Genomic DNA, 114,489 nt, shown 5'->3' on the forward strand with positions numbered 1-114,489 from the left:
TCCCCGACGTAATTCTCCAGCTCGACCCGCAGCCCAGTCTCTTCCATTCCCACGCAACGAAATTAACAGGTCAGGCCCGCGATTAAAAGCCCCTCGCCGAAAACCTAACAAAGTACTACTAGGCGGTCTGGTCCGGGGTCTGCGCCCGTTGTGCGTGATAGGCGAGGATCTGCAGTTCGGTGGCCATATCCACCTTGCGGAGGTTGACCCCCTCGGGGACCTGCAGCATAACGGGGGCGAAGCTCAGGATGCTGTGGACGCCGGCCGCCACCACGCGGTCGCACACGGCCTGCGCCGCATGGGCCGGAAGCGCCAGGACCACCATGTTGGCGCCCGTCCGCTGCAACACGGCCTCCATGTCCGCAGAGTCGCTGACGCGCAGCCAGCCCACTTCATTGCCCACCACCATCTGGTCGGCGTCGAAAATTGCCACGACGTCAAACCCGCGGGACTCGAAGCCGCCGTAACGGGCCAGGGCCTTGCCGAGGTTACCCGCGCCAACAATGGCGACCTTCCAGTCGTGGGTCAGCCCCAGGGCCGCGGAGATGTGACGGCTAAGGTACTGCACTTCGTAGCCCACTCCGCGCGTGCCGTAGGAACCCACATAGGAAAGGTCCTTGCGAAGGGTTGACGAGCTCACTCCTGACGCTTCCGCCAGCGATTCCGAAGATACCCGTTCGACGCCGTCGGACAGCAGCGTGTTAAGGGCGCGCAGGTAGATGGTCAGCCGGGCCACTGCTGCGGGCGGTATTTGCTTGGTGGATTCGGCGCCGTGGACGGGCTGTGCACTGTGGCCAGCCTCTGTACCTTGGACAGCATGGGGAGATGGATCCAGTGAAGTCACTATCCCCTCCATCCCATCGCGTCGTGACTCCACTCTAGAGCCCCGCAGCTGGTGCCAACAAAGCCGATGTCATTCTCCGGGCCGCTTTCCTATTGGGCCATGGCGCGTTTGAGGACGCGCTCCAGCCGGGCCTCGTCGATCTTCCAGAAATCGCGTTGGATTCCATCCACCAGGACGACGGGAATTTCCTCCGCGTACCGCTCACGCAGTTCCGGCAGCTCGTCCACCTGCTGTTCCGTCCACCCGAGTCCCAGCGAGGCAGTAACGCGTCCGACGGCGTCGCGCGCTCCTGCACACAGGTGACAGTCTGCCTTGGTGATGAGGACTACCTCGGGTTTTGCCATGCATTAACCGTATCGCCCTTCAGGGCAGAGAGCTGGGCAGAGGACAGCGGCCGACGGCGGGTCGTACGGCGGAGGGGGTATCCGGGGCGAGCGCCGGCACTCGGGCTGGCACTGAAATCCTGGCCACCGAGTATTGACTAGACTCGTGGACATGCCCGAGGAGAAGTACGTCGCTGTGGTGACCCAGCCGGATGCGTTGATGCAGACCGGCGAAGCCGCCTTTTTCGACGTCGATAACACCCTCATGAAGGGCGCCAGCCTCTTCCATGTTGCCCGCAAGATGCACCAGCGCGGCGCCTTCACCCTGACACAGGCTGCGGGGTTCGCGTGGAAGCAGTTCAAATTTGTGGCGCGCGGCGAGAACATGGACGATGTCCACGCTGTCCGCGACTCCGCCCTCACGCTCGCCGAGGGCATCACCGTGGAAGACGTCAAGGCCCTGGGCGAAGAGGTCTACGACGAAATGATCGCGTCCAGGATCTGGCCCGGCGCCAAGGCATTGGCGCAGCAGCACCTGCGCGTGGGCCGGCGGGTCTGGCTGGTTACCGCAACCCCCATCGAGGTTGCGGCGGTCATTTCCACCAGGCTCGGCCTGACCGGAGCGTTGGGCACCGTGGGCGAGGTCGCCGATGGCATGTACACCGGCCGGCTGGTGGGCGACATCCTGCACGGTTCCGCCAAGGCAGTGGCAGTGCAGGCCCTGGCCCACGCCGAAGGCCTGGACCTCAAGCGGTGCTGGGCCTACAGCGACTCATACAATGACATCCCTTTGCTCACCCTCGTGGGGCACCCTGTAGCCATCAACCCTGATGCCAGGCTCCGCCGCCACGCGCGGGACAATAACTGGCCGGTCTACGACTTCCGTTCCGGCCGCCGCGCCGCCACCTTGGGGCTCAAGGCAGCAACGGCCGGCGGCGTAATTTACGGACTGTGGAAAGGCTTCGCGCGCATCCGCGGCCCCCGGATTTAGGAACCCGGCCCGGCCAGCTGCTGTGTCTCGCGTAGGAGCGCATCGCGGCCGAACGCGGGACGAAGGTTGCCCAGCGACCGTAGGAGCGCCTTTCGGCTGCAGTGAAAGCCCGCGGGCCCCGGCCCGAGCTTGCGAGGGTTGGGCAGGGCTGAACGCTAAGCGACGGCGAGGCACAGCAGGTGGCGACCCCACCCGACGCAAAAAAATGCCCGCTGCCGGATAGGCAACGGGCATTTCACGCTTGTCGAAGTATCTCTACTTCTTATTGCGGCGCTGGTGACGGGTCTTACGAAGCAACTTGCGGTGCTTCTTCTTGGCCATACGCTTGCGACGCTTCTTAATAACTGAACCCACGAAAGTTCCTCACAAACTAGATGCAGTACCTGTCTGATGGAAATGGTCCGTGGACAGAGCTACAGACTGAAACAACTGACAGATTCTTACAATGACGTAAAACGTTCCTTAACAGGGTACCGCTTCTTGGCGATGCCCACTGACCGCAGGTAATGCTCAGGCGGTTTCGGAGTGCCCGTCCACCACAGCACCCTTGAGGTACTGCTCGACGGCGCTCTCCGGCACCCGGTACGACCGGCCGAAACGCACGGCGGGCATTTCGCCGGAGTGGACAAGCCGATAGACGGTCATTTTGGAGACGCGCATGACCTCGGCCACTTCGGCCACGGTCAGGAACTTCGCGTTCGAGAAGTTCTGTTCTGCGGACATTTCCCTATTCCTTTGCTGATGGATGACGACAGTACCCCAGCTTTGATTCATATTCGGTGTGCCGATGCTGAGCCATCCACCAACCATGTGTTAGATACTCTAGAGGTTCATGGGGCTGTAGTGAAAGTCATCCGGGCAATCATTAAGCGGTCCGGCGCTTCCGGGCGGACGCCGCGAGCTGATCAAGGACCGAAACGGAGACGTCCCAGTCCATGCACGCGTCCGTGACGCTCTGCCCGTGGACCAGTTCCGCCCGGCCCGCCGCATGCTCGGTGACATCGAGGTTCTGGGCTCCGCCTACCAGGAAGCTCTCCAGCATGACACCCGCGATGGCCTGTGCCGCCTCGCCGCCGTCCTCAAGCTGTGCGCCGATTTCCAGCGCCACTTCCGCCTGCCGGTGGTGGCTCTTGCCGCTGTTGGCGTGGCTGGCGTCCACGATCAGCCGCGGGTTGAGCCCCTTGCCGGCGAGCTTGGCGGAGGCGCTTTCGACGTCGGCCGCTGAGTAATTGGGGCCCTTCCGTCCACCTCGGAGGATGACGTGGGTGTCCGGGTTCCCGGCGGTGGCCACCAGCGCGGCCCGGCCGTCGCCGTCGATCCCCAGGAACGCCTGGGCGGCAGCGGCGGCGCCGCACGCGTCGAGCGCAACCTGAAGGTCGCCGTCGGTCCCGTTCTTGAAGCCGATGGGCATGGACAGGCCGGAGGCAAGCTGGCGGTGGATCTGGCTCTCGGTGGTGCGCGCCCCGATGGCTCCCCACGAGATGAGGTCCGCCATGTACTGGGGGCTGATGGGTTCCAGGAATTCGGTGGCCGTGGGCAGTCCCAGCGCGGTGACCTGCTGCAGGAACTCCCTGGCGGTCCTGAGCCCCGTGACCATGTCGTGGCTGCCATCGAGGCGCGGATCGTTGATCAGGCCCTTCCAGCCCACCGTCGTGCGGGGCTTTTCGAAGTACGTGCGCATCACGATCAGGAGGTCGTCACGGTGCTTCTCGGCCTGGCTGACCAGGCGGCGGGCGTATTCCAGTCCAGCCTTGGGATCGTGGATGGAGCAGGGGCCCACGATGACCAGCAGCCTGTCGTCCACGCCGTCCATGATGGCCCGGACCTCGTCGCGGCCACGCTCGACGACGTCCGTCACCCGGGCGTCCAGGGGCAGCTCGGCAATGAGCTCCTGGGGCGAGGGCAGCGGCGTGAATTCGCTGACGCGTAGATTGGACGTGGATTTCGAGGGAGTGGCTGTCGCGGTGCTCATGTTCGGGTCCTGTTCCAGATAGGAAAGCGGGCCCAGATCAGAACCCGCCGGAGAAATGGCGAAGGGCAGAGAATGATCTCTGCCCTGTTGGCTCTGAAGGAAGATGGATGCGTGTCAGTTAGACGCGGGCTCCTCCAGAGCCAACGAAAAATACGCATACCAACGGTTTGTCATAGGCAAACCATAACCGCGGGCCGCGACAGCCGCAAAATCACGGCCGTAACGTTGCGCGAACTGGCAGATAACGCCCTCAAATCCGTCTGGAGGCGTCGTTATCTGCCAGTTCGCGCGGTGCCAGCCAGGCGATGTCAGCCCAGGAGCTCGCGGAGGTACTGCAGCTGCCTGATCCAGTGGTGCTCCTGGCCGCCCTCGTGGTTGTTGAACCGGTAGACCTCGATGTCCTTTTGTGCCGCGGAGCCGCTGCCGTAGGCGTTGAAGCTGGCGAACACGGTGGAGGGCGGGCAGACATCGTCCATCTGCGCCACCGAGTACAGGGCCCGTGCGGTGGCCGCCCGGGCGAGGTTGACGCCGTCGAAATAGTTCAGGACCGCGAGCATCGGCTCGTACCGGTCCCGGTGCCTGCCCAGGAACGCCGCGATTTCCGGATAGGGGCCGCGGGCCGCGATGTCTATGGACCTGGGGAAGTCCTGCAGGAACGGGACGTCGGGCAGCGCGGCGATGACGCCGTCGAGCCTTCCCGCCACCAGGCCGGCAACCGCCACCACAATGCCGCCGCCCTGGCTGATTCCGGCCAGGACCACCCGCGACGGATCCACCCCCGGGTGGGACTGCGCCGCTTCCACCGCCCGGAACGCGTCCACGTACACGCGGCGGTAGTAGTAGTCCTCACGGCTGCCGGAGCCCCTGGTCATCAGCCCCGCGTAGGCCACCTCGCCGGCAGACGGGTGCGGATCCGCCGTCTCGCCGAGGATCCCGCCGTAACCCTGGCCGCGGGTGTCCATGATGAAATGCGCATAGCCGGCCTGCGCCCACTTCGTGTCCTGGTTGACCAGGCCGCGGCCGCCCGAATAACCGATGTACTGCACGACGACGGGCAGCGGGGTTCCGGCGCTCCGGTTCACCGGAAGGTGCAGCCAGCCCTTGATCGGTGAGCCGCCGTAGCCTGCGAACGTGACGTCGAACGTGTCGACGACTGCCAAATGGTTCTCCACCGGCTCGAACGTTGCGTTGAGCGGGAACGTCCGGGCCTCGTTGAGGGTGGCGTCCCAGAAAGTCTGCAGGTCGGCGGGCGGCGTGACCCTCGAGGTGTAGCCGCGGAGCTGGTCAAGGGGAAGGTCGAAGAGGGGCATGCTGCTGTCCGGTCCTGTCTCGTCGGGTTGCTATCGGAGATCCTACGTCACGCAAACCACCCGGCGGCGCCTTCTTTGCGCGCGAAGGGACACGCGGGGCCCTCCGGCCGGGGCCCCACGTACCCTTCGCGCTGGGTGGTTCGCGCAAGGTGGTTGCTGCTGGGTGGCGGGCGGTTACAGGCGGGAGAGCTGCGGCGAGAACGTCTGCAGCTCGTGCGAAGACACCACCAGGCGGCGCAGTTCCGTGAGTCCTCCGCTGATGTGCCCGGCAGCACGGGCCTGGACCAGGACGTTCCCGACGGCGGTCGCTTCCACCGGCCCGGCCACCACCTTCTTGCCCGTGGTGTCGGCCGTGAGCTGGCAGAGGAGCCTGTTCTGGGAGCCGCCCCCCACGATGTGGACCACATCCACGGTGCGGTCCGCCAGGCGTTCGGCGTCCGCGATGGTGCGTGCGTAGCCCGTGGCCAGGCTGTCCATGATGCAGCGCGTGATGGCCGCCGGGTTATCAGGCAGGATGTCCCCGGTGTGGCGGACCGTGGCGCGGATGCGTTCGGGCATGTTGTCCGGGGCGATGAACGCGGAATCGTCCGGGTTGATCTGCGGGCCGCCCGGGGGCAGCGCCGCTGCGGCGGCCAGCAGGTCAGTGAGTTCCGGGGTGTGGCCTTCGGCGGCCCAGGTCCGCTGGCATTCGCTGAGCAGCCAGAGCCCGCCCATGTTGCGCAGGTAGCGGATGGTGCCGTCCACGCCGCGCTCGTTGGTGAAGTTCGCTGCCCTGCTGGCCTCGGTCAGGACCGGATGATCCAGTTCCAGACCTACCAGCGACCAGGTGCCGGAGGAGATGTAGGCGAAGGTCTCCGCATCGGCCGCGGATGGCCCGGCGGGGACGGCGGCGACGGCGGAGGCGGTGTCGTGCGAGCCGACAGCCACCACCGTGGTGCTGGCCGGCAGTCCGACCCTGGCCGCGATCTCCGGCAGCAGGGTGCCGACGGTTTCGCCGGGCTCGATCAGCGGCGGGAACAGGTCTTTGGGCAGGCCCAGGGCGGTGAGGAACCCGGTGGCCCACTCCCCCGCGACGGCGTCAAACAGGCCCGTGGTGGAGGCGTTGGTGGATTCCGTGCGGCGCTGTCCCGTCAGGAAGAACGCGATGAGGTCCGGGATCAGCAGCGCCTGCAGGCCGTCCAGGTCCCGCTCCGTGGCCAGCTGGTACAGGGTGTTGAACTGCAGGAACTGCAGCCCCGTAGTGCCGTAAAGCCGGGCAGGGTCCAGTTTCCGGTGCACGGGCGCGACGGCGGCGCGGCTGCGGTCATCGCGGTAGCTGAAGGGCTGCGCCGTCAGCTCCCCGGCGGCGTTGACCAGGCCGTAGTCCACCGCCCAGGTATCGATGCCGATGCTGGCGATCGACTCGCCGTGTTCCCCGGCGACGCGCGCCGCGGCAGCGAGCCCCGCCAGCACCTCGCCGAACAGGGCGTCGAAATCCCAGCGGAGGCCGCCGTCGAGCTCCACCACACCGTTGGGGAAACGGTGCACCGTCTCCAGCGTCACTTCGGATCCGGTGACGCGTCCCAGGATGACCCGGCCGGAGGAGGCGCCGATGTCGACGGCGGCGAACACCGCCCCGGCGGTGGCCGGGGCGGTGTCCTGTGCTGTTGGAACGCTGCTCATCGCAGGAAGGCTGCGGCGACGCCGGCGTCCACGGGGATGTGGAGTCCGGTGGTGTGGGACAGTTCGTTGCTGGTCAGGACCGCGGCGGCGTTGGCCACGTGTTCGGGCAGGACTTCGCGCTTGAGCAGGGTCCGCTGGGCATAGTACTTGCCCAGTTCCTGCTCGTCCACGCCGTAGACCGCGGCGCGCTTGGCACCCCAGCCGCCGGCGAAGATCCCGGAGCCGCGGACCACGCCGTCGGGGTTGATGCCGTTGACGCGGATGCCGTATTCGCCGAGCTCTGCCGCGAGCAGCCTCACCTGGTGGGCCTGGTCTGCCTTCGTGGCGGAGTACGCGATGTTGTTCGGGCCGGCGAACACTGAGTTCTTGGAGGAGATGTAGATGATGTCCCCGCCCATGTCCTGGTCGATCATGACCTTCGCCGCGGCCTTGGAGACCAGGAAGGAGCCCTTGGCCATGACGTTGTGCTGGAGGTCCCAGTCCTTTTCGGTGGTTTCGAGCAGCGGCTTGGAGATGGACAGGCCGGCGTTGTTGATCACCAGGTCCAGGCCGCCGAAGGCCAGCACCGCTTCCTGGATCGCGGCGGCGATCTGCGCTTCGTCGGTTACGTCCGCCTGGACGCCGATGGCGACGTCCGGTCCGCCGAGCTCCGCGGCGACCTTTTCCGCGTTTTCGAGATTCAGGTCGGCAATGACCACGCACGCGCCGTCGGACGCCAACCGGGTGGCGATCGCCTTGCCGATGCCCGACGCCGCGCCCGTCACCAGCGCGATGCGGGAGGCATGGGACTTCGGCTTGGGCAGGCGGGCGAGCTTTGCCTCCTCGAGTGACCAGTATTCGATCCGAAACTTCTCGGATTCCTCGATCGGTGCGTAGGCGGAGATCGCCTCGGCGCCGCGCATCACGTTGATGGCGTTGAGGTAGAACTCCCCGGCCACCCGTGCGGTCTGCTTGTTGGCACCGTAGGAGAACATGCCCACGCCCGGGACCAGCACGATGGCCGGGTCCGCGCCGCGCAGGGCCGGACTGTCCGGGGTCGCGTGGCGGTCGTAGTAGGCCTGGTAGTCCGCGCGGTAGGCGGTGTGGAGGTCCTTCAGCCGGTTGATGGAGTCCTGGATAGAGGCATCGGCAGGCAGGTCCAGGATCAGCGGCTTGACCTTGGTCCGCAGGAAATGGTCCGGGCAGGACGTGCCCAGCGCGCCAAGACGCGGGTGCTCGGCCCCTGCCAGGAAGTCAAGGACGACGGCGTCATCACTGAAGTGCCCCAGGACCGGTTTGTCCGTGGACGCCAGCCCGCGGATCACCGGCGCCAATGCTGCGGCCTTGGCACGGCGCTCGGTTTCCGGCAGGGCACCGTAGCCTGTGAGCTTTGGACCGAAGGGTTCGGTTCGGCCGTTCTCCTCGATGTACTTCTCGGCCTGTTCGATGATCCACAGAGAATTGGCCTCGGCCTCTTCGGACGTGGCGCCCCAGGCGGTGATGCCGTGCCCGCCCAGGATGGTGCCGATGGCCTGCGGGTTGGCGTCCTTGATCGCGGCAATGTCCAGGCCCAGCTGGAAACCGGGCCGGCGCCACGGAACCCAAAGAACCTTGGCCCCGAAGACCTTGGAGGTCAGCGCCTCGCCGTCCACCGCGGTGGCAATGGCGATCCCGGAGTCGGGGTGCAGGTGGTCCACGTGCGCGGCGTCCACCAGCCCATGCATGGCGGTATCGATCGACGGCGCGGCGCCGCCCTTGCCGTGCAGGCAGTAATCAAAAGCGGCCACCATTTCGTCTTCCCGTTCAACGCCCGGGTAGACGTTCTTCAGGGCGTTCAGCCGGTCCAGGCGCAGCACGGCAAGGTTCCCGGCTTTGAGTGTGCCCAGGTCGCCGCCCGAGCCCTTGACCCACAGCAGCTGGACGTCCTCACCCGTCACCGGGTCCTTCTCCGTGCCCTTGGCCGAGGTGTTGCCGCCGGCAAAGTTGGTGTTCCGCTTGTCCGCGCCGAGGCGGTTGGAACGCGCAATCAGGTCTTCAACAGTCGTGTTGTCTGTGTTCTGCGTAGCTGTGTTCTGCGTAGTCATTGTTAGGCGCCCCATCCGGCTTGCTGGCCGCCGACGCGGTCCTCGTTGATCTGTTTCTGGTAACCACTGGCCCTGAACGCGGCCATCGGGTCCGCGGGCAGGCCGCGGGATTCACGCCATTCGGCCAGGATGGGCCGGACGTCGGTGTAGAAAGCGTCGTTGAACACGCCGTTGGCGGCCAGGACGTCCCCGGACCGCTGGGCCTCTCCCAGGGCGGCGGTGTCCACGAGCAGGGCCCGGGCCGTCATTTCCTGGACGTTCAGGACCGAGCGGATCTGGCCCGGGATCTTCTCCTCGAGGTTGTGGCACTGATCCAGCATCAGGGCCACACCGGAATCCTTCCCGAAGCCGCCGCCGCGGATGACCTCGTACATGATCCGGAACAGCTGGAACGGATCGGCCGCCCCCACGATCAGGTCATCGTCGGCGTAGAAGCGGGAGTTGAAGTCAAAGGAGCCCAGCTTGCCCAGGCGCAGCAGCTGCATCACGATGAACTCGATGTTGGTGCCCGGCGCGTGGTGGCCGGTGTCCAGGCAGACCATCGCCTTCTCACCCAAAGCCAGGGTCTGCGCGTAGGAAGTGCCCCAGTCCGGAACATCGGTGTGATAAAAAGCCGGCTCGAAGAACTTGTACTCCAGCACCAGGCGCTGGTTCTCGCCCAGGCCCGCATAGATCTCCCGCAGCGACTCCGCCAACCGGTCCTGACGCCCGCGCATATCGTCCTGGCCCGGGTAATTGGTGCCGTCCGCCAGCCAGACCTTCAAATCCTGCGAGCCCGTGGCATGCATGATCTCGATGCACTCCAGGTGATGGGCGATCGCCCGGCGGCGCACCGACCCGTTCGAGGACGTCAGGGAACCGAACTTGTACTCGTCATCCTGGAACGTGTTCGAGTTGATGGTGCCCAGGCCCACTCCGAGACCGGCCGCGTACTCCTTGAGGGCGGCGTAGTCATCCACCTTGTCCCACGGGATATGCAGGGCCACCGTCGGGGCAAGGCCGGTGAGCTCGTGCACCTTGGCCGCGTCTGCGATCTTCTCCTGCACCGTCCGAGGGGTACCCGGCGTGCCGAACACCTTAAAGCGCGTGCCCGAATTTCCATAGGCCCACGAGGGGACCTCGATGGCCAGCTCCCCGAGCCTGCCCAGCGCCGTTGCTACGTCATTCATGGTGGTTTCTTCCCGGTCTGTAGTGATGTGGTCTGTTGTGCTGTGGCCTGTTGTGCCGTGGTTCTTGGTGCTGTGATTCCTGCGGCCCGCCAACCGGGGCCCTTGCCTCAGCTGCTAGTGGACTCCGCCGCCGCGAGCTGATCATCAAGATTGAAGACTTCCTCAAGGACCTGGAACCCTTCGTCGGGCGCCTGGTCCGGGTTGTTGAACAACGTGGCCATCTCGGCCTGCCAGCGGGCATTGACCTCAGTCAGCGCCATCCGCGCCCGGACGGCGTCGAAATCGTCGCACTCGACGTAGCCCACCAGGAGCCCGTCCTTGCCCAGGAACAGCGAGTAGTTGTTCCAGCCGGCGTCATTCAACGCACGGAGCATCTCCGGCCACACGGCAGCATGCCGGCGCCGGTATTCGTCGATCAGCCCTGGCTGGACCGAGGAGCGGAAACACGCCCTCATCTGCGACTCCCCTGAACTTTCCAAACTTTGAATCGTTTCATTGTTACGATTCAAAGTACTCTTGAAGTCAACTGGGTGTCAAGCAATTTCCAGACCACATCCGGAACTACGGGAAAAGTGCCGCACAGGGCATATAAGCACGGAGAATCATGAATCGCTCAGCCAGCATCAAGGACGTCGCCAACCACGCCAGCGTTGCAGTGGGCACTGTCTCCAATGTCCTGAACTACCCGGACAGGGTTTCGCAGCGGACCAAGGAGCGGGTGCAGCGGGCCATAGATGAGCTGGGCTTCGTCCGCAACGATGCCGCCCGCCAGTTGCGCGCCGGCCATAGCCGGACCATCGGGCTGATCGTCCTCGACGTCGGCAACCCGTTCTTCACGTCGGTGGTGCGGGCCGCCGAAGATGCCGCGGCCCTCCTGGGCAGCGCCGTGCTGCTGGGCGACAGCGGCCACAACGCCGGCCGGGAATCAAACTACATCGACCTGTTCCAGGAGCAGCGCGTGCAGGGCCTCCTCATCTCCCCGGTCGGCGACATCACCGACCGGCTGGATCTGCTCCGTGAGCGCGGTGTCCCCACCGTCCTGGTGGACCGGCTCGCCGATCAGACCAAGTACAGCTCCGTCTCAGTGGACGACGACGCCGGCGGTTACCTCGCTGCCCGGCACCTGCTGGACACCGGCCGCCGTCGGCTCGCCTTTGTGGGCGGCCCCACCTCCATCCGCCAGGTGGCGGACCGGCTCCAGGGCGCGGAACGTGCCGTGGAGGAGGAACCCGATGCCACGCTGGAGGTCCTGGATTCCGACGGCCAGACCGTGCTGGCCGGCCGGAGCGTGGGCAACATGCTGGTGAAGCGCGGGGACCTGCCGGACGGCATCTTCTGCGCCAACGACCTGCTGGCACTAGGCGTGATGCAGTCGCTGACCATGACCCACACCCTGAGGATTCCTGAGGACATCGCCCTGATCGGCTACGACGACATCGACTTCGCGATCTCCGCGGTGGTACCCCTTTCCTCCATCCGGCAGCCCACCGAAGCATTGGGGCGCACGGCCATCGAGCTACTGGCCGAGGAACTCGAGTCCGACACTCCAAAGCACCGGGCGGTCATCTTCACTCCCGAACTGGTGGTGCGCCAGAGCACCGCCCCGGCGAAGGGATCCTCCGCCGGCTAAGGGCCTCCGCTTCCTGCAGCTCCGGATTCGAGCAGTTCTGGAGAAGCCTCCTTGACGCCCGGACACTAGCGTGGACCCCAAGAGACCGCCAAGGAAGGAAACTGCAATGACGGACACGAACAAGGCCGGCACGAGCACCAAGCCGTACGACGGCTTCGATGCGGACGAGCGCGCCGCAATGAAGGAACGGGCCCAGGAGCTCAAGGCTGCATCGGGAAAAGGGGCCCGCGCCGCCAAGCCCGATGGCAAAAGCGATGTGCTCGGGAAGATCGCCGAGATGTCGGACCCGGACCGCGCCATCGCCGAACGGCTGCATTCCATCATCACGGACAACGCGCCGGAGCTCGCGCCGAAGACCTGGTACGGAATGCCTGCGTACGCCAAGGACGGCAAGGTGGTCTGTTTCTTCCAGCCCGCGGACAAATTTAAAGCAAGGTACGCGACGCTCGGATTCAGCGACCCCGCAAACCTCGACGACGGCAACATGTGGCCCACCTCCTATGCCCTGACCAAGCTCACGGCCGCAGACGAGGCAAGAATCGTCGAGCTCGTGAAGAAGGCGGTCAGCTAGCGGCTCAGCCTGCCTCGGACGGGGGCGCCCACGCCACCGCAATTTCCCCTTGCGAGTTCGTGCCAACGGTGGGACTCTGCTGGAAGAAGCGAGAGGTCCGTGATTCCAATGACGCAAAGCACGGAGATCGACGGCGCTGCTGTCGATGAATTACAGGCATCCTTTCGGGGCGCAGTCGTCCGCCCTGTTGATGCCGGCTACGACGAGCACCGCAAGGTGTGGAACGGGTCGATTGACCGCCGTCCCGCACTGATAGCCCGCTGTACCGGCGTCGCAGACGTGCGAGCTGCCATCCGGTTCGCCCGCACGCAGGACCTGCGGGTCGCCGTGCGGGGAGGCGGCCACAGCTTCCCCGGGCTGTCAGTGTGCGATGACGGAATGCTCATCGATCTCGGGCCTATGAAGGGCATCCGGGTGGACCCCGAGGCGCGGACGGCGCGCGTCCAGGCCGGCGTACTGCTCGGCGAGCTCGACCGGGAGACGCAGGAGTTCGGTCTCGCTGTCCCGTCTGGAGTCGTGACCCACACCGGGGTGGCGGGCCTGACCCTCGGCGGTGGCATCGGCTGGGTCATGCGCAAGCACGGGCTCACCATTGACCAGCTGCTGTCTGTGGACGTGGTCACCGCCGACGGCGAGCTGGTCAAGGCAAGCGAGAACGAAAACGCCGACCTCTTCTGGGGCGTGCGGGGTGGCGGCGGGAACTTCGGCATTGTCACCGACTTCGAGTTCCGGCTTGTTTCCTTGGGTCCGTACGTTATGGCCGGGCCGGTCTTTTGGCCGATGGAGGATGCGCCGGAGGTGCTGCGGTTTTACCGTGACTGGATCGCGGACTGCCCCGACGAGCTGATGACCATCGCCGTGCAGCGCAGGGCACCGGCGCTGCCGATCGTGCCGCCCGAGCTGGTGGGCAAGCTCGTCCTTGGGGTCACCGCCTGCTACGCGGGCCCGGTTGAGGAGGGCGAACAGGTCCTGCGGCCGCTCAAGGAGTTCGGTTCGCCCGTGCTCGACTTTTGCCGGCCAAAGCCGTTCCTGGAGCATCAAAGCACCTTCGATCCGTCCTTCCCGCACGGCTGGCATTACTACGTCAGGTCCTGTGACGTTGCAGCCCTCAGCGACGAGGTCATCGACATCGTGGCCGAGCACGGCAGCCACATTACCTCGCCGGTCACCAGCATCGCCCTGTGGCAGATGGGCGGCGCGGTGGGGCGGATCGATGATGAGGCCACAGCCTTCAATGGCCGCCAGGCCGGGTTCACGTTCAACATCAACGGCAACAGCAAGACCGCCGACGGCTTCGCCGCCGAGCGCCAGTGGGCCCGCGACTACTGGTCTGCCCTGGCGCCCCACCACACCAGCGTCTATGTGAACTTCCTGATGGAAGAGGGCGAGGAACGTGTCAGGCACGCTTATGGTGCTGCCAAGTACGACCGGCTCAAGTCACTCAAGCGCATGTACGATCCCACGAATTTCTTCAGCCTCAACCAGAACATCAGGCCCGACTGATGACAGCGCTAGTGGATCGGAGAACGTCATGCTAAAAACCCTGCTCTGCAAGATGAATCTGCGCCACGATTGGCACATCAAAACCACGGACGACGGCGGCCGCTACCGGCGCTGCGCACGCTGCGGTAAGTACCAGGAAGGCAGCAGCGGCGGCCGGAATGGCAACTGGGCAGCGCCGCTGGGCATGTAATCGCAGCCTGCAACACGCACTGGACTATCACCATGGTTATGCCGCACACTGGACTCGGGAAAGCGCTTGCCCAATCTTAGTGTCCTCCGGGGCAGGAACGGAGCCCCATGGCAACATCACCTTCCGCCGCGTCACAGTCCGGCCATCACGGACACGCCGGACACTCGGCACCAGCGGCAAGGGTGGCGCTGGTAGGCGTCCACGGCTTCGGCACCCACCACCTGGGCAACCTTGAACGGCTGCAGGCCGCCGGCGTCGTCGAACTCGTAGCGGTAGCCGATCCCCAGCCGCCGGCGCCTGGATCCGTGCCCGATACAGCCGCCGTTTTCCCGGGACTCACCGAACTACTGGCGGGCACCCCCGACCTGGACGTGATCATCGTGGCCACCCCCATCCAGACCCACGCCCCGCTGGGCCTCGCCGCCCTGGCCACAACAGCGGACCTCTATCTCGAGAAGCCCCCGGTCGCTTCCTTGGCCGACTTCAACACCCTGTGTAACGCCGCGCAGGCGTCCGGGCGCAGCGTGCAGATCGGTTTCCAGAGCCTGGGCTCGCACGCACTGGCGGCCCTCGAGGAACTCGTCGCCAGCGGCGCCATCGGCACCCTCGAAGGCATCTCGGCAACCGGCCGTTGGGTCCGCGACCGGGCCTACTACAAGCGCTCCCGCTGGGCCGGGAAGCGGAGCATTGACGGCATCGACGTGGTTGACGGGGTCGCCACCAATCCCCTGGCCCACGCCGTGGCCACCGCGCTGCGCATCGCCGGCGCCCGGACCACAGCCGACGTTGCGTCGGTGGAAACAGACCTGTACCGCGCCAACGACATCGAATCTGACGACACATCCGTGATCCGGGTCCGCACCGCAACGGGGCTGCCCATCACCTGCGCCCTGACCCTCTGCGCCAGCGAATCCGTGGAGCCCTATGTCACGCTGCACGGCTCGGCGGGCACAGCCGTGTTCCACTACACCGAAGACCGCCTCACCGTGACCACCGCTGCCGGTGAGACCGAGCAGGTCTTCGGCCGGGACGACCTCACAGAGAACCTGCTTGCGCACCGCCGCGAAGGCAGGGAACTCATCAGCCCCATCACGGACAGCGGCGCTTTTATGCTGGTCCTCGAAGCCATCCGGACGGCACCGGCGCCCACACCAATCGGGCGGCAGTACCTGCGCTGGGAGGGCGACGGCGACGCGGCCCACGCCGTGGTCATCGGCATCGAAGGCGCCCTGGAGCGTGCCACGCGGGAGCACGCAACCTTCAGCGAGATCGGACTGCCCTGGGCCGTTTCAGCAGTGCCCGCGTCCGCGCTGCGGGCACCGGCCGGACAGGGAACCGCATCCTGATGGGTACGTTCCCTCGGCAGGAAACACCTCCCACCATGACCCGCCAAGGGGAACTGCAGGCGGCCGGCCTGCTGACCGACGGCCTGGCGTCCTGCCTCACGGCATCGCCGTGCCCCGTGTTTGGCTGGAGACTAAGCCAGCCGGAGGATGCCGACCCCGCCGCGGCCCGGCAGACAGGCTACGAAATCGCCGTCGAGGATTCGTCCGGAGCGGAGGTCTGGCACTCAGGACCCATCCCCTCATCCCGCCAATCCGGGATCCCCTACGGCGGTCCTGAACTGGCCGAGGACGCGGACTACAGCTGGCGCGTTCGGGTGAGCGACGCCGCCGGAAACCCTGGCACCTGGTCCGAAGCCGTGTCATTCGGCACCGGACTCTCCGACACCGGGTGGGGCGCCCATTGGATCCACCGTGCGCCGGGCGGCCGGGCTCCCCTGGAGATCCTGGACGGTGCCCTCCGGGTTGCCGGTTCACCCTTCCTCCCCGTCCCCAGCCCACCCCTCCGCCAGTTCACTTTGGCGGCCCGCCTCCGGCCGGTGATGGGGTGGGCCGGGCTCCTCCTCCGCAGCACCGGAGCCGGAACGGGACTGCTGCTGGAACTGAACACGGCAGGCAACGTGGTGCTCCGGCGCGCCCCGGAATGGGAAATCCCCTCCCCTGCCACGCCGGCCACCGATGTGCTTGCCAGCGCCCAGGTGGAGCGCCACGCCGTGGCCGGCCAGGAACGACTCCCCGGCAAGGACCTGGTCCCCGGCACGTGGCAGGACCTGACCGTCTCCGACGACGGCGCCACCATCACCGTCAGCCTCGACGGCGTTGAGCTGCTCACCGTCAACGAGCCGCTCCCCGCCGGCTTCGAGGGTCGGCTCGCACTGCATCAGGGTCCCCGCAGCCAGGCCGAGTACGCCTCGCTGCGGATTACTGACCGCGCCCCCGCTGACACGAATCAAGCCGTCGGCAACGTACTGCTCGACCACAGATTCAGCGCCGGCCCGGAAGAGGCCCGGGCGTTCCTGGGCCACTGGGCACGCACCACGGCGCACCGGCAGCCCGATGAATGGACGCTCTTCCGCAGCACCGTCCCGATCACGGGAACTGTTGCCCGGGCACGGCTCTTTGTGGCTGCGAGCCATCATGCGCAGGTGGCGTTGGACGGCACTGCCTGCCTCAGCACCACCTCCTTCGGCTACCCCGGCGAGGGATATTACGACGCCGCCGATGTCACCGCGCTGCTCGCGGCGCACTCCCCGGGTGCGCAGAAACGGCCGGGCCAGCCCAGCATGCCCGGCCGGCTGGCCCAACAGCGGCCCGTCGCGATTCCCCTCACCGCCCTGCTGCACTGGTACGGCCCCGGCCAGGGCAGGGCCGCCGGCGTTCCCGGGCTGTTGGTCCGCCTCAGCGTGGACTACACGGACGGGCGCCGCGAGGTATTCGGCTCCGGCCCGGACTGGACCGCCGCCGAGGCCCCGTACCGGCAAGCGGGCTACCGGAACGATGAGGGCGATCCCGTGGAGCACCTCGACGGCCAGGCGGCGGCCGCCCTGGATGCCGGTCAGGACATGCCGCCGGCACTCAGCTACGGCCCGCACCCTGTCCCGGAATTCCCCGCGCTGCACGCCCGGCGCACCTCCCTGTCCGAGGAGTTTGTTGCCCCGAAGGCCTTCCTGACCGCCGCGGATGGAACCCTCGTGGCGGACTTCGGCCGGGTCATCCCGGCACGCCCGGAGGTGGACTTCCGCTCCGGCGTGGCCGGGCGAACCCTGATGATCCGTGCCGGTTACCTCCTGGATTCAGACGGCCGGGTGGACCGGGGCAAGACCGCCAGCCAGAACACCGACATGTCCTTCCCCTACACCCAGGCAGAAGGCCCGCAGCAGTTCCGCACCACCGTGCATCTGGGCTTCCGGTATCTGGAACTTCCCGGCGTGGACGCGACCGAGCTGTCCCGGGTGGGCGCCGTCGTGATCCACGGCCGGCACCCGCACGAGGGCTCCTTCAGCAGCTCCGACCCCACACTGGACGCAGTCTTCGGGCTGCTCCGCGATTCTGCGCTGTACGGGGTCCAGGAGCAGTTCGTGGACACGCCCACCAGGGAAAAAGGCCAGTTCCTGGCCGACGCCGTCAACATCTCCTACGCCACCATGGCCCTGTTCGGCGAGCACGCCTACACAGCCCAGGCACTCCGGGAATTCGGCTGGTCAGCCGGACGCTATTGGACCGCCGGCGAAGACCTGGGACGCTACAACGCGGTTTACCCCAACGGCGACGGGAAAAGGGACATCCCCGACTTTTCGCTCATGATGCCGGAGTGGGCCGAGGAATACCACCTCCGCACCGGAGACCTCGGCCTGGTCAGGGAACTGCTCCCGCACCTCCGCGCCACCGCCGACTATGCCCTGCGCTACGTCGCCACGGAAGGCCCGACGGCGGGACTGGTCACCGAACTCGGCGGAGGCTCCGGCCCCTACGTCCACGGCATTGTGGACTGGCCGGCGCCCGGCCGCTTCGGCTACGACATGGACTGCACTGCCAAGACCACGGTCAACGCGCAGGCGTACTCCGCCCTGATGTCCACGGCCCGGCTGTGCAGCCTGGCCGGCCAGGAGGACGCGGCCGTCCGGTACGCCGGGCACGCCGGGGCGCTCGCGGAAACCATCCGCACGCGCCTGCGGGTGGGCGGCGTGATGGTGGACGGCCTGCACGCCGACGGCACACCCAGCTCCCACGCGTCCCAGCACGCCACTTCCTTCCCGCTGTCCCTGGGGATCACCGATCCTGCGTTTTCAGCGGCAGATGCGCAGCGGATCGCAGGCCAGGGCATGCGGCAGGGGCCCATGACCGTGCACCGGCTGGTGGGGGCACTGCTGTCGGAGGGGCTGACGGACGCTGTCCTTGATCTGCTGACAAACCCAAACCAGCCCGGCTGGGCACGGCTCCTGGAGTCCGGTGCCAGCTTCACCTGGGAGGCCTGGGAACTGGTGGACTGCACGGATTACAGCCAGTCGCACGCCTGGTCCGCCTCAGTGGTGAAGGAAATCCTGGAGTTCCTGCTCGGGGTCCGCGTGAGTGTTCCGGGAGGCAGCGAAGTGGTCATCGAACCGCCGGTGTGCCGCCTCGAACAAGCCAAAGGAAGCGTCCCGCTGCCCAACGGCGCAGTTGAAGTCGCCTGGCGGCGGACCGCCACAGGAATGCAGCTGGAGTGCACGGTTCCCGCGGGCGTCACCGCCACCGTCAGACTCCCTGCCGGACGTTACCGGATCCAGGGGCCGACGGAGGAGCCCGCCGTCGTGGGTTCGCGTGACTTCAGGATCCACGCAGGAACCTGGACCTTCACGTCCTCCGACGAAAACTGACGGAAACGACGAACGACGCCGGATGCGGTTCGCATCCGGCGTCGTCCGTTTCTGGAGGGTCCGTTTCTGGAGGGTCCTGCCTCGCCTAGTTAAGCGAGCTCTTGATCTCCTCGATCGACTTCTTCGCCGCGTCCTGCGGGGAAATCCTGCTGAAGTGCACCTCGGTGGCGTACCGGGTCAGGACTTCGGAGACCGAACTGGATCCGGCGGGAGGCACGGCAGGGGCCTCCCCTACTTCATCGGCAATATCATTGATGAACTTTGCCGTCAGCGCATCCGTGGGCGTTAGCTTCGGGCCCACGGCCGCGCGAACGTCCGAATTTCCCGGGATGCCGCGGTCTGCCAGCCCGATCTCGCCGGCTTCGACGCTGTTGGCCAGGAAGTCGATGAACTTCTGGGTCTCCGCGGGATGCTTGGTCCGGGAACTGGCGGACCAGAACTGCGAAGCCTTGTAGAACTGCTCGGCTTTCATGGCGTCGCCCTCCACACTCGGCGGACGGTGGATTTCCAGCGCTTGCCCTGACGCCTTGGTCAGCGCGCCCAGCTGGTTGGACCACACCCAGCCCATGGCGAAGCGGTTCGTTGCCAGGCCCTGCTGGTCCAGCGGTGCGCTGGCCTCTTCGGTCAAGACGGACGCACGCGGAACTGCCTTGGCGTCCCGCAGACCGGCCTGCATCTCGAAGTACTTCGTGGCATCGGCCTCGTCAAAGCCCAGGCCGCCGTCGTTGGTGAACAGGGACTTCCCGTGCTGGCGCATCCAGAGGTTGAAGGAGGCATCACCCACCACGCCCCCTGACCCGTAGATGCCGTCCTTGCTCTTGCTGGTGATGTCCGCTGCGGTTTTCCTGTAGTCATCCCAGGTCCAGCTTGAGTCATCAGGCAGCGATACTCCGCTGGCGGACAGCAGCGCGGGATTGGCCAGGACCACCAGTGCATTCATGCCCGCCGTGACGGCGAACTGCCCTTTGTCCGTCTTGCCGGCATCCGCGGCGGCCTGGTCGAACTTGGACAGATCCACGTCCTTGAGTTCCAGCAGGGCCCCGCGTTCTGCGTATTCCCCAAGATACTGGGCATCCATCTGGATGATGTCCGGGGCGTCCTGCGAGGCAACCTGGGTGGCCAGCTTGTCCCAGTAGCCGGACCAGTCGCCGTACTCGCCCTTGATCTTAATGTTGGGGTTTTCCGCTTCAAAGGCCGCAATCAGCTTTTCCGTCATTTTGTGCCTCGTATCGGAGCCCCACCAGCTGAAACGCAGGGTGACCGGTCCGTCGGAGGCAGCCGGCGAGCTTCCGGCGCAGCCCGAAAGGGCCAGCGCCAGGACGGCCATGGCAGCCGCAACTTTGGGAATTCTGGATTTTCGGGCGCGTGAAAGCATTCGTTGGTCCTTTGATCTGGCAGTCGGGAGCGTCTCAGAAACCGCTTTCTCACAGACTAGATGTGAGCCGCACCACGCGTCAAGAACTCACACAAAGTTACTTTTCCTCACAGGACTGCCAGTTCCGCACCCGCCTCGAATTCAGCCACAACAGAAGCCCGACGACGGCGGCGGACAGCATCGCCAGCGCACCGGTGACCACCAGGCCTGTCCGCACACCAAATTCCTCTGTCAGCCAGCCCGCCAGCAAGCCGCCCAAAGCATGCCCTCCCAGCAGCAGCGGCAGGTAAAGCGCCATCACCCTCCCCCGGACTTCGGGGCCGGCCTCCACCTGCACGGCCGTGGCTGCGCTCGTGAGGAAGACCAAGGTCATCAAGCCCACCACAGCAAGCATCACAGTGAAAGCCAGCAGGTTGGGCATCAGCGCGGCAACCAGCTGCGAAAGCCCAAAGAGTGCGGCTGCGGCCACGATTCCCTTGCGGCCCATGGTCCTCAGCCGCGCGGCGAGCAGCGCACCGGCCAGGGCGCCGACGGCACCCACGGTGTTGAACATGCCGAACCCCGCCGCACCGTTGCGCCACACCCGCTCGGCGAAGGCCGTCAGCACCACCGGACCGTTCATGCCAAAGGCCCCCAGCAGGCCGGCAAGGACGATGATCAGCAGCAGCGAGGGCCGTTCCCGGACGTACCCGAAGCCGGCCAGCAGCTGGCCGCGTCCCCGGGACGCAGGCGTTGTGAGATGCAGGAGTGCCGGCCGGACGGCGGCGATCAAGACCAGCACAAGCACGGAAAGCAGGGCGTTCGCGGCGAAGGCGGCGGCGGATCCGGCCTGGGCGATCACCACTCCGCCGACGGCCGGTCCCACCATGGCGCCAAACTGGCCGATCGCGTTGTTGACGCCGATGGCCGGCCTCAGCCCGGCGTCGCCCACCACCTCGTTGATGAAAACCTGGCGCGCCGGACCGTCGACGGCCGACGTCACTCCCAGCGCAATGCAGCTTCCGTACACCGCCCACACGGTGATGTTTCCGCCGGCGTCCCAGACCGCCAGCCCCAGGGCCAGCAGCGCGATCACGGACTGGCACACCATCATGACGCTGCGCTTGGGAAACATGTCCACCAGCAGGCCGCTCAGCGGACCGATGACCAGCATCGGCAGGAACTGCAGCGCCACGGCGATCCCGACGGCGGCCGGACTCCCGGTGAGCTGCAGCACCAGCCAGTCCTGGGCCAGCCTCTGCATCCACACGCCCATGCTGCCGGCGAAGGTCATGCCCATGAACAGGCGGTAGTTGTGCTGCGTCAGCGGCTGGTACCAGCGGACCGGAGTTTGGGAGGTATGAAGGGATTCTGCGGACTTCGGGCTGTCGGAAGACACGTCTGGCTCAACTCGGTAGTAAAGGGAAAATGCAGAGAAAGGCTAGGCGCGGCTGGACCGCATCTTGACGGCGGCGGCAGCCAGGATCAGCATGCCGGGCACCACCACAAACAGGGCCACGAGCATCCAGACAAAAACCACGGACGCGAACAGCGCCGCCGCAAGGAGGAACGAGCCTGTCCAGTCACGCAGCGAGAGTGCCTTGGCGGTGCCGAGGGCCGCGGACCAGGTTGCCGGGGCGGAGGATTCCCCGCCGTCTGATTCCTCGCCGGCCACACCGGACCAGGCAGCTGCCGTTCGCAGGAGCAGGACCGCTCCGGCCGCCGCCAGGATCAGCGTAGCCGGAAGGACAACCGAGCTGCCCGGCAGCTGACCCACCGTTGCGAGCAACAGGTTAAGGACAATCACGACGGCGGCTCCCGCCGTCGTGATTCCCAGCTTCCAGCTGCCCGGGAGGGCGGCCCGGAACGTGCCCCGGAGGCCGCGCAGGGAATCGTCGCGGCCGGCGAGGTGCCGCTCCAGGTGGACGATTCCGGCCGCGTACGCGGCGGGGATGGTGACCAGCGGGATGGACAGCACCAGCACCAGCAGCCCGGCCAGCAGGGTCTCGGAAAACAGGGCAAAGCGGTTTACCGGGATGGGTTCGTTATGGCCGGATGCGGGTGTGGTGCTGTCCATGATGCTCATTTTCTGTATCCGTCAGCCCTTGAGGCCCTGGGTGGAGACGCCTTCAACAATGTAGCGCTGGAACACGAGGAAGAAGATCAGCACCGGGAGCAGGGCCAGGACGGACATGGCGATCATGGCGCCGTAGTCCGAGCTCTGGGTCTGGTCCACGAACAGGCGCAGGGCCAACGGCAGCGGGTACTTTTCGGGGGTGTTCAGGTACAGCAGCGGGCCCAGGAAGTCGTTCCAGCTCCAGATGAAGGAGAAGATCGAGGTCGAGATGAGCGCCGGTTTCATCAGCGGCAGCATGATGGAACAGAAGATCCGTACGTGGCCGGCGCCGTCGATGCGCGCCGCCTCGTCCAGTTCGGCCGGGAGGTTGCGCATGAACTGGACCATCAGGAAGACGAAGAAGGCATCCGCCGCCAGGAACTTGCCGATCAGCAGCGGGATGTAGGTGTCTACCAGGCCGAGCTGGTTGAAGATGATGTACTGCGGGATGATCACCACGTGGAAGGGCAGGAGCAAGGTGGCGATCATCATGCCGAAGAAGATGCTGCGGCCGGGGAACTTGATCCGGGCGAAGGCATAGGCCGAGACGGACGCGGAGAGGACGGTTCCCACCACAGCGCCGATGGCCAGGATCAGGGAGTTGGTGAAGAACTGCAGGGTGGTCACCCCGCCGATCCCGTCCATCGCCGTGACGAAGTTATCGAAGCTGAAGTTGTTCGACCACAGCGAGGTGTTGGTGCCACCGATTTCGGCGTTCGGCTTGAAGGACGAGGCGATCATCCACAGCGCCGGGTAGAGCACCACGCCGGTCAGGGCCAGGGCTACGGCATGGAAGGCCACGCTCTTGGCGCGCTTGGTGCCCGTGGATTCCGACGTCGGGTTGTAGTCCTGCATCTGGAGCATCGGGGCCGAATGCTTGGGGGTTGCCATAGTTGTCATTTCGAATCACCGCTGTAGTGGACCCAGGACTTGGACGTGCGGAAGATGACCAGGGTAATCAGGCCGACGACGATCAGGAGCAGCCAGGCCATCGCCGAGGCATAACCCATCCGGAAGTCGCTGAAGCCGCGCAGGTACAGGTAGAGGGTGTAGAAGAGGGTGGAGCCGGCCGGGCCGCCTTCACCGTTGGAAATGATGTACGCCGAGCTGAAGATCTGGAACGCGTGGATGGTTTCCATCAGCAGGTTGAAGAAGACCACCGGGGAGAGCATGGGCCAGGTGATGTTGAAGAACTTCCGAACCGGGCCGGCACCGTCCATCGATGCCGCTTCATACAGGTCCGCGGGGATCTGTTTCAGGCCGGCGAGGAAGATCACCATCGGGGCACCGAACTGCCACACGGTCAGCAGGATGAACATCGGCATGGTCATGGCCGGGTTGCCTACCCAGCCGCCGAGGTTGATCCCGAAGAAGGACAGACCCTGGTCCACCGGACCGGAATCGCCGAACATCGCCTTCCAGACGATCGCGATGGACACGGACGCGCCGATCAGGGACGGGGCGTAGAACGCGGAGCGGTAGAAGCCCTGGCCCTTGCGCTTGCTGTTCAGCAGCATCGCCACCGCGAGGGCCGCCGCGAGCTTCAGCGGGGTTCCGAAGACCACATAGCCCACCGTCACGCCCACCGACTGCAGGAACCGCTCGTCCTGGAACATGGTGGCGTAGTTGTCCAGCCCGATCCATTTGGGCGGATCGAAAAGGTTGTAGTTGGTGAAGGACAGGTACAGCGAGGAAACCATCGGGCCCAGGGTCAGGACGATGAATCCCAGCAGCCAGGGCAGCAGGAAGGAGTAGCCGGCGCGGGCGTCCGCCCCGCTCCGCTTTGACTTGCGCGGAGCGGGAGCGGACGGCGACGCCGAACGCCTGCTCAGGGTTGGGCTTTGAGTCACGAGTTCAATCCGTCAGTTGTGAACGTCGGGCAGACAATACGCTGCTCAGGCGTTCTGCTTGATGAGGTCTTCGGCTTCCTTGAACCACGCGTCAGCCGCGCCGTCAATGGTGAGCTTGCCGTAGTTCAGGTCAGAGCTGACCCGCTTGAAGGAGGCTTCCAGCGTGCCGAAACCGACGATGGGCGGTTCCGGAGCGTCCTTGAGGTATTTCTCAATGGACTTCTCGTAGTCAACAACCAGCTTGTCAGTGCCTTCAAACGTGGTGCCGTCGCGCTGGGTCTTGGACGCCGGAACGCCGCGGGAGGTCTTGAAGATCTGGCCTACTTCGGGGTCGTTGACCATAAAGTCGATGAACCGGGCGGCGGCGTCCTTGTTTTTGGTCTTGGCGCTGGCCACCATCAGCATGGACGGCTTGAGGAACAGGCCCAGGTTGTCCTTGTCATCGGAGGGAACCGGAACGAGCCTGAGCTCCTTGGCGCCGCTGTCACCGAGGTAACCGGCCATGAAGTTATCCCAGGTGACTTCCGTGGCGGTCACATTCGAGCCGAAGGGTGACTTGGGGGCGAGCTGGGTGACGCGCTCTTCGGAAACGATGGCAGGGGTGCCGCGGAGGGCTGCTGCCTGGTTCCACCACTTCTTGAGGTCGTCCTTGCTGAAGCCGAGCTTGCCGTCCTCGGTGAAGGCCTGGATGTTGTTCTGGCGAAGCCAGATGTTGAACATCCACCAGACGCCGGTGTAGTCGGTGCCGCCGAAGAGAGCGCCGTTGCCCTTGGCTCCGACTTCGGCCAGGAAGTCGTTGTATTCCTTGTAGGTCCAGGTGCCGTCCGGCTCTGCGATTCCAAGTGAGGCGAGCTTCGCGGGGTCGTAGTAGACGGCGAAGGCGTTGGTGCTGGTGGGGATGCCGTAGGTCTTGCCCCGGATCTGGCCGGAGGGCAGGAGTGACTTGTCGAAGGCGTCCGTGTTGATCTTGACGGTGCCCAGGTCCAGGAGCTGGTTACGCTGGCCGTAATCCCGGAGGTAGGACAGGTCCCACTGCATCACGTCGGGGAGGCCGCCGCCGGCAGCTTCCGTGGCCCGCTTCTGCCAGTAGCCGGCGAAGTCGGTGAAGTTGCCGTTGACCTTGATGTCCTTGTTTTTTGCTTCGAACAGCGCGATCGCCTTGCGGGTGCGCTCGGCGCGGTCATCGTTGCCCCACCAGGTGTAGTTGATGGTGACCGGGTTCTCCGCCGAACCTGTCTGGCTGGGTGCGGGTGAGCCGCATGCTGCCAGGGCTGCCGCAGATGCGGTGCCGATGGCCACGGTGGTGAGGAAATGCCTTCGGTTGATCATGAGAGCCTCCTTGCTCGATTGGTACAGCCGCTCGCTTCTACGACGTAAGTAGTGAGCTGGCTTACACGCTCTGAAACGATACAATATCGGTATTCGCGGAATTGGGCAAGCGTTTTCCCAAGTTCGGTTTTCAGGTACGTTTAGTCCATCCCGAACGACAAAGGAGTCCCATGAGCGAGCAGCGTAATTCCGGCCCGGCCAGCGTCTGGAGCAACGTGGAAGGGATCGCCTACGGCGGCGATTACAACCCGGAACAGTGGCCGTCCGACGTCCGGCTGGAAGACCTGGAACTCATGAAGGAAGCCGGCGTCAGTTTCCTGAGCGTGGGCATTTTCTCCTGGGCCCTGTTTGAGCCGGCCGAGGGCGAATACAACTTCGGCTGGCTGGATGAGGTCTTGGATAACCTCGCCGCCAACGGGATCAAGGTCGCCTTGGCGACTGCCACGGCAGCTCCCCCGGCCTGGCTCGTCCGCAAACATCCGGAAATCCTGCCGGTCACCGCTGACGGAACCGTGCTGGGACCGGGCTCCCGGCGGCACTACACACCGTCGTCGGCCGTGTACCGCCGGTACGCCACGGGCATCACCCGGGTGATTGCCCAGCGGTACAAGGACCATCCTGCGCTGGCGCTATGGCACGTGGATAATGAGCTCGGCTGCCACGTCTCGGAGTTCCATGGCGCGGAGGACGCCGCGGCGTTCCGCGCATGGCTGGAGGGCCGGTACGGCAGCATCGAGGCCCTGAACGCGGCCTGGGGCACGGCGTTCTGGTCCCAGCACTACGGTTCCTTCGAGGAGATCCTGCCGCCCGGCGTCGCGCCTTCCACGCTGAATCCGGGCCAGCAGCTGGACTTCCAGCGGTTCAACTCGTGGGCGCTGATGGACTACTACCGCGAGCTGGTGGCTGTCCTGCGGGAGGTCACCCCTCGCATACCCTGCACCACCAACCTGATGGCGTCCAGCGCCACGAAGGCCCTGGACTACTTCGAGTGGGCCAAGGACCTGGATGTCATCGCCAACGACCACTACCTGGTGGCCGCGGATCCCGAGCGTCAGATCGAACTTGCGTTCAGCGCGGACCTGACCCGTGGAATTGCGGGCGGTCACCCGTGGATCCTGATGGAACATTCGACGTCGGCCGTCAACTGGCAGCCGCGCAACCAGCCCAAGATGCCGGGCGAGATGCTGCGCAATTCACTGTCGCACGTGGCCCGCGGGGCGGACGCGGTGATGTTTTTCCAGTGGCGGCAGAGCTTCGCCGGGTCCGAGAAATTCCACTCCGCCATGGTCCCTCACGGCGGCCGGGACACGCGGGTGTGGCGCGAGGTGGTGGAGCTCGGGGCTGCGCTGAAGCAGCTCGCACCGGTGCGCGGCTCGCGGGTGGAATCCCGCGTGGCGATCGTGTTCGACTACGAGGCCTGGTGGGCCAGCGAGATCGACTCCAAGCCGAGCGAGGATGTGAAGTACTTGGACTTGCTGCGGGCGTTCCACCGATCGCTGTTCCTGCGCGGGATCGCGGTGGATCTGGTCCATCCTTCTTCGGCTTTGGAGGGCTACGACCTGGTCCTGGTGTGCACGCTCTATTCGGTGACGGACTCGGCCGCTGCCAACATCGCTGCTGCCGCGCGGGCCGGAGCCACGGTGCTGGTCAGCTACTTCAGCGGGATTGTGGACGAGCAGGACCACGTCCGGCTGGGCGGCTATCCCGGCGCCTTCCGGGAGCTGCTGGGGATCCGCGTGGAGGAGTTCCACCCGCTGCTGGCCGGCTCGCAGCTGAAGTTGAGCGACGGCGGCATCTCCACCGTCTGGAGCGAGCACCTTCACCTGGCCGGGGCGGAAGCGGTGCAGACCTTCACCGATTATCCGCTGGAGGGCGTGCCGTCCCTGACGCGGCATGCGGTTGGGTCAGGTGCGGCCTGGTATCTGGCGACGCTCCCGGACCGCGACGGCATCGAAGCGGTCGTGGACCGGCTGCTGGCCGAATCCGGAGTGGCTCCGGTTGCCGTAGCCGACAGCGGCGTGGAACTTGTTCGTAGACGCGCCGACGACGGCGGCAGCTTCCTGTTCGCGATCAACCACTCACGCTCAACCGCAGCAGTGGAGGCCGCCGGCGTTGACCTGCTAACCGGCGCCTCTTTTGCCGGGAGGGTTGAGGCAGGTTCTGTTGCGGTGATCGCGGAGGGCTGACGGGGTTCGGTGGCGGCTCGATAGATGCAGCATGGCACTGAAGGAGTCAGCTGGCCGCACACACGGACCTGCCTGCCGCGCTGGACCTGCGCAGCAGGCCGACTACAGGTTAGCCCTTCACCCCCGTGCCGGCGATTCCTTCGATGAACTGCTTCTGCGCAAGGAGGAAAACAATCAGGATCGGGATCACCGTGAGGGACGCGGCTCCGAGCTGGGTGGTCCACAGCGGCTCGCCATACCCGTCCTGATACCGCGTGATTCCCAGCGCCACGGTAAATTTCTCCGGGGTTGTCAGGAAGATCAGCGGTTCAAAGTACATGTTGAACGACCGTAGGAACGTAAGGATCGTGACCGCCGCGATCGCCGGCCGCGCAAGCGGGAAGGCGATTCGCGTGAAGATGCCCACTCGCCCCAGCCCGTCCAGTCGCGCGGCCTCCTCAAGTTCCCCGGGCAGCGACAGGAAGTACTGCCGGAAGATGAACACCGACACCACCGAGGAGGGACCAAGCAGGGGCAACAGGATGAGCGGCCAATGGGTGTCGGTGAGCCCTATCGCGTTCACCGCCGTGAAGATCGGGATGATCGTTACTTCACTGGGCACCATCATGGAGGCAAGAAGGATCACAAACATGGTGTTACGGAACGGAAACCGCATCCGCGCAAACGCGTAGCCTGCCAGCCCCGATACGGCGAGTGATCCCGCCGTTACGATGAACGCGATGTACAGCGAGTTCCCGTACTGCTGCAGGAACGGCTGAGCCGTGAAGATCTTCGCAAACCCATCCAGCGTCCACTCCACCGGCCAGAGCCTGGGCGGCTGTGAGAAGATCTCCGACGTCGGCTTGAACGAGCTGAAGATCATCCACACCGTCGGATAGATAAACGGGATCGAGAGGAGGACGAGGATCGCATAGAGCACCACGGTGTTGATGCGGCTGCGGGCGCGCGATCCGCGCGAATCGCGGTTAGCCTTGGTTTTTCGTGGAGGCGCTACCCGGAACGAGACAACGGCTTCAGCGGCCTCCGGAGTCTGGACCTCGGAAATTTCAGTTTTCATCATTTACCCACTTCTTGCGCGACATCCACTGCACCATGGTCAACACGAGAATCACGGTGAAGAGCACAACGCCGATGGCACTGGCATACCCGAACTGCTGCTGCTGAAACGCGGTCTGGTATAGGAAATATGGCAAGATCAGCGTCGAGTCGGCTGGTCCGCCCTGGGTCAGCAACTGGATCGGTGCGAACACCTCCAGCGAACCGATGGTGGTGAGAATGCCGGCGAGAAGGACCGTCGGCGAGATCATCGGCAGCGTGATGGAAAAGAACGACCGACGCGGTCCTGCCCCATCCAATCGTGCGGCCTCCTTGATCTCCCCCGGAACCCCCTGCAGCGCCGCGAGGAACAGCACCATGTTCATGCCAACCCCCTTGAACACCTGGATAACAACAACCGACGGAAGCGCCGTCGCCGGACTGGTCAGCCATCCGGCGCCGTCAATGCCAAACATCGCAAGCATGCCGTTGAGACCACCCTCGGGAGCGAGGAGGAAGTTCCAGACGATCGACCAGGAGATGATCGACACCACAACCGGCGAGAAGAAAAACGCACGGAAGGTGGCAATGCCGCGCATCCGATTGTTGAGGAGCAGCGCGAGGCTGAGCGCAAGAACAAGATTAAGCGTGACGATCCCGGCACCAAAGAGGAAACTCGACCGGAGGGAGTTATAGAACCGCTGGTCGCCAAACAGTTGGGTGTAGTTGTCGATCCCGATGAAGTTAAAGGTGCCGGTGAGCGGAGTCCATTCGTTGAGGCTGTACCAGATGACCGCGATGAAAGGGATGATGCCGAGCACCAGAACACCGATGAACTGTGGGGCGACGAACGCCAGTCCGATCCAGCGGTCGCCTCCATCGAGGCGCCGCCGGACCGGGCGGGTCATCGCCCGCGTGCGGGTTGCGGACGACACGGTGCGTCAGCGTCCGAGGACAGGCTGGGCGGCATCGCAGACGGCGGAGGTCGCAGCGGCGACGTCTCCACCAGTCCACACCGGGTCAAGAGCCGAGCTCACAAGACCGGTCACCCGCGAGTAGACGGGACTCGAGGCCTTGACGATTGCGTCGGGAACCACGTCGATGATTGCCGACTGGATCTGTCCCTCGCTGAGCTTCGGGGCAGCGGCCGAGAGCGTCTCAATGTTCATGAGTGACTTGCGAGACGGCGGGAAGTAGGTGGCGAGCTTCTCCGAGTTCACGGCGTTTGTGAAGTACGCCAGAAAGTCCGTCGAGGCATCCACGTGCTTGCTCTTCGCCACCACACCGATGCCGGCCTGGCCGATCACACCCTGCTTACCATCCGGGCCTGCGGGCAGCGGAAGGAAATCCCATTCGAAGCTGTCGCCGAGGGCACCCGATGCGCTGAGCTGCGCCACGCTGAACGCGACGTTGCCCGTGGCAAAGACCGGGTTCTGCGCCACCGTGGTGACGGCGGGAATGGCACCGCGACCGGTCTGGGTCTGGAACCAGGAGAGGAAATCAACCATCGCGGGTTTGGTGAACGTGCAGCTGGTGGAGTCATCCGTCCAGGGTGCGGCGCCCCATGATGCCCACAGCGGGGTGAGGTTGTCCCAAGTAGTCGGCGAGAACGAGGGAACAACTAATCCAGAGTTCCCCGTGGTCGCCTTGACTGACGCTGCGATGTCGGCGATCGTGTCCCAGGTGTACTCACTCGTGCCCACGAGCGCTGACACGTCCGGCTGTCCGGCTGCCCTGAGGATGTCACGGTTCACGTACATGGCGAACGGGCTGTTCGAGAACGGGTAAGCGTAGAGGGAGCCCTCCTTCTCCCAGAGCGCGGTCGCACTTGGCAGGAGGTCGTCGAGGTTGTAGCCATCGGCGCTCTTAAAGGTGTCGGTGAGGTCTGCGAGAACTCCACTCTGAATGAATTCCGGGGCGTTCGCCTCGGGAATCCAGGCAAGATCTGGAACGTTGCCGCCCGCGATGCGGGTGGTGAGGCCGGCAATATAGTCCTGGTTGGTGATCGTCTCGAAAGTGATTGAGTTCACGTCGCTGTTATCGGCAAGGTAGCTGTCGGCGATCTTGTCGAACAGTGCGAGGTGGTCTTTGTTTGCCGACCAGACGGCCATCGTCAGGTCAACTGAGCCGCCGTTCGCGGCACCCGGCGCGCTACAGGCTACGAGTGATGTTGCTGTAATAGCGAGGACGCTAAGGAGGGCAACCCTCCGGGACGGCAGATTCATGAGCAGGTACTCCTTCGTACAGGGGGCCGAGGATGACCTCGGCGCCAACTGCTCACCGGTGTCGAGAATCATGCTATCAACGATTCCCGACAATACAAGAGAAATTTCTCGATACTTATCGAACGCGAGGTTCGCCGACCGAATCGCGCACCACAAGCGTTGTCGCCAACTCGGTGTGACGCGCCATGGGCTCTTCCCCCAGGAGTAGCTGCCGCGCGACGCGCACCGCATGTTTGCCCATCTCCTCCGACGGCTGCCGAACACTGGTCAGCTGGGGCGCCGTCATCCGCGCAACAATCTGGTCGTCAAAACCGATCACACTGAGGTCCTCAGGCACGCGCACGCCTTGGCGCCGCGCAGCCTCGATTACCCCGGCGGCCTGAAAATCGCTCGCGGCGAAGATCGCGGTGGGCGGGTTGGGGAGACGCAGGAGTGCGGTGCCGTCGGCCAGGCCGGAGTCGTAGGAGAACTCGCCGTGTCGGATCAGCTCCGGATCCGCCGGGATACCGCGCGCACCCAGAGCGGCGAGATACCCGTGCTGCCTGGCGAGGGACGACTGGGTATCGGCAACACCGGTGAGCATCCCGATCCTGCGGTGGCCCGCTGCGATGAGGTGCTCGGTAGCTTCGAGTCCGCCCGCCCAGTTGGTGGCGCCAACACTGTAAGACACGTCATCCGGGCGAGTGTACGGATCCACCACGATGAGCGGAATTCCCAGCAGGCGGAAGCGGGCGCGCTGGTCTGCGTCCAGCGTCGGTCGCACGGCCACCACGGCCGTGCGGCCGCCGCCGAGGTCATCGATCCACTTCAGATCCGTGTCATCCGGATGCACCGAGATCACAAGATCAAGATCATGCGCTTGCGCCTCGGCCGCCGCCCCCCGAAGCACGTCGAGCGTGAGGGGAGAGTTCATGGTGCGCGTGAGAAAAGTGATGCGCTCCTGAGGCGCACTCTGGCGCCGCTTCGGCGGCACATAGCTACTCTCGGCCAGCAGCCTTTCGACGCGCTTTCGCGTGGCTGCAGCGACATCGGGCTGCCCGTTTGCAACCTTCGAAACGGTGGAGATAGAGACCCCCGCTTGCTCAGCAATATCCGAGAGCGACGCTGTTGCACGCTTCTTCGCGCTCATGGCGCTCCTTCCTTCACGGGTGACTGCATCGAGTCTAATGCCGCGTCGAAAGACTTGACGCTCAACGATACTCGTGCAATTATTCTCGGGAATTAGAGCATAAATTCGCGATAAATATTGAAAGGCCGATGATGACCGAGCAAGACACCGAAATCCTGATCGTGGGCGGAGGCGTTGGCGGGGTCTCCGCAGCCCTCGCGGCACTGGAGCGCGGACGGCGCGTTGTCCTCACGGAGGAAACGGACTGGCTCGGAGGGCAGCTCACCACACAACTGGTGCCGAGCGACGAGCACATCCGGGTCGAAACGACCGGACGCAACGCAAGCTATGCACGATTCCGCGATCTGCTGCGCTCCCACTACCGAGCCTTCTACCCGCTCACCGACGAGGCGGCCGCCGACCCGCATCTCAATCCCGGCGCCGGCTGGGTCAGCCCGGTCTGCGTCGAGCCCCGCGTGATCCTCTCGGTGATCGACGGCCTGCTGCGACCCTTTGTCTCGGCGGGGCAGCTAACCATCCTGCTCGAGACACGACCCGTCGCCGTCGCCACGTCCTGGGACCGCATCGACGCGGTCACGTTTGAGACCGCAGACGGTGCCGAGATCGTGGTCTCGGCGTCCGTTGTGCTCGACGCGACGGAACTTGGCGATCTGCTGGAGCTCGGTGGCGTGGAGCACGTGACCGGTCGCGAGTCCCGCGAACAGACCGGTGAGCCGAGCGCCGCCGATACGGCCGACCTGCTCGACATGCAGGGGGTGACTTGGTGCTTTGCCATAGATCATCGAGACGGCGAGGATCACACGATCGATCGCCCCGCCCGCTATGAGCACTTCCGCGACTGGAGGCCCTCACAGCTGCACGGCGAGCGGATACTGGGCTTCGAGCGGGCACCGGAGCACGCCGGTGATCCCGCTCGGGCGTATCTGCTCACGCCGAACCCCGACGATGACCCGTTCGGGATCGACGTGGACCACCGCAACATGGGCGGTGCGCCCGAGCTGTGGACGTACCGTCGCATTCTCGCTCGTCGGCAGTTCCAGCCCGGCTTCTTCGCCAGCGACGTCACGATCGTCAACTGGCCCATGAACGACTACATCGGCGGCCCACTCTTTGGCACCCCGGATGCGGCAGAGCACCGAGCCGCGGCGAAGGAACTGAGCGAATCCCTGCTTTACTGGCTGCAGACCGAGGCGCCTCGCCCCGATGGTGGCGCCGGATGGCCGGGATTGCGTCTTCGTCCCGATATCGCCGGCACGGCTGATGGCTTCGCCAAGGTGCCCTACTACCGGGAGTCGCGGCGTATCCTGGCCGAGCGGACGATCGTGGAGCAGGACTTCTCCGTTGAGATCCTCGGCGACAACGCGGCGGTCTCGTATCCGGACTCGGTGGGCGTCGGCCACTATTTCTGGATTGATCGGCATCCCTCCACCGGCGGACATCCCGGCGGTGGTGGACGACCGCAGCCGTTTGAGATCCCGCTCGGCGCGCTCATCCCCCGCCGCGTCGACAACCTCCTCGCCGCCGCGAAGAACATCGGCACCACGCAGATCACAAATGGCAGCTACCGCCTGCAGCCGGTCGAGTGGTCGGTTGGTGAGGCCGCAGGCGCGATTGCGTCGTTTGCGGTGGCTGGCGCCACGACCCCGCGGGCGGTTCGCAACGATGAGCGTCTCCTCGCCGCGTTCCAGGAAGACCTGGTTGCCCATGGGGCACAGCTGCGCTGGGACTCGGCGCTGCGCTGGTAGTTTTCGCCGCGCCATCCGGCGCTGCGTTCAAAAAAAAGAGAGGACCGTCGATGACGACGTCTGACCAGGTGCCCGGTGCAATCCAGCCCATTCTGACACGGAGGGGGTTGATCATCGGCGGATTTGCCGCCGCATCGGTCCTCACTCTTTCGCCTCCCGGGCGACTGTCGCCCGCGGCGGCCACCACGTCCGGTGGCGCATTGCCCTTAGTGCAGGAACTCGCCACCCCTTCGGATCGAACCGCCTTTGATCCCGTGGAACAGGTGCTGGCCGACTACCTCGTGATCGTGGCGGCCATGGCCAACGACATCGTCACCGATGGCGGTCCGATGCACGGATGGATGTCGGGCGGATGGTGGCGCACACCTTCGTAGCCCTTCAACGCGCGTGTTCAGGAGCACGTTGCCACGCTCTCCTGGTTCTATGCGAATGCGCGCAGTTGGAACCCCTACGCCGGTGACCCCGCACTGCTTGCCCGACTCGATGCGGCGATCGGGTTTTATCTCGATCTCCAGCACAGCGACGGGTCCTGGCCCGAGTATTCGGCCGTCGAACACAGCAGGGCAGCGACAGGCTTTGGTCTGGTGTCGCTCACGGAGGCGTATCGGCAGCTGGAGGCCGCATCCGTGCTCCCGGCTCGACGAACACAGATGGAGGATGCTCTGCGCCTGGCCGCGTCCTGGTTCCTCGATCTGAGCAATTCGACCACGTGGGGCACACCAACCACCATCATCCGGTTTGCCAATCAGACCATCGCGGGGCTCGTAGGCTGCGCTCATGCCGCCGAGGCTCTTGGCGACAGTGCGCTGATGGCGGCGGTGGATACGGGCATCGGTGTTTTCTCCGCCCGCGCACAAGCGTCCGGGGGGTGGTTTTATGAACCAACCGGGCTTGACCTGGCGTACAGCCATGAGGTCCAGGTACCCGATATGGCCGACCTTTATCGGGTCACCGGCGACCAACGGCTGCTCGATATGGCTGAACGGTGGCTCGGGATACTCAGTCTGGTCACCGTCCGTGAGCCCGATGGATCCGGATATATCGGCATGGGTTCGGCATCCGCGCGCACGGGTGGCAGCGTTCCGATCACGGACGCTTTCAGCGACGCGCGGGACCGCACGGCTTTCACCGGGGAGCTTCTCCCGGCTGTGCCAGGGTTTGCTGCGTATCGTCCCAGCGTCAGCACCGTCAATACGGCGCGTGCCCAGTGGGCTGCGTCGACCGATCCGATTGTGGGGCGGGCGAAGCAGAACACATCTCCTCGGCTGTGGATGCACGTTACCGCGAACGCGCCGCTGGCGAGTGCAGCCGACCGTTCAGCGGCGCTTGCCGCCCTGCCCACGATTGCGTCGTCACGGTTCACGGAGGCGCGGACAGGGGTGCTGGGGATGCAGTTTGTGTTTGTCCGGCGCCCGCGCTACTACCTCGCCTCGCTGTTTGGGCAACGCGCGTCGACGAGGGTGCGTAATGGTTCGCAGCTGCTGTGGCACCCGACAATGGGTACGACCATCGTGGGGTTTAACAATGCCGCTGTTGACGATGATTTCTGGGGCACGATTCTCGGTGACGGGGTCGATGAGGCACGTGCGACGCTGACCGCGGCGTTTGCCTCCGGCGGATCGCCGGTCGCCATCACTGGGCTCGCCGCGGTGACGGGCGATTTTAGCATCACCGCGTCCTCCGCGACGGGGATTAAGACAGTCACCGACGTGGGCGACACCGGCTTCACCCGCACGGTCACGGCCCCGTCGGCCGGCACCGAGCAGATCCCGCTGCTGCTTCAACACGGCGATGCACTGGAATGGTTGGGCAGTGGCAGTGGGTCCCCGACGTGGGGGCAGAACTCAGCGTCCGCGGCGACGGGGCTGTGTCTCACGCGCAGCGGCGTCAAAATGAAGCTGAAGTGGGGCGCCAGAGAAAACGTGACCCTGACGGACACCGCCCGTACCATCTTCGAAGATGGCGACCGCCGGCAGCACCTCCTGCGAATCCCCCACCCCGGTGCACTCACCCTGGAGGTGGCTTTCTCGTCCTAACAAACGCACAAAACCCTCCCAGATCCGCGATATGTTTCGGACCTGGGAGGGTTTTGACGTGCCTTCTACCCGCCCGCAGGCAAGGTGGTGCCCGCCCGTTCCCCCAGGGCACCGTCGGCTGTGAGGCCCAGGACCTCAACCAGGACATCTTCCTCGCGGTGCACCTCTGTAACGTTGACGGAGCGGGTCGATCCGTCAACGACGCCTGCCGGGAAGCCGTCGAGGGTCACTCCCCATCTGTCGACTGCGGGGTCGTTGGACTCCCAGCTGACTTTGACTTCACTGATCCCGCCGACGGTGGAGAGAACCTCCACCTGTACGTTCAAGGGCGCGGCCAGCCGCTGATACCGGGGTGTAGTGCTGATGCGAACAGGAGTCTCCAACGTGTCGGTGCCTCCGGCGATCCCTGTCACCCGCAGAATTATGACTCCTTCGAACGCTGCGTTGTACCTGTGTTTGAGGACAGGATCAGTGGTGGTCCGGTCGTAGCTTCCGTCGCCGTCCACGTCCCATTCGTACTTAACAACAACACCCACGGACCCTGATGCGTCGTAGGTAATTTCCGAACCCGGAGGTCCGGAGTAGCCGTTGATCGGCAGCCTTGCCTCGACACCAGTCTGCCTTTGCTTGCCCAGCGGGATGGTGATCGCTTGAACCGGCGCCCCTGAGGCCTGGGCGGATGAAGTCGGAGCGAGAGTGGGGACGGCACTGGGCGGACTAACTTCCATTGTGTTCGGGGTCGGATGCCCGCTGGGCACATCATCTGCGCAACCGGTCAATATCAGTAGTGCTGCCGCCGCGGCGGTCCAAGCGGATGCCTTCATGTTCTCCCCCATGAATTGAAGTGCTCCCAGTGGACCATGAGGACCGGCACCCGTCTAGGACTCATGGCTGCCGGGGAAGCCGGACCCAGGACACAGACCTTAAACACCACAGTCCCGGCCGGAACCAAAGGTTCCAGCCGGGACTGTGGTGACCACTCGCCGTCGTACGCTTCCTGCTGAAGCTTCCTTCAGAAGCTGCACCCGCAAGGGCCGACGGCGGCGCGGGACTTAGCTGATGGCGGACTTCATCTCGTCCACGGCCTTCTTGCCGGCCTCGTCGGTAGACAGGCGGTTGAAGAGGACCTCGGAGGTGTACCGCTTGACGATTTCCTGGATGGCGCCGGCGCCCTTCGGCGGCGGGGCCGGAGCCTCGCCGAGCTCGCCCTTGATCTGGTCGATGAACTTGACCACCTTGATATCGGCGGGGGTCAGCTTTGGCTCGATGGCGGCGCGGACGTCGGAGTTCGGGTAGACGCCGCGGTCGGCAAGCAGGGCCTCGCCTGCCTTGGTGTTGTTGGCCAGGAAGTTGATGAACTTGGCCGTTTCCACGGGGTGCTTGGTGCGCGATGAAGCCGACCAGAACTGGGATGCCTTGTACCAGAGCTTGGCGTCGGCAGCCTTGCCGGTAGTGGACGGGAACCGCAGGATCTGCAGGTCGGTTCCGGCAGCCTTCTCCAGCGCCGGCAGCTGGTTGGACCACCAGAAGGCGAGCCCGTTCTTGCCCGTGGCCAGGCCACTCTGGTCCAGCGCTGCGGCCTCAGCTTCCACAACTTCCGATGCAGACGGCACAGCCTTCTTCTCGCTGAGCTCCTTCAGGAAAGCCCACCAGTCGGCGACGTCGGAGGGCTCGAATCCCAGTTTGCCGTCCGACGTGTACAGGGATTTGCCGTTCTGCCGGAGCCAGACTCCCAGCGAGGCCTCGTCCGTCCCGTAGGCGGCAGAGCCGTATGTACCCTTCGGGGACTTCTCGGTGAGTTCGGCGGAGATGCGGCCGAAGTCTTCCCAGGTCCAGGTCTTGTCGTCGGGAAGTTCAACGCCTGCAGCCTTGAAGACAGCGGGGTTGGCCATGATGGTGGCCGCGTTGATGCCGGCGGCGATGCCGGTCAGGCCGTCTTCGCTTTTGCCAGCGTTGAGGGCTGCTTTGTCCAGCTTTGACGTGTCGACCTCATACTTGGAGAGGTCCAGCAGCGCACCGCGGGTTGAGTACTCAGTGATGTATTTTTCGTCCATCTGGATGATGTCCGGGGCGTCGTTGGCGGCAACCTGGGTGGCCAGCTTGTCCCAGTAACCGCTCCAGTCGCCGTACTCCGGCTTGATCTTGATATTGGGGTTCTCGGCCTCGAACGCCGCGATGGCCGCCTGCGTCAGCTGGGCGCGCTTGTCGCTGCCCCACCAGGAGAAGCGCAGCTCAACGGGCCCGCCGTCGCTCTGCGGGGTGGCTCCTCCGCCGCAGGCACTCAGGGCAAGCACGACGGCGGCTGCCGCGGCAACCACGCCCGTCTTGCGGAAACGGCGGGGTGCGCCGGTGGATGGCAACTCTGCCGTACGGTTTTTGGCATCTGACTCAGTGCGGTGAAAAAGCGCCACTGGGTACTCCGATCTTCATTGATCCGGCTAGGGGGAAAGTAAACGAGAAAGCGTTTTCTTAACTCTCATACTACAAGTACATGACTTGTATTACAAGATGTTTTTCTTGCCTTGGCCTCGGCGGATCATCCACGCGACCCAGCACGGCGGGATACGCCAAATGACCCGTCCTCAAGGGACGGGCCATTGGCCGGAGCAAGGTGTTCGCTGGATCTACTTGATGCCGGTGGTGGCGATGCCCTTGATCAGGAACCGCTGGCCGAAGAGGAACACCAGGAACACCGGCAGGAGGGACACGATGGACATCGCGAACAGCGATCCCCAGCTGGTGGCGGACTGCGAATCCACGAAGGCGCGCAGCGCGACCGGAACGGTGAACATGTCCGGATCCGTCAGGTAGATGAGTGCCCCGAAGAAGTCGTTCCACGTCCAGATGAAGGTGAAGATGGTAGTGGTGGCCAGGGCCGGCACCATCAGGGGCAGGATGACCCGCAGGAAGATGCGCGGGTGGCCGGCGCCGTCGATCCGTGCGGCCTCATCCAGGTCCTTCGGGATGCCGCGGATGAACTGGACCATCAGGAACACGAAGAACGCGTCGGTGGCCAGCAGTTTGGGCACAATCAGCGGCCAGAACGTGTTGACCCAGCCGATCTGCGAGAACAGGATGTACTGCGGCACGATCACCACGTGGAACGGGAGCATGATGGTCAGCAGCATGATGCCGAAGAACAGCTTCTTGCCCGTGAACTGCAGCCGCGCGAACGCGTACGCCGCCATGGAACAGGAGATCAGGTTTCCCAGGATGGAGCCGATCACCACGATGGCCGAGTTGAGCATGTAGTGCCCGAACGGGTGCGTCAGCGCGGACCAGCCGTCCGTGTAGTTGCTCATCTCCAGGCTGTTGAGCCACAGGCCAGGCTCGCGGAAGATCAGCTCGTTGGCCCGGAGCGAGGACACAACCATCCACAGCAGCGGGTAGATCATGAGGCCGCCGGCGAGGATCAGGATGCCATGCTTGATCAAGGCCCTGGTGCGGGCAGCCCTGCTGAAGGCGAGCGTGCCGCGGGATTCGCGGCGTTTCGCGGGCTTGCGGTGATTCGTTGGCTTACCGGCGCCGGCGGTCTTTTTGTCCGGGGCGGGCAGCGTCTCAAGCTTAGTCGTCATAGAAAACCCAATACTTTGCAGCGATGAAGTTGATGGCGGTGAACACACCGATGATGACCAGCAGGAACCACGCCATTGCGGAGGCGTAACCCATATCGAACTGGCCAAAGCCCTTCTGGTACAGGTACAGCGTGAAGAACATCGTGGAGTCCGACGGGCCGCCATTGCCGCCGGAAACGATGAACGCCTGCGTGAAGGACTGGAAGGATCCAATGATCTGGAGCACCAGGTTGAAGAAGATGATGGGGCTGAGCATGGGCAGCGTGATCCGCCAGAACTGCTGGAGTGTACTGGCGCCGTCCACCTTTGCCGCCTCGTAGTACATCACCGGAATCTGGCGGAGGCCGGCCAGGAAGATGATCATGGGGGCGCCGAACGTCCACACGTGCAGCAGGACGATGGAGCCCAGCGCGGTGCTCGGATCGGAAATCCAGCCCGGGCCCTGGATGCCAAACATCGCCAGGGCCTGGTTGACCAGGCCGGTGGTGCCGAAGATCTGCTTCCACAGGATGGCAACAGCCACGGAACCGCCCAGCAGGGACGGTAGGTAGAAGACCGAACGGTAGAACGGCAGCCCGCGCAGGCCCTTGTCCAGCACCAGCGCGATCAGCAGCGCAACACCGAGCTGCAGCGGGACGCCCACAAAGACGTAGGTGAACGTCACGCCCAGCGAGTTGTGCAGCCGGGCGTCGGCGAACATGCGGATGAAGTTGTCCAGCCCCACCCATTCCGGCGGCTGGAGCAGGTTGTAATCGGTGAAGGACAGGTACAGGGACATCAGCATCGGGCCGACGGTGATGGCAACCAGGCCCACCAGCCACGGCAACAGGAAGATGTAGGCGGCCTTGTTATCCCGGCCGTTGGCTTTTTTCTCCGCTGCCGTCATGGGGCCTTTGCGGCGCTTGAGGGTGCTCAGTTCGCTGATGGCACTCATTGCGGCAACTCCGTTTCACGCAGCAGACCCGCTGCAGCCGGCATTCCTGCCGGGCACGGCGTCCTGGGTATGTGTCTAGCGGCCATGTGGCCTCCTTTGGTCATCGTGGCCCTCCACGTCTGGGTTGATCGCACTGGGCGATCCATGTTTGCACCGTCTCCGGCGGCGGACTCACTTGGCGTTCAGCTGTCCGGATCCGGCCTCCGTCACGCGGGACGTTGAAAGCGGCTCCGTACCAAAGTAAACGGTTTCTTGACTCCTGTATAGCCCTTTGTTAGTTTTTGAGAAAGCGTTTTCTGCCACCGGATCACTTTACCCACAGTTCAACATCCGTCCCGATCCGCCGCGCCTTCAACCCTCCCGTCCACCCGAACAACAGGCAGGTCAGTGAGCAAGGATTCCCGGCCGGTCCGGCCCAGCGCCATTGCAGGCTACGAGAACTGGCCTGCCTACGTCCGTGACCGGCCGCGCTACCAGGCCGCCACACCGGCCGCGCAGGACCTTTCGGACGCCCTGGGCGTTCCGGCAGTTGTTGTCCCGGCGGACGTCACCGTCCACGGGGAGGGAACGTACGACGGCGTCACCACCTCCCAGCTCAGCTGGCAGTTGGGCTTCGGCCCCCGCACCACGGGGTGGCTGATGCGGCCGGCCGGGAGTTCCGGGCCGCTGCCCGGCGTGCTGGCCCTGCACTGCCACGGCGGAAACAAGTTCGGCGGAGCGGACCGGCTGGTCATGCTTGCCGAGCCCCACCCCTCCGCGGCGGAAGCCCGCGCCGGGCACTATGAAGGGCGCGCACTGGCCACAGATGTCGCCCGCCAGGGCTTCGCCGTCCTGGCCCACGACGCCTTCGCGTGGGGCAGCCGGCGCTTCGACCTGTCCACCCCGCCGTGGCGGACGGAATCCGCGCTGGTGGCGAGGAAGTCGCAATGGCGGGAGGCCGGCGTCGTACCTTCCGACGCCGAACTGTACAACGCCGCCGCGGGACTCCATGAAGACACCGTGGCGAAGGCCGCGGGCCTGCTGGGCACCAGCCTGGCGGGGATGGTGGCCCACGATGACCTGGCCGCCCTGGAAATCCTTGCCGGCCTTCCGGGAGTGGACGCGGAGAGGCTGGGCTGCATCGGTTTCTCCGGCGGCGGCGGCCGGGCCCTGGCCCTGGCGGTCCTCAGCCCGCGGATCCGGAACTACGTGGTGACGTGCATGATGACCACTTTCCGGTCGCTGCTGCCCGCCTACCTGGATGCCCATTCCTGGCTGCTCCAGACCCCGGGGCTCTGGAAGCTGGGCGACTGGCCGGAACTGACCGGACGGTCCGGCGCCGACGGCCTACTGGTGCAGTACGCGCTGGCCGATGAACTGTTCCCGGAAGAAGGGATGCGGGACGCCCACCGGATCCTTGAGTCCCTGCACGGGCCGGAAAGCTACACCGGGAGTTTCTGGCCAGGCGGGCACGCCTTCACGGTCGAGATGCAGAATGAAGCCATCAGCTACCTGTTCAGGACCCTGGGCGCACCGGGACCCGCCCGCCCACAGCCTTTCGCCCCTAGCAACCCCCTAGCCACCGAGGACCCCAGATGATTCAACAATCCGCCCCCGCGGCATCCGCTACCCCTGCAACGGCAGGTGAAGCCCCGGCAGTTGTCCCGCGCGTCGCCCTGGTGGGTGTGCACGGCTTCGGCGAATCGCACCTGGCCAACCTCGCCAGACTCGAGGAAGCCGGGGCCCTGCGCCTGGTGGCAGTGGCGGACCCCAATCCCCCGGAAACGGGCACGCTGGCCGCGTCCGTGGCAGTCTTCAACACCCTGGACGAGCTGCTGGCGACCGGGCCGGTCCCGGATGTGGTCATCCTGGCCACCCCCATCCAGACGCACGCTCCCCTGGCCCTGGCGGCGTTGGCCGCCGGTGCCGACGTATACGTGGAGAAGCCGCCGGTGGCATCCATGGCCCAGTTCCAGGACGTGCTGGCCGCCGCCGAGTCCAGCGGCAGGCTCGTGCAGGTGGGGTTCCAGAGCCTGGGATCGCTGGCCCTGCCGGAAATCCGGAACACTATGGAATCCGGCGGCATCGGGGACGTGCTGGGTCTCAGCGCCACCGGCATGTGGCTCCGGACCAGGAGCTACTTCAAGCGTTCCCGTTGGGCCGGAAAGCGCAGCCTGGACGGCATCGACGTGGTGGACGGCGTGGCCACCAACGCCTTGGCGCACGCCGTGGCGACCGCACTGAACATGGCCGGCGCCCGCACGGTGGCCGACGTCGCCTCCGTGGAAACGGATCTCTATCGCGCCAACGACACCCAGAGCGATGACACCTCGGTGATCCGCGTCCGCACGGTGGCCGGACAGACCCTGTTGTGCGCGCTCACGCTGTGCGCCCCCGAACAGCAGCGGCCCTCCGTCACGGTCCATGGGACGCGGGGGGAGATGACGTTCTTCTATACCGACGACGAACTCGTCACCACCACGGCGGACGGCGAGCGCCGGGAGACGTTCGGCCGGACCGATCTGCTGGAGAACCTGATCGCTGCCCGTGCAGGGGGCACCCCCCTGCACGGCACCCCCCTTCTCAGCGCGCTGCCGGATGCCGGCGCATTCATGTGTGTCCTGGAAGCCATCCGTACCGCACCCGCGCCCCGGGAAATCGACGCCGGCCATGTCAGCTGGGAGGGCGACGGCGATGATGCCCACCCCGTGGTCCACGGCATTGCCGCGCTGATCGAACGCGCCACCAAGGCGCAGGCCACCTTCGCCGAGCTCGGCGTCCCCTGGGCCCGCAGCCTGCCGCCGGTCCGGACCTTCGACCTCGCCGGGCATCCCGTGGCGGACTATCAGGACGGCAGCCGCATCCGCGCCGTGTCCTCTCCCCGCCCGTACCTGCACCCCGTCCGCACCCTGGCCGGGACCGTTGTGACGGACCACCAGCCGCTGGACCACGTGTGGCATCTGGGCGTGGGGGTGGCCCTCCAGGATGTGGACGGCGTCAACTTCTGGGGCGGGCGCACCTACACCCGGGCCGCCGGCGCGTACGTCTGGCGCCCGGACCACGGCAGCATCGTCCGGGCTGGCGGACCGTCTCCCGGCGAACCGTCCGCCGCCGAGGGCGAGCTGACCGAGAACTTCGCCTGGAACGGCCCCGACGGCGCTCCCATCCTGACCGAACAGCGCACCTGGACGTGGGCCGCCGTCGGGCCTTCCGCCTGGCGCCTCACCCTGGACTTTGCACTGTCCCCCGCCGCCAACCAGCCCGTGAGCCTGGGCAGCCCGGGTTCCAACGGCCGCGTTGGCGGCGGCTACGGCGGGTTCTTCTGGCGGCTTCCGGAATGTTCCGGGGCGCGCGTCTGGACGCCTTCAGGCGCGGGTGAGTCCGCCGTGCACGGGAGTGTTACGCCGTGGCTCGCGTGGTCGGGCGGGTTCACGGGAACGTTCGACGGCGGCACTCACCCGAGCGGCGCGGCCACCCTCGTGTTCGTTGCCGCCGCAGATTCAACGGACCCGTGGTTCGTCCGCGTGGACGGGTATCCGGGAGTTGGCCAGTCGCTGGCCTGGGATGCACCGGTCTTCGCCGAACCCGGCAGCACGGTTCGCCGCAGCGTGACCGTATTCATCGCCGACGGGATTTTGGGTACGGAAGACATCGAGACATTGATCAACACACAGGGGGACAACTCATGAGCCAGACCACCACCGCCGCTACGCCGCCGCCGCAGCTGACTGACGCCGCGACCTTTGCAGGCCAGGTCCGCCGCACGCCGCCCGCCTCTACCGCGGACCGTGCCATCAAGCGGCGCCGGGTCCTGGACATTCTGGATGCCAAGGGGCAGGACTCGTTGCTGCTGACCACGCACACGGCGCTGGCCTGGTACCTGGACGGCAGCCGCGTCCACATCAGCCTGGCCGGCGACCCCATCGCCGCGCTGCTGGTGGACCGGGACGGCGACCACCTGGTGACGTTCAACAACGAGGCCGGCCGGATTGCGGCCGAGGAGCTCCCCGCCGGGGTCGCCCTCCACACCGTGCCCTGGTACGGGAACCTGCACGAGGCCGCCGCCGCCGTCGGACGTTCTTCCGCAGAGGGTGCCGGCGCCCCGCTGGCAGAGGCCTCGGTGGCCACCGAGCTGAGGGCTGCCCGGCAGCAACTGCTGCCCGGCGAGTCCGCCCGCTACGCCCATCTCAGCGCGGAACTGGCCGGCATCATGACCGATGTGCTGTCCACCGCCCGGCCTGACAGCACGGAATTCGAACTGGTATCTGCCCTGGCCGCCCGCGTGGTTGGAGCGGGCGCGGAGCCGCTGGTACTCCTGTGCAACGGCAGCTCCCGGAGCGACTTCCGCCACCCGCTGGCCACCCATGCACCCCTGGGCCGCCGCGCGATGGCTGTGGTGTGCGCCCGCCGGGACGGCCTGGTCGCGAACATCACCCGATGGATAAGGTTCGACGCCGGGACCCCCGCAGAGCTCGACGCCGAGGCACGGATCGCGGCCGTGGAGGCGGACATCTTCGACGCCACGGTTCCCGGCGCCCGGCTGGACCGCGTCTTCGGCGAGATCAAGGCAGCCTACACCCGTCACGGTTTCGGTGCGGAGCAGTGGGAGCAGCACCACCAGGGCGGACCGGCAGGCTATGCCGGACGGGATCCGCGCGTCACCGCAGCAGCCACCGACACCGTGGTCCTGAACCAGCCCTTCACCTGGAACCCGTCGGGACCCGGAGTGAAGATCGAGGACACGGTCCAGCTCACCGGGTCCGGTATGAAGGTCCTGACCGTGGATGACCGCTGGCCCGCTGCTAGCGTGAACGGCCTCAAGCGGCCGCTGACGCTGCAGTTGTAGGCCCCCGCCGTTGGACGGCATGGGGAAACCCCGGGGCGGTCGTCCCAGGGCTTCTCCAGAGTCGGTGATAGAACGGGGGTCTTGTGGCACAGGCTGTCTTGCGCGAGACTCATTGAACACGCGATGAACTCATCATTTGGATTGCAGGACAAGACCAGCGGGAAGGGGACGCAACGGCGCGTCCGTTTCTGCTCCGTGGCAACGACGCCGCGGGGCAGAGCCCGCAGACCGGGAGGATTTGCCATGGCCGGAATGTTCGAACTGTTCATTGACGCGGAGTCGTATTTCAGGTTCCGTCTGACCGCGCCGGATGGCACCGTGATGGCAGTGTCCAAGGCCTTTGACAACAAGACTGCGGCTGTTGCCGGGATCGCCGCCGTGCGCGAGTACGCCGGCATGGGACTGATTGCCGATGTTTCCCCGACGGAGAGGCGGGCCACGCCGCCGGAGGCCCGTGACGTCAGTGTCCAGGCTCGTGAAGTCCGGCGCATTCCGGCTGCTGACCTGCACGCACGTTCCAGGGAAATCCATCGGGCTCCCAGCGGAAGCCGGTGGGCCGGAGTGGTTTGATGCCGCGCGACGCCCCACAACGCGGCCCGGGCCCGACGTTGACGTCGCCGTAGTTAGTGCGCGCTCCAGCCATCGGGCTGCAAACCATCTATGTCGGTGAATCCATACTCTCTGGCAAGTTGAGCGGAGCTGACCGACTGCTGATTCCATTTCGCGCGGTCAGGGTCCGCTGCCAGCGCAGCTACGGCCCGACCGACATAGCGGGGTGACTCCGAGAAAGCGAAGCCTGCGGGGGCGTCTGGGTATCCGCCCACCGGGCCGGGGTCCAAAGCGTCCCGCCAGTTGGATTCGGTGACTCCGAAGCGATCGAGCATCATCTCCGACCGCAGCCATCCAGGCGTGATGGCGATCGCCGTGACTCCGTACGGTTCCAGTTCGTGGCCTTGCGAAAAGGCCAACCGATTGACCGCGACCTTGGCCAGGTCGTAGAACACCGAAATCCGGTACTCAGTGGCGTTGAATTTAGTAGTCCCATCGGTGACCTCAATGAGAAGACCCCCACGCTTGGTGATTAGCAGCGGAAGCAAGTGGTGCGACGTGATCAGATGAGTGTCAATGCCTAGTCGCAGGATGCGCAGCCCTTTGTCCAGGTCGTGCTCCCAGATAGGGGTGTTCCACTCGGCTGGGCCACCTTTCAGGACCTCAGCACCCCAGATGTCGTTGACCAGCACATCGAGACCGCCATATTCAGTTCGGATCCGCTGGGCCAAGCTTCGGACCTCTCCGGAGTCGAGATGATCGACCTGGATGGCGACCCCGGCGCCGCCAAGCTGTGTGACCAGATCGGCTGTCTCCTCAATGGTCTCGGGCCGGTCATAGTCCGACCTGCTTCTGCCGGCCGCACTGCTGCGTCCAGTGCAGATTACCGTCGCCCCGGCTTCACCCAGAGCAGCGGCTATGCCGCGTCCAGCGCCTCGGGTCGCTCCTGCGACAACTGCAACTCGGCCTCGCAGGGCATCAGGATCCGGAGACCATTGCATGGTTTCAGTGTGGCGACAGGATGCAGGGCAAGCAAGACCGCCTCGCTCATTGACGTTTCGGCGGCTGAGCGTCTTCATCGTTCCGTAAGCCCACCGGCTCGGGGCATTCGTCCGGGACCTTGTTCAGTCGAGTCCCGGCTCGCCACTGGAGCTATTCGGTCCGCCTTGGTAGCTTCAACGCATGGCCATCAAACTTGAGAACGTCGGTATCGCCGTTCGCGACCTCGAAGCAACCATCGCCTTTTTCACCGACCTCGGGCTCGCTGTCGTCGGCCGTGACACCGTCAGCGGCGAGTGGGCCGACACTGCCGTCGGGCTTGATGGCAACCACGCGAAAATCGCGATGCTACAAACCCCGGATGGTCAGGGTCAACTGGAACTCTTCGAATACATCCACCCCGAAGCGATCGAGACGAACCCAACCCGGCCCAACGACATCGGCATGCACCGCGTGGCCTTCTCGGTTGACGACATCGACGTAGCCCTTGAGATCGCTGCGAAGCACGGATGTACACCGCTACGCGGCGTCGCGACCTACGGTGACGTCTACAAACTCACGTACCTCCGCGGACCCAGCGGAATCCTCGTAATGCTCGCCCAGGAACTGAAGAAAATCTGACAACGGATATCCGAAGGGCCGAGCCGTAGCATTGGGCAGATGAAGGTTAGCAAGGTCCACGGACTCTCAGAGCGGAAACTGCAATGACCGGCGACAGGGATCGCGATGCTTCAAGGCGCCCGCGGCAGGCCCGGCCACGTGACGCTCTTGGACGGCCGCTGCCGTACGGAAGCGCTGGCGTGGAACCGGTCTCCGAGGAGCCGCTGCCGCCGGTGGAAACGTTGGTCTCGGCCCGGAGCTTGGTGGACGCGGGCCGGCCCTTCGCCGCGCATGAGGTACTTGAGGCCCGATGGAAAGCTGGGCCGGCCCAAGAACGCAACCTTTGGCAGGGTCTCGCCCAGATCTGCGTCGGGCTCACCCACGCCGCCCGGGGGAACAGCGTTGGCGCGCTCCGGCTCTTCGAGCGCGGTGCGGCCCGACTCGAGGAGTACGGTTCAGGCGACGGGCCGACCTACGGGCTCGATTTGTCCGCCGTTGTGAGTTGCGCGCGTGATCGGATAGACACCGCCGGCTGAGCTCGCGACCAGCATCCTCGCGGCAGCTCGATTGCACGAAAGGGATCCTCAACAGGCCATTCCTCGCGCGGTTCGCGTCGTCGGCATGGATTAGGGTGTCGGTATGAAGTGCCGGATCAACGAAGTCCTGGTCCATTACGTCGAGCATGGCGTCGGTGTGCCGCTCGTTGCGTTGCACGGCGCCGGTGTTGATCATCGCGAGATCGAGGCGGCGATCGAGGCCATCGTTCCCGACACGCGATGCAGGCGGATCTATCCGGATCTGCCGGGGATGGGCCTCTCGACGGCTGACGGCCTGACCTGCAACGACGATGTGGTGACGCAAAGCAACATCTTCCAGCCCAGAGGCCCCGTTCATCCTTTCCACCAGGAAGGACGGGGCCTTGCGCCGTCCGTCCCCGGCCCGTCTGTAAACTGGCGGAGGTTACGCGAAACGTTCGCGTAAACGATTCCCCAAGGGCGGCGCCGATGACGACGATGGTAAAAGTGGCCAAGCTTGCCGGAGTGTCCATCTCCACCGTGTCCCACGTCCTCAACGGGACCCGGCACGTGAACGATGACACCCGGCAGCGCGTCCTGAAAGCCATCGAAGAAACGTCCTATCGGCAGGACGCCCTGGCCCGTGCCATGCGTCGCTCCAGGACGGACAGCATCGGCCTCATTGTGTCCGACGGCGGTGAGCCGGCTTTCGCCGAGATGATCCGGGGCGTGGAGCAAACGGCCGCCAGCCAGGGCATCACCTTGCTCCTCGCCAATTCCGCCGAAGACCCGCAGCGCGAGGCCCGGGCCGTCCAGGCCCTCCTCGAGCGCCGGGTGGACGGCCTGATCCTCGCCCGCGCCGCCGGCTCCGGCCCGAATGCCCTGGCCGAGTTCGCCAACCAGGACACCCCGCTGGTGCTGATGGACCGGCTGTCCGAAGACCCTTTTGACCAAGTGGGAGTCGAGAACCGCGGGCCCATCATGGAACTCGTGGAACACCTGGTAGCGCAGGGCCACCAGCGGATTCTGCTGATTGCCGGCGACACCAGGGTTGCCACCCTGCGCGAACGGCATGAAGCCTTCCAGGAAGCCATGACGACGGCGGGTGTACCGGAAGCGGACCGGCTGACAGTCCTCGCCGCGGAACCTGAAGAAACCGACGCCGGGATCGCAGCAGCGCTGTCAGGCACCAAACTGCCAACTGCCGTTATCGCCTGCAGCACCGTCCTGGCTGCCGCGGCCCTCCGCCACATCCAGAAGCGCGGCCTGCGGATGCCAGAAGACATCGCCTTCGCAGCCTTTGACGGCTTCGCCTACGCAGACTTGTTCGAGCCGCAGCTCACCACTGTCCGGCAGCCAGCCTTCCAGGTGGGCGCCACTGCGGCAGAGCTGCTGACCAAGAGGATCGCCGACAAGTCCGTGGAACCCTCCGTTGTCCGGCTGGCACCCACCATCGAGTACCGCGCCTCTACCGGCGCAGGACCGGGCTCCGGCTCCTAAACCGCCCATCCCCAGCGCGAACGGACAGTTCAGGCCCCACATTCGGGCGTCAAGCTGTGCGTTCGCGCTTCTGCTTCAGCGGCCAGTTTAAGAATCTTCCCTGTGACCCATTGCACATCGAAACGTTTGTCTCTACTATCGAAACGTTCGCGCAATCGTTTCGCTAGAAGGAGTCGCAGTGGCAACCATCGTCGATGTCGCATCACTTGCAGGCGTTTCGACGTCCACTGTGTCGCACGTCCTCAACGACACCAGGCACGTTGAACCGGAGACCAAAGAGCGCGTCATGAGCGCTGTGAAAGCCACCGGTTACCGGCGCGACGTTTTGGCCCGCTCCATGCGCCGCGCCAGGACCGACTCCATCGGCCTGGTGGTCTCGGATGCCGGCGAACCGGCCTTCGCGGACATGGTGCACGGGGTGGAGGAAGCCGCGGCGCAGCACGGCCTGTCCCTGCTGCTGGCCAACTCGGCGGAAGATCCCGCCCGGGAACGCGCAGCCGTGGAGGCCCTGCTGGACCGCCGCGTGGATGGCCTGATCATCGCGCGGGCAGCCGGTTCAAGCGCAGGGCTGCTGCAGCGGATCCGCGAGGAGAAGAAGCCCCTCGTTCTCCTGGACCGCCTCACGGACCTGGACGTGGACCAGGTGGGCGTCAACAACCAGTCCGCCATGGCGGCCCTGGTTGAACACCTCACCAGGCGCGGACACGAACGGATCATGCTGGTTTCCGGCGACCTGCGGGTCTCGTCGCTCCGCGAGCGCTATGACGGCTTCCGCGCCGCCATGCAGGAGCGCGGCCTCGACGTGCCGGCAGCCCTGCTGTGCGAGGGCACGGTGACTGCCGCGGACACCTTTGACGGTGTCCAGGCGGTGCTCCGCGCTTCGTTGGAGAACGGGGAACGTCCGACGGCGATCCTCGCCTGCAGCACGCTGCTGGCGGCAGGCGCGCTGCGGGCTGTGCAGCATGAAGGGTTGCGCGTGCCGGGAACCATGGCGTTCGCCACGTTCGACGGTTTCACGTACTCGGACCTGTTCCAACCCCAGATCACCACCGTCCGCCAACCGGCTTTCCAACTGGGCGAGAGCGCCGTGAGCCTGCTCCTGCGGCGCCTCGAAACCCCTGACGCTCCCGCCAGGATCCTTCGGCTCGAGTCCCAGATCGAATTCCGCCGCTCCACCGAATGACTGCACAACAGCCCAACAGGCACCACCAGCCCCACAAACAGACAAACCCACATCCGACATCGCATCCCAACAGCGCACCTATCCCGGGCGCAGCATGCAAAGGAGCATCACATGAGAAATACAGTACGTACCACCATCGCAGCGGCGGCAACCGCTGCCCTGCTGGCCATGACGGCATGCGGAAGCGCCACGGAGACGTCAACACCGGCAGCAGACGGCCCCTACGCTGCCCCGGCTAAGGACATCACGGCCACCATCTCCGTCTCGAACTGGGGTGACCCGGGAGATAAGGCGGTGTACGACAGCGTCGCCGAGCGTTTCAAGGAGAAGTACCCGAACGTGACGGTGAAGAACAACTTCACCCCCATCACAACGTGGACGGAATACGTCAATAAGCTCGTGACGCAGGCCGCCGCCGGGCAGGCTCCGGACGTCATCAATATCGCCACCGAGGGCGTGGAGTTGGGCCTGACAAACGAACTGTTCGCGCCCTTGGACGGCTTCCTCGAAAACGACCCCGAGGCCAAGACCCTGCGTGCGGACATCGATCCGAAGCTGCTCAAGGGATTCAGCAAGGACGGCTCCACGTACCTGATGCCCAACACGTTCAACACCATGGTCATCTACTACAACACCAAGATGTTTGAGGCGGCCGGCATCGAACGGCCAAGCGATGACTGGACCTGGGACGAATTCCTGGAGATCTCCAAGAAGCTGACCACCGGTTCGGGGGCGGACAAAGTCTATGGGTTCGCCATGCCGCACTACTCTTTCGGCATCACACCCTGGCTGTACTCCAACGGCACGTCCATGATGAGCGAGGACCTGAAAACTGCCCAGCTGACCGATCCGAAACTTCAGGAGACAGTTGGCTGGGTGCGGGACCTTGTCACCAAGCACGGGGTTGCGCCGCAGCCCAAGGGTTCGGACCCCTACCAGCTGTTCCCCGCCGGCAAGGCAGCCATGACCGGGGCCGGACACTTCGTCACCGGTGGTTTCGAGAAGGCCGGCTTCGCCGACTATGACATCCTCCCCTGGCCGACGGGAACCACGAAGTCCACCGTTTTCGGCGCCGGCGCGTTCGCTGTCTCCAAGGGCTCCAAGAACCAGGAGCTGTCCTGGGAGTTCATCAAGATGCTCACCGACCAGAAGACGCAGAAGCAATGGGCCGACGCCGGCTCCGCCGTTCCTTCCACGAAGACTGCCGCTTCCTCACCGGAGTTCCTGTCCTCCCCCAAGCACGCCGAGGAGTTCTACAACTCCCTGTCCTACGCCAAGCCGGTAGCGGCCCCTGGCGCGTACAACGTGCTGGATCCGGCGTTCATGCGGGCCATGGACGAGATCATGTCCGGCCAGGACATCAACTCGTCCCTGGAGAAGGCCCAAAAGGATGTTGAGGAGGCGTTGCAGCAGTGACCTTAACTGCCCCTAAGACCGCTTTGCCGCCCGCGCCCCTTTCGGGGCGCGGGGGGCGGCCCGGGCGCCAGACCGCCGCCCGTCGGGAAGCCCTCACCGGTTACCTGTTCACCGCCCCCACCGTGATCGGCTTCCTTGTTTTCGTCCTCGGCCCTCTGGTGGCCGCCCTGTATCTGAGCCTGACCAAGTACAACATCCTCACCGCACCAAAGTTCGTCGGGTTCGACAACTACGTCCGGATGTTCCGGGACGAACGTCTGGCCACCACCTATGGCAACACGGTCCTCTACGTGGGCGCCGCCGTCGTACTGATCAACGCGTTCGCTCTCCTGTTCGCCGTACTCATCAACCAGCGGCTCCCGCGGGCTCTGACGTACGTTTTCCGCTCCGCGTACTTCTTTCCCTACCTGGTGGCACTGGTGTACGTGTCCATCATCTGGCAGGCGCTCTTCCAGAAGGACACGGGCATCCTGAACTACTACCTCACCGCGCTGGGCGGGGAGCGGATCGACTGGCTCAACAGCTCCGAGTTCTCCAAGGTGTCGGTGATCATCGTGGACACCTGGCGGAACGTGGGGTTCGCCATGCTGATCTACGTGGCAGCCCTGCAGGAAGTCCCCAAGGACATGGTGGAGGCGGCCCGGATGGACGGCGCTAACGAGTGGCAGATCTTCCGCCGCATCACCCTGCCGATGATCAGCCAGGCAACGTTCTTCAACATCACCATCACCATCATCGGCGCGTTCCAGATTTACGAATCGATCATCGTGCTCACCAGGGGCGGCCCGGGCGATGCCAGCCGCAGCGTGGTGATGTACATCGCCGAAGTTGCCTTCAACAAGTTCGACATGGGCTACGCCTCCGCCATCGCAGTAACGCTGTTCCTCATCATCATGCTGGTGACCATGGTTCAGTTCCGTCTCAGGAAGTCGTGGGTGAACAATGAGTAACGCCGCAGTCCTTTCGTCCCGCTCACGTTCCGGAAAACGGGGTTCCGGAAAAAACGTACGACGGCAGCCCCGCCCCGGCGTCGGGAAGAGCATTTCCGTGGCGCTGCTGGTCCTCGGCGCCATCGGGATGGTGGCCCCGTTCCTGTGGATGTTCACCACCTCGCTCCGGGACGCCAGCCAGGCCTATGACCTGCCGCCGCAGTGGCTGCCCACCGAATGGGACTGGTCCAACTACGCGGACGCGGTCAGCGGACCGGTCCCTATCCTGCGGAACATGTTCAACAGTGCCGTCATCGCCATCGCGGTGAGCATCGGCATGATCATCACCGCTCCCATGGCCGGCTACGCGTTCGCGAAGATCGAGTTTCCGGGGCGCAACTCCATCTTCGTGGGCCTGCTGTCCTCGCTGATGGTGCCGGCCCAGGTGACCATCATTCCGCTGTTCCTGCTGATGCGGACCTTCGGCCTGCTGGACAACCCGCTCAGCCTGATCCTGCCCGGCATCACCGGAGCACTGGGCGTCTTCCTGCTGCGGCAGTTCTTCCTGGGCCTGCCGCAGGAGATCATCGACGCCGCCCGGATGGACGGTGCCACCGCCTGGCAGACCTACCGCCTGATCGCGCTGCCGCTGGCCAAGAACGCCGTGAGCACCCTGGGTGTCATCACGTTCCTGGGCAGCTGGAACGCCTACTTCGCACCGTCGATCTTCCTCAACAGCACGGACACTGCCACCCTCCCGCTGGGCCTGGTCCTTATGCTCGGCCCGTACGGCGCCGGCAACGTCGCCCAGGTGATGGCAGCCACCACCATCGCCATCGCACCGGCACTCATCGTTTTCCTGGTGGCCCAGCGGTGGATCATCGCCAGCCTCACCCAGTCAGCCGTCAAGGGCTAACCAACAACTCTTTTCGAAAGGTACAACCACCATGGCTACATCGCCCCGCTCAGGCCTGCTCTCAAGCCTGACCAAGCTCTCCACCGCCCGCACGGCCCGCTCCTCCAGCTGGGACCAGACCGGCAAGAACCGGGACAACTGGATCGTTATGCCCGGCGAGGAACGCGTCCTGGCGGACATCGAGGGCCCGGGCTCCATCACGCACATCTGGATGACCCAGTCCTGCCGGATCCAGCCGGGCCCCGGCCAGATCTCCCCGGAACTGGTGGGCGTGCCGATGCTCGAAATCCACAACGCCCTGGGCGTCAGCTGGGAAGTGGTGGACCCGGACTACTACCGCAAGATCGTCATCAGGATGTACTGGGATGACCAGGAAACCCCCAGCGTGATCGCACCCCTGGGCGACTTCTTCGGCCTGCTGAACTCGCTGTCCGGCTCCTACGATTCGCTGCCGCTCTCCGTCTCCGCCAAGGAAGGGGAACTGAACACCTTCGGCGGCAGCGCGGCGTTCAACAGCTACTTCGAGATGCCCTTCAACTCCCGGGCTCGCATCACCGTCGAAAACCAGAACGACATCCCCTACCTGCAGTACTTCTACATCGACTACGAGCTCTACACCGAGCCGCTCGCGGAGGACACCGCGTACTTCCACGCCCACTGGCGCCGGCAGAAGCCCAACGCCGGCTGGGGCCCGGACCTGCAGACCAACAGCATCGAGGTGGCCATCCCCAACCTCTCCGGCGAGGACAACTACGTGGTCCTGGAGACAGAGGGCCAAGGCCACTACGTGGGCTGCAACCTGGCCGTGCGCCACTTCCAGGGCTCCTGGTGGGGCGAGGGCGATGACATGATCTTCATCGACGACGACACCTGGCCGCCCAGCCTGCACGGCACCGGTATGGAGGACTACTTCGGCCACGCCTGGGGCATGCAGCACAACGCCTTCCTGATGAACGGCACCATGGTCCACGAAGAAAACGTGCCCGGCTTCCACCACAGCTACCGCTTCCACATGACCGATCCCATCAGGTTCCAGAAACGCATCAAAGTCACCTTCGAACACGGCCACGCCAACCACCTCTCCGATGACTGGTCCTCCACCGCCTACTGGTACCAGACCCTCCCCTCCCCCGTGCTGGACATCGACGCTGTGGAGGATCGCCTGCCGCTTCGGCCCCGCGACCAGGTGGAAGAGCGCCCACTGCCGGAATTGACTCCGGCCCAGCAGGCCGCCCGCGACGCCTCCGCCGAACGGATGAAGCAGTTCACCGAAACGCGGGATGCAGTCCGGAACGAACGCCGGGCCGAAATCGACCAGTGGGAAAAGGCCAACGCCGAGCAGGCCCGGGAGGTCCGCCAGCGGTTCCTGGCTGCCAACAGCGTCCTGGCCAACTAGTCCCCTACAGCACCGAAGGATCATCATGAACGCGCAGGAACCACGCCCGGCCTTCCACTTCACCGCCGCCGAAGGATGGATCAACGATCCCCTGGGCGTCACCTGGAAAGATGGCCAGTACCACCTCTTCTACCAGTACGTCCCGGGCCGCACCACGTGGGCCTCCAACTGCCACTGGGGCCACGCCACCTCCCCGGACATGATTGCCTGGACGGAGCAGGGAGTGGCCGTCGCACCCGGGGACGGGGACGACGGCGTCTGGTCGGGTTCCATCGTCACCGGCACTGATGGTGCCGCCACCATGTTCTACACCTCGGTCACCGAACCGGACCTCGGCATCGGCACCGTCCGGTCCGCCACCCCGGATAGCGATTCCTGGGATTCGTGGACCAAGGGCGGGAAGCTGATGACCGCGCCGGACCTGGGCGTTGTGGCCTACCGGGACCCGTTTGTTTTCCGCGACGGCGGGCAGTGGCGGATGTTCGTTGGCGCCGGGCTGGAGGGCGGAACCGCAGCCGCGGTTTCCTACAGCTCCCCGGACCTTGCCCAGTGGAGCCTGGACGGCATCGCCGCGCAGCGGACCGGCACGGAAACGGATCCCGTCTGGACCGGCACGATGTGGGAATGCCCGCAGCTGTTTGAGATCGACGGCTCCCATGTCCTGGTCACGTCCATCTGGGAAGACGACGTCCTGCACTACGTGGCCTACGGCGTGGGCAGCTACGCGGAGGGCAAATTCACTGCGCGCTCCTGGGGACAGCTCAGCTTCGGCAAGAGCTACTACGCCCCTTCGTTCTTCAGGGACAAGGATGGCTCGCCGTCGCTTATCTTCTGGGTCCGGGGCATCATCAGCCCGGAGGGACAGTGGGCCAGCGCGCTGAGCGTCCCGCACACGCTAACCCTCGACGGCGACACCCTGGTTGCCGCGCCGCACGCCGACCTCGCGAAGTACACACAGCCGGGGCAGCTGGAACAGGTCAGCGGCAGCGTCTTTGAAACAGTGCTGGACGGCGGCGCGGACCTGCACGTCACCGTCACTGCCGGGACCGCCATCAGCCTGGCCACCCTGGAGGGGCCCCTGGCAATCCTCCGTCACGATGGGGACGGCGTCGAAGTCACGGCCGACGGGAATCCCGACTTCACCGACGCCTTCTTCCCTGCCGATGAGGGATCCGAGCTGCGGTTCATCATTGACGCTGGCGTGCTTGAAATCTCCGGCCGCCAGGGGATCATGGCGGTCCCTCTCCCCATCGTGAACTCGCCCGTAACTCTGACAGTGGCGCACGCTGCCGCCTCGCCGCAGCTCCTAACCATCCCGACGCCGGCAGCCGGCGTCGCGGGCACCGCACGGCAGACTGCCCTGTCAGGACAGTCATGACCACACGTGCACGTCCCCGCCCCGCAGGTGGCCACTGCCGACATTGTGGGTGCCGGCGACACCGTGGTGCTCAACCAGCCGTTCACCTGGAACCCGGCGGGACCCGGCGTTAAGATCGAGGACACCGTCCAGCTCACCGAGTCCGGCATAAAGGTCCTGACCGTGGATGACCGCTGGCCCGCTGCTACCGTCAACGGCCTCAAACGCCCCGGTCACGCTGCAGCTATAAGCGAAACGCTCTCTCACGTCCTGCAGCAAAACGCAGAACGTTCTCTCAGTTGTAGCCGTAGTCCCGGCAACAACTGAGAGAGCGTTTCGGCTAAACCCACAGGAAGTGTGAGAGCGTTTCTAGGGGAGGCGGAGCTCACCGTCCACGCGGCGCGGGATGCCCAGCGGGTTGCTTTCGCGCAGTGCCGGGTGCAGCACCGTTTCGGGAGCATCCTGGTAGGCGACAGGACGCTGGAAGCGGCGGACCGCCGTCGCGCCTACCGAGGTGAACAGGGACGTGGTGGCCGGGTACGGGCCGCCGTGCTGCTGCGCCCAGTTCACGGCGACGCCGGTGGGCCAGCCGTCGAACAGGACCCGCCCGGCAAGGCCGGACAGCTGCTCCACGAGGTCCCCGATGTCCTCGCCCGGCTGGGCGTGGACGGTGGCGGTCAGGCTGCCGGGAACTTTGGCCAGGACCGCGGAGAGCTCTTCCTGGCCAGAGAATTCGATCAGCATCGTGGTGGGGCCGAAGCACTCCTCCAGCAGCTCGTCAGGGCGCTCCAGGACATTGGCGGCAGAAGTGGAGAACACCACAGGGGCTGCGCCGTCGAGGGTGGCGTCCTGGTCCGCCGAACCGCTGACGATGGTCACGTCGGGCAGCGCAGCCACGTTGCGCAGGCCCTCCGGGTACGCGTCGGAGATCCGGGTGGTGAGCATGGCCGCCGTCGGCTTGTCCTTGCTGGCCTCAGCCAGTTCCGCGGCGAATCCTGTGCCCGCCGGGATGAAGACCAGGCCGGGCTTGGTGCAGAACTGGCCGGCGCCCATGGTGAATGATGCCGCAAGTCCCGCCGCGAGCTGGCCGGAACGTTCGGCCAGCGCGGCCGCGGTGATGACCACCGGGTTCAGGCTGCCCAGCTCGCCGTAGAACGGGATGGGATCGGGCCGCGAAACCGCGAGGTCAAACAGCGCCCGGCCGCCGGGAATGGACCCGGTGAAGCCCACGGCCTTGATGGCGGGATCCTGCACCAACGCGGTACCCACCTCGCGGCCTGCCACGAGTGCGAACAGCCCCTCCGGCGCTCCGACCGAACGCAGAGCCTCGGTGACCACTTCGGCCGTCCGCTCGGACAGCTTCAGGTGGCCCGAGTGGGCCTTGACGATCACCGAGGAGCCCACGGCCAGGGCCGAAGCGGTGTCGCCGCCGGCCACCGAGAACGCGAACGGGAAGTTGGAGGCCGAAAAGACTGCCACCGGGCCGATGGGACGCAGGATGCGGCGCAGGTCCGGTTTCGGCGGCGTGGCGGACGGGTCCGCGTGGTCAATCACGGCTTCAAGGTAGGAGCCTTCGGTGATCACGCGTGCGAACAGCCGCAGCTGGCCGGAGGTGCGGGCCACCTCGCCGGTCAGCCGGACGGTGCCGAGGCTGGTCTCCGAATCGGCGATCTCCACCAGTTCTGCCACGTTGGCGTCCAACGCGTCGGCGACGGCGGTCAGCCAGCCCGCGCGCTCGGCGTCGGACGCGGCAGCCGCGATGGCGGCGGCCCCTGTGGCGGCGGCCGTGAGCTCGGAGAGGGAAAGGGTTGCAGTTGTCACTGGGGTACCTGAATTTCGTCGGGAGGTGTTGTGTCTGCGGTCAGTCGTGATTGCAAGCTGTCAGCCCTGCGGGCTCTCGGTGAACCGGAAGCCCAGCCCCGGCTGGTCCGTGAGCGTCAGGCGGCTGTTCCTGAAGCGGACCGGCGACGGCCCGGCCAGGATGCCCAGCTGTTCGAAGGATGCGTCCTCCACGTCCTCCACGAGCGTGGGCTCCGCCAGGGTAAGGGCGAGCTGTCCGGACAGCTCCGGCAGCAGGTGCGGCATCACGCGGATGCTGTTGGTCCGGGCCAGCTCCACGATCCGCCGGAACGGCGTGATGCCGCCAACCCGGATGATGTTCGGCTGGATGATGTCCACCGCCTCCGCCTCAATGAAATCGCGGAAACGGTAGATCGTGTGCAGGTTTTCGCCCAGGGCGATGGGCACGGGTGAATGCTTGCGCAGCCTGCGGTAGGCCCAGAGGTCGTCCGCGCGGATGGGCTCCTCAAGCCATTCCAGCCCGTGCTCCGCGAGCACGTCCAGGGCCTTGAACGTGGTGGGCAGGTCCCAGCGCTGGTTGGCATCGATCATCAGCTTCCGGTCCGGGCCGAGGACGGAGCGGACTGCCGCCACGCGGTCGGCGTCCTCACGGATATCGGGCTTGCCCACCTTGATCTTGACGGCCCGGTGTCCTGCAGCGACCCAGCGCTCGGTCTGGGCCACCAGCTCCTCCAGCGTGTAGTGCAGGTTCACGCCGGATCCGTACACCTCCGCGGACTCCTGCCGCTGGCCCAGCAGGCCCGTGACTGACGTACCGGTACGCCGCGCCTGGAGGTCCCAGAGGGCAAGGTCGACGCCGGCCATGGCGATGGTGGTCAGTCCCCCGCCGCCGGCCTCATGCAGCCGCTTCCACAACGCGTCCCACACCGTCTCAGGATTGGCGGACAGCCCCGCGATGAAAGGCGCGATGTCGTAGTCGAGGAGCGCCTTGACGGCACGCGGGCCGATGGTGGGCGTCCACGAGAAACCGTGCCCCGCGCCGCCGTCGTCCGTCTGAATTTCCGTAACGATCACGTGGTTTTCCGGGGCTTCCACTCCCCAGCTGCGGCGCAGCGGGACAGTCAGGAGGCGGGTGGTCAGACCGGTGATGCGCGGAACGGTCCGGACGGAATCGAGCGCGGGCGCACTCATCAGCGGCCGGCCAGCTCGTAGCCCTTGGCCAGGATGGACTTCAGCTGGAGCAGCTGGTCCTCGGTGGGGTCCACCAGCGGCGGCCGGACCGGGCCAACCGGCAGCCCGCCGAGCCGCAGGCCGGCCTTGACCAGCGAGACGCCGAAGCCGGGGGTCTGGTCCCGGAGCCGCACCAGCGGGGCATAGAAACCCTCCAGCAGGGCGTTTCGGCGGTCCTCGTCGCCGGAGACATACGCGTCGTAGTACGCCTTGGCGATTTCCGGTGCCATGGCGAATGCCGCCGAGGAGTAGAGCGGGATGCCCAGTCCGCGGTAGGCGCCCTGGGTCAGTTCGGCGGTCAGGAGGCCGTTGAAGAAGGCGAAGTCCTCGCGCCCCGTGGCGCGGACCGCGGACACGATCTCCTGGGCAAGGCCCACATCGCCCAGCCCGTCCTTGAAGCCGATCACCTTGGGGTTGGCGGCGAGGCGGACCATGGAGGCGGCTGTGAACTTGGCGTTGCCGCGGTGGTACACGATCACCGGGAGGCTGCTGGCGCCCGCCACTGCCTCGATGTACGCCACCAAACCGTCGGTGGGGCCGGTGACCAGGTACGGCGGCAGGACCAGGAGTGCATCGGCGCCGGCTTCCTCGGCAACCCGGGCGGCAGCCAGGGCGTGCCCCAGCGGCCCGCCGGCCCCGGCCACCACCGGCACCTTGCCGGCCACAACCTCGACGGCGGCGGTCACCACGGTGCGCACCTCGTCGATGCTCAGGGCGTGGAATTCGCCGGTGCCGCAGGCAGGAAACACGCCGCCGGGTCCGAACGGCAGCCGCGAGCCGATGTGCTCCTTGAGGAGCTCCACGTCAACGGCGCCTTCCGGCGTGAACGGGGTGACGGGGAAAAACAGTACGCCGTCGAATTTCATGATGTCTCCTTGGATCCGGCTCCGGCTGTGACCAGCGAGGCGGACGTCTCGTCGTTCAGGGTGGTTTCTGTCTTCAGTTCGGTCCGCCAGCTGCGCTTGGGTTCCCAGCCGAGCAGGTCACGGGCTTTGGCGATGGAGAAGGCCGGGCTGGTGCCGGTCAGGCCGGCGGCCAAGGCTTCGCTTCCCGGGAGGAAGCGGGGCATCAGCTCGGCCAGCGGTGCGGTGGCCAGTGCGTCCGCGGCTCCGACGAAGAAGGTTTCCCCGTTGGGGATGGTGTCCATCTTCTGCAGGAGCACGTCCAGGAAGTCGGCCACATCGCGGGCGTCCACGTAGTTGAACAGCGCGGGCGCGGACAGGGCGGGATCGGCCAGCCGTTCGGCCAGGGTGTGGCCCTGCTGGGTGGGCGCGCCGTCCCATTCCTCCGGTGAGATGACGTAGCACGGGCGGAAAGCAGCGTACCGGATCTTTTCCCCCTGCGCCGCGGCGAACATCTGCACGGTCTGCTCGGCGATCAGCTTGGACAGCGCGTACGCGTTCCATGGCTTCGGCACGCTGCGCTCATCCAGGGGGAAGCTGTCCGGCAGCCAGCCCGCCGGGCAGCCGTAGCCGAGCACCGTGGGGCTGCTCGCGGTGACGATCTTGCCGATCCCCAGTTCCGTGGCCGCACTGATCACGGCATAGGCGAGACGCGTGTTCGTGGCGAAAATGACGTCTTCCGGTGCACTGAACGGGACGGCGATCGCGGCGAGGTGGATCACGGCGTCGGGCGCGGTTTGCGTCAGAAGGCGCAGCGCCTCGCCCGGGGCCAGCAGGTCGCCGGTTTCCTGCACGACGCCGGCCGGCAGCTGGTCCGCCGGGATGGCGTCGCGGTCCACCGAGATGACCTCGTGGCCCGCTTCCGCGAGCCCCGCCACGACGCTGCGTCCAAGCCGGCCGGAGCCGCCGGTGACAAAGATCCTGCTCATGTTGTTTCCTTTGGGAATTCGGGCGGACTAGGCGTCGCGGCGAAGGTCTGCGCCGAGGTGGAGATCCTCGATGCGGACGGGAAGGGAGGATTCCAGCGAAAGGTTGCCGGCGATGCCCACGGACACGGAGCGGAGGCCGTCGAGGTAACCGGACGGACGGCCCAGCGGGTCCTCGCCGGGACCGTTGAAGAGGTCGGAGAGGAGCAGGTCGTCGCCGCCGCCATGGCCGCCTTCGCCGTTAAGGATGGGCACTTCGTAGGCTGCTTCCCAGTGGCGCTGGACCACCAGGCGTTCGCCGTTGCGGCGGACGGCGTCTTCCTCCTCGATGGGGGTGGCGCTGGGGTCCACCACGGTCTTTTTGTCCGTGCTGTTGAGGACGGCGGCGCGTTCCACCACTTCGAGTTCGGCCCGGCCTTCGGTGCCGTTGACGGCCACGCGGTAGCCTTCCCACGGGCTGTGGGCGTTCAGGGAGTAGCTCAGGCGCGGGCCGCCCTGGTACTCCACCACAAGTGCCAGGTTGTCCTCGATGGTGATGCCGCCGGTGAAGACGTCCTGGTCGCGGCGGTAGCCGTCGTAGTGCTCGTTGTCCAGGAAGAGGGCCTTGAGCCGCTCATCCTCACGCAGGTCCAGCGCAAACGGATCCTTTTCGGCGGTGGCGGGGGTGCCGGCGTCGGGCGTCCCACGCTCGGGACGCGGGCCCAGTCCGCGTTCGGCGGCGTTCTTGTCGCCGTAGAACTGGAGGCCACCGGAGGCGAACACACGCTCCGGGACGTCGTTGATCCACCAGTTGACGAGGTCGAAGTGGTGGGATGCCTTGTGGATCAGCAGGCCGCCCGAGCTCTTCTTTTCGCGGTGCCAGCGGCGGAAGTAGTCGGCGCCGTGGACAGTGTCCAGGACCCAGCTGAAATCAATCGAGGTGACCTTGCCGATCACGCCGCTCTGGATGATTTCCTTCAGCGCACTGTTCCGCGGTGAGTAGCGGTAGTTGAAGGTGACCACCACGTTACGGCCGGTTTCCGTCACGGCTTTGGTGATGCGGCGGCAGCCTTCGGCGTCGATGGTGAGGGGCTTTTCGACGACGACGTCGGCGCCCGCCTCCAGTGCCTCCACGATGTAGTCGGCGTGGGTGTAGTCAGGCGTTGTCACCACGACGCGGTCGATGTTGTTGGCCTGGATGAACGCGGTGAGGTCTGCGGGGTCGAAGGAGGCGACCGGACCGGGCGCACCGAGTTCCTGGATGAGCTTCTGGTAGAACTCCACGCGGCCGGGGTTGACGTCGGAGAAGGCCACCAGTTCAGCGGTATCAGCGTGTTTGCCGAAGATGGCCCGGATGTACATCTCGGAGCGGCCACCGGTGCCGATGAGGGCGATGCGTACCCTGGCCCGCGTGCCTGGCGCCGGAGCGGACGTGAAGGCAGCGGTAGCAGAACTCGATTCGGCTGTGTTGACCATGAGGGTCCCTTTCGAAGGCTTCAATACGGCCGCGCTGCGGCCGCTGGTGGTGCTCTGGACTGTGGTGCTTGGAACCTGTGCTGCTCTGGACCGGGGCCCGGAAGTCGCCGCGGCCGACGAGAAAGCGTTTTCTCATTGCCGCTACATGATTTCTATCAATAGACGCGCGGTCCCGTCAACCCTTATCCTCTCTAAGAGAAAGCGCTTTCTGACGGAAAGGTCTGTTTCTGCGGCGGCAAGCCCTCATCCGGCGCGCCGAACGAATGGAAACCGGTTTCCGGGAGCGTTGTATGCTGTCCCACGGGCACCGGTAATCACGGGGACCGGGACTTACGAAAGGCAGGGCCATGGCCAGGAAATCGGCAACCGGCAGGATCGGCATTGCGGACGTTGCTGTGAAGGCAGGGGTTTCGCACGCCACTGTTTCGCGCGTCATGAACGGCAACTTCACCGTGGACCCGGACATCGCGGCCCGGGTGCGGGCGGCCGCCGTCGAGCTCAAATACCAGCCCAATCCCGTGGGGCGCAGCCTCGCGCTGGGCAAGACGGATACCATCGGCATTGTGGTCCCGGACCTTGCCAACCCCACGTTCCAGGCGATCCTGCGCGGATTGAGCCGGGCTGCGGCGGAGGACGGCTACCGCGTCCTGATTGCCGATTCCTTCGAAGTCTCCAGCGAGGAAGCCATCCTGGCCGGCGAGGCCCGCCGGCGCTGCGACGGCCTGGTTCTCTGCGCCCCGCGTATGAGCGACGCCGAGCTGGAGGAAATCGCCCCGTCGCTGCACCCGCTCGTCCTGATCAACCGGACGACGGCGGCTGCCGGCATTCCCAGCCTCGTGGTGGACTACGGGCAGGGAGTCCAGGACCTCGCCGAGCACCTGGTGGGCCTCGGCCATACGCGCCTGGCCTTCCTGGCCGGCCCGGCAGGCAGCGCCTCCAACGGCCTCCGGCTCGAGGGCCTGGAGGCGTTCAAGGCCCGGCACCCGCAGGTGGATGTTACCATGCTCGACGGCGGCTCTGACTTCGACACAGGCCACGGGGCAGTGGACTCGGTCCTGGCCAGCGGCGCCACCGGCATCCTGGCCTTCAACGACCTCGTGGCGATGGGCCTGATGAGCGGCCTGCACGAACGCGGTGTGGACGTGCCGGGTGACATTTCCGTCACCGGCTTCGACGACATCCCGTTCGCCCGCTACACCACACCCACGCTGACCACTGCGGCGGTGCCCATTGCCGAGCTCGGCGGCCAGGCCTGGCGTGAACTGCGGGCACTCATCCGCAAGGAAGACCACGACGCCCCGGGCGGCCGGTACCAGCCGCGCCTGGAAATCCGGGCCAGCAGCGGCCCCGCCAAGGCGCCACGCACAGCCACGCACGGCTGACCCGCCCAAATCCCCCGAGTTTTTGTCCAGATAATACGACTTAATCGCCGGCCGTCAACTCACGATATCTGGACAAAAACTCGTCTACTCGGGCTCGGCTGGGCCCTCCTCCGCCGGGCGCCCGACCCCGCCCTCGCGGTAGTACCCCTCGATGTGGGCAGCCACCAGCGTGGCCGCGCGCGCGCCGTCGTCGTTCCTGATGGCGGCCAGAATCTCCCGGTGCTCCGCCTGCAGGCGCGACGCCGTGGCATCCCAGTCCGGGAGATTGGCCGTAAACCGGGCGGTGTAGCCCTGGATGGATTCGCGCAGCGAGCCCATCATGGCGCTGACCACGGCATTGCCGGCGGCGTCCGCGAGGGCCAGATGGAACCGAATATCCAGCGCCAGGAAGTCATCCGCGGTCCGGGCAACGCGTTCGACGGCGTCCATCTCGCCCAGGAGCGTGGCGGCCAGGTCCAGCTCCGGAGCGTCGGGCTTGGCCCGGGCAGCCGCCCAGGTCTCCAGCAGGATGCGCGTTTCCACGATGTCGGACACGGGCAGATGCTGCGTGGCAACGTGGAGCCGCAGCGCGGAGCCGAGCGCCGCCGTCGGATCCGAGATCACCACCGTCCCCGCCTCGGGGCCGGAGCCAACCCCGGCACGGACCACGCCCATGGCCTCCAGGATGCGGATGGCCTCGCGCACCGAGGTCCTGGAAACCGCCAGCTGCTCGGCGAGTGTCCGTTCCGCGGGCAGGCGTCCGCCCACGCTCAGCTGTCCGTCGGAGAGCTGCTTTTCGATCCATGTCAGGACAAGTTGGTGCGTACGCATATCGCTATCGTAGTTGATGTGGTTGGACCACATGCCATAGAGTGTGGTTAGACCACAGCCCGATCCCCTGTGCCAGGCCCACCAACGGAGGCAGCCATGACCCACACCATCCAGCCGAACAACCCCGAGGTCACCGCAGCCCCGGATGCCACGGACGTCCCGGCTACTGACGCCGTGCCCCGCCCCGCCGCCCCTTCGGCGGTGCCGGCTGCCCTGAAGCGCCGCATCCCCAAATACTCGGACCTGGCCCCGCTGATGCAGTTCAAGAAGCCCGAGTTCAGCAGGGAAGCCCGGCTCAAGCGTGCCAGCACCATCTGGGACCTGCGGGACATGGCCAAGCGACGCACCCCGCAGGCCCCGTTCGACTACACGGACGGCGCCGCCGAGGGCGAGATCACCCTGCGCCGCGCACGCGAGGCCTTCCTGGACATCGAGTTCCGGCCCGGCATCCTGCGCAACGTCTCCAGCATCGACCTCAGCACCAACATCCTGGGCAAGCCGTCCCGGCTTCCCGTGGGCATAGCCCCCACCGGCTTCACGCGCATGATGCATTCCGAGGGTGAATACGCCGGCTCGCAGGCAGCAGAGGCCGCCGGCATTCCGTACACCCTGTCCACCATGGGCACCGCCTCCATTGAGGACGTTGCCGCAGCCGCCCCGAACGGCCGCAACTGGTTCCAGCTGTACCTGTGGACGGACCGCGACCGGTCCCTTGAACTGATCGAGCGCGCCGCCAAGGCCGGCAACGACACCCTCATGGTCACCGTGGACACCGCCGTCGCCGGCGCCCGCCTTCGCGACGTCCGCAACGGCATGACCATCCCGCCGGCACTGACTATCAAGACCGTTCTGGATGCGTCCTACCGCCCGGCCTGGTGGTTCAACTTCCTCACGCACGAGCCTCTGACCTTCGCCTCGCTGTCCCGCTACACCGGAACCGTGGCCGACCTCATCAACTCGATGTTCGACCCCACCCTGACGTTCGAGGACCTGGACTGGCTGCGTGAGACCTGGAAGGGCAAGCTCGTGGTCAAGGGCATCCAGACCGTCGAGGACGCCCGCAAGGTGGTGGACCACGGCGCCGACGGCGTGGTGCTCTCCAACCACGGCGGCCGCCAGCTGGACCGTGCGCCCATCCCGTTCCACCTGCTGCCCGGCGTCAAGGAAGCCTTCACCAAGGACAACTCGGACGCAGCCATCATGCTGGACACCGGCATCATGAGCGGCGCCGACATCATCGCCGCGCTGGCCCTGGGCGCGGACTTCACGCTGATTGGCCGCGCGTACCTGTACGGCCTCATGGCCGGCGGCCGGGCGGGCGTGGACCGCACCCTGCAGATCCTCGAGAAAGACATGGCCCGCACCATGGCACTGCTGGGCGTCAGCAAGATCTCCGAGCTGACCCCGGACCACGTGCGCCTGCTCAACAAGTAACGCTGCTCGCCCAACTGGGTGGGAAGGGGCTACTTTTTGCGGCCGAACTTGGGGAGGTTCGGGAGGTTGGCCAGCAGGTCCGCGGCCTTCGTTGCGGCGCGGCCCACGGTGCGGCCGATCTGCTGCGGCACGGTGTCGTCACTGAGCGGGGCTACAGTGCCGCCGGGAATCACGACGGCGGGGCTCAGCTCGGCTCCCGGGCGCTCGAGGACGGCGGCGACGGCCACGTTGTCCGACAGTGGGGCAGCCACGGCAGACTCTGCGCCGGCCTCCCCCGCAGCGCGGAGTGACTTGGCGACGGCGGCCCCCGGGCCGACGTCGAACGTCTCCAGCCAGCTGACGATCCCCTCCAGCGGTTTGGGGTTCAGCGCGTAATAGCGCTTCTGGCCCTGCGCCCGCATGCTGACCAGCTGCGCCTCACGGAGGACTTTCAGGTGCTTGGAAATGGTGGGCTGGCTTGCGGAAAGTTCTTCCACGAGCTCACCCACTGCCTTGTCCCCGGCGCGCAGGGATACCAAAATGTCGCGCCGGGTTGCTTCCGCAATGACGGCAAATACGTCGTCTGTCACCATGACTCCCACCCTAGCGACATATACGCCGCCGGGCATCAACTATTTCGCCCGTGACCGCGCCGCGTTGGTTGAAGAAGGATCAGTCGAACCAGGGATCAAGGCCGTGCAGCGGGAAAACGGCCTTACGGGTGGCCATCACAGTGCGGTCCACGGCGTCGTTGGGGTCAAAGCCCACTTCCCAGGACCGCCACCAGAGCTCCACGTCGTCCCCCATCAGGCCCGGGGCGTCCATCCCGAACTTGTCCGAAACATACGCGCGCCAATCCTCCGGCACCGGGGTCCGGAGCGGAACTGGACGCCCGGCGGCGATGGCGATCAGGTGGCTCCAGGAGCGCGGCACCACGTCCGTAACGCTGTACCCGCCGCCGCCGGTGGCGATCCAGCGGCCCCCGCAGTGCCGGGCAGCGAGATTCCCGACGGCGGTGGCCGCCTCGCGCTGGCCGTCCACACTGATGTTCAGGTGGGCCAGCGGGTCACGACGGTGCGAGTCGCAGCCGTGCTGGCTGACGATGACTTCGGGCGCGAATGCGCCCACGAGCTGCGGCACCACGGCGTGGAACGCCCGCAGCCAGCCGGCATCGCTGGTGCCCGACGGCAGCGCGACGTTCACGGCGCTGCCCTCAGCCCCGGGACCGCCGATCTCGTTCGCGAAGCCGGTCCCGGGGAAAAGCGTGAGCCCGCTTTCATGCAGGGAAATGGTCAGGACCCGGGGGTCGTCCCAGAAGATGCTTTCCGTCCCGTCCCCATGGTGCGCATCGACGTCGATGTACGCCACGCGGCGGATGCCGCCGTCGAGTAGTCTCTGGACGGCCAGTGCGGAGTCGTTGTAGATGCAGAAGCCGCTGGCGCGGTCACGGGCGGCGTGGTGCAAGCCGCCGCCGAAGTTCACGGCGTGGAGCGCGGATTCGTCCAGGATGGCGGATGCAGCTATCAGCGATCCGCCGGCAAGCCTCGCGGCGGCGTCGTGCATTCCGGCGAAGGCCGGATCGTCGTCGGTGCCCAGTCCGCGGGCTTCATCCGGCGACGTAGGGTCGTCGCTGACCCGGCGGACCGCAGCCACAAACTCAGGCGAGTGCACGGTCTCCAGTTCGGCGTCGGACGCAACCTCCGGAGCCTCCACGGACACATGCGCCAGGTCCAGCAGGCCGAGGCTGCGGGAAAGCCGCGCCGTCAGGTCCAGCCGTGCGGGAGCCATGGGGTGGCCCGGGCCAAAATTGTAGGCCGTCATGGCCGAATTCCACACCACCATCGTTGGTGGCGCAGGCTGGCTGAGACCGGGCAGGAATGTCATCAATGACAGGCTACCGGAGGACGCCACTGCTCCAGCCCGGCCATTACGCGGGCATTAGTGGTTTACTACTGGAGGAAACAGTTTCAACCGAGGAAAAGCCCCCCATGACGCAACGCCAGTCGAGGCCCCGGAACCCGGCCAGCTGGCACCCCGCCGCACCGGAGCGCGAAGGTCTCTGGATCTTCACCCGCGTACGCGACTTCGTTGACGATATTGCCAATACGTCGCCCGCCCGGCTTGCCCTGAGCGCCTTCGGGGCGGTCTGCCTGGTCTTCACGTTTATCCTCTCGCTGCCCGTCTCCTCCGCCACGGGCACAGCCACTCCCATACATCAGGCAATGTTCACGGCGGTGTCCGCGGTCTGCGTGACCGGCCTGACGGTTGTTTCGACGGCGGTGCACTGGTCGTTCTTTGGCCAGCTCGTCATCCTGATCGGCATCTTCGTCGGCGGTTTGGGAACCCTGACCCTCGCGTCGCTGCTGGCCCTCATGGTGAGCAAAAAGCTGGGCGTCCGCGGCAAGCTGATCGCGCAGGAAGCCATGAACAACGCCGGCCGGCTCGGTGAAGTGGGTACGCTGCTGCGGATCGTCATCGTGACCTCGGTGGTGATCGAGGGTGTCCTGGCGCTGGCGCTGATCCCCCGGTTCATGACGCTGGGTGAGCCTTTCTGGCAGTCGGTGTGGCACGGCGTTTTCTACTCGATCTCTTCATTCAACAATGCCGGCTTCACCCCGCATTCGGACGGCATTGTGCCCTATGAGACCGATCTCTGGATCCTCATCCCGCTGATGCTCGGTGTGTTCCTGGGCAGCCTGGGTTTTCCCGTGGTCATGGTCCTGCAGCAGAACGGGCTCAACTGGAAAAAGTGGAACCTGCACACCAAGCTCACCATCCAGGTGTCCTTCATCCTGCTGGCCGCCGGCACGGTGCTGTGGGGGCTGATGGAATGGGACAACGTGCGGACCATCGCCCACATGGACATCGGCGACAAGATCACCCATTCGTTGTTTGCGTCCGTCATGACCCGCTCGGGCGGTTTCAACCTGGTGGACCAGAACCACATGGAATCCACCACCATGCTGCTCACCGACGCCCTGATGTTCGCCGGCGGCGGTTCGGCGTCGACGGCGGGCGGCATCAAGGTGACCACCATCGCCGTCATGTTCCTCGCCATCGTCGCGGAGGCCCGCGGCGACTCCGACGTGAAGGTGTACGGCCGCACCATCCCGCAGGGGACCATGCGGGTGGCCATCTCCGTGATCGTTGCCGGCGCCACGCTGGTCTCCGTTTCGGCGTTCCTGCTGCTGCAGATCAGCGGCGCATCCCTGGACCGGGTCCTGTTCGAAACCATTTCCGCCTTCGCCACCGTGGGGCTGAGTACCAACCTCAGCGCCGAACTGCCGCCGTCGGGCGTTTACGTCCTCACCGCCCTGATGTTCGCGGGCCGCGTCGGCACCGTCACCCTTGCCGCTGGGCTGGCACTGCGCCAGCGCAGCCAGCTGTTCCACTACCCGGAAGAGAGGCCCATCATTGGCTAATTCCTCAGGCGCCCCCAACCGCCCCGCCCACAACGCGCCGGTCCTGGTGATCGGGCTGGGCCGCTTCGGCTCGTCCACCGCCGAGCAGCTCGTGAAACAGGGCCGCGAGGTGCTCGCCATCGAGCGCGACCGGAACCTGGTCCAGAAATGGGCACCGCTCCTCACCCACGTGGTGGAGGCTGACGCCACCAACATTGATGCGCTGCGCCAGCTCGGTGCACAGGAGTTCAGCTCCGCCGTTTGTGGCGTGGGCACCTCGATCGAGTCCTCCGTGCTGATCACAGTGAACCTGGTGGACCTGGGCATCGAGCACCTCTGGGTCAAAGCCATCACGCCATCCCACGGCAAGATCCTCACCCGGATCGGCGCGAACCACGTGATCTACCCCGAGGCCGACGCCGGCGTCCGCGCCGCACACCTGGTCTCCGGCCGCATGCTGGACTTCATCGAGTTCGACGACGACTTCGCCATTGTGAAGATGTACCCGCCGCGCGAAACAGTGGGCTTCACGCTGGACGAGTCCAAGGTCCGGTCCAAGTACGGGGTCACGATTGTGGGCGTGAAGTCACCGGGCGAAGACTTCACGTATGCCCGGCCGGAGACCAAGGTTTCCGCCCGCGACATGCTGATCGTGTCCGGCCACGTGGACCTGCTGGAACGGTTCGCCGCGCGGCCGTAAGACTCCGGAGTTTTTGTCCAGATAATGCCTCGAAAAAGCCGTCCTCCGGGGACCGTTATCTGGACAAAAACTCCGGCGGATCAGCTGAGCTGCCGGGTGATCTCCGCAGCGCGGTCCGCAGCCGCACGTGCACCTGCTGCGATGATTTCGGGAATGCCGCGGTCATCGAAGGTGGCAATGGCGCGTTCCGTGGTGCCGTTGGGGCTGGTGACGGACTTGCGCAGGGCAGCGGGATCGGCGCCGGGCTCGGCCAGCATGAAGCCCGCGCCTGCGACTGTCTCCCGCGCCAGGAGCAGCGACAGCTCGGGATCCAGGCCCAGCTCGACGCCGGCAGCCGCCATGGCCTCGGCCAGGTAGAACGCGTAGGCGGGACCCGAGCCGCTGATGGCCGACAACGCATCCACCTGATCCTCGCGCACCTCCACCACGGTGCCAGTGCCCCGAAGGATGTCCTTGACGGTCTGGAGCTGTTCCGGCGTACAGTTGGTTCCCGGTGAGACGGACACGACGCCGCGGCCCAGCTTGGCAGGGGTGTTCGGCATAGCGCGGATCACCGGCTGCCCGGGAGGCAGCGCAGCTTCCAGTTGCGCCAGCGACACGGCTGCGGCCACGCTGACAACGACGGCCTGCGGGGACAGGGAACGGCTGATCTCGCGCGCCAGGTCGACGATGCCCACGGGTTTGACGCCAAGGATCACCACTGTGGAGCCCTTGGCCGCGTCCTTGTTGTTGTCCGGTTCCTCTTCGCCAGCGACGGCCGTGATGCCGGGGTGGCGCAAAGCCAGCTCCTCGGCGCGTTCCGCACGCCTGACGGTGGCGATGACGTCGGCGGGGTCCGTCCCGGCGGCCAGGAGGCCGGAGAGGATGGCTTCGTTCATGGATCCACAGCCCAGGAAGGCGATTCGGTTGCTCATGCCTCCATCATTGCAGTTCGGGTGGCCCGCTGCAGAAATGGAAACGAATCGGAGAAAGCGGGAACCCGCCGAAACCGATTCACAGCCGACTCCCATGTTCGCTGCAGCTTGCACACAACTTCGCCGCCTAACGTAGTTATTACCTCATTGAGGGTGCGAGTGATGCGGCAAGCATGGGGATGTTTGCCCGAGGCGCCGGTGGTTTGCAGCAGGTTTTCCCCCATTTTCCTGCTGCGGACGCCGGCGCTTTCGCGTTAACGCTGTTTTCAGGCGGGGGAGCCGCAGGCAAAGCAGGCCTCAGGCGGGTGTGGCCTCGATCGTCTGGCGTGCCCCGGCGGGCTCCAGGATATGCGGGGCCGGATCCAGCGGACCGGCGAAGACCAGCTGGTCGAGCCGGCGCAGGATCAGGCCTTCACGCAGCGCCCACGGGCAGATCCTGATCTTCTTGAACTTGAACATTTCCAAGGCAGCCTCGGCCACCAGTGCCCCGGCGAGCAGCTGGTGCGCGCGGGCCTCTGACACGCCCGGCAGAAAAAGCCGGTCCTCGGACTTCATGGCTGAAATGCGCTGCGCCCACACGCCCAGATCCGTGGCGTTAAGTGTGCGCTTCACGTATGGCCCTGCGGCGCTTGGGGCTGCCCCGGCGACCCTGGCGAGCGACCGGAAGGTCTTGGAGGTTCCAGCCACAACGTTGGCGCGGCCCAGGCCGTCGAACTGCCTGACCGCCGGGGCGAGGGTGGCCCGGATGTAGCGGCGCAGCTCTTTGACGCTCTTGGCGGAAGGCGGGTCCTCAGCCAGCCAGTCGCGGGTCAGGCGGCTGGCGCCCAGCGGCACGGACGTGGCCACTTCGGGCAGTTCGTCCTGCCCGAAGGCCATCTCGAAGGAGCCGCCGCCGATGTCCAGGTTCAGGATCGGGCCCGCACCCCAGCCGTACCAGCGGCGGACGGCGAAGAAGGTCATGGAGGCTTCTTCGCTGCCGGTCAGTTCCTGCAGGGTGACAGTGGTTTCATGCTTGACCCGGGCCAGCACGGCAGGGCCGTTGGTGGCTTCACGGATGGCCGACGTACAGAAAGCCAGCAGGTCGTCCGCTTTGTGCCTGGCGGCAAACTCCCAGGCTTCAAGGACGAATTCGGTCAGCTCGTGCTGCCCCTCGTCGGTGATGTTGCCGTTGGTATCCAGGTACTGGACCAGGGAAATGGGCCTTTTGTGCGACGCGAAAGGCACCGGACGCGCGCCAGGGTGGGCATCCACCAGGAGAAGGTGGACAGTGTTTGACCCGATATCAAGGACGCCTAGCCGCATCCTGCCATTATTCCCCCGCCCGGGCCCTCACTCACAACCTGCACTAAAGATGTCAGTTTGCGGAGGCGTCCTCAGGTGCGCCGTCGGGAAGCTCATCCGCCCGCTTGAAGTCGCGCTTGATGTTGGCGACGCCCTCCGGGTTGATCTCAAACCCGTACGCAGCGCCAGGGTTGATCACCATACCCAATTCCTCGCCAATGTTGGCGATGATGGCTGCACCCTGGGTTCCCAGGACGTTCGGGGCCGCCTCAAGGTACTGCTCGTCAACGCGGCTGGGGTGCGAGAACACCGCAAGGACGGGCTCGCCGTCGGCGTTCGCCAATACCAGCGGCTCCACCTGGGAATCCTCCCCCTCGATCCCGTCGGTGCTGATGACGTACACCTCGCTGTTGAGGAAGGACAGGATGACGTCCACCGGGCTGCCCTCGGGCTGGCCGCCCAGGGCGAGCTTCTCTTCGAGGTCGTTGAGCGGCGTGAGATCGGCTGTGCCGGGCTGTTCAGTCATGTATCTACTCGACCACGTTGGAGAGCCCGGCGCAATTCCGGCCCTGAGTTATTTCTTAGCGGGAGCCTTCTTCTTTGCCGGGGCCTTGCGGGCCGTTGTGGCGCGCTTGACCGGACCCTTGGCCCGCTTCTCGGCGAGGAGTTCAATGGCCTGTTCGCGGGTCAGCTCCTCCAGCGACGTGGACCGCGGGACGGTGATGTTGGTGATGCCGTCGGTGATGTACGGGCCGAAGCGGCCTTCCTTGACCACGATGTTCTTCTCGGAAACCGGGTCCGGTCCGAACTCTGCCAGCGGCGCCACCGCGGCACGGGCGCCGCGCTGCTTGGGCTGGGAGTAGATCTCCAGCGCCTGCTCCAGCGTGATGGTGAAGATTTCCTCTTCGGTGCCGATGGAGCGGGAGTCCGTGCCCTTCTTCAGGTACGGACCGAAGCGGCCGTTCTGCACCGTGATGAGGTTGCCTTCGGCGTCCTCACCCAGGGCGCGGGGCAGGCTCATCAGCTGCAGCGCTTCGTCCAGGGTCACGGAATCCACGGTCATGGACGCGAACAGCGAACCGGTGCGCGGCTTGGCCTTGACGGGCTTCTTCGGAGGCTTCGGCTTGCCGTTCTTGTAGTACTCCACGGGCTGGTTGGCCAGCTGTTCCTCGGTCATCTCCGGGATGACTTCAGTGACGTACGCGCCGTAGCGGCCGTTCTTGGCGACAACGCTGTGCCCGGTGTGGGGGTCGTCACCCAGTACGCGTTCTTCCGGCGCAGCCGTTTCCATCAGTTCGATGGCCTTCGCCGCCGTCAGTTCGTCCGGCGCCAGGTCCTCGGGGACGTTGGCGCGGGAGTTCTCCACGATTTCCCCGGTCTTGGCGTCCACCGTCGCAGCGGAGCTTTCCAGGTACGGGCCGAATTTGCCCACCCGCAGCGTGATCTCATCCGTGATGGGAATGGAGTTGATTTCCCGGGCGTCGATCTCGCCCAGGTTGTTCACGATGCTGAGCAGGCCCGGGTCGGAGTCTTCACCATAGTAGAAGTGCTTGAGCCAGGCGGATCCAACGGCCTGGCCGTTGGCGATCTTGTCCAGGTCGCCTTCCATGTCCGCCGTGAACTCGTAGTCCACATAGTCCGTGAAGTGCTGCTCGAGCAGCCGGATCACCGAGAAGGCGATCCAGCTGGGTACCAGCGCGGAACCCTGCTTCCGGACGTAGCCGCGGTCCTGGATGGTGGAAATGGTGGAGGCATAGGTTGACGGTCGGCCGATGCCCTTCTTTTCCAGCTCGGCGGTCAGTGAAGCTTCGGTGAAGCGCGGAGGCGGCGAGGTCTCGTGGCCCACGGCCACAAGGTCCGACGCCGTGAGGGCATCGTTCTTGGCCACGTTCGGCAGCCGCCGGGCTTCGTCGGAGTCGTCGTCCCCGCGGCTTTCGTCCTTGCCTTCTTCATAGGCGGCCAGGAAGCCGGGAAACGTGATGACGGTGCCCGAGGCGGAGAATTCGGCGTCCCGGCCATCGGTGGCCACGGCACCCAGGCGGATGGTCGCCGTCGAGCCCTTGGCGTCACCCATCTGGGAGGCGACCGTGCGCTTCCAGATCAGTTCGTACAGGCGGAACTCGTCGCCGGAGAGCTGCTTGGCCACCTGTGCGGGGGTGCGGAAGGAGTCACCGGCGGGGCGGATGGCCTCGTGGGCTTCCTGGGCATTTGCAGCCTTGCTGGTGTACACGCGGGGCGACGCCGGGATGTACTCCGGGCCGTACAGCTCGGAGGCCTGGCGGCGGGCGGCCGTGACGGCTTCGTCGCTCAGCGCCGACGAGTCGGTACGCATATAGGTGATGTAGCCGTTTTCGTACAGCCGCTGGGCCACCTGCATGGTGCTCTTTGAGGAGAAGCGGAGCTTGCGGCCGGCCTCCTGCTGCAGGGTGGAGGTGGTGAACGGCGCGGCCGGACGGCGGGTGTATGGCTTGGTGTCCACGGACCGGACACGGAAGTCCGCATCCTGGAGTCCTGCGGCCAGCGAGGTGGCGAGTTCCTCGTTGAGGTGCGCCGCATTGCGCGAGGTGAGGACGCCGTCGTCGTTGAAGTCCCGGCCCGAAGCCACCTTGGCCCCGTCAACGGAAGCGAGCTTGGCCTTGAATGAACCGGCACCGGCGCCGAACTGGCCTGTGAGGTCCCAGTACGAGGCGGCCTTGAAGGCCATGCGTTCGCGTTCACGGTCCACCACCATGCGCGTGACCACGGACTGCACGCGCCCGGCGGACAGGCCGCGGGCAACCTTGCGCCAGAGCACTGGGGAAATCTCGTAGCCGTAAAGGCGGTCAAGGACGCGGCGGGTTTCCTGGGCGTCCACCAGGGCCGTATCAACATCGCGCAGGTTGTCCATGGCGCGGTGGATGGCTTCCTTGGTGATTTCGCCGAACGTCATCCGGTACACGGGGACCTTGGGCTTGAGCACTTCCAGCAGGTGCCACGCGATGGCCTCGCCCTCGCGGTCCCCATCGGTTGCGAGATAGAGGGCGTCGGCATCCTTGAGCGCGGCCTTCAGCTCGGTGACCTTCTTCCGCTTGTCCGCGGACACCACGTAATACGGCTTGAAGTCGTTTTCGATGTCGACGGCGAACTTGCCCACCGAAGTTTTCTTCAGTTCTGCAGGAAGCTCGGACGGCTGCGGCAGGTCGCGGATGTGACCGATGGAGGCCTCTACGATGAAGCCCTCGCCGAGGTACTTGGCGATGGTCTTGCTCTTGGCCGGAGACTCCACAATCACGAGTTTCTTGCCTGTTTTGGCCTTGCTTGGCACGGTGCTCCTACAGAAAAAGGTTGCTCGGGCAGATGAGCCCATATTGGCCTAGTTCACCATATTTTGGTCAATAGTGCGCATTCATGTGGAAAACCCGTTGACTCAGCAGGCACATCCGGGACGCCGATTTGGGGTGTTCCGGGGCCCGCCGAACCACTATTCAGCGGGCTCGGAAGGAACCAGGAAACCGTCGCTGACCAGGTTCGCCACGTCGTCGAGCAGCCCTGCCCGGAACGCGTCGCCGTCGAACCCGTCCTCCCCGGCGAGGCTCCCGCCGAGCAGCGCCGCAAGGGCTCCGATGATCTGACCGACGGAGAGGTCACCGTCGCACGCGGAGACAAATCCGGCGAGTTCGGTGCTGAGCAGATTGGTCCGCCGCAGGCCCGCACCCTGGCGCAGCAGGATCACGCCGGGGTGCTCGGCGCCGGGGCGCTGATGGCGTTCCTCCGTGACGTCGTCCGCCACGAGCAGGTGCGCGTCCGCCAGGCTGTTGGCGGCCAGCCAGTCGGAACGCTCGACGGCGGCGCCCAGGTGGGGCCCGATGGGCTGCTCAATGGGGTACGTGATTTCCTCGAAACGGCTGATAAAGGCGGCGCCCGATTCCGGTCCTGCAACCTGTACCGCCGGCCGGCGCAGCCAGATCATCCCGAAGCCGATCCCCGCCACGTTCCGGGAAGCGAAGTCCGCCAGGTAGGCGGCGTAGGCGTCCCGGTAATGCTTCCGGTCGCGGGATTCGGACGCGTCCTGCAGCCACGTTTCGGCGTACTGCTCCGGGCCCACCTGCTCGCGCTGGATGAACCAGGCATCCGCGTCCGGGCCGATCCAGCTCTTGGGCCGCTCGTACCACTCGCTCCCCGCGGGGACTTCCCAGTTGCCCAGCAGCTGAGCGGTGCCGCCCGGGGCCAGGGCACCGGGCAGCGCCGCCACGAGCGAGGACACAATGTCATCGCCGGGCAGCCCGCCGTCACGGTAGGTGAACTGCCCGGACGCGGCTTCGCCCAGGGTCCGCGGCGTGATGACGAACGGCGGGTTGGAGACCACCAGCTCGAACTCTTCCCCGGCCACCGGCTCCAGCAGCGACCCCAGCCGCAGGCTGACCCGGTCCTCCAGCCGGTCCGGGTCCAGATGCAGGGCCTCGGCATTCAAGAGCAGGTTGAAACGGGTGAAGGCCAGCGCCCGTGTTGAGATGTCCGTTGCCGTCACGTGCTCGGCATGGTGCAGGAGGTGGAAGGACTGGATGCCGCAGCCCGTGCCCAGGTCCAGGGCCTTGGCGACGTGGCGGCGGACGGTGGTCTGCACCAGCGTGGTGGACGCCTGCCCGATCCCCAGCACATGATCGTGCCGGAGCATGCCGGCCTGCTGGTGCGCGGCGAGGTCGCTGGCCACCCAGAGCTCGGCGCCGCCGCTGCTGACTGTATCTTCCCCTTCGGTGCCTTCCCAGCCGTACGGCCGCAGATCCGCCGTTGCCTGCAGCAAGTCCTGCGCCGGCTGATCAGCGCCGGGCAGATCTGGGCCGGGCACGGGCTCGAGCAGCCCCAGCTCGATCAGGCCGTCGGCCCGGATTCCCGGCAGGGCGGCGTCGAGCGTTTCCCGCGTCTGCGGTTCCGCCAGGAGCCAGAGACGCACGACGGCGGCGAGCGCCGCCGTCGTACCCTCACCGTGGAGGGCGCTTTCGGTGGCCAGCAGCGCAGGGATGATCTGGTCCCGGTTCAGCGCGCGGTAGGCTGAACCGCCCAGCAGCCCGGCCACGCCGTCGAGCGTGTAATCCACCCTGCGCAGGTCCGCGGCGAGCGACGTCAGCAGCCCGGGGAGGTCGCTGCGCGGGGCATCTGGGGTGTTGCCGGCCAGGAAAAGCGTGGAATCAGTCACCGCACAAGTCTATTGGCGGGCAGGCTTCCTCCTGACGGGCTACAGGTTCTCCGCGGCGTAGATCTTCAGGGCATCCCGGACGAAGCCGGCACCCTCCGCGCCGCCGTAGTTCTTCGCGAAGCGGGGGTCGGCAACGTACATTTCGCCGAGCCCGGTGACGTATGCCTTGACGTCAGCCTTGCCTTTGCGGTCAGCCGGGCCGCGGGCGTCCGACGCCGGGGTGCCCGGGATGTCGGTCAGCCACTCGACGTGCCGCCTGGCGATGTCCTGGGCCGCCGCGCTGTCCGGTGCGATACCCGCCGTGGCGGCTGCGATCCAGTCCTCGCCGAGCTTCTGCGAGCGCTGCTTCCACGCGGCCTTCTCCTCGGTGCTCATGCCACGCCACCACGAATCCCCCTTCGCGTAGGCGTCCTTGCCCCAGCGTTCCTCCACCTCGTCCTTGTACTGCGTGTGGTCGAAACCGTTGAACATGTCCTCTGCCATGATTTCGCCACCTCCTTTCACTGCTTCGATGGTTTGTGTGACCGACGCGATCTGCCGCGCCAGCCTGTCCTGTTCCTGCTTGAGCCATTCGAGATGCCTGGCGAGTGCCTGGGCGGCGTCCGTTTCGTCGTCGAGCACCTGGCTGATCACCGGCAGGCCCAGCCCCAGCCCGCGCAGGAGCAGGATGCGCTGGAGCTGCACCAGCGCCGCCTGGTTGTAGTAGCGGTAACCGTTGTGGCCGGTACGACTGGGCTTGAGCAGGCCGATGTCGTCATAGTGCCGCAGCGTCCTGCTGGTGGTCCCTGCGATCCGGGCGATGTCCTGGATGGACCAGTCCATGTGTTCCTTCCTGCTCTGTTTGCGGGATGGTCCGGACGTTCTGTTCCGGCTGATGGTTCAACGATAAATGTTGACGTAGCGTCAAGGTCAAGGGTCTGAATCACGGAGCACAGATGGAGCCGGGTAAGTTGGAAGCATGGCTTCGTTTCCTTCCTCCATGCCGCGTGCCCTCTCCACTGTGGCTGCCGCAGCTGTCCTCCTGGGCCTCCCTGCCTGCGCGCAGCAGCTTTCGGTGGAGAACGCGGATGTGCCGGCCTGGAAAGCCACGGCTATGCCGTCGGCCAGCGGCATTGTTGCCGAGGATTCCGGCAAGCTTCTCAACGCCCAGCCCATAGACCATACGGAGAACGTGCCGGCGGGCAGGTACATGCTGACACTCGTCTGCGAAGGCGGCGGCAAGGCCTTCCTCGCAGTGCGGTCCGGCGGCAAGGAACTGGCCGATCTCGGGGCCGCCTGCCACGGCACGCCGGAGTCCCGCAAAATCACACTCCCGGAATCCGGACCGCTGCAGCTCAGCGCCTCCAGCGTCGACGCGCCGCTGATCTACGCCTACCAGCTGGTCAGCGCGGGTTAGTCCCTTCGGATCCACCGTGCAGCCGACCGCCGGACGGGTGATGCCCGAGGCTCTGGATTGGGGTCCCCGCCGGGCATAGAGTCGGAGTATGCCCGCAACGCAGGGGGCGCCGCCGCCCCGCAGGGCGGTACATCGTCCGGGCGATGGCCCGTCCCGGTCAGTCTCCGTGCGCACCCGGGCGAGGGCCGCCGTCGTACTCTGGACAGCGGGCGCCCTTGTGGCCGGAGCTGCGCTCGCCGGCTGTGAATACACGTACGACGAAGGGTGGCGTCCCACCGAGGCCCCGGCCGCGCCGGAGGTGACCGAGTCGGGGCCGCGCGCTGAGTTGTGGCGGAACGATCCCGTCAGCGAGGCTGAAATGGAGGCCTGGCTGACGGAGTCCCAGGTGGGGCCCGGCCTGCAGGTGGCGCACAGGACATTCGGCCTGCTGCGCGCGGAGGAAGTCCGAACGGACGCCACGGAGCCCCTCCCCGCCGGAACCTACGTGCTGGTGCTCGTGTGCCGGAGCCAGCGGCGCGTCGACTTCAAAGTCCGCAATGACGAATTCACCATGGTGGACCTCAGCCTCCGCTGCGGATCACGGCGCGAAAGCGTGATCTACCTGTCCAAGGAAACGGTGCTGCATTTTCAGGTCGAGGCGCAATCGCCCGCCAATTTCGCGTACCGGCTGTCCCTGCTCTGAACTTGTCTTCCTGCGGCTTTCGTCCGGCCGCACCGTTCAGGCCGCGCAGCCTTCGGGGCAGCGCAGCGTCTCCGGGCTGGCGGCACATTCGGCGCAGTACAAGGTCAGCGTGCGGCAGCTCGGGTTGGAACAGTTCTCGAACTTGCTGGTGGGCGCGGCACAGCGGACGCACTCACCGATGGTCTTGGCGTCCTCGCTGAATTCCAGGTGCATGCGCTTGTCGAACACGTAGAGCGAGCCTTCCCAGAGGCCCTGGTCCTTGAACGCTTCGCCGTAGCGGACGATGCCGCCGTCGAGCTGGTACACCTGCTTGAAACCGCGGTTCACCATCAGGCTGGAGAGCACCTCGCAGCGGATGCCGCCGGTGCAGTAGGTGACCACCGGTTTGTCCTTGAGGGCGTCGTACTTGCCGGAGTCGAGCTCCTTGATGAAATCGTGCGTGGTGGCCACGTCAGGGACGATCGCGTCCTTAAACTTGCCGATCTGGGCTTCGAAGGCGTTGCGGCCGTCGAAGAACACCACGTCCTCGCCGGCCTGCTTCGTGGCTTCCACCAGTTCGTGGAGTTCTTCGGGCTTGAGGTGGGTGCCGCCGCCCACCACGCCGTGCTCATCCACCTTGAGTTCGCCGGGCGCGCCGAAGGAGACGATCTCGTCCCGGACCTTAACGCTCAGCCGCGGGAAGTCCTCCGCGCCGCCGTCGGACCATTTCACGTCGATGCCGTGGAAGCCCTTGTATTCGCGCGTGGTCTTCACGTACTGCTTGACCGCGCCGATCTCGCCGCCCACCGTGGCGTTGATGCCGTCCTTGGAAAGGAGGATGCGTCCGGTCAGCCCGAGTTTTTCGCACAGCGCACGCTGCCAGAGCCGCACCGCGTCCGGATCAGCGATGGGAGTAAAGCCGTAAAAGAGCACAATTCGGTTCAAAGCCACGTATTTAAGGGTACTGGGTTGCCGGGCACCGGGCCCGCCCGGTGGCGGGGGCTAAGGCTGCGCCGCTGCGATGGCGGCGTCGCGCCTGTTCAGGGCGGTTTCGGCCGCCCGGTACCCCAGAACGACGACGGCGAACGGCACCGCGGTTGCCGTCACGGCAGCCCCGAAAGCCCCAGCGCCATTGTTGAGGGCGAGTTCTGCCGCACCGTCACCAACGAGGCGCGGCACCACAAACAGGACCAGCGCCGTGAGAAGCCCACCGAATCCCGGCCGGTGCACTCCTGCGGGCTCGGAGCGTGATCCCAGAAAGTCGAGCGGGCGCTTCGAACTCCGGCAGATCAGGGCGCCGGCCACCAGCGGGACAAGCCCGCCGGCAAGCCAGGCCCAGTAGCCCATACCCGTGGCCGTCTCCCAGTATCTTGCGCCGCCCACCATAGCCACCATTAAGGCGACACAGACCAGCAGGGGCAGCGGAAAGGCGTCCTTGGAAGGTTCCCTGATGGCGGGCATTCAGTCAGTCTTGTCCTGTCACGATTGCATCAGCAAGTCACATCGGGGGCACCCGACCCCTGTTGCTTGTGCCGGGGCTGGAATACTCTCATGACATGAGTCCGGACGCCTTGGTTGAAGACATCACACGCCTTCTTGAAGTCTGGGTAGCTGGCTGGGCCGGCTGCCGCGGTTACCAGACAACAGTGGAGGGCCGATTCCCCGCCGCACTGCGGGCTGACACCACCGGGGATTGGGAATACTTCGCCCACGACCCCTCCGCTGACGAGTTCGCGGCCCTGGCCGCGAAGACCGCCGAGGCACCGCCGAGGGTCCTGACCATCCTCACCAACGACGTTGCCCGTTTCACGGCGCTCGCCCAAAAACACGGGCTGAACGTCACGTCCGCATCGCAGGCCATGATGATTGTGGACATGGCCACGCAGGATACGGAAGATCCGTGGCTCTCCGACGACGAATTGAACCTGGTCACCTCCCAGCTCGACGGCGTCCACCACGCCGTGGTCCGATCGGGTGACACGGTAGCTGCGAGCGGCAGGGTTTGTGTGGTGGGCGAGACAGCAGTGTTCGACAAGATTGTGGTCCAACCCGCGTTCCAGCGCCGCGGCCTGGGCAGCTTCATCATGAAGGCCCTTGCGGCACAGGCCATCGGACCCGATGTGGAGAACGGCCTGCTGCTGGCCTCGATCGACGGCCAGAAGCTGTATTCCCACCTGGGCTGGTCAACTGTTTGCCGCGTGCTGATGCTGTCCACGTCCGACGAAGGCGCAGACCTTTCCGTGGGGTGATTTTTCCTCGGGTGAAAGAATGTTGGGGTGAACCCCCATGACTCCCTGATTCCATTGCTGGGCCGAGGCCCGGACCCGGAACAGCTGCGTCATGTCCGCACCATCCCAGCCCGGCAGGCAGTCCACGAACCGTGGCCAACGTGGGCACATCCGGATCTGGTGGCCGCTTACGGCTCCCTGGGCATCCACGAGCCCTACCGGCACCAGATCCAGGCCGCCAACCTGGCCCACGGCGGCGAACACGTGGTCATCGCCACCGGCACCGCCTCCGGCAAGTCCCTGGCCTACCAGCTGCCGGCACTTGACGCCATCCACCGCTCCGAACTGCGCGTCCTGTCCGAACCGGGAAAAATCCACGACGACGGCGCCGTGACGCTCTATCTCTCCCCCACGAAGGCACTCGCTGCCGACCAGCTCGCAGCCATCCGTTCCCTGAATCTGCCCACCGTACGGGCCGAGACGTACGACGGCGATACCGACCCCGCGTCCCGCCGGTGGATCCGGGACCACGCCAACTTCATCCTGGCGAATCCGGACATGCTCCACTTCGGCATCCTTCCCAATCATGCTTGGTGGGCCAGCTTCTTCCGGCGGCTGCGGTACGTGATTGTGGATGAGGCCCACAGCTACCGCGGTGTGTTCGGCTCGCACGTGGCCAATCTGATGCGCCGGCTGCGCCGCATCTGCGAGTACTACGGTGCCGGGGAGTCCCATCCCGGTCCGGTGTTCATCGCCGCGTCAGCCACGGCATCGGAGCCAGGCACATCGTTCGGCCGCCTCATCGGGGCGCCCGTCCGGGCCGTTGCCGAGGACTGCTCGCCGCACGGTTCCACCACCGTGGCTTTCTGGGAACCTGCGCTGACCGAGCTCAAGGGCGAGAACGGCGCCAAGGAACGCCGCACCGCCGTTGCCGAAACGGCCGATCTGCTGGCGAACCTGGTCTCGTCCCGTATCCGTACCATCGCCTTCATCAAGTCCCGCCGCGGTGCGGAGACAATCGCTTCGATTACCAAGCGCCTTCTGGACGACGTGGATCCCAGTCTTCCCCAACGCGTGGCCGCCTACCGTTCCGGGTACCTTCCGGAAGAACGCCGGGCCCTGGAAAAGGCCCTCCGCTCCGGCGAACTGCTGGGTGTCTCCAGCACGTCCGCCCTTGAACTGGGCATCGACATTTCCGGGCTGGATGCCGTCCTGGTGGCGGGCTGGCCAGGCACCAGGGCATCGCTGTTCCAGCAGATCGGCCGGGCCGGGCGCGCGGGCCAGGATGCGATCGCCGCGTTTGTGGCCAGCGATGATCCGCTCGACACCTACCTGGTGAACCATCCCGAGGCGATTTTCGACGTGTCGGTGGAGGCCACCGTCTTTGATCCCTCCAATCCCTATGTGCTGGGGCCCCACCTATGTGCCGCAGCCGCGGAGCTTCCGCTGGGCGTCGCTGAGCTGGCACTGTTCGGAGGCACAGCAGAGAAGCTGCTGGGGCAGCTCGTGGCGCAGGGCTATCTCCGGCGCCGGCCGGCAGGCTGGTTCTGGACACACTCCCAGAGCGCTGCGGCGATGGTGAACCTCCGTGCCGACGGCGGCGGGCCGGTGAGCATCGTTGACGCCGATACCGGTTCCCTCCTCGGGACCATGGATTCGCCCCAGACGCACTACCAGGCGCACACAGGTGCCATCTACGTGCACCAGGGCGACAGCTATGTGGTGGAGGACCTGAACGAAGACGACCACTGTGTGGTGGTCCGGCGCGCCAACCCCGACTACTACACAACAGCCCGGGACGTGACCCAGATAGAAGTGCTCGAAACACTCCGGACCGAGCACTGGGGCGATATCGCCGTTCACTTCGGTGATGTGAAAGTGACAACACAGGTGGTGTCCTTTCAGCGCAAGGCCTTGATTTCAAACGAAATCCTGGGTGAGGAGCCGCTGGAGCTGGGCGCCCGGGATCTGTTCACGAAGGCCGTCTGGTTTGTGGTGGAGAACCGTTCGCTGACGGGCGCCGGGCTCATCGAGGCGCAGTTCCCGGGGGCCCTGCACGCCGCCGAACACGCAGCGATCGGCCTGCTGCCGCTGGTGGCCTCCAGCGACCGCTGGGACATCGGCGGAGTATCCACCGCAATCCACGCCGACACCGGCGTGCCCACCATCTTTGTGTACGACGGGCACCCCGGCGGTGCCGGCTTTGCCGAACGCGGCTTCGACAAGGCAAAGGTGTGGCTCTCGGCGACGCGCGACGCCATCAAGGCGTGTGAATGCGAGTCGGGCTGCCCGTCCTGCGTCCAGTCCCCCAAATGTGGGAACAAGAACAATCCGCTGGACAAGGCTGCCGCCGTCACGCTCATCGATGTCCTCCTCAAAGACGCGCGCGAAATGCCGCTCCGCGCTGCGGAATTCCTGGCGAGCACGGAGCCGTTCAGCACAACAGCTCAGGGCGGCGGTCCGGCCCGGGCCTGACCGGTGGCGGCGCCAACCAGTGTGCGTGCATTCAGCTCCGTTCGGACCCTGACGGTCTGGCCGGCCCCTTCCGTGCAGCTGACGAGTGCCGCCTCATGGCGGGCTGCTACCTCGGCCGCCACCGTGCAGGGGTCTCCGGACGTGATCCCGCGCAGGGCATCGGCCGCGGCAAGGGCAGCGAGGTCCGCCGCTGCCGCTGCCCGGCTGGCCATCACCGCGGATTGTGCGAACAACAACATCAGGGCCATCGCCATGATGACAACCAGCGCCAGTCCCGCAGCCAGCACTGTTCCGGAACCGCGCTCCGGGTTGTCCCGGAATTGCCTGTTCACAACGGGGCCTCTCCCGGGGCTCCGTCCGGTTCAAACCCCGGATTGGCCGCGGCAGCCGGCGTTTCGCTCCGCGTGGTGGCCTTGGCCGTGAGTGTCCAGGGCACAGTTGCCCCCAGCGGCCCGCCCACACCGTCGGCCACCGTAACGCTGAGCCATTCGCCCTCGGCCGCAAGGGACGCCGTTGCCGATGTCCCCGCCAAGGTCCTGACGATCCCCTGCACTGCGCCCGGGTCTTCGCCGCGGGCCAGCGCCCTGGCGCCGGCCCGCGCCGCCTCCTCGAGCCTGAGCTGCGTGACGCCCGCGGAGGCTCCCGCCAGGAGCAGTGCGAGGAGCAACAGTACTGCCGGCAGCACTACCGCGAACTCCGCCGTCACGGCGCCGTGGGCATTCCCCGGCCCACGGCGCCAGCGACGGAACCGGCGCCGGAACGCCGCCGGTCCCAGCGCCCCGCGGCTCTCCACGCCCTGGTTCCGGCGGCGGCCACAGCGGCTGCTCCGGTCATCGGGCCGTGGCAGCGCTGCCGGCGGCAGACTCATGGCAAGGCCAGCGCCGTGCGGATGAGGTTCAGCAGGAATCCGCGCACTTCGTCGCTGCGGAGAATGAAGACAAGAAGTCCGGCGAAGCCAACCGCGGCAAGAGTGGCGATGGCGTATTCGGCCGTCGCCATTCCGGCCTCTGACGCTGTGAGCCGGGGCCGTCGCTTTCTCGTCTCGCTGGCACCGGGGTAAAGCTCCACGACGTTGCCAGCGGCCTCTGGGGCCTCCTCCCGTTGGCAGGTACAGGCGCCCAGCCCTGCATTGGCAAGCACTACGGACTCCCCTGCTGGGATACCCGCAACTGCTGTGCTGGGCTCCGGCGCGGGGGCGGCGGAAAGGCTGTTTTGGATGATGGTCATGGTGACGGTTTCCCTTCTGTGCTCCGGCCGAGTTGCCGGCTGATTTCGACTCTTCCCGGCTCCGCGGATCTCGGTAAGTGCAAACATCCTGTAAGTGGATAAGCGCCGCTTGGAGCCGATTGTGGAGGACTGGACGCGGTGTGGAGGAATGGACCGTAGCCCAAATCCCGCGGTCAGGACCCGGACGGCACCAGCGCCAGCAGGACCGGGACTACGCCCAGGCAGATGAAGGCCGGGAGCGAGCACAGGCCCAGCGGAATGACCAGCTTCACGCCGAGCGAGGCCGCCCGTTTCTCCGCAGCGCGGAATCTTTCCCGGCGCAGCCTGGCGGCCTGTGCGTAAAGGATGGCCGACGACGGCGCCCCGGTCAGGGCGGCGAATCCCAGTGCGTCACGCAGTTCCAGGATCTCGGGAACCCGGACTTCGGAACTGCGCCAGGCTGTCTCCCAGTCGGCTCCGATGGCGAGCGCAGACACCACCGGACGCAGCGCCTTGCCGTAGTCCGCGGAGGCCGAGGCCGCGACGAGTTCCAGGGACCGGCCAATGCCCGACCCGGCGTCCAGCATTGCGGCCACGAGCTCAAGCATCATGGCCGTGTCACGCAATCCGTGAAGGCGGCCGCCTTGCGTGAGTGCTTCATCGGCCCCATGCGGCCCGGCGCCCAGGTCCCCTCGCAGGCTGAGCAGTCGCTTTCGGACCCGGCTTGGCTGCGAAAGGGCAAGGCAGGCGGCAGCAGCCAGAACAACGGCCAAGGCAAGCCCCGGCACAAGAATTTCCGTCATGGCACACCGGCCCCGGCGGCAGCACCGACCAGGCGGGCGGACCAGATTCTTCCGGTGATGGTGAGGCCCACGCCCGCCGCGAGGGCCGCCAGCCCCAGCGGGGTCCCGATCAGGATGGCCAGGGGATCCACGCCCAACGCTATTCCCAGGCCCAGTCCCATCAGCGGGAGCCATGTCAGCAGACCTACTGTGGCCTTGGGCCCGGCGAGGGCTGTCTGCCGTGCGGCCTCGGCGTCGTCTTCCACTTCCAGTTGGGCCGCAAACCTCGCCAGGACGTCCGCCAGTGGACAGCCGCTGGCTTCGGCGATGTCAAAGCAGGCGGCAAGCTCACACCAGATCCGCAACTCCCTGCTGTCTGCGCAAGAATGCTCCGCAAGCGCGGCCTTCCGGATCGCCTCAGACACGGGTGCTCCCCGGAACGCCGCTGCCCGGATGGCGCCAAGCATCACCAGGGAGCCTGCGCTGAGGCTCGGACCACTGCGCCCGGCCGCTGACCTGCGGATTGGGACCGCCCTTCCACCAAGGTCCTGCGATTCGCGTGAACCTGCGCCCGTAGTTGCGGAATCTGGCTCCCGACGGCCAGCGTGGACCAGCCACAGTTCATCCCATAGGCGTGCCGGAGTGCGGCCGCCCTTCAGCAGCGCAGCAAGCTGCTGCACCACAAGGGTCAGTGACAGGTTGCTCCGTTCCGGTCCGGCACGGAGCAACCTGCGCCACGAGGCGCCCGTCCTGCTGCCACCAGCCCCGCCATGAACCCGAGAGGCGGAGACTGGTCCCGCACTCCCCACGGCCCGCCGGAAACGGCCTGTGGCACCGCCGGGCGGGCTGAAGAGCAGCACGACCGCCAGCACGAGGACCACGGCCAGCAGAAGGGTCATACGGCGGCACCTGCCTCGAGGGACAGTCCCAGCCGTTTGCTCATCGCCTCCCAGGCTGGACCGGTGCCGACCTGGCCGCGTCTGGCCTCCAACGCCGGAACCACCGTAAGACCGCCGGGACCGTCCTGCACCACGCCCACGCAGGCAACATGCCGCCCGTGGCCGGACCGCACCACGTGGACCACAACATCCAAGGCGCTGGCTGCCTGCAGCCGGACCGCGTCCTGGCCCATGCCGGCCAGAGCCCCCAAAGCTGTCAGGCGGGCCGGGACAGCGGTGGCAGCGTTCGCATGGATGGTCCCTCCTCCGCCGGTGTGGCCTGTGTTCATGGCGGTCAGGAGCTCCCGCACCTCGGCACCGCGGCATTCCCCCACCACCAGCCGGTCCGGCCGCATCCGCAGTGCCTGCCTGACCAGTTCGCCGAGATCCACTTCGCCGCCGCCTTCGAGGTTTCCGTGACGGGACTCCAGCGACACAATGTGCGGATGGACGGGGTTCAGTTCGGACGCATCCTCGATCAGAACCAGCCGTTCCGCCGGAGAGCACAGCCCCAGCAGGGTGGACAGCAACGTGGTCTTTCCGGACCCCGTGGCCCCGCTGATCAGGAAACTCAGCCGCTGCTCAACAACCCGTTCAAGAACCTCCTGGACCAAGGTGCCGAACATGCCGCCGGCACGGAGTTCGTCCATGGAGAAGACCTGTTCCCGCCGGATCCGGACGCTCAACAAGGTGCCGGCGGTGGAGATCGGCGGCAGGACTGCGTGGACGCGGTAGCCGCCCTCAAGCCTGACATCAACGCACGGGGACCCGTCATCCAGCCGCCTGCCGCCGGCGGCCACCAGCCGCGATGCCAAGGCCCGCACCTGTGCCTCGCCGGAAAACGAAACCCCTGCCGGTTCGAGGCCCCGACCCCGGTCGATCCAGACCGAGTCCGGGGCGTTGACGAAGATGTCTGTGACGTGCACGTCCCGCGTCAGTTCCTGGAGCGGGCCGAGCCCGTTCAGCTCGGCGCTGATCCGTTCCACGGCGGCAAGGGAGCCCGCAGTCCCCAGCAGCCGGCCGGTGGCCTGGACGGCGGCGGCAACCCGGGACGGGGTGACAGGTCCGGCGTCGGCCATGACTGACTCACGGACTGTTTCCAACAGTGCCGAATCAAGAAAGCGCGGATCCAGGACGCGGGCCTGCCGACGGCGTGCCCCCGTCCGCTGCTCCTGGGGCGACGGGGGCGGGACGGGCCGCTGCGCGCTCACGGCAGGTCTCCGACGGGGATGTCGCCGTCCAGCAGATCGAGCACTGAGGCGGCGAAATGCCTGACACTCCGTCGTTTGCCCACGTCAAGGAGCCTGCCGTTTTCCCCGGCAGCCGTAACGCCGCGCAGCTCCGGAACCCGGCCCTGGACCGGCAGCCCGACGGCGTCCGCAATGAGTCCGGCGTCCAGCGCGGCACCGGCCTTGCCCCGGACCAGGAGGGCCGCCTCAACCGGCGGGAGTTCGTGCAGCAGCCGGGCCGTGGCCACCGCCGCCTTCAGCTGCGCCGGCACCACCACGAGGATGCGGTCGCAGTCCCAGGCAAACATGCGCACGGGTTCGGCGCCCCGGCCGATGTCCACCACCACCAGTTCATAGCCCCGCCGGGCCGCATCCAGTACGCCACCTGTGGTGGCGGCATCCACCGGTGCCTGGCGGTCGCGGCTGCCGGGCCAGGACAGGAAGGAAAACCCACCGGCGACCGGCAGCGAGTCGGCCAGCTGCTCGGGATCGATGCTTCCGCTCGCGTCTGACAGGTCAGGCCAACGCAGACCCGGCGTCTCCTCAGCCGCCAGTGCCAGTTCCAGGCCACCACCCCACGGGTCACCGTCAACCAGCAACACGCGCACACCCAGCCCGGCGGCCGCCTGGGCGATCCAGATTGCAGCGGTGGTGGCACCGGCACCGCCGCAGCCCCCTGTTATCCCGAGGACAAGCCCTCCCGCTTCGGGTGACCGTGACCGGCTCAGGTACTCTGCCAGCCAGGCCGCGGCATCCGGAAGCACCGCCACCCGCTCCGCGCCGAGGGCTGTGGCCAGATGCCAGAGACTGTCCCCCTCCCCATTCAGACCCACCAACACGGCAGGGGCCCGCCGCCGCGGCGGCAGCTCGCGGACATCGCTCCCCACCAACACAGCGGCCGCGGCGTCCCAGTACTGGGCGGCATCAGCCACGTCTGCCACTACCCGCAGCTGGCCGCCGGCGGCAGCCACAATCCGCTCCACTTCGCCCTGCAGAAAGTCGTAGCCGGTCACCAGGAGTACCTCGGCACCAGCGGGGTCCGGCAGCCAGGCTCCCGCTGCGTGTGCCGCGGCAGGCGCACGGGACGTGGAACCACGGGCCTGGGAACCACCGGATTCAGATCCCTGGTGAGGGGAGGGCCGGGCACGGGACAGCTGGGCGGAAGGCCGCTCGGAAGGGGGTGGCGATAGCTGGTGCCTGCTCATGCAGCAACTCTCCACCGAACTCAAGAGGGAGAAACAGGGCCATGCCACCGTATGTGGACAACTCCCGCACCCGGCCGAAAGGCCGGACAGAAAGACGGCCCGAACGACCGGACCGGTTCCTGCTTCCCGTATTTGCGGTGGACGGCCTGCTTGCTCACCCCCAGGCACAGGCCGTCAACACATGTTGCCGGCATGGGATTGGGGCATGAATGTCCCCGCCACAGGGCAGAATTGGACCTATGTATCTGCTGCTCGCCGCCCACGCCCACGGCGCAGCCCTCCAGCAGGTCACCCAGGCGGGCGATCCCCACCCCGACCGCCCCGAACCTCGCCTCATCAGCGCAAGCGAGCTCGCCGCCGTCGTACGCCAGCTGGAGAACCGGCCCCGCGAGGCGCCACCCCGCTGGATCTGGAACCGGACCCAGGACTGGTACCCCACCCTGCTGGCGGCCGGCGTGGAACTGGAGCGCTGCTATGACCTCGGTTTGTGCGGCAATATCCTGGCGTATTCTCAGTTCACTGCCCACACGGAGTACGCGCGGAACGCCGACAAGGAACCGCTCGACAATCCCCAGGAGACGCCCCGCGCCCTACAGCCGCCGCCCCCGCCAGCGGATCAGGGGGCCCTCTTTGACGATGTCCGTCACCAAGCCCCACGGCAAGGCCTGGCGGAGCTCCGCACCGAATACGCCGCCCAGCAGGCTGCCCTGGCCGATGCGGCTCCGGACGAAAACAAGCGGAAGCGGCTCCGGCTGCTGCTGGCCGCCGAATCCGCCGGCGCCATGATCGCCGCGGAGATGCAGCACACCGGTGTCCCCTGGCGCGAGGACCTGCACGAGCAGATCCTGGCCGATTACCTCGGGCCGCGCCCGCCGTCCGGTCACCGCCCCGCGAAGCTGGAGGCCCTGAACACCGAGCTGCGGGGGCTGCTCAACTCGCCCGGGCTGAACCCGGACTCGCCGCAGGAGCTGATGCGCGCCCTGCATCGCAACGGCATCGAGGTCAAAAGCACGCGGCAGTGGGAGCTGATGGAGTCCAGCCATCCCGCCATCGAGCCGCTCCTCGCCTACAAGAAACTGTCCCGCCTGCACACCGCCAACGGCTGGGCCTGGCTGGACGCATGGGTGGCCAACGGCCGCTTCCAGCCCGAGTATGTCGTGGGCGGTGTGGTGTCCGGCCGCTGGGCGTCGCGGGGCGGCGGGGCCCTGCAGATCCCGCGCCAGATCCGCGGCGCCGTCCATGCGGATCCCGGCCACAAGCTCATCGTCGCGGACGCCTCCCAGTTGGAACCCCGGGTGCTGGTGGCCCTGGCGCAGGACTCCAAAATGGCGGAAGCGGCGCGCGACAAGGACCTGTACGCCGGCATCGCCGCCCAGGGTTTCGGCGGCGACCGCGCCAAGGCCAAGGTCGCCCTCCTCGGCGCCATTTATGGCGCCACCACGGGCGAATCCGGCCGCCTGATGCCGCAGCTGGCACGGACCTACCCCCGCGCCGTCGGCTTCGTGGAGCAGGCGGCGCGCGACGGCGAGGCCGGCGGCACCGTGACCACCCGGCTTGGCCGGAGCAGCCCGCCCCCGTCGGAAGGGTGGTACCGGAGCCAGCAGTCGGCCACTGCCGAGGAGCAGCGCCGCGCGGAATCCATTGCCCGTTCCCGGGGACGCTTCACCCGCAACTTTGTGGTGCAGGGATCCGCCGCTGACTGGGCGGCGTGCTGGCTGGCGGAATTACGACGGCGGCTGCGCGCCTTGCGTGCCGACGGTTCCGTTCAGGCGGAGCTGGTGTTCTTCCTGCATGACGAGGTGATGGTCCATGCCCCCGAGGCCGGCGTCCAGGCCTGCATCGGGGCCATCGAGGAAGCTGCCGCCGCCGCGAAGGAACTGCTGTTCGGTCCCATTCCGGTGGAATTCCCCGTCAGCGTGGCCGTGGTGGACTCCTACGACAACGCAAAATAGAAAATTCGGTTAGCCGGAAGAAACCTACCCGGGAGTAGCTGGCCGAAGCTCTGTGCCCATGGTTACATCGGAGCAGCGACTGAAGCAGACGGTCCAGCTATTCATGCAAAGACGCATATCAGGGGAGGTCCGGCCTATGGCGGGCAGGTTTGAAATACATCGTGTAAGTGACGAGTGCTATCGGCTCAGGCTTACCGATTCAAACGGGAATATCGTGGCGGTTTCGCCCGACTTCAAGCATCTCGGCGCCTTGAAGGACGGCATCAATGCCCTGCGTGAAAACGCGGCCACGGGCATTGTTGTTGATCTTCGGCAGCAGCCGGTCACCACCGGCTAAGGCGCCACATACACGGTGCACGCCCGGCGGACTCAGTCCCGCCGGGCCGCCCACGCTACGGACCACTCCGACGTTAGAAGACCACCTCGTGGAGCCGGGTCCGGTCCCACGGCACGGCCCAGCCCAGCTGCTCAAAGAGTCCATCCAGAATGATCCCGGTGAAGCCCCAGACCAGCACGCCGCTGACGGCGAAGGCGGGGCTGCTGAAGGTCCTGCCATCGCGGCTGACCGTGGCTGTCACCCGGTTGGCCGGATCCAGCAGGTCCCGGACGGGGATCCGGAAAACCTGGGCGGATTCGGCGTAGTCCACCACGTGCACCGGCGACGGCGACGCCCACCATCCGAGCACCGGCGTCACCAGGAAGTTGCTGCGCGCCAGCCCAAGCTCCTGAAGCACGCCCAGGACCTCCACACCTGCGGAGTCCAGTCCGGTCTCCTCCTCCGCTTCCCGAAGGGCTGCGGCAACCGGGGTTTCGTCCTCGTCGATGGAACCGCCGGGAAAGGCGACCTGGCCGGGGTGGGAATCCAGGGTGTGCGCGCGTTCCAGCAGCAGGACATCAAGATCCGCCGCCGCCAGGGGTTTGCCGGAGACCGCGGGAACGTCGTCCAGCACACCGAAAAGCATCAGGACTGCCGCCTTGCGGGCGATGGTTTCATCCACGGTCAGTGCCGCCCAGGCAGTGTTCGGCGCGGTGACGTCGCCGCTGTCCGATCTGCGCACCAGGTCGATCAGGTCCTGGCGTGCGCTCACGGGAGCCGCCTCTGCGATTCCATCCGGATTTCAGCGGCGCGGTGCGTCTCGGCCAACAACCGTTCCAGGAGGCTCTCGCTCCCGGGCGCCAACTCGTATTTAAGGAGCTTGGCAGCTTTGACGGGATCGGTCTCGCCCAACCCGTAGCTGGGGCACCAGTTCGCTACCGGACACGCGCCGCAGGCTGGCTTTCGTGAGTGGCACACCCTCCGTCCGTGGAACACCACACGGTGCGAGAGCATGGTCCAGTCCTTGGGCTCAAACAGTTCGGCAACGTCGGATTCGACCTGTACCGGGTCCTCGGACGTGGTCCAGCCGAAGCGCCGTGCGAGCCGGCCGAAGTGGGTGTCCACAGTGATCCCGGGGACGCCGAAGGCATTGCCGAGCACCACGTTGGCGGTCTTGCGCCCCACTCCCGGCAGCGTCACCAGGTCCTCCAGCCGGCCGGGGACCACGCCGTCGTACTCGTCCACCAGGCGGGTGCTCAGGGCCAGCACGCTCTTCGTTTTGGCCCGGAAAAAGCCGGTGGGCTGCAGGATCGCCTCCAGTTCGGCGGGATCGGCCTCGGACATGGCCCGGGCGTCCGGGTACCGCGCGAACAGGATCTTGGTGACCTGGTTGACCAGCACATCCGTGGTCTGGGCCGACAGGACCGTGGCCACGACCAGCTCGAACGGGTTCCGGAAATCCAGCTCCGCGTGGGCATAGGGATACTTCTCCGCCAGGGCCTTGTTGATCCGCCGCGCCCGGCGCTTCAACGCCAGCAAAGACTCCGGGGCTGCTGTGGCCGGGCCGGATCCGGGTCTACGGGACGTGGCCACGGGGCCGGCTAGCCGCGCTCGATGTTGCTGAGGTCGCGCAGCACGCCCACTCGTCCGTCGGTGTGCTGGACCAGGAATTCGTGGCCCCGGTCCTCCAGGGCCAGCACCCAGCCGCCCGGTTCAATCACAAAGGCGGGGGCGCCGGTCTGGGGGTCCACCGTGGTCCGGTGCTGTGCCACGGCAAACCAGAACGCCTCATGCGCCGGTTCTTCGTCCGATTCTTCAGGCCTGGATGCCGGATCGACGGTGGCGCCGATGGGCTCCACGCTGCGCACCTGCTGATGCACGGCCGTCGCGGCAGGTTCCGCGGCAGACTGGCGGGCCGGGGCAGCAACGCCTGTGCCGGCGTCGTGGGTTGCTGCTTCAGGGGCAGCGGCGGCGGACGCTGTAGCGGTCGGCGCGGGGGCAGCCGCAGCCGCCGTCGGGATGTCACCCGCAGAAGTCTCCGCAACGGCGGGCGCCGCGGAGGTGCCCGTCGCTGAAGGGGAAGGCACGACGTCGGCCGCCTGCGTTGCGGGGCTCGGGTCGCCAACAGGCGTCCACTCGCTGACCTCCGGGGCGGAAGAGACGGCAGCGGCTGCGGCCGGGGCGGAGGTGGGCGGAGCGGAGGTGGGCGCGGCGGCACGCGCAGAAGTTGCGGCAGCTGACGATGGGGCAACAGGCGCGGAAGCCTCCGGAACGGGCGCGGCCGCAGGCTTGGGTTCCTTGGGCGTGTGCGGCTTCGGCAGCGGGACAGCCGAGTCGCGCGCCATCACGTGAGCAGGGGTTTCGTCGCGCCCCAGGAAGTCGCCGGCGAAGTACGGAATGAAGCGGCTCAGCACGGTGCCCGCGAACAGCACGACGGAACCCACCAGGCCCACCAACAGGCTGGGCACAAAGGCCGCGGCCGTGGAAACGAAGAAGAACGCCAGTGCAAAGGAAGCCACCACAGATCCAAACTGGTCAACGGACAGTGAACCGATGCGGACCTTCGTGGCGGGAGCGAGCCTGCGGGCAGCAAAGAGTGCCGTGACAATCAGCGGCAGCACAATGCCGAGGCCCAGGAAGAACAGGCTGCCTGCGTTCCAGAGATTAAACCGGCCGAAGAAGATGGGCAGCAGCGAGGCGACCAGCAGAATGAGGGTGGCGGCGAAGACCGTCAGGTCCCGCAGCGTGAACGGACCCAACACGGCCTGGTTGGTGGTGCCCGGCTTGGCGCCGGCCGGCTTCTGCACGCCCTTCGCGGAGCCGCCTCCCGGGGTGCTGCCAGGCCCTGCCTCGGTTGCGCGGCCAAATTTCTGGCCGAAACTTTGCTGGTTCATTCTGTACTCCTTAGCGTGGCGGCACCGGGACGGTTCCGTCCCAAAACTGTGCCGTCCGAAACGGCGGCAGCGGCAGGGCCCGGCAGTAATACACCGGATCCGACAGCTCCATAGAAAGTCACAATTCAATCTCAGCCTAGTCAACCGCATGGCCGATCACTAGCTGATCCGCGGCGGCGGGACCCCGGTTCGCAGGGTCAATTAGCCATTCACCGCTAAATAAATGCCGTTCGCGGGCGCCTTTGTGACAGCGAACACATCGCGGCCCCGGCGCGTATTAGGCTTGATTCCGGAACAGCTCTTTGCGGAATGTCCGTGATCGGCCGCTGCCCAATGCCGCGCAAAGCGGCGGAGCACGGCCGGCGACGGCAGCCGCTGAAAAGACCGATGAATGATGAGGTTCACCATGTCTCAGGACACTCCCGGCTCCACGGCCACCGCCCCCGCAGCTTCCGTGCAGACCGATCAGCAGGGCGACGCCTTTGAGAACCTGCTGCACGAAAACCGCACTTTCGCCCCCAGCCCCGAATTCGCTGCAGACGCCGTCGTCACCGCCGCGGAGTATGAGGAGGCCGGCGCCGGCCGCCCGGCTTTCTGGGCGAAGCAGGCCCGCGAGCTGCTCACCTGGAGCAAAGACTTCGACCAGGCACTGGACTGGTCCAACCCGCCGTTCGCCAAGTGGTTCGTGGGCGGCGAGGTCAACGCCGCGTACAACGCGCTTGACCGCCATGTGGAGAACGGCCTGGGGGACCGGGTGGCCATCTACTTCGAGGGCGAACCCGGCGACACCCGCACCTACACGTACGCCCAGCTCACCGAAGAGGTCAAGAAGGCCGCGAACGCCTTCGAGTCCCTCGGCGTTGGCAAGGGTGACCGGGTGGCCGTCTACCTGCCCATGATCCCGGAGGCCGTCATTACGCTGCTGGCCTGCGCCCGCATCGGGGCCGTGCACTCGGTAGTGTTCGGCGGGTTCTCCGCCGACGCCCTGCGCTCCCGGATCGAGGACGCCGAAGCCAAGCTCGTTGTCACCGCGGACGGCACCTACCGCCGCGGCAAGCCCAGCGCGCTCAAGACCGCCGTGGACGAGGCCCTCGCCGCCGACGGGCACACGGTCCAGAACGTTGTGGTGGTCAAGCGCAACGGCCAGAACGTGGACTGGCACGAGGGCCGGGACCATTGGTGGGCAGACACCGTGGAACTGGCCTCCACCGAGCACAAAGCGGTGGGACACGACTCCGAGCACCCGCTGTTCATCCTGTACACCTCCGGCACCACGGGAAAGCCCAAGGGCATCCTGCACACCACCGGCGGCTACCTCACGCAGGGCGCCTACACCCACAAGGCCGTGTTCGATCTCCACCCCGAAACGGATGTCTTCTGGTGCACGGCCGACGTCGGCTGGGTCACCGGTCACACGTACGTCGCCTACGCCCCGCTCATCAACGGCGCCACCCAGGTGATGTACGAAGGCACCCCGGATTCCCCGCACCAGGGCCGCTGGTGGGAGATCATCGAGAAGTACAAGGTCTCCATCCTGTACACCGCCCCCACGGCCATCCGGACGTTCATGAAGTGGGGCCGGGAGATCCCGGACAAGTACGACCTGACTTCCCTGAGGGTCCTGGGTTCCGTGGGCGAATCCATCAACCCGGAAGCGTGGATGTGGTACCGGGACGTCATCGGCGGCAACAAGGCACCGATCGTGGACACGTGGTGGCAGACCGAAACCGGCGCCCAGATGATCGCCCCGCTGCCCGGCGTCACCGCCACGAAGCCCGGCTCGGCCCAGACCCCGCTGCCCGGCATCGCGGTGGACGTCGTTGATGAGCAGGGCGAATCCGTGCCGGACGGCCACGGCGGCTTCCTGGTGATCCGGGAGCCCTGGCCCGCCATGCTCCGCGGCATCTGGGGCGACCCCGAACGGTTCAAGGAGACCTACTGGTCCCGCTTCGAAGGCATGTACTTCGCCGGCGACGGCGCCAAGAAGGACGAGGACGGCGACATCTGGCTCCTGGGCCGCGTGGATGACGTCATGAACATCTCCGGGCACCGGCTCTCCACCACCGAAATCGAATCCGCCTTGGTATCCCACCCCTCCGTGGCCGAAGCCGCCGTTGTGGGCGCCGCGGACGAGACCACCGGCCAGGCCGTCGTCGCGTTCGTGATCCTGCGCGGAGACGCCGTGGACTCCGGGGACGCCACCATCGCCGAACTCCGCAACCACGTGGGCAAGGAAATCGGGCCCATCGCCAAACCCAAAACCATCCTCGTGGTCCCGGAACTGCCCAAGACCCGCTCCGGCAAAATCATGCGCCGCCTCCTCAAGGACGTCGCAGAAGGACGCGAAGTAGGCGACGCCACCACCCTGGCCGACAACACCGTCATGGCCCAGATCGCGGCGTCACTGCGGAAGTAGCCTGTCCCGGGGCAGGGAAGGTCGGTCATCCCCCGCGTGCTAGCTCGTTCCTCGCTTCTGACGCACGCTTCCGGACAACCGACCTTCCCTGTCTATCGCCCCATCGCCGCCGGCCGGTTCCGGGGCACCCTAGACTTGGTGCAGTTCTGTCCCCTGGCTTATAAGGATGGCTTTTCAGATGCTCCCCGCTGCACGACATCAGGCGATTGTGGATGCTGTCCAGCGCGATCGGGTGGTTCGTGTGTCCGACTTGGCGCAGCAGTTGGGGGTTTCGCTGATGACAGTGCGCCGGGACATTGAACTGCTGGAGGAAGGCGGCCGGCTGGAGCGCATCCATGGCGGCGCCAAGGTCCCTGGGGATGTCAGCACGCATGAGCCTGGCTTCGAGCTCAAGTCCACCCAGCTGACCGTAGAGAAACGCGCCATCGCACTGGAGGCTGCCGGCCTGGTGCATGAGGGCATGGCTGTCGGTCTCAGCGCCGGGACCACCACGTGGGCCCTGGCCAAGGAACTGGTCAACGGCCCACGGATCACGGTGGTCACCAACTCCGTGCGCATTGCTGACCTCTTCCACCACGCCGCGTCCGGCGGCTCGGCCCGCTTCGCGTCCACCGTGATCCTGATCGGCGGCGAGCGCACGCCGTCGGACGCTTTGGTGGGACCCATCGCGACCGCGGCACTCAAGCAGCTGCACCTGGACATGTTGTTCCTGGGCGTACACGGCATGGACGCCGACGCCGGCTTCACCACCCCCAACCTGTTGGAGGCAGAGACGGACCGGGCGTTCGTCGCCGCCGCCCGGAAAACTGTGGTCCTCGCCGACCACACCAAGTGGGGGCTCCTGGGCATCAGCACCATCGCCCCGCTGGACGCGGCCGATGAGGTCATCAGCGACGCCGGGTTGGGCCCCGAAGCCCAGCGCATCCTCGGCGAGCGGGTGGGCAAGATCCGGATCGCGGGCTAGCGGACAACCAGCCCTGGTTCAGGGACAGCCGCAGGACTGGCGGACGTGGAGTTTCGTGGCGAAGATCCTGTGCCGGGGTTCCTCCCCGCGGCGGGCGCCCACGAGTGCCGCCACGGCCGCTTCAGCCATGTCGGCCACGGGCTGTTCCACGGTTGTCAGCGGCGGCCACGAGTATTCGGCTTCAACGGAACCGTCGAAGGACGCCACAGCGATCTGGCCGGGCACTGCCAGGCCGGCCTCATGCACCGCCCGCAACAGGCCGATCGCCTGCATGTCCGAGGTGGCGAAGATTGCCGTGGGCCGGTTGACCGATGCCAGCAGGCGCTGCCCCGCAATATAACCGCCGGGCCGGGTGAATTCGCTGTACACAATGGGTCCCTCCGGGAGGCCCGCATGCTGCAAAGCCTCTCGCCAGCCCACTTCGCGGCCGTCGGTGCTGCCGGAGACGTTGGTGCCCATCGCCAGGCCGATGTTGGTATGGCCATGGCCAATCAGATGCTCCACGGCCATCCGGGCGCCGGCGGCCAGGTCCACGCCGATGCTGTTGAAACCGGGGGCATCCCGTTCCTGGTTCAGCAGCACCGACGGGATGTCTGCCGTTTCCAGGACCTCAAGATCGGGTTCAAAGAGGACACTGGCCAGAAGCACCCCGTCCACCTGCCGGGCAGCGAGGTTGCGGATGTTTCGCCGCTCCTTGGCCATGTTCCCGTCCGAGTTGCTGAACACCAGGGCATAGCCGAGGGCTGCGGCTGCGTCCTCCACCGCATGGGAGAAGAGTGCGAAGAAGGGGTTGGAAATGTCCGGGACGACGAGCCCCAGAGTCTCGCTGGATCCAAGTTTGAGGGCCCTTGCGGCGGCGTTGGGGCGGTAACCCAGGACGCGGATGGCGTCCTGGACCTTCGCTTCGGTGGCGGGGGCCACTTTCTTGGGCCCACGGTTGACCACGTAGCTGACGACGGCGGTGCTGACGCCCGCGTACCGGGCAACATCCTTGCGGGTCACCGGGCCGCGCGGGGCCTGCACTATTGGAGTCGTCATGGTGTCCATGCTAGCTATCGGTTCCCCGGGGCGTCGCCGAAGTCGCGGATGGGCAGCCGCTCCCCGCCGCGGAGGGCGGACTGGTGCGCCACAATGCCCGGCAGCGTGAACCGGGCGGCAACCCAGGCATTGACCGGCGGCAGGGTGCCGGTGTTGACCGCTGTCACGAAGTCATCCACCAGGAAGTGGTGGCTTCCCTCGTGCCCGTTCGGTGCGCCGTGGAACTCCTCCGGCAGCCGGTCTGCGTCATGGACCGGCGAGAGCCCGGAGACGAAGGCGTCCCTCAGTTCGGGCGCAACGTTGGCCAGCGACGGGTCATCCAGGGACATAGTGGGCCGTGATTCCAGCTGCTCGGAAATGTCATGGACGTCTTCCTTGTCCTGCCAGACCGAGACGTTTGCGAGCTGTTCAAAGCTCGCCTCCGTCCCGAAAAACCGGAAGCGGGACTCCCTGATGTGTGAGGGATATCCCACGCGGCGCATCTCATTGGTGCGCATAACGCCGCCGTCGTTAAGTTCAAAAAGGGCAGTGGCGTTGGAGAAGTCGTTGCCGAACATACTGACCTCCTTGTCGAAGACGCCGTCGTTGCGGTCATCCTTGACTCCGACGCAGCTGACGCTGACGGCATGGGCCGGGACGGCACCGAGGACTCCGCCCACCGCGTGGGTCGGGTACAGCATCGGCGGGTAGCTGGCGGTTTCCTTCCAGCGGTCACCGCCGCTGTACTGGTAGGCATCGTAGAAGCCCAGGTCCATGTCGTGGACGTAGTCCCCTTCGGTGTAGAAGATCCGCCCGAAGCGGCCGGCTGCATGCTGCTTGCGTGCATAGACGGTGGCCGGGTTGTAGTAGCTGGTCTCCCCCATCATGTAGACCAGGCCGGTTTCGCTGACAGCGCCGATGATCCTGGCGATTTCCTCCTCGGAAATGGCCATGGGGACGGCGGAATAGACATGTTTTCCGGCGCGGAGCGCCTTCTCCACCAGCGGACCGTGCGTCCAGCGCTGGGTGAAGATGGCCACTGCGTCGACGTCGGAGGCGAGAAGGTCTTCGAAGCTCGGTTTCGACCCCGCCAGGTGATATTGGTCCACTGCCTCGGCCGCCCGTTCCGGAAGCTCATCCACCACGTGGACGGTGCTGACGCCGGGGTGGAGATTGAAAAGGTGCGCGAATTGGCCGCCGAACTGGCCAACTCCTACTACGCCGATTGAAAACGTCATTGTTTGCCTTCCCTGGGTGATGTGAGGAGCGCCGGGCAAGCGCTGTCCATCAGAATTCCCAGTGTTCCATTCGAATCTACTCGAGTCAATACCCTAGCAACTGGATAAATCCCCTCAAATGCAGCGTTGAATCTAACGCTTGCCAGCTTCGATCTACTCGTGTAGATTTCACATCAGTTGTTACCCACATCACAGTCAGGAAAGGGTCGAAGATGACCACCCTTACCAAGCAGCAACGGGACCCGGCAGGCCGGGCGGCACGGTCCAAGGCAGGAAAGCCCGGGAGTACCCGGAAGAAGGGCCTCACGCACCGGATGGGTGATCTGCGGATCGCGATGGTGTTTATTTTCCCGGCGATGATCGGGTTCGTGGCGTTTTTCCTGATTCCCACGATCAGGGGTGTTTACCTCAGCTTTACCGAGTACAGCATCCTGGGTGATCCGACCTGGATCGGGATCAAGAACTACACAGCGATTTTCGCCGATGAACTGTTCTGGAACGCGATGAGCGTGACCCTGCAGTACGTGGCGCTGAACATCGGTTTCCAGACCGTCATTGCCCTTGGCCTGGCGCTGCTGATGCACCGGGTCGCGAAGTCCACGTTCATCCGGGGAGCACTGCTGCTGCCGTTCCTGGTGGCCAACGTGATTGTCGCCCTCCTCTGGTTCTGGATGCTCGACTACCAGCTGGGCATCGTCAACGAAATCATCAGCTGGCTGGGCGGGCCACGCATCGCGTTCTTCGGCTCCGAGCAGTGGGCCATTCCCACCATCGCCTTCGTCAACGTCTGGCGCCACATGGGCTACACCGCCCTGCTGATCTTCGCCGGACTGCAGTCCATCCCCAGCCACGTCTACGAGGTCGCCTCGCTCGACGGCGCATCGCCGACCCGGACGTTCTGGTCCATCACCATGCCGCTGCTGCGCCCGGTCCTGGTGTTGGTCCTTGTGGTCACTGTCATCGGATCCTTCCAGGTCTTCGACACCGTGGCCGTCACCACCGCAGGCGGCCCTATCAACGCCTCCCGCGTCATCCAGATGTACATCTACCAAAAAGCGTTCACCGAGTCGGACTTCGGGTACGCCTCCGCACTCTCTGTCATTCTCTTCGTCATCCTCGCCCTGGTCGCCTTCGTCCAGATGAAGTTCCTCAAGGGCAACGAATCGGACCTGGACTAAGGACCCCCGCCATGACCACTTCGACTCCGTCCCGCCGCGACCCGGCCGCCCCCGCCCGCACCGCCATCATCAAGCCCCGCAAGCCGTTCAACTGGCGACGCGCCGGGGCCTGGACCCTGGTGGCCATCGCGCTGGTCGTCACCGTCGCCCCGTTCCTGTGGATGCTCCGCACCGCACTCTCCAGCAACCACTCCCTCGCCGCGAACGCCGGCAACCTCCTGCCGGCCGACTTCAGCTGGGGCGCCTTCAAACGCGTCCTGGGCCTGCAAACCCCCGAGGAAGCCATCGCCGAAGGCGGCTCCGGAGCTGCCATCAACTTCTGGATGTACCTGCGCAGCTCCATCATCGTCTCCACCCTGGTCACCGCCGGACAGGTGTTCTTCAGCTCCATGGCCGCCTACGCCTTCTCAAGGCTGCGCTGGCCCGGCCGGGAAAAAGTGTTCGCCCTGTTCCTGGCCACCATGATGGTCCCGCCGATCTTCACCGCCCTGCCGAACTTCCTGATGATCAAAAACCTCGGACTCCTGAACACCTACGCCGGCATCATCCTGCCGTTCCTGTTCATGACCCCGTTCGCGATCTTCTTCCTGCGCCAGTTCTTCCTCTCCATGTCCCGGGAAGTGGAGGAAGCTGCCATGCTCGACGGCGCCGGCAAGTTCCGCATCTTCTTCAGGATCGTGCTGCCCAACGCCGGCGCCCCCATGGCCACCCTGGCCCTGCTGACCTTCATCGGCACCTGGAACGAATACTTCTGGCCGCTGCTGGTGGGCCAGGACGAATCCGTCCGGGTCCTCACCGTAGGACTGGGCGTCTTCAAATCCCAGTCCCCCCAAGGCGCCCCCGACTGGTCCGGCCTGATGGCCGCCACCCTCATCGCCGCCCTGCCCGTCCTGATCCTGTTCATCGCCTTCGGCAAGAAGGTAGTGAATTCCATCGGCTTCTCCGGCATCAAATAACCCCACATATGTTCCAACCGCTCCACCGTTTCCCCGTTCCAACCGCTCCACTGTCCCCTCGTTCCTCCCCCGCAAGAACCGAAAGGTCCACCATGAAGAAAACCCTTGGCGTCGCCGCTGCTGTCGCTGCCATCGCCTTGTCCCTCTCCGCTTGCGGAGCACCCGCTCCGACCTCCACCGAGGCCAAAGGCGAGATTAACTACTGGCTCTGGGACGCCAACCAGCTCCCGGCTTACCAGCAGTGCGCCGACGATTTCACCAAGGCCAACCCGGACATCAAGGTCAAGGTCACCCAGCGCGGCTGGGACGACTACTGGACCACCCTGACCAACGGCTTCGTCGCCGGAACAGCGCCGGACGTCTTCACCGACCACCTCGCCAAATACCCCGAGTTCGCCTCCAAGAAGCAGCTCCTCGCCCTGGACGACGCCGTCAAGAACGACAAGCTCGACCTGGACATCTACAACAAGGGCCTCACAGACTTGTGGGTCACCGAAGATGGCAAACGCTACGGCCTGCCCAAGGACTGGGACACCGTCGCGATGTTCTACAACAAGAAGCTCGTCGCTGACGCCGGCTACACGGAAGAGCAGCTCCAGGGCCTGGACTGGAACCCGAAGGACGGCGGCAGCTACGAAAAGGCCATCGCCCACCTGACCGTGGACAAGAACGGTGTCCGCGGCGACGAGGCCGGCTTCGACAAGAACAACGTCGCCGTTTACGGCCTGGGCCTGGAAAACTCCGGCGCCGGTACCGGCCAGACCCAGTGGAGCTTCCTCAGCGCCACCATGGGCTGGACCCACACGGACAAGAACCCGTGGGGCAAGGACTTCAACTACGACGACCCCAAATTCCAGGAAACCATTGCCTGGTGGACCGGACTCGTGGACAAGGGCTACATGCCCAAGCTTGAAACCACCGTGGGTGCCAGCGTGACTGACAACTTCGGTGCCGGGAAAGCCGCCATCAACACCAACGGCTCTTGGATGATCGGCCAGTACACCAGCTACAAGGGAGTGGAAACCGGCATCGCCCCCACACCCAAGGGACCGGACGGCAAGCGCGCGTCCATGTTCAACGGCCTGGCCGACTCCATCTGGGCCGGCACCAAGAACCCGGCAGCCTCCATCAAATGGGTCGAATACCTCGCCTCGGCAAAATGCCAGGACGTAGTGGCGTCCAAAGCAGTAGTGTTCCCTGCCATCACGTCCTCCTCCGAGCTCGCCGCCAAGGCATTCGAGGCCAAGGGCGTTGACGTCAGTGCCTTCACCACGCACGTCAAGGACGAGACCACGTTCCTCCTCCCGATTGCGGACAAAGCGGCCAAGGTCGAGGGCATCATGAAGCCTGCCATGGACGCTGTGCTCTCCGGCAAGAAGCCGGTCAGCTCCCTGAGCGATGCCAACGAACAGGTCAACGCCCTCTTCAAGTAGGCCTGGTCCCCCAAAAGGCGTGACTGCGGTATGGGCCGCAGTCACCCGCTCCGGATGCCGCCGTTCCCTCCCTTGCGACGGCGGCATCCGGACACGCGCATTCCAACAGCACCGACACCGTCCTGTGTCAGTGAACGCACGCCATGATCAATGAAATGAGAAATACCTATGGACCCCCTCCACCTCCGTTCCGCCGGCACCAGCCTGGTGATCAGCTTCAACAGCGGGGAGGCCGAGGTCATCCATTGGGGCGCGGATCTTGGCAGCACCCTGCCGGACCTCGCCATCCTGGGCGAACCCATCCCGCACTCCGCCATCGACGCCAACGTGCCCGCCGGCCTCCTGCCGCAGGCATCCTCCAGCTGGCGGGGCCGTCCCGCCCTTCGCGGCCACCGCATCGCCGACGGCGTCTCCGGCCTTGACTTCTCGGCCCGCCTCCGCGTCGTGACAGCGACCGCCGAGGGCAATTCCGCCGTCATCGTCCAGGCTGATTCCGACGCCGGCCTCACGGTCTCGTCCGCCCTGACTCTGCACGACGGCGGCCTGCTGGAGCTGCGCCATACCCTCACCAACGGCGGCGCCACGCCCTACCAGCTCGACGAGCTCGCCACCGTCCTCCCGGTGGCGCCGGACGCCGTCGAACTCCTTGACCTGACCGGGCGCTGGTGCCGGGAACGCCATCCGCAGCGCCGCCCCATCCAGCAGGGCACCTGGGTCCGCACCGGCCGGCACGGCCGCACCGGACACGATTCCTCGCTGCTGTTCGCCGCCGGCACCGCCGGGTTCGGCAACCGACATGGAAAGGTCTGGGCCACGCACCTGGCCTGGAGCGGGAACCACGAACAGTTCGCCGACAGCATCGGCGACGGCCGCACCATGATCGGCGGCTCCGAGCTCCTGGGCCCGGCCGAGGTCATCCTTGCACCCGGCGCCAGCTACACCACGCCGGCGCTGTTCGCCGCGTACTCGGACCGCGGCCTGGACGGCATCAGCGAGGCGTTCTACAGCTGGTTCCGGTCCCGCCCCCACCACGTACTCCCCGCAGCCGGCACGGCCACCCCGGGCAAGCCCCGTCCCGTGGTGCTCAACACCTGGGAAGCGGTCTACTTCGACCACAATCTGTCCACGCTGATCGAACTCGCGGACTCCGCCGCCGAACTGGGCGTGGAGCGGTTTGTGCTCGACGACGGCTGGTTCCGCGGCCGCCGCGACGACCACGCCGGACTGGGCGACTGGTACGTCGACGAATCACTCTGGCCCGACGGCCTCACGCCCCTGATCGACGCCGTCACCTCCCGCGGGATGGAATTCGGGCTCTGGGTGGAACCGGAAATGGTCAACCTGGACTCCGACATTGTCCGCGCAAACCCCGAATGGATTGTTGGCCCCTCCGTCCAGAGCTACAAGGACGGCGGCCGGCTGCCGCTTGAATGGCGGAACCAGCATGTGATCGACCTCGTGAACCCGGACGCCTGGAAGTACATTTTCGACCGCGTCGACGCCCTCCTGCGCGAGAACAACATCAGCTACCTCAAGTGGGACCAGAACCGGGACCAGCTCGAGCACGGCCACGCCGGCCGCTCCTCGGTCCACGAACAGACCCTCGCCGCCTACCGGCTCTTCGACGAACTCAAGAAGTCCCACCCCGGCGTCGAGATCGAAAGCTGCTCCTCCGGCGGCGCCCGCGTGGACCTGGGCATCCTGGAACGCACCGACCGGATCTGGGCCTCGGACTGCAACGACGCCCTCGAACGGCAGACCATCCAGCGCTGGACCGGACTGGTAGTCCCTCCGGAGCTCGTGGGAGGGCACGTCGGCCCCACCACCTCGCACACCACAGCCCGCACGCACGATCTGTCCTTCCGCGCCATCACGGCACTGTTCGGCCACTTCGGCATGGAATGGGACGTCCGCGGGGTCCAGGGCGCCGAACGCGAAGAACTCAAACGCTTCATCGGGATCTACAAGGAACACCGCGGCCTGATCCACTCCGGGCGCATGGTCCGCGCGGACGTCCCCGACGATTCCCTGATGCTGCACGGCGTGGTTGCCCCCAGCGGCGCCCCGCAGGGCACCGATCTCCCGGGCACGACGGCGGCCCTGTTCGCCCTGGTCAGCACCAGGACAGCTTTCGCCGAGCAGCCCGGACGGATCACCATCCCCGGCCTGGAACCGGAGCAGGACTACCGGGTGGAAGCCATCTTCCCGACGCCCGGAGACGCCGACTACGCCCACACCTTCACCCAGGTCCAGCCGCCGGCCTGGCTGGCGGACGGGGCGGTGGCCGGTGGCCGTTTCCTGGCCGAAGTGGGCCTGCCGATGCCCATCCTCAACCCCGAACACGCCCTGCTGCTGAAGGCGACGATGGTCGAGGCTTAGCATCGGTCCTTAGCCGACGCTACTTCCCCGTACCGCGCCACTCCTCCCACCAACAAAGAGGTCCCATGCGTCTTCCCTCGATTGACCTGCGCGACTACCCCCACGGCAGTGACCTCCACGGCCAGTCCCTGAACTGGCTCTACGCCAACGGGCTCGACCCTTTCGCCACCACCCCAACCGAAGTCATGATCGTCGGGGAACACCTCACCGTCCAGATATCCGGCAGTACCTGGCGAACCCTCCGCATGCAGGCACCACCCGAAAAATATGGACTGACACGCAGAGCCTGACTCGTTCAGGCCAGGCGTCAGGTTTTCGCGTCATGAATGCATGCGGCGAGGCCCGGCGGTGGCTTGACACGGTTCCCGCGCGACGGATTCGGCACCATCATTCACCGGCCCGGTCCACGGACGCCGGAAATCCGGCCTGGTCGAATGGCCGGGACCGAATGATGGTGCAGAATCCGGCGGGTAGATTGGAGCCATGACTGACGTTTCCTCCCCTGACTCCGCATCTGCCTCCGCTGCCGGGCGCGGCACGATCCTTGTGATCAACGGCCCCAACCTCAACCTGCTGGGTACCCGTGAGCCGGAGAAGTACGGCACCTCCACCCTTGCGGACGTGGAGCAGCTGGCAGCCACTGCGGCGCAGGCCCACGGCTTCACGGTGGAATGTGTCCAGTCCAACCATGAGGGTGTGCTCCTGGACGTCATCCATGCAGCCCGCGGTACCGCCGTCGGGATTGTGCTGAACGCCGGCGCCTTCACCCACACGTCCGTGGCCCTGCGCGACGCCCTGGCAGCGGTGCAGCTTCCCGCCGTCGAGGTCCACATCACCAACGTGCACCAGCGCGAAGAATTCCGGCACCACTCCTTCTTGTCCCCGGTGTGCGCCGCGGTGATCGTGGGAGCTGGCGTGTTCGGCTACAAGCTCGCCATCGATTACCTGGCCGAAGCGCTGTAGCCCGGCGCTGAGTGGCGCAGGCTCGTGTGGCTCAGGCCGCCCGGGCTACTTCTGGATGCACTGCCCGGAGGAGACCGGAGCGCTGAGGCTGGCGGCTTGGGATGCGACCGGGAACAGGTCATTCATGGTGATCGCGAAACCCATTTCAGCGTCCGAGGTTGCCTTGGCGAAAATAACGCCGGCCACCAGTCCCTCCATCGTCAGCAGCGGGCCGCCCGAGTTCCCGGGCTGGACGTTGCCGGCCAGGCGGTAGATCTCTTCCGGGGCAGGGTTTTCGCCGTAGATGTCGGGCACCAGAACCGAGGTGATGTCCTGGACCATGGCGGGGTTGGACTGGAACGGACCGCCGTGAGGGTACCCGGCAAAAGCTGCCGGGCTGCCGTTCGGAAGGTCGGACGTCAGCGTGAGTGGTTCGGAAGGCAACCCGTCAACGGCCAACACGGCGAGGTCGTGCCTGGTGTCGAAGTACACCACCCGCCCGGGCATCGCGCCGCCGTCGGGAATTTCAACCACCGGCTGCGACACGCCCGCCACAACATGGGCGTTGGTCACAACCCGGCCAGGGGATACCACAAAGCCGGTGCCGGTCTGGTTCTGCCCGCATTGGTAGGCGGTTCCGGCTATTTTCAGGACTGACTGTGCGGCCCGGTTCAGCGCCGGAGTATCGGTGCTGGCGTTCGGCACCGCCACTGGCTGCCCCTGGTCCAGGCCTTCCAGCAGCGTGGGGATTCCGTTCCCGATCACCGTTGACCGCAGCTGCGCCATGGTGGTCTTCAACGGGACAGGGGTCAGCCCGTCGATGTACCGGATCACTTTGGACTCGGCCAGTTGCTGGGACACAAACGGAACGCCCAGGGCGCTGACGCTGAAGGCAAGCATGGACATGACCAACGCCGAGACCACCACATTGACGGCCCCGCCCACCAGGCGGTCCACAGCACGCAGCGGCTTGATCCGCACTGCGCCGCGGATTTTGCGCCCGATCATGGTCCCGAGGCCATGGCCCAGGGCAATCAGAACGACGGCGGCGGCCACGATGGCGGTCAGCCTCCAGCCAGAGTCTTCCACGAAGTTGCTGACGAGTGGAACGGCAAAGAAGGCAGCCACGGCGCCCGCGGCAAAGCCGGCGATACCCCCGAGGGTTACCAGGAAGCCGTTGCGCAGGCCATAGATCAGGTAAGACAGCAGGGCCAGGATCAGCGCCAGGTCCAGAACAGTCAAGCCAAACACTGAGCGCTCCTCTAATACGGTTGAGACCCAATTCTAATGGCGCAGGCTGACATTATTCTGTGGGCGCCAGTCTCCAGCCTATGGGGCCAGGTTCGCCTCACGTTCAGTCGTCAAACTCACACCCCGGGCGCGGCCGGCACCGGATCGGGCCCGTATTACACAGTGGTTGCGGCGTTTCCGCTGCCAAGTACGTCACAGAACCTTGAAAATTCTGAAACAATGGCAAAAGCGCCACAGCCGACACACTTTTTATTCAGGAGATTTCATGGACATCGAGGTACTGCGCCGAGCACCCCTATTTGCCACGCTCGACGACGAAGCATTCCGCCTGCTGACGGACGAGCTGACCGAGGTGGACCTCTCCCGCGGTGCATCGGTATTCCGCGAGGGCGACCAGGGCGACCAGCTCTACTTCATCGTCTCCGGCAAGGTGAAACTGGGCCGCACGTCCCCCGATGGCAGGGAGTCCCTGCTTGCCATCCTGGGCCCGGGTGAACTGTTCGGCGAAATGGCACTCTTTGACCCCAGCCCCCGCACGGCAACGGCCACGGCTGTCTCCGAAACCCGCCTTGCTGGCCTGAAGAACGAAAGCCTCAACGCCCTGCTGCGGACACGCCCCGAGGTTTCGGCGCAGCTGCTGCAGGCCCTGGCCCGTCGCCTGCGCCGCACCAACGATTCGCTCTCGGACCTGGTGTTCTCCGACGTCCCCGGCCGCGTGGCCAAGGCCCTGCTCGACCTGGCCGACCGGTTCGGCCGCCCGGCAACCGACGGCGTCCTGGTAGCCCACGAGCTCACGCAGGAAGAGCTGGCCCAGCTGGTAGGCGCCTCCCGCGAGACGGTCAACAAGGCCCTGGCAGAGTTCGTCCAGCGCGGCTGGCTCCGCCTCGAAGCCCGTGCGGTAGTAATCCTGGACATGCAGCGCCTCCGCCAGCGCTCCCGCTAAAACGTTCACCACAAGGCCGCCCTACGGGGCGGCCTTTTCGTGCTTGCTTACCTACGGCGGAAGACCGCCGTTCGCCGTCGCTTAGACACGGCCGAAGGGCACCACTCCGGTCGCGGGGCGACCTCCGCGCTGCGATCGACCGCGATGCGCTCCTCTGCGAAGGACCGCAATCCGCCTCGATTAAACCCCCAGTACTTCCCGACCTGCTTTCGCAGCACAGGAAGTGAGAGAGGGTTGCCGAAAAACCGGCCATAAGTGAGAGAGCGTTCGAGCTGGGCGGCGGTCTTTCGCGTAGGAGCGCATCGCGGTTGCACCCAACCGCACCGGGAAGTCACCGAGCGGATCGGAAATGGGGATCCGGCAGCGTGCGTCAGAGCGACCAAGGAGCAGCACGCAGAGGATCTCCGTTTTCGGTCCGCGGACCCAACGGATCCACGGACTAGCGTTCGCGCTGGGGGTCTCCGGCTACGGTTTTGGCGGCCTCGACTTCGAGCATCAGCGTGCCCTCTTCTTCGACCAGCCGTGCCTGGTACACGTGGGGTTTGCGCTTGTAGCTGAGGTAGGCGATGCAGCCGTTCGCTGCGGCCATCTTCTCCAGCATGATCTCCGACCCCGGCACCAGGAGCTGGCCGAGGGTAAGGCCAACGGTGTTCTCCTGGCCCACTTCATCACCCAGGGCCGTAGTGCTGCGCCCGGCGATGACCTTGGTGGCGCACACCCAGCGGCCCCAGACGCCCTTGCTCTCCAGCAGGCTGGGCTGCTGGTTCATGGGGACGGTGGCGGCGAAATAGCGGGTGTCGAAGCGGCGGTGCGCGAAGTCGGGGCTGCGCCAGTTGACGAGCGGCTTCAGCAGGTCGGTCCGCAGCGAGAGTCCCCGCTTGGCGAGGAGCTCCGTGAAGGTCTTCTCCTGGTCGGCAACGGCCACGCGGGCCCGCATCCAGTCCTGCGTGGACGTGTTTTCCACGGTGGTGGACATGTCCGGCCCGGCCAGGAGCACACCGGCTTCCTCAAAGAGTTCGCGGATTGCGCCCACCACGTGGCGCCGCGCCAGCCCGACGTCGTCCGTCCCCATCTGCTCGGCCCAATGCTGGGGTGAGGGGCCCAGCCAACCGACGGCGTCGTCGTCGGACGCCTCCAGGGAACCTCCGGGGAACGCGAGGACGCCCAGCGGCGAGGAGCCGGGCCGGTACCCCAGCCACGTCTCCAGGCCGGTGGGCGAATCCCGCAGAAGCACCACCGACGATGCGTAGCGGGCGGCACGCGGGGTCCGCTCGCCGTGTTCGAGCCAGCTTTGGGCAGCCCCTTCAAGATCCGGAGGAAGGGCAAACAAGCGTCGGGCGAGCTGAGGCAATTGAGTGAACCGGGTCCTTAGCTGAATTCAGCGATCAGTTCGACCTCTACGGGAGAGTCGAGCGGAAGAACCGACACGCCGACGGCGGAGCGGGCGTGTTGGCCTGCATCACCAAAGACCTGGCCGAGGAGCTCGGACGCGCCGTTGATGACGCCCGGCTGTCCCGTGAAGGCAGGGTCGGAGGACACGAAGCCCACCACCTTGACGATGCGGGTGATGCGGTCCAGATCGCCGATGACGCTCTTGATGGCCGCCAGCGCGTTGATGGCGCAGACAGCGGCGTAGGCCCTGGCGTCCTCCGGGGACACGGTGGGCTCGTCGGAGGCGCCCTCCGTGCCTGTCGAGACCTTGCCGGTTGCTTCGAGTTTGCCGTTAATAAACGGCAGCTGGCCGGAGGTGTAAACATGGCTGCCGGTGATAACGGCCGGCACGTAGGCGGCGACGGGGGCGGCCACCTCCGGAAGGATCAGTCCGAGCTCGGCGAGGCGCCGCTCAACGGCTGAAATCGGCGCGGTTTCCGCGCCGGACGTGGTCTCTGCGGGGGTGCTCATCGCTACTGCTTCTCCCTCTTGAGGTAGGCAACCAGGCCGTTGCCGTCCGGTCCGGTGATTACCTGGACGAGCTCCCAGCCGTCCTCTCCCCACTGGTCCAGAATCTGCTTGGTGGCGTGAATAATGAGCGGAATCGTCGCGTACTCCCATTTGGTCATGAGCTAAAGACTAGTCCTTGCCGGTAAAGTGGAAAACATGGTGACTCGTAAGAACCCCATTTTCGACACGGCCACTACCCTCGGAAAGATATTTGGTTTCCTCGGTGTGAGCGCGATTTGTGGTGTCCTGGTGGCGGGCCTTCTGGTTCCGGCTGCGGCCGTTTCCGGCAGCGCGGCAAGCGGTTCCATCGAGTTCTTCGATACCCTCCCGGCAGAGCTGCAGGTGGACCCGCCCAGCCAGTCCACCCGGATCCTCGCCGCGGACGGCAGCCTGATCGCGAACCTCTACGAGGAAAACCGGACCAAGGTTGCCCTCGACCAGATTTCGCCGTTCATGAAGGAAGCGATCATCGCTGTCGAGGACAGCCGGTTCTACGATCATGGCGGTGTGGACACCACCGGCATCCTCCGCGCCATGGTCAGTACGGCCCGCGGCAACAAACAGGGTGCCTCCACCATCACCCAGCAATACGTGAACAACGTACTCAACGCCAACCTCGCCGCCGAGGGAAACACTGATGACATCAAGCTCAACGGTGTTAACAAAGGCGTGGGTGACAAGCTTCGCGAAATGAAGCTCGCGATCGCCCTGGAGAAGAAATTCTCCAAGGAGCAGATCCTCGAGGGCTACCTCAACATCGTATTCTTCAACCGCGACGCTTACGGCATCGAGGCCGCGTCCAAATTCTTCTTCAGCACCACGGCCAAGGATCTGACCCTCCCGCAGGCAGCACTCATGGCTGGCCTGGTGAACAGCCCGGCGGCATTCGACCCGATCACCAACCCGGAGAACGCCAAGGAGCGTCGCGACCTGGTGCTGGGCCTGATGCTGAACCAGGGAAAGATCACGCAGGTTGATCACGACGCCGCCGTGGCCACTCCGGTGGAGCCGAAGATCACTCAGTCGCGCCAGGGCTGCGCCTACGCCAGCACGGCACCATACTTCTGCGACTACGTGCTGCACCTGCTGCTGAACAACCCGGCCTATGGCGCCACTCCCAAAGAGCGTGAGCAGATGGTGTTCCGCGGCGGCCTGACCATCACCACCACACTGGACGTCAACGCCCAGAACGTGGCACAGGCCGAGTCGGATGCGGCCGCCGGCGTCAACCCTGACAACTGGGGCGCGTCCATCGTTTCCGTGCAGCCCACCACCGGCAAGATCCTGAACATGGCGCAGAACACGTCGTTCCTGCCCACCGAAGGCAAGTTCAACCAGACCCAGAACTTCAACGTGGACAAGCTGGACAAGGACGGCAACGACCTCAACGGCCTGGGCGGATTCCAACCCGGTTCCACCATGAAGCCCTTCACGTTCGCCCAGTGGGTGAACGAGGGCAAGTCGATGAACACCAACCTCAACGCCGCCACGCGCAAATACCCGCAGAACTTCCCCTGGAAGAACACCTGTGCGGAACCCACCGTCGGTTGGTATGACGCCAGGATTCCCGGCAGCTTCGACCTGCAGAACTCCGACGACGGCTACTACCGGAACATGACGGTCCTGTACGGCCTGCAGAACTCGATCAATACGGCCACCTTCGCGTCGGCAGCGCAGGTTGACCTCTGCGGCATTCAGAAGATCGTGGACGCCGTCGGTATCCACGGTGGCCTGCCGGTGGGTGACGATCCCAACCCGCCTGTCAAGATGACCACTTTGGCCAACCTGATCGGCTCCACGCAAACCGCCCCGCTGACCATGGCCTCCGCGTTTGCCACGTTCGCCAACGACGGCAAGTACTGCGAGCCCATCGCCATCACCTCTGTCACGGACCAGACCGGCGCACAGCTCCCGGCCCAGTCCTCCAACTGCAAGGATGCCGTCAAACCGGAGGTCGCCCGGGGCGTTGCGTATGCCTTGCAGAAGGTTCTGGATGAGGGGTCCGGATCCCTCATCAAGCCCCGGATCTCCACCAAAACCAACTTCCCGGTGGCTGCCAAGACAGGTACCAACGACACCAACGGCTCCACCTGGGTGGTCGGTTTCACCACCGGGGTGGCCACTGCAGCATGGTTCGGCGACCCGCTGGGTGACCAGCTCCGGCCCGGCCGGAACCTGACCATCAACGGACAGGTCTACAAGGCGATCGACGGTTACATGATCGCCGGTCCCATGTTCTCCAAGTACATGGCCCAGGTCGCTCCGGCATATGGCACGAACCCGTTCACGGCCCCGCCCACCAACATGGTGAGCGGAACGCCTGCCCGGACCACGCCGTCAACGCCGGCCACCGCGCCTGCCACGGCTCCGGCCCCGCAGCCGTCCACGGACCCTGCACCGGGCAACAGCGACAAGAAGAACTAGCTCCATGGCAGTCAGCCCTGCATTGGCCAGCCGCGTCCGGAACATCGGGCGCGGCTTTGCCGTCACCGCCGGCGCGGGTACCGCAGCGGGTCTCGCCGCCTTCGGATACGGG

At 65.9% G+C, this 114,489-nt stretch carries 104 protein-coding genes (1 of these 104 only partly in view); 47 read left to right on the top strand and 57 right to left on the bottom strand.

Annotated features, from left to right (window positions below):
- Positions 1-118: 118 nt before the first annotated feature.
- Together NFC73_RS14950 and NFC73_RS14955 are read right to left on the bottom strand one after the other, a co-directional pair.
- Positions 119-844, bottom strand: coding sequence for a redox-sensing transcriptional repressor Rex (locus NFC73_RS14950; RefSeq protein WP_371706713.1), 726 nt, complete (start codon positions 842-844; stop codon positions 119-121).
- An 89-nt stretch (positions 845-933) separates the two neighbouring features.
- Positions 934-1,188: a glutaredoxin family protein gene (locus NFC73_RS14955; RefSeq protein WP_104060455.1), complete on the bottom strand. Its 255-nt coding sequence runs from the start codon at positions 1,186-1,188 to the stop codon at positions 934-936.
- 151 nt (positions 1,189-1,339) lie between these two features.
- Here NFC73_RS14955 and NFC73_RS14960 point away from each other — a divergent pair, with 151 nt between their 5' ends.
- Positions 1,340-2,158, top strand: coding sequence for an HAD family hydrolase (locus tag NFC73_RS14960; RefSeq protein ID WP_058931379.1), 819 nt, complete (start codon positions 1,340-1,342; stop codon positions 2,156-2,158).
- Between the two features lie 255 nt (positions 2,159-2,413).
- Here the strand turns inward: NFC73_RS14960 and NFC73_RS14965 are convergent, their stop codons facing one another.
- The 8 genes from NFC73_RS14965 to NFC73_RS15000 all read right to left on the bottom strand — a co-directional run bounded on the left by NFC73_RS14965 (position 2,414) and on the right by NFC73_RS15000 (position 10,789).
- Positions 2,414-2,512 carry a 30S ribosomal protein bS22 gene (locus NFC73_RS14965; protein ID WP_003792170.1) on the bottom strand — a complete coding sequence of 33 codons (99 nt, stop codon included), beginning with the start codon at positions 2,510-2,512 and terminating at the stop codon, positions 2,414-2,416.
- Between the two features lie 156 nt (positions 2,513-2,668).
- Positions 2,669-2,881, bottom strand: a complete 213-nt coding sequence (locus NFC73_RS14970; protein ID WP_058931377.1) for a helix-turn-helix domain-containing protein — start codon at positions 2,879-2,881, stop codon at positions 2,669-2,671.
- Positions 2,882-3,023: 142 nt separating this feature from the next.
- Positions 3,024-4,130, bottom strand: coding sequence for a 3-deoxy-7-phosphoheptulonate synthase (locus tag NFC73_RS14975; protein WP_254751440.1), 1,107 nt, complete (start codon positions 4,128-4,130; stop codon positions 3,024-3,026).
- A 308-nt stretch (positions 4,131-4,438) separates the two neighbouring features.
- Positions 4,439-5,440 (bottom strand): acetylxylan esterase, encoded by a 1,002-nt coding sequence (locus NFC73_RS14980; RefSeq protein WP_254751442.1) that lies wholly within the window; start codon positions 5,438-5,440, stop codon positions 4,439-4,441.
- A 174-nt stretch (positions 5,441-5,614) separates the two neighbouring features.
- Positions 5,615-7,102, bottom strand: coding sequence for a rhamnulokinase (locus NFC73_RS14985; RefSeq protein ID WP_254751444.1), 1,488 nt, complete (start codon positions 7,100-7,102; stop codon positions 5,615-5,617).
- Positions 7,099-9,165, bottom strand: coding sequence for a bifunctional aldolase/short-chain dehydrogenase (locus NFC73_RS14990; RefSeq protein WP_254751446.1), 2,067 nt, complete (start codon positions 9,163-9,165; stop codon positions 7,099-7,101). Before NFC73_RS14990 ends, NFC73_RS14985 begins: the two co-directional genes overlap by 4 nt.
- 2 nt (positions 9,166-9,167) lie before the next feature.
- Entirely contained in the window at positions 9,168-10,334 is a 1,167-nt protein-coding gene (rhaI, locus tag NFC73_RS14995) for an L-rhamnose isomerase (RefSeq protein WP_254751448.1), read from the bottom strand.
- Positions 10,335-10,441: 107 nt separating this feature from the next.
- Positions 10,442-10,789, bottom strand: coding sequence for an L-rhamnose mutarotase (locus tag NFC73_RS15000; RefSeq protein ID WP_254751450.1), 348 nt, complete (start codon positions 10,787-10,789; stop codon positions 10,442-10,444).
- Between the two features lie 149 nt (positions 10,790-10,938).
- Here NFC73_RS15000 and NFC73_RS15005 point away from each other — a divergent pair, with 149 nt between their 5' ends.
- From NFC73_RS15005 to NFC73_RS15030, 6 genes are all read left to right on the top strand, one after another.
- Positions 10,939-11,964, top strand: a complete 1,026-nt coding sequence (locus NFC73_RS15005; protein WP_254751451.1) for a LacI family DNA-binding transcriptional regulator — start codon at positions 10,939-10,941, stop codon at positions 11,962-11,964.
- A 106-nt stretch (positions 11,965-12,070) separates the two neighbouring features.
- Positions 12,071-12,535, top strand: a complete 465-nt coding sequence (locus tag NFC73_RS15010) for an iron chaperone (RefSeq protein WP_254751452.1) — start codon at positions 12,071-12,073, stop codon at positions 12,533-12,535.
- A 108-nt stretch (positions 12,536-12,643) separates the two neighbouring features.
- A complete protein-coding gene (locus NFC73_RS15015; RefSeq protein WP_254751454.1) occupies positions 12,644-14,038 on the top strand; it encodes an FAD-binding oxidoreductase in 1,395 nt (464 codons plus the stop codon).
- Between the two features lie 28 nt (positions 14,039-14,066).
- The gene (locus NFC73_RS15020; protein ID WP_254751455.1) at positions 14,067-14,228 is read left to right on the top strand and encodes a hypothetical protein; all 162 of its coding nucleotides are present in this window, start codon (positions 14,067-14,069) and stop codon (positions 14,226-14,228) included.
- A 107-nt stretch (positions 14,229-14,335) separates the two neighbouring features.
- Positions 14,336-15,574 carry a Gfo/Idh/MocA family protein gene (locus NFC73_RS15025; protein ID WP_254751457.1) on the top strand — a complete coding sequence of 413 codons (1,239 nt, stop codon included), beginning with the start codon at positions 14,336-14,338 and terminating at the stop codon, positions 15,572-15,574.
- The gene (locus NFC73_RS15030; RefSeq protein ID WP_254751459.1) at positions 15,574-18,927 is read left to right on the top strand and encodes a family 78 glycoside hydrolase catalytic domain; all 3,354 of its coding nucleotides are present in this window, start codon (positions 15,574-15,576) and stop codon (positions 18,925-18,927) included. Before NFC73_RS15025 ends, NFC73_RS15030 begins: the two co-directional genes overlap by 1 nt.
- An 85-nt stretch (positions 18,928-19,012) precedes the next feature.
- On the opposite strand, the gene NFC73_RS15035 is transcribed toward NFC73_RS15030, so the two are convergent.
- From NFC73_RS15035 to NFC73_RS15060, 6 genes are all read right to left on the bottom strand, one after another.
- Positions 19,013-20,302, bottom strand: a complete 1,290-nt coding sequence (locus NFC73_RS15035) for an ABC transporter substrate-binding protein (RefSeq protein WP_254751460.1) — start codon at positions 20,300-20,302, stop codon at positions 19,013-19,015.
- A 97-nt stretch (positions 20,303-20,399) separates the two neighbouring features.
- Positions 20,400-21,680: an MFS transporter gene (locus tag NFC73_RS15040; protein ID WP_254751461.1), complete on the bottom strand. Its 1,281-nt coding sequence runs from the start codon at positions 21,678-21,680 to the stop codon at positions 20,400-20,402.
- A 42-nt stretch (positions 21,681-21,722) separates the two neighbouring features.
- A complete protein-coding gene (locus tag NFC73_RS15045) occupies positions 21,723-22,367 on the bottom strand; it encodes a Poxvirus protein I5 (protein WP_254751462.1) in 645 nt (214 codons plus the stop codon).
- Positions 22,368-22,379: 12 nt separating this feature from the next.
- The gene (locus NFC73_RS15050) at positions 22,380-23,297 is read right to left on the bottom strand and encodes a carbohydrate ABC transporter permease (protein WP_254751464.1); all 918 of its coding nucleotides are present in this window, start codon (positions 23,295-23,297) and stop codon (positions 22,380-22,382) included.
- Positions 23,294-24,247, bottom strand: coding sequence for a carbohydrate ABC transporter permease (locus NFC73_RS15055; protein WP_254751465.1), 954 nt, complete (start codon positions 24,245-24,247; stop codon positions 23,294-23,296). The genes NFC73_RS15050 and NFC73_RS15055 overlap by 4 nt, the downstream gene beginning before the upstream one ends.
- A 45-nt stretch (positions 24,248-24,292) precedes the next feature.
- The gene (locus tag NFC73_RS15060) at positions 24,293-25,576 is read right to left on the bottom strand and encodes an ABC transporter substrate-binding protein (RefSeq protein ID WP_254751467.1); all 1,284 of its coding nucleotides are present in this window, start codon (positions 25,574-25,576) and stop codon (positions 24,293-24,295) included.
- A 170-nt stretch (positions 25,577-25,746) separates the two neighbouring features.
- On the opposite strand from NFC73_RS15060, the gene NFC73_RS15065 reads away from it, so the two are divergent.
- Positions 25,747-27,762 carry a beta-galactosidase gene (locus NFC73_RS15065; RefSeq protein ID WP_254751469.1) on the top strand — a complete coding sequence of 672 codons (2,016 nt, stop codon included), beginning with the start codon at positions 25,747-25,749 and terminating at the stop codon, positions 27,760-27,762.
- Positions 27,763-27,871: 109 nt separating this feature from the next.
- Here NFC73_RS15065 and NFC73_RS15070 read toward each other — a convergent pair whose 3' ends face one another.
- The 4 genes from NFC73_RS15070 to NFC73_RS15085 form a co-directional block, all read right to left on the bottom strand.
- Complete coding sequence (locus NFC73_RS15070; protein WP_254751470.1) at positions 27,872-28,822, bottom strand: carbohydrate ABC transporter permease; 951 nt, start codon at positions 28,820-28,822, stop codon at positions 27,872-27,874.
- Positions 28,809-29,732: a carbohydrate ABC transporter permease gene (locus NFC73_RS15075; RefSeq protein ID WP_246848604.1), complete on the bottom strand. Its 924-nt coding sequence runs from the start codon at positions 29,730-29,732 to the stop codon at positions 28,809-28,811. Before NFC73_RS15075 ends, NFC73_RS15070 begins: the two co-directional genes overlap by 14 nt.
- 6 nt (positions 29,733-29,738) lie before the next feature.
- Positions 29,739-31,022, bottom strand: a complete 1,284-nt coding sequence (locus tag NFC73_RS15080; RefSeq protein ID WP_254751471.1) for an ABC transporter substrate-binding protein — start codon at positions 31,020-31,022, stop codon at positions 29,739-29,741.
- 115 nt (positions 31,023-31,137) lie between these two features.
- On the bottom strand, positions 31,138-32,151 hold the full coding sequence (locus NFC73_RS15085) for a LacI family DNA-binding transcriptional regulator (RefSeq protein WP_254751472.1): 1,014 nt from the start codon (positions 32,149-32,151) through the stop codon (positions 31,138-31,140).
- Positions 32,152-32,282: 131 nt separating this feature from the next.
- Between NFC73_RS15085 and NFC73_RS15090 the strand changes: the two genes are divergently transcribed.
- From NFC73_RS15090 to NFC73_RS15100, 3 genes are all read left to right on the top strand, one after another.
- Positions 32,283-33,896 carry an FAD-dependent oxidoreductase gene (locus tag NFC73_RS15090; RefSeq protein ID WP_254751474.1) on the top strand — a complete coding sequence of 538 codons (1,614 nt, stop codon included), beginning with the start codon at positions 32,283-32,285 and terminating at the stop codon, positions 33,894-33,896.
- 50 nt (positions 33,897-33,946) lie between these two features.
- The gene (locus tag NFC73_RS15095; RefSeq protein WP_254751476.1) at positions 33,947-34,270 is read left to right on the top strand and encodes a hypothetical protein; all 324 of its coding nucleotides are present in this window, start codon (positions 33,947-33,949) and stop codon (positions 34,268-34,270) included.
- A 210-nt stretch (positions 34,271-34,480) separates the two neighbouring features.
- Positions 34,481-35,932 carry a hypothetical protein gene (locus NFC73_RS15100; RefSeq protein WP_254751478.1) on the top strand — a complete coding sequence of 484 codons (1,452 nt, stop codon included), beginning with the start codon at positions 34,481-34,483 and terminating at the stop codon, positions 35,930-35,932.
- A gap of 65 nt (positions 35,933-35,997) precedes the next feature.
- On the opposite strand, the gene NFC73_RS15105 is transcribed toward NFC73_RS15100, so the two are convergent.
- From NFC73_RS15105 to NFC73_RS15120, 4 genes are all read right to left on the bottom strand, one after another.
- On the bottom strand, positions 35,998-36,660 hold the full coding sequence (locus NFC73_RS15105) for a hypothetical protein (protein WP_254751480.1): 663 nt from the start codon (positions 36,658-36,660) through the stop codon (positions 35,998-36,000).
- A 324-nt stretch (positions 36,661-36,984) separates the two neighbouring features.
- Entirely contained in the window at positions 36,985-38,292 is a 1,308-nt protein-coding gene (locus NFC73_RS15110) for an ABC transporter substrate-binding protein (RefSeq protein ID WP_254751600.1), read from the bottom strand.
- 264 nt (positions 38,293-38,556) lie between these two features.
- Positions 38,557-39,507, bottom strand: a complete 951-nt coding sequence (locus tag NFC73_RS15115) for a carbohydrate ABC transporter permease (protein WP_254751482.1) — start codon at positions 39,505-39,507, stop codon at positions 38,557-38,559.
- Positions 39,497-40,441: a carbohydrate ABC transporter permease gene (locus tag NFC73_RS15120; RefSeq protein WP_056346294.1), complete on the bottom strand. Its 945-nt coding sequence runs from the start codon at positions 40,439-40,441 to the stop codon at positions 39,497-39,499. The genes NFC73_RS15115 and NFC73_RS15120 overlap by 11 nt, the downstream gene beginning before the upstream one ends.
- A 387-nt stretch (positions 40,442-40,828) precedes the next feature.
- Between NFC73_RS15120 and NFC73_RS15125 the strand changes: the two genes are divergently transcribed.
- The 4 genes from NFC73_RS15125 (at position 40,829) to NFC73_RS15140 (ending at position 45,836) form a co-directional block, all read left to right on the top strand.
- The gene (locus NFC73_RS15125; protein ID WP_254751484.1) at positions 40,829-42,019 is read left to right on the top strand and encodes an acetylxylan esterase; all 1,191 of its coding nucleotides are present in this window, start codon (positions 40,829-40,831) and stop codon (positions 42,017-42,019) included.
- A complete protein-coding gene (locus NFC73_RS15130; protein ID WP_254751486.1) occupies positions 42,016-44,109 on the top strand; it encodes a DUF6807 family protein in 2,094 nt (697 codons plus the stop codon). Before NFC73_RS15125 ends, NFC73_RS15130 begins: the two co-directional genes overlap by 4 nt.
- The gene (locus tag NFC73_RS15135; RefSeq protein ID WP_254751488.1) at positions 44,106-45,266 is read left to right on the top strand and encodes a M24 family metallopeptidase; all 1,161 of its coding nucleotides are present in this window, start codon (positions 44,106-44,108) and stop codon (positions 45,264-45,266) included. Before NFC73_RS15130 ends, NFC73_RS15135 begins: the two co-directional genes overlap by 4 nt.
- Before the next feature lie 243 nt (positions 45,267-45,509).
- Positions 45,510-45,836, top strand: a complete 327-nt coding sequence (locus NFC73_RS15140; RefSeq protein ID WP_254751490.1) for a YegP family protein — start codon at positions 45,510-45,512, stop codon at positions 45,834-45,836.
- Positions 45,837-45,889: 53 nt separating this feature from the next.
- Here the strand turns inward: NFC73_RS15140 and NFC73_RS15145 are convergent, their stop codons facing one another.
- Positions 45,890-46,894, bottom strand: a complete 1,005-nt coding sequence (locus NFC73_RS15145) for an SDR family oxidoreductase (RefSeq protein ID WP_254751492.1) — start codon at positions 46,892-46,894, stop codon at positions 45,890-45,892.
- Positions 46,895-46,997: 103 nt separating this feature from the next.
- Between NFC73_RS15145 and NFC73_RS15150 the strand changes: the two genes are divergently transcribed.
- From NFC73_RS15150 to NFC73_RS21050, 11 genes are all read left to right on the top strand, one after another.
- Positions 46,998-47,435, top strand: coding sequence for a VOC family protein (locus NFC73_RS15150; RefSeq protein WP_254751493.1), 438 nt, complete (start codon positions 46,998-47,000; stop codon positions 47,433-47,435).
- A gap of 83 nt (positions 47,436-47,518) precedes the next feature.
- A complete protein-coding gene (locus NFC73_RS15155; RefSeq protein ID WP_254751494.1) occupies positions 47,519-47,950 on the top strand; it encodes a DUF309 domain-containing protein in 432 nt (143 codons plus the stop codon).
- Positions 47,951-48,053: 103 nt separating this feature from the next.
- A complete protein-coding gene (locus NFC73_RS15160) occupies positions 48,054-48,395 on the top strand; it encodes an alpha/beta fold hydrolase (protein ID WP_254751495.1) in 342 nt (113 codons plus the stop codon).
- A 23-nt stretch (positions 48,396-48,418) separates the two neighbouring features.
- Complete coding sequence (locus NFC73_RS15165; RefSeq protein WP_254751497.1) at positions 48,419-49,429, top strand: LacI family DNA-binding transcriptional regulator; 1,011 nt, start codon at positions 48,419-48,421, stop codon at positions 49,427-49,429.
- Positions 49,430-49,607: 178 nt separating this feature from the next.
- Positions 49,608-50,612 carry a LacI family DNA-binding transcriptional regulator gene (locus NFC73_RS15170; RefSeq protein WP_254751498.1) on the top strand — a complete coding sequence of 335 codons (1,005 nt, stop codon included), beginning with the start codon at positions 49,608-49,610 and terminating at the stop codon, positions 50,610-50,612.
- Between the two features lie 111 nt (positions 50,613-50,723).
- Positions 50,724-52,028 carry an ABC transporter substrate-binding protein gene (locus NFC73_RS15175; protein ID WP_254751499.1) on the top strand — a complete coding sequence of 435 codons (1,305 nt, stop codon included), beginning with the start codon at positions 50,724-50,726 and terminating at the stop codon, positions 52,026-52,028.
- Positions 52,025-52,978, top strand: coding sequence for a carbohydrate ABC transporter permease (locus NFC73_RS15180; RefSeq protein WP_254751500.1), 954 nt, complete (start codon positions 52,025-52,027; stop codon positions 52,976-52,978). Before NFC73_RS15175 ends, NFC73_RS15180 begins: the two co-directional genes overlap by 4 nt.
- Complete coding sequence (locus NFC73_RS15185) at positions 52,971-53,873, top strand: carbohydrate ABC transporter permease (RefSeq protein WP_254751501.1); 903 nt, start codon at positions 52,971-52,973, stop codon at positions 53,871-53,873. The genes NFC73_RS15180 and NFC73_RS15185 overlap by 8 nt, the downstream gene beginning before the upstream one ends.
- Positions 53,874-53,904: 31 nt before the next feature.
- Complete coding sequence (locus NFC73_RS15190; protein WP_254751502.1) at positions 53,905-55,269, top strand: glycoside hydrolase family 172 protein; 1,365 nt, start codon at positions 53,905-53,907, stop codon at positions 55,267-55,269.
- A 25-nt stretch (positions 55,270-55,294) separates the two neighbouring features.
- Positions 55,295-56,647: a glycoside hydrolase family 32 protein gene (locus NFC73_RS15195; protein WP_254751503.1), complete on the top strand. Its 1,353-nt coding sequence runs from the start codon at positions 55,295-55,297 to the stop codon at positions 56,645-56,647.
- Between the two features lie 6 nt (positions 56,648-56,653).
- Entirely contained in the window at positions 56,654-56,953 is a 300-nt protein-coding gene (locus NFC73_RS21050; protein ID WP_372494673.1) for a hypothetical protein, read from the top strand.
- Positions 56,954-56,995: 42 nt separating this feature from the next.
- Here NFC73_RS21050 and NFC73_RS15205 read toward each other — a convergent pair whose 3' ends face one another.
- From NFC73_RS15205 to NFC73_RS15225, 5 genes are read right to left on the bottom strand one after another with little or no spacing between them, the layout of a single operon-like run.
- Entirely contained in the window at positions 56,996-58,447 is a 1,452-nt protein-coding gene (locus NFC73_RS15205) for an aldehyde dehydrogenase (NADP(+)) (RefSeq protein ID WP_254751505.1), read from the bottom strand.
- Positions 58,448-58,507: 60 nt separating this feature from the next.
- Positions 58,508-59,617 carry a mandelate racemase/muconate lactonizing enzyme family protein gene (locus NFC73_RS15210; RefSeq protein WP_254751506.1) on the bottom strand — a complete coding sequence of 370 codons (1,110 nt, stop codon included), beginning with the start codon at positions 59,615-59,617 and terminating at the stop codon, positions 58,508-58,510.
- Complete coding sequence (locus NFC73_RS15215) at positions 59,617-60,522, bottom strand: 5-dehydro-4-deoxyglucarate dehydratase (RefSeq protein WP_254751507.1); 906 nt, start codon at positions 60,520-60,522, stop codon at positions 59,617-59,619. The genes NFC73_RS15210 and NFC73_RS15215 overlap by 1 nt, the downstream gene beginning before the upstream one ends.
- A complete protein-coding gene (locus tag NFC73_RS15220; protein ID WP_254751509.1) occupies positions 60,519-61,487 on the bottom strand; it encodes an NAD-dependent epimerase/dehydratase family protein in 969 nt (322 codons plus the stop codon). Before NFC73_RS15220 ends, NFC73_RS15215 begins: the two co-directional genes overlap by 4 nt.
- Positions 61,488-61,514: 27 nt before the next feature.
- Positions 61,515-62,939 carry a Gfo/Idh/MocA family oxidoreductase gene (locus NFC73_RS15225; RefSeq protein ID WP_254751511.1) on the bottom strand — a complete coding sequence of 475 codons (1,425 nt, stop codon included), beginning with the start codon at positions 62,937-62,939 and terminating at the stop codon, positions 61,515-61,517.
- A gap of 347 nt (positions 62,940-63,286) precedes the next feature.
- Here NFC73_RS15225 and NFC73_RS15230 point away from each other — a divergent pair, with 347 nt between their 5' ends.
- Entirely contained in the window at positions 63,287-64,321 is a 1,035-nt protein-coding gene (locus tag NFC73_RS15230) for a LacI family DNA-binding transcriptional regulator (RefSeq protein ID WP_254751513.1), read from the top strand.
- 84 nt (positions 64,322-64,405) lie between these two features.
- Here NFC73_RS15230 and NFC73_RS15235 read toward each other — a convergent pair whose 3' ends face one another.
- Positions 64,406-65,131: a FadR/GntR family transcriptional regulator gene (locus tag NFC73_RS15235; protein ID WP_254751515.1), complete on the bottom strand. Its 726-nt coding sequence runs from the start codon at positions 65,129-65,131 to the stop codon at positions 64,406-64,408.
- Between the two features lie 96 nt (positions 65,132-65,227).
- On the opposite strand from NFC73_RS15235, the gene NFC73_RS15240 reads away from it, so the two are divergent.
- The gene (locus tag NFC73_RS15240; RefSeq protein WP_305884515.1) at positions 65,228-66,565 is read left to right on the top strand and encodes an alpha-hydroxy acid oxidase; all 1,338 of its coding nucleotides are present in this window, start codon (positions 65,228-65,230) and stop codon (positions 66,563-66,565) included.
- Between the two features lie 29 nt (positions 66,566-66,594).
- On the opposite strand, the gene NFC73_RS15245 is transcribed toward NFC73_RS15240, so the two are convergent.
- Both NFC73_RS15245 and NFC73_RS15250 read right to left on the bottom strand, forming a co-directional pair.
- The gene (locus NFC73_RS15245) at positions 66,595-67,137 is read right to left on the bottom strand and encodes an ArsR/SmtB family transcription factor (RefSeq protein WP_254751516.1); all 543 of its coding nucleotides are present in this window, start codon (positions 67,135-67,137) and stop codon (positions 66,595-66,597) included.
- A 79-nt stretch (positions 67,138-67,216) separates the two neighbouring features.
- Complete coding sequence (locus tag NFC73_RS15250) at positions 67,217-68,428, bottom strand: acetoin utilization protein AcuC (protein WP_254751517.1); 1,212 nt, start codon at positions 68,426-68,428, stop codon at positions 67,217-67,219.
- 104 nt (positions 68,429-68,532) lie between these two features.
- Between NFC73_RS15250 and NFC73_RS15255 the strand changes: the two genes are divergently transcribed.
- The gene (locus NFC73_RS15255) at positions 68,533-69,966 is read left to right on the top strand and encodes a TrkH family potassium uptake protein (RefSeq protein WP_254751518.1); all 1,434 of its coding nucleotides are present in this window, start codon (positions 68,533-68,535) and stop codon (positions 69,964-69,966) included.
- Positions 69,959-70,645: a potassium channel family protein gene (locus NFC73_RS15260; protein ID WP_058931335.1), complete on the top strand. Its 687-nt coding sequence runs from the start codon at positions 69,959-69,961 to the stop codon at positions 70,643-70,645. Before NFC73_RS15255 ends, NFC73_RS15260 begins: the two co-directional genes overlap by 8 nt.
- An 80-nt stretch (positions 70,646-70,725) precedes the next feature.
- Here the strand turns inward: NFC73_RS15260 and proC are convergent, their stop codons facing one another.
- The 6 genes from proC to NFC73_RS15290 form a co-directional block, all read right to left on the bottom strand.
- Positions 70,726-71,559, bottom strand: a complete 834-nt coding sequence (proC, locus tag NFC73_RS15265; RefSeq protein WP_254751520.1) for a pyrroline-5-carboxylate reductase — start codon at positions 71,557-71,559, stop codon at positions 70,726-70,728.
- 297 nt (positions 71,560-71,856) lie between these two features.
- The gene (locus NFC73_RS15270; RefSeq protein WP_254751522.1) at positions 71,857-72,861 is read right to left on the bottom strand and encodes a Ppx/GppA phosphatase family protein; all 1,005 of its coding nucleotides are present in this window, start codon (positions 72,859-72,861) and stop codon (positions 71,857-71,859) included.
- Positions 72,862-72,913: 52 nt separating this feature from the next.
- Positions 72,914-73,366: an SseB family protein gene (locus NFC73_RS15275; protein WP_248758737.1), complete on the bottom strand. Its 453-nt coding sequence runs from the start codon at positions 73,364-73,366 to the stop codon at positions 72,914-72,916.
- A 48-nt stretch (positions 73,367-73,414) separates the two neighbouring features.
- The gene (topA, locus tag NFC73_RS15280; protein WP_254751524.1) at positions 73,415-76,144 is read right to left on the bottom strand and encodes a type I DNA topoisomerase; all 2,730 of its coding nucleotides are present in this window, start codon (positions 76,142-76,144) and stop codon (positions 73,415-73,417) included.
- A gap of 156 nt (positions 76,145-76,300) precedes the next feature.
- The gene (locus tag NFC73_RS15285) at positions 76,301-78,013 is read right to left on the bottom strand and encodes a DUF7059 domain-containing protein (RefSeq protein ID WP_254751526.1); all 1,713 of its coding nucleotides are present in this window, start codon (positions 78,011-78,013) and stop codon (positions 76,301-76,303) included.
- A gap of 39 nt (positions 78,014-78,052) precedes the next feature.
- Entirely contained in the window at positions 78,053-78,835 is a 783-nt protein-coding gene (locus tag NFC73_RS15290; RefSeq protein WP_254751528.1) for a MerR family transcriptional regulator, read from the bottom strand.
- A 136-nt stretch (positions 78,836-78,971) separates the two neighbouring features.
- On the opposite strand from NFC73_RS15290, the gene NFC73_RS15295 reads away from it, so the two are divergent.
- Both NFC73_RS15295 and NFC73_RS15300 read left to right on the top strand, forming a co-directional pair.
- On the top strand, positions 78,972-79,409 hold the full coding sequence (locus NFC73_RS15295; protein ID WP_254751530.1) for a DUF6023 family protein: 438 nt from the start codon (positions 78,972-78,974) through the stop codon (positions 79,407-79,409).
- A gap of 88 nt (positions 79,410-79,497) precedes the next feature.
- A complete protein-coding gene (locus tag NFC73_RS15300) occupies positions 79,498-80,091 on the top strand; it encodes a DUF6023 family protein (protein WP_254751532.1) in 594 nt (197 codons plus the stop codon).
- A gap of 36 nt (positions 80,092-80,127) precedes the next feature.
- On the opposite strand, the gene trhO is transcribed toward NFC73_RS15300, so the two are convergent.
- Both trhO and NFC73_RS15310 read right to left on the bottom strand, forming a co-directional pair.
- Complete coding sequence (gene trhO / locus NFC73_RS15305) at positions 80,128-81,021, bottom strand: oxygen-dependent tRNA uridine(34) hydroxylase TrhO (RefSeq protein WP_254751534.1); 894 nt, start codon at positions 81,019-81,021, stop codon at positions 80,128-80,130.
- Positions 81,022-81,072: 51 nt separating this feature from the next.
- The gene (locus NFC73_RS15310; RefSeq protein WP_254751536.1) at positions 81,073-81,531 is read right to left on the bottom strand and encodes a hypothetical protein; all 459 of its coding nucleotides are present in this window, start codon (positions 81,529-81,531) and stop codon (positions 81,073-81,075) included.
- Positions 81,532-81,626: 95 nt separating this feature from the next.
- Here NFC73_RS15310 and NFC73_RS15315 point away from each other — a divergent pair, with 95 nt between their 5' ends.
- Together NFC73_RS15315 and sftH are read left to right on the top strand one after the other, a co-directional pair.
- A complete protein-coding gene (locus NFC73_RS15315) occupies positions 81,627-82,319 on the top strand; it encodes a GNAT family N-acetyltransferase (RefSeq protein WP_254751537.1) in 693 nt (230 codons plus the stop codon).
- A 27-nt stretch (positions 82,320-82,346) separates the two neighbouring features.
- A complete protein-coding gene (sftH, locus tag NFC73_RS15320; RefSeq protein ID WP_254751538.1) occupies positions 82,347-84,773 on the top strand; it encodes a DEAD/DEAH box helicase in 2,427 nt (808 codons plus the stop codon).
- Here the strand turns inward: sftH and NFC73_RS15325 are convergent.
- From NFC73_RS15325 to ssd, 7 genes are all read right to left on the bottom strand, one after another.
- On the bottom strand, positions 84,746-85,105 hold the full coding sequence (locus NFC73_RS15325; protein WP_254751539.1) for an Rv3654c family TadE-like protein: 360 nt from the start codon (positions 85,103-85,105) through the stop codon (positions 84,746-84,748). The two genes, sftH and NFC73_RS15325, sit on opposite strands and share 28 nt — an antisense overlap.
- On the bottom strand, positions 85,102-85,641 hold the full coding sequence (locus NFC73_RS15330) for a TadE family type IV pilus minor pilin (protein WP_254751541.1): 540 nt from the start codon (positions 85,639-85,641) through the stop codon (positions 85,102-85,104). Before NFC73_RS15330 ends, NFC73_RS15325 begins: the two co-directional genes overlap by 4 nt.
- Positions 85,638-86,000: a DUF4244 domain-containing protein gene (locus tag NFC73_RS15335; protein WP_254751542.1), complete on the bottom strand. Its 363-nt coding sequence runs from the start codon at positions 85,998-86,000 to the stop codon at positions 85,638-85,640. The genes NFC73_RS15330 and NFC73_RS15335 overlap by 4 nt, the downstream gene beginning before the upstream one ends.
- Positions 86,001-86,173: 173 nt before the next feature.
- On the bottom strand, positions 86,174-86,782 hold the full coding sequence (locus NFC73_RS15340; protein ID WP_254751543.1) for a type II secretion system F family protein: 609 nt from the start codon (positions 86,780-86,782) through the stop codon (positions 86,174-86,176).
- Positions 86,779-87,660, bottom strand: a complete 882-nt coding sequence (locus NFC73_RS15345; RefSeq protein WP_254751544.1) for a type II secretion system F family protein — start codon at positions 87,658-87,660, stop codon at positions 86,779-86,781. Before NFC73_RS15345 ends, NFC73_RS15340 begins: the two co-directional genes overlap by 4 nt.
- On the bottom strand, positions 87,657-88,910 hold the full coding sequence (locus NFC73_RS15350) for a TadA family conjugal transfer-associated ATPase (protein ID WP_372494675.1): 1,254 nt from the start codon (positions 88,908-88,910) through the stop codon (positions 87,657-87,659). The genes NFC73_RS15345 and NFC73_RS15350 overlap by 4 nt, the downstream gene beginning before the upstream one ends.
- Positions 88,907-90,133, bottom strand: a complete 1,227-nt coding sequence (gene ssd / locus NFC73_RS15355; RefSeq protein ID WP_254751546.1) for a septum site-determining protein Ssd — start codon at positions 90,131-90,133, stop codon at positions 88,907-88,909. Before ssd ends, NFC73_RS15350 begins: the two co-directional genes overlap by 4 nt.
- A gap of 239 nt (positions 90,134-90,372) precedes the next feature.
- Here ssd and NFC73_RS15360 point away from each other — a divergent pair, with 239 nt between their 5' ends.
- Both NFC73_RS15360 and NFC73_RS15365 read left to right on the top strand, forming a co-directional pair.
- Positions 90,373-92,085 carry a bifunctional 3'-5' exonuclease/DNA polymerase gene (locus NFC73_RS15360; RefSeq protein ID WP_254751547.1) on the top strand — a complete coding sequence of 571 codons (1,713 nt, stop codon included), beginning with the start codon at positions 90,373-90,375 and terminating at the stop codon, positions 92,083-92,085.
- A gap of 136 nt (positions 92,086-92,221) precedes the next feature.
- Positions 92,222-92,422, top strand: a complete 201-nt coding sequence (locus tag NFC73_RS15365; RefSeq protein ID WP_254751548.1) for a YegP family protein — start codon at positions 92,222-92,224, stop codon at positions 92,420-92,422.
- A 73-nt stretch (positions 92,423-92,495) separates the two neighbouring features.
- Here the strand turns inward: NFC73_RS15365 and NFC73_RS15370 are convergent, their stop codons facing one another.
- Genes NFC73_RS15370 through NFC73_RS15380 form a run of 3 tightly spaced genes read right to left on the bottom strand, consistent with a single transcriptional unit; the run spans position 92,496 to position 95,295 of the window.
- Positions 92,496-93,173, bottom strand: a complete 678-nt coding sequence (locus NFC73_RS15370; RefSeq protein WP_254751549.1) for an NUDIX hydrolase — start codon at positions 93,171-93,173, stop codon at positions 92,496-92,498.
- Positions 93,170-93,994, bottom strand: a complete 825-nt coding sequence (gene nth / locus NFC73_RS15375) for an endonuclease III (RefSeq protein ID WP_254751551.1) — start codon at positions 93,992-93,994, stop codon at positions 93,170-93,172. Before nth ends, NFC73_RS15370 begins: the two co-directional genes overlap by 4 nt.
- Before the next feature lie 8 nt (positions 93,995-94,002).
- The gene (locus NFC73_RS15380) at positions 94,003-95,295 is read right to left on the bottom strand and encodes a hypothetical protein (RefSeq protein WP_254751553.1); all 1,293 of its coding nucleotides are present in this window, start codon (positions 95,293-95,295) and stop codon (positions 94,003-94,005) included.
- Positions 95,296-95,701: 406 nt separating this feature from the next.
- Between NFC73_RS15380 and acs the strand changes: the two genes are divergently transcribed.
- Both acs and NFC73_RS15390 read left to right on the top strand, forming a co-directional pair.
- Positions 95,702-97,711, top strand: coding sequence for an acetate--CoA ligase (gene acs / locus NFC73_RS15385; protein WP_254751556.1), 2,010 nt, complete (start codon positions 95,702-95,704; stop codon positions 97,709-97,711).
- A gap of 178 nt (positions 97,712-97,889) precedes the next feature.
- A complete protein-coding gene (locus NFC73_RS15390; RefSeq protein ID WP_254751558.1) occupies positions 97,890-98,675 on the top strand; it encodes a DeoR/GlpR family DNA-binding transcription regulator in 786 nt (261 codons plus the stop codon).
- A gap of 18 nt (positions 98,676-98,693) precedes the next feature.
- Here the strand turns inward: NFC73_RS15390 and NFC73_RS15395 are convergent, their stop codons facing one another.
- Complete coding sequence (locus NFC73_RS15395; RefSeq protein ID WP_254751560.1) at positions 98,694-99,713, bottom strand: LacI family DNA-binding transcriptional regulator; 1,020 nt, start codon at positions 99,711-99,713, stop codon at positions 98,694-98,696.
- Between the two features lie 14 nt (positions 99,714-99,727).
- Positions 99,728-100,930, bottom strand: coding sequence for a Gfo/Idh/MocA family protein (locus NFC73_RS15400; RefSeq protein ID WP_254751562.1), 1,203 nt, complete (start codon positions 100,928-100,930; stop codon positions 99,728-99,730).
- Positions 100,931-101,142: 212 nt separating this feature from the next.
- Here NFC73_RS15400 and NFC73_RS15405 point away from each other — a divergent pair, with 212 nt between their 5' ends.
- From NFC73_RS15405 to aroQ, 6 genes are all read left to right on the top strand, one after another.
- Positions 101,143-102,108: a carbohydrate ABC transporter permease gene (locus NFC73_RS15405; protein ID WP_254751563.1), complete on the top strand. Its 966-nt coding sequence runs from the start codon at positions 101,143-101,145 to the stop codon at positions 102,106-102,108.
- 11 nt (positions 102,109-102,119) lie between these two features.
- Entirely contained in the window at positions 102,120-103,064 is a 945-nt protein-coding gene (locus NFC73_RS15410) for a carbohydrate ABC transporter permease (protein ID WP_254751564.1), read from the top strand.
- A 92-nt stretch (positions 103,065-103,156) separates the two neighbouring features.
- Entirely contained in the window at positions 103,157-104,497 is a 1,341-nt protein-coding gene (locus NFC73_RS15415) for an ABC transporter substrate-binding protein (RefSeq protein WP_254751565.1), read from the top strand.
- Between the two features lie 168 nt (positions 104,498-104,665).
- Complete coding sequence (locus NFC73_RS15420; RefSeq protein ID WP_254751566.1) at positions 104,666-106,876, top strand: alpha-galactosidase; 2,211 nt, start codon at positions 104,666-104,668, stop codon at positions 106,874-106,876.
- 65 nt (positions 106,877-106,941) lie between these two features.
- A complete protein-coding gene (locus NFC73_RS15425) occupies positions 106,942-107,166 on the top strand; it encodes a hypothetical protein (protein WP_254751567.1) in 225 nt (74 codons plus the stop codon).
- 193 nt (positions 107,167-107,359) lie between these two features.
- Positions 107,360-107,839, top strand: coding sequence for a type II 3-dehydroquinate dehydratase (gene aroQ, locus NFC73_RS15430; RefSeq protein WP_141141598.1), 480 nt, complete (start codon positions 107,360-107,362; stop codon positions 107,837-107,839).
- Between the two features lie 45 nt (positions 107,840-107,884).
- Here aroQ and NFC73_RS15435 read toward each other — a convergent pair whose 3' ends face one another.
- Positions 107,885-109,069 carry a MarP family serine protease gene (locus NFC73_RS15435; protein WP_254751568.1) on the bottom strand — a complete coding sequence of 395 codons (1,185 nt, stop codon included), beginning with the start codon at positions 109,067-109,069 and terminating at the stop codon, positions 107,885-107,887.
- A 265-nt stretch (positions 109,070-109,334) separates the two neighbouring features.
- On the opposite strand from NFC73_RS15435, the gene NFC73_RS15440 reads away from it, so the two are divergent.
- On the top strand, positions 109,335-110,012 hold the full coding sequence (locus NFC73_RS15440; protein WP_011693220.1) for a Crp/Fnr family transcriptional regulator: 678 nt from the start codon (positions 109,335-109,337) through the stop codon (positions 110,010-110,012).
- Positions 110,013-110,451: 439 nt separating this feature from the next.
- Here NFC73_RS15440 and NFC73_RS15445 read toward each other — a convergent pair whose 3' ends face one another.
- Genes NFC73_RS15445 through sp36 form a run of 3 tightly spaced genes read right to left on the bottom strand, consistent with a single transcriptional unit; the run spans position 110,452 to position 112,072 of the window.
- A complete protein-coding gene (locus tag NFC73_RS15445) occupies positions 110,452-111,363 on the bottom strand; it encodes an NUDIX hydrolase (RefSeq protein WP_254751570.1) in 912 nt (303 codons plus the stop codon).
- Positions 111,364-111,380: 17 nt separating this feature from the next.
- Positions 111,381-111,914, bottom strand: coding sequence for a RidA family protein (locus NFC73_RS15450; RefSeq protein ID WP_254751571.1), 534 nt, complete (start codon positions 111,912-111,914; stop codon positions 111,381-111,383).
- A 2-nt stretch (positions 111,915-111,916) separates the two neighbouring features.
- Positions 111,917-112,072: a Sp36 family protein gene (sp36, locus tag NFC73_RS15455; RefSeq protein ID WP_099093395.1), complete on the bottom strand. Its 156-nt coding sequence runs from the start codon at positions 112,070-112,072 to the stop codon at positions 111,917-111,919.
- A 37-nt stretch (positions 112,073-112,109) separates the two neighbouring features.
- Between sp36 and NFC73_RS15460 the strand changes: the two genes are divergently transcribed.
- Together NFC73_RS15460 and NFC73_RS15465 are read left to right on the top strand one after the other, a co-directional pair.
- The gene (locus NFC73_RS15460) at positions 112,110-114,377 is read left to right on the top strand and encodes a transglycosylase domain-containing protein (RefSeq protein WP_254751572.1); all 2,268 of its coding nucleotides are present in this window, start codon (positions 112,110-112,112) and stop codon (positions 114,375-114,377) included.
- 4 nt (positions 114,378-114,381) lie between these two features.
- Positions 114,382-114,489 carry the 5' portion of a metallophosphoesterase gene (locus NFC73_RS15465; RefSeq protein WP_254751573.1) on the top strand. 840 nt of this gene lie beyond the right edge of the window, so only the first 108 of its 948 coding nucleotides appear in the window; the start codon lies at positions 114,382-114,384; its stop codon lies off the right edge, out of view.

The organism is Pseudarthrobacter humi, from assembly GCF_024294965.1.
GTDB classification, from domain to species: domain Bacteria; phylum Actinomycetota; class Actinomycetes; order Actinomycetales; family Micrococcaceae; genus Arthrobacter; species Arthrobacter humi.

What these genes read in the sequence shown, in the direction of transcription:
- NFC73_RS14955 (WP_104060455.1), bottom strand. Translation starts at nt 1,188, where the DNA reads ATGGCAAAACCCGAGGTAGTCCTCATCACCAAGGCAGACTGTCACCTG.
- NFC73_RS14960 (WP_058931379.1), top strand. Translation starts at nt 1,340, where the DNA reads ATGCCCGAGGAGAAGTACGTCGCTGTGGTGACCCAGCCGGATGCGTTG.
- NFC73_RS14970 (WP_058931377.1), bottom strand. Translation starts at nt 2,881, where the DNA reads ATGTCCGCAGAACAGAACTTCTCGAACGCGAAGTTCCTGACCGTGGCC.
- NFC73_RS14975 (WP_254751440.1), bottom strand. Translation starts at nt 4,130, where the DNA reads ATGAGCACCGCGACAGCCACTCCCTCGAAATCCACGTCCAATCTACGC.
- NFC73_RS14980 (WP_254751442.1), bottom strand. Translation starts at nt 5,440, where the DNA reads ATGCCCCTCTTCGACCTTCCCCTTGACCAGCTCCGCGGCTACACCTCG.
- NFC73_RS14985 (WP_254751444.1), bottom strand. Translation starts at nt 7,102, where the DNA reads ATGAGCAGCGTTCCAACAGCACAGGACACCGCCCCGGCCACCGCCGGG.
- NFC73_RS14990 (WP_254751446.1), bottom strand. Translation starts at nt 9,165, where the DNA reads ATGACTACGCAGAACACAGCTACGCAGAACACAGACAACACGACTGTT.
- rhaI (WP_254751448.1), bottom strand. Translation starts at nt 10,334, where the DNA reads ATGAATGACGTAGCAACGGCGCTGGGCAGGCTCGGGGAGCTGGCCATC.
- NFC73_RS15000 (WP_254751450.1), bottom strand. Translation starts at nt 10,789, where the DNA reads ATGAGGGCGTGTTTCCGCTCCTCGGTCCAGCCAGGGCTGATCGACGAA.
- NFC73_RS15005 (WP_254751451.1), top strand. Translation starts at nt 10,939, where the DNA reads ATGAATCGCTCAGCCAGCATCAAGGACGTCGCCAACCACGCCAGCGTT.
- NFC73_RS15010 (WP_254751452.1), top strand. Translation starts at nt 12,071, where the DNA reads ATGACGGACACGAACAAGGCCGGCACGAGCACCAAGCCGTACGACGGC.
- NFC73_RS15015 (WP_254751454.1), top strand. Translation starts at nt 12,644, where the DNA reads ATGACGCAAAGCACGGAGATCGACGGCGCTGCTGTCGATGAATTACAG.
- NFC73_RS15020 (WP_254751455.1), top strand. Translation starts at nt 14,067, where the DNA reads ATGCTAAAAACCCTGCTCTGCAAGATGAATCTGCGCCACGATTGGCAC.
- NFC73_RS15025 (WP_254751457.1), top strand. Translation starts at nt 14,336, where the DNA reads ATGGCAACATCACCTTCCGCCGCGTCACAGTCCGGCCATCACGGACAC.
- NFC73_RS15030 (WP_254751459.1), top strand. Translation starts at nt 15,574, where the DNA reads ATGGGTACGTTCCCTCGGCAGGAAACACCTCCCACCATGACCCGCCAA.
- NFC73_RS15035 (WP_254751460.1), bottom strand. Translation starts at nt 20,302, where the DNA reads ATGCTTTCACGCGCCCGAAAATCCAGAATTCCCAAAGTTGCGGCTGCC.
- NFC73_RS15045 (WP_254751462.1), bottom strand. Translation starts at nt 22,367, where the DNA reads ATGAGCATCATGGACAGCACCACACCCGCATCCGGCCATAACGAACCC.
- NFC73_RS15050 (WP_254751464.1), bottom strand. Translation starts at nt 23,297, where the DNA reads ATGACAACTATGGCAACCCCCAAGCATTCGGCCCCGATGCTCCAGATG.
- NFC73_RS15060 (WP_254751467.1), bottom strand. Translation starts at nt 25,576, where the DNA reads ATGATCAACCGAAGGCATTTCCTCACCACCGTGGCCATCGGCACCGCA.
- NFC73_RS15065 (WP_254751469.1), top strand. Translation starts at nt 25,747, where the DNA reads ATGAGCGAGCAGCGTAATTCCGGCCCGGCCAGCGTCTGGAGCAACGTG.
- NFC73_RS15070 (WP_254751470.1), bottom strand. Translation starts at nt 28,822, where the DNA reads ATGATGAAAACTGAAATTTCCGAGGTCCAGACTCCGGAGGCCGCTGAA.
- NFC73_RS15080 (WP_254751471.1), bottom strand. Translation starts at nt 31,022, where the DNA reads ATGAATCTGCCGTCCCGGAGGGTTGCCCTCCTTAGCGTCCTCGCTATT.
- NFC73_RS15085 (WP_254751472.1), bottom strand. Translation starts at nt 32,151, where the DNA reads ATGAGCGCGAAGAAGCGTGCAACAGCGTCGCTCTCGGATATTGCTGAG.
- NFC73_RS15090 (WP_254751474.1), top strand. Translation starts at nt 32,283, where the DNA reads ATGACCGAGCAAGACACCGAAATCCTGATCGTGGGCGGAGGCGTTGGC.
- NFC73_RS15095 (WP_254751476.1), top strand. Translation starts at nt 33,947, where the DNA reads ATGACGACGTCTGACCAGGTGCCCGGTGCAATCCAGCCCATTCTGACA.
- NFC73_RS15105 (WP_254751480.1), bottom strand. Translation starts at nt 36,660, where the DNA reads ATGGAAGTTAGTCCGCCCAGTGCCGTCCCCACTCTCGCTCCGACTTCA.
- NFC73_RS15115 (WP_254751482.1), bottom strand. Translation starts at nt 39,507, where the DNA reads ATGACGACTAAGCTTGAGACGCTGCCCGCCCCGGACAAAAAGACCGCC.
- NFC73_RS15120 (WP_056346294.1), bottom strand. Translation starts at nt 40,441, where the DNA reads ATGAGTGCCATCAGCGAACTGAGCACCCTCAAGCGCCGCAAAGGCCCC.
- NFC73_RS15130 (WP_254751486.1), top strand. Translation starts at nt 42,016, where the DNA reads ATGATTCAACAATCCGCCCCCGCGGCATCCGCTACCCCTGCAACGGCA.
- NFC73_RS15135 (WP_254751488.1), top strand. Translation starts at nt 44,106, where the DNA reads ATGAGCCAGACCACCACCGCCGCTACGCCGCCGCCGCAGCTGACTGAC.
- NFC73_RS15140 (WP_254751490.1), top strand. Translation starts at nt 45,510, where the DNA reads ATGGCCGGAATGTTCGAACTGTTCATTGACGCGGAGTCGTATTTCAGG.
- NFC73_RS15145 (WP_254751492.1), bottom strand. Translation starts at nt 46,894, where the DNA reads ATGAAGACGCTCAGCCGCCGAAACGTCAATGAGCGAGGCGGTCTTGCT.
- NFC73_RS15150 (WP_254751493.1), top strand. Translation starts at nt 46,998, where the DNA reads ATGGCCATCAAACTTGAGAACGTCGGTATCGCCGTTCGCGACCTCGAA.
- NFC73_RS15155 (WP_254751494.1), top strand. Translation starts at nt 47,519, where the DNA reads ATGACCGGCGACAGGGATCGCGATGCTTCAAGGCGCCCGCGGCAGGCC.
- NFC73_RS15160 (WP_254751495.1), top strand. Translation starts at nt 48,054, where the DNA reads ATGAAGTGCCGGATCAACGAAGTCCTGGTCCATTACGTCGAGCATGGC.
- NFC73_RS15165 (WP_254751497.1), top strand. Translation starts at nt 48,419, where the DNA reads ATGACGACGATGGTAAAAGTGGCCAAGCTTGCCGGAGTGTCCATCTCC.
- NFC73_RS15175 (WP_254751499.1), top strand. Translation starts at nt 50,724, where the DNA reads ATGAGAAATACAGTACGTACCACCATCGCAGCGGCGGCAACCGCTGCC.
- NFC73_RS15185 (WP_254751501.1), top strand. Translation starts at nt 52,971, where the DNA reads ATGAGTAACGCCGCAGTCCTTTCGTCCCGCTCACGTTCCGGAAAACGG.
- NFC73_RS15190 (WP_254751502.1), top strand. Translation starts at nt 53,905, where the DNA reads ATGGCTACATCGCCCCGCTCAGGCCTGCTCTCAAGCCTGACCAAGCTC.
- NFC73_RS15195 (WP_254751503.1), top strand. Translation starts at nt 55,295, where the DNA reads ATGAACGCGCAGGAACCACGCCCGGCCTTCCACTTCACCGCCGCCGAA.
- NFC73_RS15210 (WP_254751506.1), bottom strand. Translation starts at nt 59,617, where the DNA reads ATGAGTGCGCCCGCGCTCGATTCCGTCCGGACCGTTCCGCGCATCACC.
- NFC73_RS15215 (WP_254751507.1), bottom strand. Translation starts at nt 60,522, where the DNA reads ATGAAATTCGACGGCGTACTGTTTTTCCCCGTCACCCCGTTCACGCCG.
- NFC73_RS15220 (WP_254751509.1), bottom strand. Translation starts at nt 61,487, where the DNA reads ATGAGCAGGATCTTTGTCACCGGCGGCTCCGGCCGGCTTGGACGCAGC.
- NFC73_RS15225 (WP_254751511.1), bottom strand. Translation starts at nt 62,939, where the DNA reads ATGGTCAACACAGCCGAATCGAGTTCTGCTACCGCTGCCTTCACGTCC.
- NFC73_RS15230 (WP_254751513.1), top strand. Translation starts at nt 63,287, where the DNA reads ATGGCCAGGAAATCGGCAACCGGCAGGATCGGCATTGCGGACGTTGCT.
- NFC73_RS15235 (WP_254751515.1), bottom strand. Translation starts at nt 65,131, where the DNA reads ATGCGTACGCACCAACTTGTCCTGACATGGATCGAAAAGCAGCTCTCC.
- NFC73_RS15240 (WP_305884515.1), top strand. Translation starts at nt 65,228, where the DNA reads ATGACCCACACCATCCAGCCGAACAACCCCGAGGTCACCGCAGCCCCG.
- NFC73_RS15245 (WP_254751516.1), bottom strand. Translation starts at nt 67,137, where the DNA reads ATGGTGACAGACGACGTATTTGCCGTCATTGCGGAAGCAACCCGGCGC.
- NFC73_RS15250 (WP_254751517.1), bottom strand. Translation starts at nt 68,428, where the DNA reads ATGACATTCCTGCCCGGTCTCAGCCAGCCTGCGCCACCAACGATGGTG.
- NFC73_RS15255 (WP_254751518.1), top strand. Translation starts at nt 68,533, where the DNA reads ATGACGCAACGCCAGTCGAGGCCCCGGAACCCGGCCAGCTGGCACCCC.
- proC (WP_254751520.1), bottom strand. Translation starts at nt 71,559, where the DNA reads ATGAGCAACCGAATCGCCTTCCTGGGCTGTGGATCCATGAACGAAGCC.
- NFC73_RS15270 (WP_254751522.1), bottom strand. Translation starts at nt 72,861, where the DNA reads ATGCGGCTAGGCGTCCTTGATATCGGGTCAAACACTGTCCACCTTCTC.
- NFC73_RS15275 (WP_248758737.1), bottom strand. Translation starts at nt 73,366, where the DNA reads ATGACTGAACAGCCCGGCACAGCCGATCTCACGCCGCTCAACGACCTC.
- NFC73_RS15290 (WP_254751528.1), bottom strand. Translation starts at nt 78,835, where the DNA reads ATGGACTGGTCCATCCAGGACATCGCCCGGATCGCAGGGACCACCAGC.
- NFC73_RS15295 (WP_254751530.1), top strand. Translation starts at nt 78,972, where the DNA reads ATGGCTTCGTTTCCTTCCTCCATGCCGCGTGCCCTCTCCACTGTGGCT.
- NFC73_RS15300 (WP_254751532.1), top strand. Translation starts at nt 79,498, where the DNA reads ATGCCCGCAACGCAGGGGGCGCCGCCGCCCCGCAGGGCGGTACATCGT.
- NFC73_RS15310 (WP_254751536.1), bottom strand. Translation starts at nt 81,531, where the DNA reads ATGCCCGCCATCAGGGAACCTTCCAAGGACGCCTTTCCGCTGCCCCTG.
- NFC73_RS15315 (WP_254751537.1), top strand. Translation starts at nt 81,627, where the DNA reads ATGAGTCCGGACGCCTTGGTTGAAGACATCACACGCCTTCTTGAAGTC.
- NFC73_RS15330 (WP_254751541.1), bottom strand. Translation starts at nt 85,641, where the DNA reads ATGAGTCTGCCGCCGGCAGCGCTGCCACGGCCCGATGACCGGAGCAGC.
- NFC73_RS15335 (WP_254751542.1), bottom strand. Translation starts at nt 86,000, where the DNA reads ATGACCATCATCCAAAACAGCCTTTCCGCCGCCCCCGCGCCGGAGCCC.
- NFC73_RS15340 (WP_254751543.1), bottom strand. Translation starts at nt 86,782, where the DNA reads ATGACGGAAATTCTTGTGCCGGGGCTTGCCTTGGCCGTTGTTCTGGCT.
- NFC73_RS15345 (WP_254751544.1), bottom strand. Translation starts at nt 87,660, where the DNA reads ATGACCCTTCTGCTGGCCGTGGTCCTCGTGCTGGCGGTCGTGCTGCTC.
- ssd (WP_254751546.1), bottom strand. Translation starts at nt 90,133, where the DNA reads ATGAGCAGGCACCAGCTATCGCCACCCCCTTCCGAGCGGCCTTCCGCC.
- NFC73_RS15360 (WP_254751547.1), top strand. Translation starts at nt 90,373, where the DNA reads ATGTATCTGCTGCTCGCCGCCCACGCCCACGGCGCAGCCCTCCAGCAG.
- NFC73_RS15365 (WP_254751548.1), top strand. Translation starts at nt 92,222, where the DNA reads ATGGCGGGCAGGTTTGAAATACATCGTGTAAGTGACGAGTGCTATCGG.
- NFC73_RS15380 (WP_254751553.1), bottom strand. Translation starts at nt 95,295, where the DNA reads ATGAACCAGCAAAGTTTCGGCCAGAAATTTGGCCGCGCAACCGAGGCA.
- acs (WP_254751556.1), top strand. Translation starts at nt 95,702, where the DNA reads ATGTCTCAGGACACTCCCGGCTCCACGGCCACCGCCCCCGCAGCTTCC.
- NFC73_RS15390 (WP_254751558.1), top strand. Translation starts at nt 97,890, where the DNA reads ATGCTCCCCGCTGCACGACATCAGGCGATTGTGGATGCTGTCCAGCGC.
- NFC73_RS15395 (WP_254751560.1), bottom strand. Translation starts at nt 99,713, where the DNA reads ATGACGACTCCAATAGTGCAGGCCCCGCGCGGCCCGGTGACCCGCAAG.
- NFC73_RS15400 (WP_254751562.1), bottom strand. Translation starts at nt 100,930, where the DNA reads ATGACGTTTTCAATCGGCGTAGTAGGAGTTGGCCAGTTCGGCGGCCAA.
- NFC73_RS15405 (WP_254751563.1), top strand. Translation starts at nt 101,143, where the DNA reads ATGACCACCCTTACCAAGCAGCAACGGGACCCGGCAGGCCGGGCGGCA.
- NFC73_RS15410 (WP_254751564.1), top strand. Translation starts at nt 102,120, where the DNA reads ATGACCACTTCGACTCCGTCCCGCCGCGACCCGGCCGCCCCCGCCCGC.
- NFC73_RS15415 (WP_254751565.1), top strand. Translation starts at nt 103,157, where the DNA reads ATGAAGAAAACCCTTGGCGTCGCCGCTGCTGTCGCTGCCATCGCCTTG.
- NFC73_RS15420 (WP_254751566.1), top strand. Translation starts at nt 104,666, where the DNA reads ATGGACCCCCTCCACCTCCGTTCCGCCGGCACCAGCCTGGTGATCAGC.
- NFC73_RS15425 (WP_254751567.1), top strand. Translation starts at nt 106,942, where the DNA reads ATGCGTCTTCCCTCGATTGACCTGCGCGACTACCCCCACGGCAGTGAC.
- aroQ (WP_141141598.1), top strand. Translation starts at nt 107,360, where the DNA reads ATGACTGACGTTTCCTCCCCTGACTCCGCATCTGCCTCCGCTGCCGGG.
- NFC73_RS15440 (WP_011693220.1), top strand. Translation starts at nt 109,335, where the DNA reads ATGGACATCGAGGTACTGCGCCGAGCACCCCTATTTGCCACGCTCGAC.
- NFC73_RS15450 (WP_254751571.1), bottom strand. Translation starts at nt 111,914, where the DNA reads ATGAGCACCCCCGCAGAGACCACGTCCGGCGCGGAAACCGCGCCGATT.
- sp36 (WP_099093395.1), bottom strand. Translation starts at nt 112,072, where the DNA reads ATGACCAAATGGGAGTACGCGACGATTCCGCTCATTATTCACGCCACC.
- NFC73_RS15460 (WP_254751572.1), top strand. Translation starts at nt 112,110, where the DNA reads ATGGTGACTCGTAAGAACCCCATTTTCGACACGGCCACTACCCTCGGA.